At 69.9% G+C, this 113,708-nt stretch carries 109 protein-coding genes, 1 tRNA gene, 1 pseudogene and 1 riboswitch (1 of these 112 running past the window's edge); of the genes and pseudogenes, 69 read left to right on the top strand and 42 right to left on the bottom strand.

Going from position 1 to position 113,708, the window contains the following annotated elements:
• From MWU75_RS15855 to MWU75_RS15845, 3 genes are all read left to right on the top strand, one after another.
• Positions 1-263, top strand: partial view of a helix-turn-helix transcriptional regulator gene (locus MWU75_RS15855; protein WP_247092648.1) — the end only. The gene continues 337 nt to the left of window position 1, outside the view; 263 of the gene's 600 nt are visible here — the last part of the coding sequence; its start codon lies beyond the left edge, outside the window; the stop codon is at positions 261-263.
• Positions 260-820: a DUF6036 family nucleotidyltransferase gene (locus MWU75_RS15850; protein WP_247092646.1), complete on the top strand. Its 561-nt coding sequence runs from the start codon at positions 260-262 to the stop codon at positions 818-820. Before MWU75_RS15855 ends, MWU75_RS15850 begins: the two co-directional genes overlap by 4 nt.
• A 369-nt stretch (positions 821-1,189) precedes the next feature.
• Complete coding sequence (locus MWU75_RS15845) at positions 1,190-2,224, top strand: beta-propeller fold lactonase family protein (RefSeq protein WP_247092638.1); 1,035 nt, start codon at positions 1,190-1,192, stop codon at positions 2,222-2,224.
• 1 nt (position 2,225) lies between these two features.
• Here the strand turns inward: MWU75_RS15845 and MWU75_RS15840 are convergent, their stop codons facing one another.
• Genes MWU75_RS15840 through MWU75_RS15825 form a run of 4 tightly spaced genes read right to left on the bottom strand, consistent with a single transcriptional unit; the run spans position 2,226 to position 6,269 of the window.
• The gene (locus MWU75_RS15840; RefSeq protein ID WP_247092636.1) at positions 2,226-3,107 is read right to left on the bottom strand and encodes a galactosyltransferase-related protein; all 882 of its coding nucleotides are present in this window, start codon (positions 3,105-3,107) and stop codon (positions 2,226-2,228) included.
• Positions 3,104-4,150 (bottom strand): glycosyltransferase, encoded by a 1,047-nt coding sequence (locus tag MWU75_RS15835; RefSeq protein ID WP_247092634.1) that lies wholly within the window; start codon positions 4,148-4,150, stop codon positions 3,104-3,106. Before MWU75_RS15835 ends, MWU75_RS15840 begins: the two co-directional genes overlap by 4 nt.
• On the bottom strand, positions 4,147-5,211 hold the full coding sequence (locus tag MWU75_RS15830; RefSeq protein ID WP_247092632.1) for a glycosyltransferase family 4 protein: 1,065 nt from the start codon (positions 5,209-5,211) through the stop codon (positions 4,147-4,149). Before MWU75_RS15830 ends, MWU75_RS15835 begins: the two co-directional genes overlap by 4 nt.
• Positions 5,199-6,269, bottom strand: coding sequence for a glycosyltransferase (locus tag MWU75_RS15825; protein WP_247092631.1), 1,071 nt, complete (start codon positions 6,267-6,269; stop codon positions 5,199-5,201). Before MWU75_RS15825 ends, MWU75_RS15830 begins: the two co-directional genes overlap by 13 nt.
• A gap of 179 nt (positions 6,270-6,448) precedes the next feature.
• Between MWU75_RS15825 and MWU75_RS20385 the strand changes: the two genes are divergently transcribed.
• Positions 6,449-9,277: a tetratricopeptide repeat protein gene (locus MWU75_RS20385; RefSeq protein WP_247092629.1), complete on the top strand. Its 2,829-nt coding sequence runs from the start codon at positions 6,449-6,451 to the stop codon at positions 9,275-9,277.
• Positions 9,228-9,407: a hypothetical protein gene (locus tag MWU75_RS15815; protein ID WP_247092619.1), complete on the top strand. Its 180-nt coding sequence runs from the start codon at positions 9,228-9,230 to the stop codon at positions 9,405-9,407. The genes MWU75_RS20385 and MWU75_RS15815 overlap by 50 nt, the downstream gene beginning before the upstream one ends.
• Positions 9,408-9,419: 12 nt before the next feature.
• On the opposite strand, the gene MWU75_RS15810 is transcribed toward MWU75_RS15815, so the two are convergent.
• The 4 genes from MWU75_RS15810 to MWU75_RS15795 are packed head-to-tail and all read right to left on the bottom strand — an operon-like array spanning position 9,420 to position 12,734.
• Positions 9,420-10,640 carry an FAD-dependent monooxygenase gene (locus MWU75_RS15810; protein WP_247092617.1) on the bottom strand — a complete coding sequence of 407 codons (1,221 nt, stop codon included), beginning with the start codon at positions 10,638-10,640 and terminating at the stop codon, positions 9,420-9,422.
• Positions 10,641-10,652: 12 nt separating this feature from the next.
• The gene (locus tag MWU75_RS15805; RefSeq protein WP_247092615.1) at positions 10,653-11,474 is read right to left on the bottom strand and encodes a dioxygenase; all 822 of its coding nucleotides are present in this window, start codon (positions 11,472-11,474) and stop codon (positions 10,653-10,655) included.
• Positions 11,475-11,528: 54 nt separating this feature from the next.
• Positions 11,529-12,353, bottom strand: a complete 825-nt coding sequence (ygiD, locus tag MWU75_RS15800; RefSeq protein WP_247092613.1) for a 4,5-DOPA dioxygenase extradiol — start codon at positions 12,351-12,353, stop codon at positions 11,529-11,531.
• Between the two features lie 21 nt (positions 12,354-12,374).
• On the bottom strand, positions 12,375-12,734 hold the full coding sequence (locus MWU75_RS15795) for a VOC family protein (protein WP_247092611.1): 360 nt from the start codon (positions 12,732-12,734) through the stop codon (positions 12,375-12,377).
• Between the two features lie 14 nt (positions 12,735-12,748).
• Between MWU75_RS15795 and MWU75_RS15790 the strand changes: the two genes are divergently transcribed.
• Entirely contained in the window at positions 12,749-13,282 is a 534-nt protein-coding gene (locus MWU75_RS15790) for a carbohydrate ABC transporter permease (RefSeq protein ID WP_247092609.1), read from the top strand.
• A gap of 9 nt (positions 13,283-13,291) precedes the next feature.
• Here the strand turns inward: MWU75_RS15790 and MWU75_RS15785 are convergent, their stop codons facing one another.
• The 4 genes from MWU75_RS15785 to arsC form a co-directional block, all read right to left on the bottom strand.
• Positions 13,292-14,011: a hypothetical protein gene (locus MWU75_RS15785; protein ID WP_247092607.1), complete on the bottom strand. Its 720-nt coding sequence runs from the start codon at positions 14,009-14,011 to the stop codon at positions 13,292-13,294.
• A gap of 116 nt (positions 14,012-14,127) precedes the next feature.
• On the bottom strand, positions 14,128-15,057 hold the full coding sequence (locus MWU75_RS15780; RefSeq protein WP_247092605.1) for a carbon-nitrogen hydrolase family protein: 930 nt from the start codon (positions 15,055-15,057) through the stop codon (positions 14,128-14,130).
• A complete protein-coding gene (locus MWU75_RS15775) occupies positions 15,054-15,542 on the bottom strand; it encodes a MarR family transcriptional regulator (protein WP_247092603.1) in 489 nt (162 codons plus the stop codon). Before MWU75_RS15775 ends, MWU75_RS15780 begins: the two co-directional genes overlap by 4 nt.
• Before the next feature lie 363 nt (positions 15,543-15,905).
• Positions 15,906-16,262, bottom strand: a complete 357-nt coding sequence (gene arsC / locus MWU75_RS15770) for an arsenate reductase (glutaredoxin) (RefSeq protein WP_247092595.1) — start codon at positions 16,260-16,262, stop codon at positions 15,906-15,908.
• 130 nt (positions 16,263-16,392) lie between these two features.
• Here arsC and MWU75_RS15765 point away from each other — a divergent pair, with 130 nt between their 5' ends.
• The 5 genes from MWU75_RS15765 to MWU75_RS15745 all read left to right on the top strand — a co-directional run bounded on the left by MWU75_RS15765 (position 16,393) and on the right by MWU75_RS15745 (position 19,401).
• Positions 16,393-16,566 (top strand): hypothetical protein, encoded by a 174-nt coding sequence (locus MWU75_RS15765; protein ID WP_247092593.1) that lies wholly within the window; start codon positions 16,393-16,395, stop codon positions 16,564-16,566.
• A 167-nt stretch (positions 16,567-16,733) separates the two neighbouring features.
• Positions 16,734-16,901, top strand: a complete 168-nt coding sequence (locus tag MWU75_RS15760) for a hypothetical protein (protein WP_247092591.1) — start codon at positions 16,734-16,736, stop codon at positions 16,899-16,901.
• Between the two features lie 8 nt (positions 16,902-16,909).
• The gene (locus MWU75_RS15755) at positions 16,910-17,407 is read left to right on the top strand and encodes a UdgX family uracil-DNA binding protein (RefSeq protein WP_247092589.1); all 498 of its coding nucleotides are present in this window, start codon (positions 16,910-16,912) and stop codon (positions 17,405-17,407) included.
• A 55-nt stretch (positions 17,408-17,462) separates the two neighbouring features.
• A complete protein-coding gene (locus MWU75_RS15750) occupies positions 17,463-18,107 on the top strand; it encodes an HAD-IA family hydrolase (protein ID WP_247092588.1) in 645 nt (214 codons plus the stop codon).
• A gap of 28 nt (positions 18,108-18,135) precedes the next feature.
• Positions 18,136-19,401, top strand: coding sequence for a saccharopine dehydrogenase NADP-binding domain-containing protein (locus MWU75_RS15745; protein ID WP_247092586.1), 1,266 nt, complete (start codon positions 18,136-18,138; stop codon positions 19,399-19,401).
• Here MWU75_RS15745 and MWU75_RS15740 read toward each other — a convergent pair.
• From MWU75_RS15740 to MWU75_RS15730, 3 genes are read right to left on the bottom strand one after another with little or no spacing between them, the layout of a single operon-like run.
• Positions 19,388-20,152: a metallophosphoesterase gene (locus MWU75_RS15740; RefSeq protein WP_247092584.1), complete on the bottom strand. Its 765-nt coding sequence runs from the start codon at positions 20,150-20,152 to the stop codon at positions 19,388-19,390. The genes MWU75_RS15745 and MWU75_RS15740 overlap by 14 nt on opposite strands.
• Positions 20,149-20,403: a BON domain-containing protein gene (locus tag MWU75_RS15735; protein WP_247092582.1), complete on the bottom strand. Its 255-nt coding sequence runs from the start codon at positions 20,401-20,403 to the stop codon at positions 20,149-20,151. Before MWU75_RS15735 ends, MWU75_RS15740 begins: the two co-directional genes overlap by 4 nt.
• Positions 20,400-20,972, bottom strand: coding sequence for a nucleotidyltransferase family protein (locus tag MWU75_RS15730; protein ID WP_247092579.1), 573 nt, complete (start codon positions 20,970-20,972; stop codon positions 20,400-20,402). Before MWU75_RS15730 ends, MWU75_RS15735 begins: the two co-directional genes overlap by 4 nt.
• A gap of 122 nt (positions 20,973-21,094) precedes the next feature.
• On the opposite strand from MWU75_RS15730, the gene MWU75_RS15725 reads away from it, so the two are divergent.
• Complete coding sequence (locus tag MWU75_RS15725; RefSeq protein WP_247092577.1) at positions 21,095-21,610, top strand: hypothetical protein; 516 nt, start codon at positions 21,095-21,097, stop codon at positions 21,608-21,610.
• Positions 21,611-21,620: 10 nt separating this feature from the next.
• On the opposite strand, the gene MWU75_RS15720 is transcribed toward MWU75_RS15725, so the two are convergent.
• The 3 genes from MWU75_RS15720 to MWU75_RS15710 form a co-directional block, all read right to left on the bottom strand.
• Positions 21,621-21,884, bottom strand: coding sequence for a hypothetical protein (locus MWU75_RS15720; RefSeq protein WP_247092575.1), 264 nt, complete (start codon positions 21,882-21,884; stop codon positions 21,621-21,623).
• A 38-nt stretch (positions 21,885-21,922) separates the two neighbouring features.
• Complete coding sequence (locus tag MWU75_RS15715; protein ID WP_247092566.1) at positions 21,923-22,684, bottom strand: aromatic acid exporter family protein; 762 nt, start codon at positions 22,682-22,684, stop codon at positions 21,923-21,925.
• Between the two features lie 86 nt (positions 22,685-22,770).
• Entirely contained in the window at positions 22,771-23,397 is a 627-nt protein-coding gene (locus tag MWU75_RS15710; protein WP_247092564.1) for a hypothetical protein, read from the bottom strand.
• A gap of 148 nt (positions 23,398-23,545) precedes the next feature.
• On the opposite strand from MWU75_RS15710, the gene MWU75_RS15705 reads away from it, so the two are divergent.
• Both MWU75_RS15705 and MWU75_RS15700 read left to right on the top strand, forming a co-directional pair.
• Positions 23,546-24,100, top strand: coding sequence for a DUF308 domain-containing protein (locus MWU75_RS15705; protein WP_247092562.1), 555 nt, complete (start codon positions 23,546-23,548; stop codon positions 24,098-24,100).
• 3 nt (positions 24,101-24,103) lie between these two features.
• Entirely contained in the window at positions 24,104-25,291 is a 1,188-nt protein-coding gene (locus tag MWU75_RS15700) for an AI-2E family transporter (protein ID WP_247092560.1), read from the top strand.
• Positions 25,292-25,393: 102 nt separating this feature from the next.
• Here MWU75_RS15700 and MWU75_RS15695 read toward each other — a convergent pair whose 3' ends face one another.
• A complete protein-coding gene (locus MWU75_RS15695; RefSeq protein ID WP_247092558.1) occupies positions 25,394-28,027 on the bottom strand; it encodes a LuxR C-terminal-related transcriptional regulator in 2,634 nt (877 codons plus the stop codon).
• 141 nt (positions 28,028-28,168) lie between these two features.
• Positions 28,169-28,663 (bottom strand): DUF1269 domain-containing protein, encoded by a 495-nt coding sequence (locus MWU75_RS15690; RefSeq protein ID WP_247092550.1) that lies wholly within the window; start codon positions 28,661-28,663, stop codon positions 28,169-28,171.
• Positions 28,664-28,925: 262 nt separating this feature from the next.
• Between MWU75_RS15690 and MWU75_RS15685 the strand changes: the two genes are divergently transcribed.
• Together MWU75_RS15685 and MWU75_RS15680 are read left to right on the top strand one after the other, a co-directional pair.
• Positions 28,926-29,372, top strand: a complete 447-nt coding sequence (locus tag MWU75_RS15685; protein WP_247092544.1) for a DUF6069 family protein — start codon at positions 28,926-28,928, stop codon at positions 29,370-29,372.
• 752 nt (positions 29,373-30,124) lie between these two features.
• The gene (locus MWU75_RS15680) at positions 30,125-32,383 is read left to right on the top strand and encodes a LuxR C-terminal-related transcriptional regulator (RefSeq protein WP_247092542.1); all 2,259 of its coding nucleotides are present in this window, start codon (positions 30,125-30,127) and stop codon (positions 32,381-32,383) included.
• A gap of 27 nt (positions 32,384-32,410) precedes the next feature.
• Here the strand turns inward: MWU75_RS15680 and MWU75_RS15675 are convergent, their stop codons facing one another.
• The gene (locus tag MWU75_RS15675) at positions 32,411-33,220 is read right to left on the bottom strand and encodes a mechanosensitive ion channel domain-containing protein (RefSeq protein WP_247092541.1); all 810 of its coding nucleotides are present in this window, start codon (positions 33,218-33,220) and stop codon (positions 32,411-32,413) included.
• Positions 33,221-33,445: 225 nt separating this feature from the next.
• On the opposite strand from MWU75_RS15675, the gene MWU75_RS15670 reads away from it, so the two are divergent.
• A complete protein-coding gene (locus tag MWU75_RS15670; protein ID WP_247092540.1) occupies positions 33,446-33,628 on the top strand; it encodes a hypothetical protein in 183 nt (60 codons plus the stop codon).
• Between the two features lie 10 nt (positions 33,629-33,638).
• On the opposite strand, the gene MWU75_RS15665 is transcribed toward MWU75_RS15670, so the two are convergent.
• The 7 genes from MWU75_RS15665 to MWU75_RS15635 all read right to left on the bottom strand — a co-directional run bounded on the left by MWU75_RS15665 (position 33,639) and on the right by MWU75_RS15635 (position 40,942).
• Complete coding sequence (locus tag MWU75_RS15665; protein ID WP_247092539.1) at positions 33,639-34,559, bottom strand: HAD family hydrolase; 921 nt, start codon at positions 34,557-34,559, stop codon at positions 33,639-33,641.
• Positions 34,556-35,536, bottom strand: coding sequence for a formylglycine-generating enzyme family protein (locus MWU75_RS15660; protein ID WP_348647792.1), 981 nt, complete (start codon positions 35,534-35,536; stop codon positions 34,556-34,558). The genes MWU75_RS15665 and MWU75_RS15660 overlap by 4 nt, the downstream gene beginning before the upstream one ends.
• Positions 35,533-37,032 (bottom strand): arylsulfatase, encoded by a 1,500-nt coding sequence (locus MWU75_RS15655; RefSeq protein ID WP_247092538.1) that lies wholly within the window; start codon positions 37,030-37,032, stop codon positions 35,533-35,535. The genes MWU75_RS15660 and MWU75_RS15655 overlap by 4 nt, the downstream gene beginning before the upstream one ends.
• A 121-nt stretch (positions 37,033-37,153) precedes the next feature.
• The gene (locus MWU75_RS15650; protein ID WP_247092537.1) at positions 37,154-38,812 is read right to left on the bottom strand and encodes a SulP family inorganic anion transporter; all 1,659 of its coding nucleotides are present in this window, start codon (positions 38,810-38,812) and stop codon (positions 37,154-37,156) included.
• 85 nt (positions 38,813-38,897) lie between these two features.
• On the bottom strand, positions 38,898-40,157 hold the full coding sequence (locus tag MWU75_RS15645; RefSeq protein WP_348647793.1) for a DUF2254 family protein: 1,260 nt from the start codon (positions 40,155-40,157) through the stop codon (positions 38,898-38,900).
• An 8-nt stretch (positions 40,158-40,165) separates the two neighbouring features.
• Positions 40,166-40,501, bottom strand: a complete 336-nt coding sequence (locus tag MWU75_RS15640) for an SHOCT domain-containing protein (RefSeq protein WP_247092535.1) — start codon at positions 40,499-40,501, stop codon at positions 40,166-40,168.
• A 3-nt stretch (positions 40,502-40,504) separates the two neighbouring features.
• Positions 40,505-40,942 carry a DUF6325 family protein gene (locus MWU75_RS15635; RefSeq protein ID WP_247092534.1) on the bottom strand — a complete coding sequence of 146 codons (438 nt, stop codon included), beginning with the start codon at positions 40,940-40,942 and terminating at the stop codon, positions 40,505-40,507.
• A 216-nt stretch (positions 40,943-41,158) separates the two neighbouring features.
• Here MWU75_RS15635 and MWU75_RS15630 point away from each other — a divergent pair, with 216 nt between their 5' ends.
• The 5 genes from MWU75_RS15630 (at position 41,159) to MWU75_RS15610 (ending at position 45,982) form a co-directional block, all read left to right on the top strand.
• Positions 41,159-41,821, top strand: coding sequence for a GAP family protein (locus MWU75_RS15630; RefSeq protein ID WP_247092533.1), 663 nt, complete (start codon positions 41,159-41,161; stop codon positions 41,819-41,821).
• Positions 41,822-41,875: 54 nt separating this feature from the next.
• The gene (locus MWU75_RS15625; protein ID WP_247092532.1) at positions 41,876-42,532 is read left to right on the top strand and encodes an HAD-IA family hydrolase; all 657 of its coding nucleotides are present in this window, start codon (positions 41,876-41,878) and stop codon (positions 42,530-42,532) included.
• A gap of 73 nt (positions 42,533-42,605) precedes the next feature.
• Positions 42,606-44,153, top strand: a complete 1,548-nt coding sequence (locus tag MWU75_RS15620; protein ID WP_247092531.1) for a Re/Si-specific NAD(P)(+) transhydrogenase subunit alpha — start codon at positions 42,606-42,608, stop codon at positions 44,151-44,153.
• Positions 44,150-45,541 (top strand): Re/Si-specific NAD(P)(+) transhydrogenase subunit beta, encoded by a 1,392-nt coding sequence (pntB, locus tag MWU75_RS15615; RefSeq protein WP_247092529.1) that lies wholly within the window; start codon positions 44,150-44,152, stop codon positions 45,539-45,541. Before MWU75_RS15620 ends, pntB begins: the two co-directional genes overlap by 4 nt.
• An 81-nt stretch (positions 45,542-45,622) precedes the next feature.
• Positions 45,623-45,982: a hypothetical protein gene (locus tag MWU75_RS15610; RefSeq protein WP_247092527.1), complete on the top strand. Its 360-nt coding sequence runs from the start codon at positions 45,623-45,625 to the stop codon at positions 45,980-45,982.
• 50 nt (positions 45,983-46,032) lie between these two features.
• Here the strand turns inward: MWU75_RS15610 and MWU75_RS20380 are convergent, their stop codons facing one another.
• The 3 genes from MWU75_RS20380 to MWU75_RS15590 all read right to left on the bottom strand — a co-directional run bounded on the left by MWU75_RS20380 (position 46,033) and on the right by MWU75_RS15590 (position 49,926).
• Positions 46,033-47,628, bottom strand: coding sequence for an LLM class flavin-dependent oxidoreductase (locus MWU75_RS20380; RefSeq protein WP_348647791.1), 1,596 nt, complete (start codon positions 47,626-47,628; stop codon positions 46,033-46,035).
• 54 nt (positions 47,629-47,682) lie between these two features.
• A complete protein-coding gene (locus MWU75_RS15595) occupies positions 47,683-49,317 on the bottom strand; it encodes a SulP family inorganic anion transporter (protein WP_247092525.1) in 1,635 nt (544 codons plus the stop codon).
• A gap of 135 nt (positions 49,318-49,452) precedes the next feature.
• Positions 49,453-49,926, bottom strand: a complete 474-nt coding sequence (locus tag MWU75_RS15590) for a VOC family protein (protein ID WP_247092516.1) — start codon at positions 49,924-49,926, stop codon at positions 49,453-49,455.
• Positions 49,927-49,954: 28 nt separating this feature from the next.
• Here MWU75_RS15590 and MWU75_RS20375 point away from each other — a divergent pair, with 28 nt between their 5' ends.
• Positions 49,955-50,878 (top strand): helix-turn-helix domain-containing protein, encoded by a 924-nt coding sequence (locus tag MWU75_RS20375; protein ID WP_247092514.1) that lies wholly within the window; start codon positions 49,955-49,957, stop codon positions 50,876-50,878.
• Here the strand turns inward: MWU75_RS20375 and MWU75_RS15580 are convergent.
• A complete protein-coding gene (locus MWU75_RS15580) occupies positions 50,815-52,122 on the bottom strand; it encodes an MFS transporter (RefSeq protein ID WP_247092512.1) in 1,308 nt (435 codons plus the stop codon). The two genes, MWU75_RS20375 and MWU75_RS15580, sit on opposite strands and share 64 nt — an antisense overlap.
• Before the next feature lie 154 nt (positions 52,123-52,276).
• A riboswitch (cyclic di-AMP (ydaO/yuaA leader) is annotated at positions 52,277-52,423 on the top strand.
• A 95-nt stretch (positions 52,424-52,518) separates the two neighbouring features.
• Between MWU75_RS15580 and MWU75_RS20370 the strand changes: the two genes are divergently transcribed.
• From MWU75_RS20370 to MWU75_RS15545, 7 genes and pseudogenes are all read left to right on the top strand, one after another.
• Positions 52,519-53,397, top strand: coding sequence for a C40 family peptidase (locus tag MWU75_RS20370; protein WP_247092510.1), 879 nt, complete (start codon positions 52,519-52,521; stop codon positions 53,395-53,397).
• Between the two features lie 184 nt (positions 53,398-53,581).
• Positions 53,582-54,433 carry an aminoglycoside phosphotransferase gene (locus MWU75_RS15570; protein WP_247092508.1) on the top strand — a complete coding sequence of 284 codons (852 nt, stop codon included), beginning with the start codon at positions 53,582-53,584 and terminating at the stop codon, positions 54,431-54,433.
• 56 nt (positions 54,434-54,489) lie between these two features.
• Positions 54,490-55,440: an ATP-binding cassette domain-containing protein gene (locus tag MWU75_RS15565; protein ID WP_247092678.1), complete on the top strand. Its 951-nt coding sequence runs from the start codon at positions 54,490-54,492 to the stop codon at positions 55,438-55,440.
• Positions 55,433-56,296: an ABC transporter permease gene (locus MWU75_RS15560; RefSeq protein ID WP_247092498.1), complete on the top strand. Its 864-nt coding sequence runs from the start codon at positions 55,433-55,435 to the stop codon at positions 56,294-56,296. Before MWU75_RS15565 ends, MWU75_RS15560 begins: the two co-directional genes overlap by 8 nt.
• Positions 56,296-57,150 carry an ABC transporter permease gene (locus tag MWU75_RS15555; RefSeq protein ID WP_247092496.1) on the top strand — a complete coding sequence of 285 codons (855 nt, stop codon included), beginning with the start codon at positions 56,296-56,298 and terminating at the stop codon, positions 57,148-57,150. The genes MWU75_RS15560 and MWU75_RS15555 overlap by 1 nt, the downstream gene beginning before the upstream one ends.
• Before the next feature lie 189 nt (positions 57,151-57,339).
• Positions 57,340-57,981, top strand: a complete 642-nt coding sequence (locus MWU75_RS15550; protein WP_247092495.1) for a 4a-hydroxytetrahydrobiopterin dehydratase — start codon at positions 57,340-57,342, stop codon at positions 57,979-57,981.
• Between the two features lie 226 nt (positions 57,982-58,207).
• A pseudogene (locus MWU75_RS15545) lies at positions 58,208-59,823 on the top strand (AMP-binding protein).
• A gap of 43 nt (positions 59,824-59,866) precedes the next feature.
• On the opposite strand, the gene MWU75_RS15540 reads toward MWU75_RS15545, so the two are convergent.
• The 4 genes from MWU75_RS15540 to MWU75_RS15525 all read right to left on the bottom strand — a co-directional run bounded on the left by MWU75_RS15540 (position 59,867) and on the right by MWU75_RS15525 (position 63,516).
• Positions 59,867-60,943, bottom strand: a complete 1,077-nt coding sequence (locus MWU75_RS15540; protein ID WP_247092493.1) for a DNA polymerase IV — start codon at positions 60,941-60,943, stop codon at positions 59,867-59,869.
• 120 nt (positions 60,944-61,063) lie between these two features.
• Positions 61,064-61,831 (bottom strand): amino acid ABC transporter ATP-binding protein, encoded by a 768-nt coding sequence (locus MWU75_RS15535; RefSeq protein ID WP_281497346.1) that lies wholly within the window; start codon positions 61,829-61,831, stop codon positions 61,064-61,066.
• On the bottom strand, positions 61,831-62,625 hold the full coding sequence (locus tag MWU75_RS15530) for an amino acid ABC transporter permease (RefSeq protein ID WP_247092491.1): 795 nt from the start codon (positions 62,623-62,625) through the stop codon (positions 61,831-61,833). Before MWU75_RS15530 ends, MWU75_RS15535 begins: the two co-directional genes overlap by 1 nt.
• A gap of 30 nt (positions 62,626-62,655) precedes the next feature.
• Complete coding sequence (locus MWU75_RS15525; protein ID WP_247092482.1) at positions 62,656-63,516, bottom strand: transporter substrate-binding domain-containing protein; 861 nt, start codon at positions 63,514-63,516, stop codon at positions 62,656-62,658.
• Positions 63,517-63,688: 172 nt separating this feature from the next.
• Between MWU75_RS15525 and MWU75_RS15520 the strand changes: the two genes are divergently transcribed.
• The 9 genes from MWU75_RS15520 (at position 63,689) to MWU75_RS15480 (ending at position 76,190) form a co-directional block, all read left to right on the top strand.
• Positions 63,689-64,888, top strand: coding sequence for a glycosyltransferase (locus MWU75_RS15520; RefSeq protein WP_247092480.1), 1,200 nt, complete (start codon positions 63,689-63,691; stop codon positions 64,886-64,888).
• A complete protein-coding gene (locus MWU75_RS15515) occupies positions 64,875-66,143 on the top strand; it encodes a glycosyltransferase (RefSeq protein WP_247092478.1) in 1,269 nt (422 codons plus the stop codon). Before MWU75_RS15520 ends, MWU75_RS15515 begins: the two co-directional genes overlap by 14 nt.
• Positions 66,144-66,145: 2 nt before the next feature.
• On the top strand, positions 66,146-67,333 hold the full coding sequence (locus tag MWU75_RS15510; protein ID WP_247092675.1) for a glycosyltransferase family 4 protein: 1,188 nt from the start codon (positions 66,146-66,148) through the stop codon (positions 67,331-67,333).
• Positions 67,330-69,261, top strand: a complete 1,932-nt coding sequence (locus MWU75_RS15505) for an ABC transporter ATP-binding protein (RefSeq protein WP_247092476.1) — start codon at positions 67,330-67,332, stop codon at positions 69,259-69,261. Before MWU75_RS15510 ends, MWU75_RS15505 begins: the two co-directional genes overlap by 4 nt.
• Positions 69,258-70,496, top strand: coding sequence for a phosphotransferase (locus tag MWU75_RS15500; protein ID WP_247092474.1), 1,239 nt, complete (start codon positions 69,258-69,260; stop codon positions 70,494-70,496). Before MWU75_RS15505 ends, MWU75_RS15500 begins: the two co-directional genes overlap by 4 nt.
• Positions 70,497-70,531: 35 nt before the next feature.
• Positions 70,532-71,635, top strand: coding sequence for a phosphotransferase (locus tag MWU75_RS15495; RefSeq protein WP_247092472.1), 1,104 nt, complete (start codon positions 70,532-70,534; stop codon positions 71,633-71,635).
• 68 nt (positions 71,636-71,703) lie between these two features.
• Entirely contained in the window at positions 71,704-72,348 is a 645-nt protein-coding gene (locus MWU75_RS15490; RefSeq protein ID WP_247092470.1) for a TetR/AcrR family transcriptional regulator, read from the top strand.
• An 88-nt stretch (positions 72,349-72,436) separates the two neighbouring features.
• A complete protein-coding gene (locus MWU75_RS15485; protein WP_247092469.1) occupies positions 72,437-75,049 on the top strand; it encodes an MMPL family transporter in 2,613 nt (870 codons plus the stop codon).
• A gap of 70 nt (positions 75,050-75,119) precedes the next feature.
• Positions 75,120-76,190, top strand: coding sequence for a tellurite resistance/C4-dicarboxylate transporter family protein (locus tag MWU75_RS15480; RefSeq protein WP_247092460.1), 1,071 nt, complete (start codon positions 75,120-75,122; stop codon positions 76,188-76,190).
• 297 nt (positions 76,191-76,487) lie between these two features.
• Here MWU75_RS15480 and MWU75_RS15475 read toward each other — a convergent pair whose 3' ends face one another.
• The 4 genes from MWU75_RS15475 to pta form a co-directional block, all read right to left on the bottom strand.
• Positions 76,488-77,381 (bottom strand): hypothetical protein, encoded by an 894-nt coding sequence (locus MWU75_RS15475; RefSeq protein ID WP_247092458.1) that lies wholly within the window; start codon positions 77,379-77,381, stop codon positions 76,488-76,490.
• A gap of 6 nt (positions 77,382-77,387) precedes the next feature.
• Positions 77,388-78,176 (bottom strand): hypothetical protein, encoded by a 789-nt coding sequence (locus MWU75_RS15470; protein ID WP_247092456.1) that lies wholly within the window; start codon positions 78,174-78,176, stop codon positions 77,388-77,390.
• A gap of 69 nt (positions 78,177-78,245) precedes the next feature.
• On the bottom strand, positions 78,246-79,508 hold the full coding sequence (locus MWU75_RS15465; protein WP_247092454.1) for an acetate kinase: 1,263 nt from the start codon (positions 79,506-79,508) through the stop codon (positions 78,246-78,248).
• A complete protein-coding gene (pta, locus tag MWU75_RS15460) occupies positions 79,505-81,571 on the bottom strand; it encodes a phosphate acetyltransferase (protein ID WP_247092452.1) in 2,067 nt (688 codons plus the stop codon). Before pta ends, MWU75_RS15465 begins: the two co-directional genes overlap by 4 nt.
• A 67-nt stretch (positions 81,572-81,638) precedes the next feature.
• Here pta and MWU75_RS15455 point away from each other — a divergent pair, with 67 nt between their 5' ends.
• The 4 genes from MWU75_RS15455 (at position 81,639) to MWU75_RS15440 (ending at position 84,301) form a co-directional block, all read left to right on the top strand.
• Complete coding sequence (locus MWU75_RS15455; protein ID WP_247092450.1) at positions 81,639-82,538, top strand: aminotransferase class IV; 900 nt, start codon at positions 81,639-81,641, stop codon at positions 82,536-82,538.
• A gap of 67 nt (positions 82,539-82,605) precedes the next feature.
• Positions 82,606-82,679 (top strand) — tRNA-Val (locus tag MWU75_RS15450).
• Positions 82,680-82,832: 153 nt separating this feature from the next.
• Entirely contained in the window at positions 82,833-83,132 is a 300-nt protein-coding gene (locus MWU75_RS15445; protein ID WP_247092448.1) for a helix-turn-helix domain-containing protein, read from the top strand.
• Positions 83,129-84,301: a site-specific integrase gene (locus MWU75_RS15440; RefSeq protein WP_247092446.1), complete on the top strand. Its 1,173-nt coding sequence runs from the start codon at positions 83,129-83,131 to the stop codon at positions 84,299-84,301. Before MWU75_RS15445 ends, MWU75_RS15440 begins: the two co-directional genes overlap by 4 nt.
• Positions 84,302-84,903: 602 nt before the next feature.
• Here the strand turns inward: MWU75_RS15440 and MWU75_RS15435 are convergent.
• Positions 84,904-85,143: a hypothetical protein gene (locus MWU75_RS15435; RefSeq protein WP_247092444.1), complete on the bottom strand. Its 240-nt coding sequence runs from the start codon at positions 85,141-85,143 to the stop codon at positions 84,904-84,906.
• A gap of 202 nt (positions 85,144-85,345) precedes the next feature.
• On the opposite strand from MWU75_RS15435, the gene MWU75_RS15430 reads away from it, so the two are divergent.
• The 26 genes from MWU75_RS15430 to MWU75_RS15305 all read left to right on the top strand — a co-directional run bounded on the left by MWU75_RS15430 (position 85,346) and on the right by MWU75_RS15305 (position 111,682).
• Positions 85,346-85,957, top strand: a complete 612-nt coding sequence (locus MWU75_RS15430; RefSeq protein WP_247092441.1) for an alpha/beta hydrolase family protein — start codon at positions 85,346-85,348, stop codon at positions 85,955-85,957.
• Positions 85,945-86,868: a hypothetical protein gene (locus MWU75_RS15425; protein WP_247092439.1), complete on the top strand. Its 924-nt coding sequence runs from the start codon at positions 85,945-85,947 to the stop codon at positions 86,866-86,868. Before MWU75_RS15430 ends, MWU75_RS15425 begins: the two co-directional genes overlap by 13 nt.
• 72 nt (positions 86,869-86,940) lie before the next feature.
• Positions 86,941-87,660 (top strand): SAF domain-containing protein, encoded by a 720-nt coding sequence (locus MWU75_RS15420; protein WP_247092437.1) that lies wholly within the window; start codon positions 86,941-86,943, stop codon positions 87,658-87,660.
• Position 87,661: 1 nt separating this feature from the next.
• A complete protein-coding gene (locus tag MWU75_RS15415) occupies positions 87,662-88,474 on the top strand; it encodes a hypothetical protein (protein WP_247092435.1) in 813 nt (270 codons plus the stop codon).
• Positions 88,471-90,090 (top strand): ATPase, T2SS/T4P/T4SS family, encoded by a 1,620-nt coding sequence (locus MWU75_RS15410; protein WP_348647790.1) that lies wholly within the window; start codon positions 88,471-88,473, stop codon positions 90,088-90,090. The genes MWU75_RS15415 and MWU75_RS15410 overlap by 4 nt, the downstream gene beginning before the upstream one ends.
• Positions 90,087-90,950 carry a type II secretion system F family protein gene (locus tag MWU75_RS15405; protein ID WP_247092433.1) on the top strand — a complete coding sequence of 288 codons (864 nt, stop codon included), beginning with the start codon at positions 90,087-90,089 and terminating at the stop codon, positions 90,948-90,950. The genes MWU75_RS15410 and MWU75_RS15405 overlap by 4 nt, the downstream gene beginning before the upstream one ends.
• The gene (locus MWU75_RS15400) at positions 90,947-91,870 is read left to right on the top strand and encodes a type II secretion system F family protein (RefSeq protein ID WP_247092424.1); all 924 of its coding nucleotides are present in this window, start codon (positions 90,947-90,949) and stop codon (positions 91,868-91,870) included. The genes MWU75_RS15405 and MWU75_RS15400 overlap by 4 nt, the downstream gene beginning before the upstream one ends.
• Before the next feature lie 87 nt (positions 91,871-91,957).
• A complete protein-coding gene (locus MWU75_RS15395) occupies positions 91,958-92,158 on the top strand; it encodes a hypothetical protein (protein ID WP_247092423.1) in 201 nt (66 codons plus the stop codon).
• Between the two features lie 47 nt (positions 92,159-92,205).
• A complete protein-coding gene (locus MWU75_RS15390; RefSeq protein ID WP_247092421.1) occupies positions 92,206-92,583 on the top strand; it encodes a TadE/TadG family type IV pilus assembly protein in 378 nt (125 codons plus the stop codon).
• Positions 92,580-93,020, top strand: coding sequence for a TadE family protein (locus MWU75_RS15385; RefSeq protein ID WP_247092419.1), 441 nt, complete (start codon positions 92,580-92,582; stop codon positions 93,018-93,020). Before MWU75_RS15390 ends, MWU75_RS15385 begins: the two co-directional genes overlap by 4 nt.
• A gap of 8 nt (positions 93,021-93,028) precedes the next feature.
• Positions 93,029-93,469, top strand: a complete 441-nt coding sequence (locus MWU75_RS15380; RefSeq protein WP_247092417.1) for a pilus assembly protein TadG-related protein — start codon at positions 93,029-93,031, stop codon at positions 93,467-93,469.
• The gene (locus MWU75_RS15375; protein WP_247092415.1) at positions 93,466-96,726 is read left to right on the top strand and encodes a LysM peptidoglycan-binding domain-containing protein; all 3,261 of its coding nucleotides are present in this window, start codon (positions 93,466-93,468) and stop codon (positions 96,724-96,726) included. Before MWU75_RS15380 ends, MWU75_RS15375 begins: the two co-directional genes overlap by 4 nt.
• A gap of 359 nt (positions 96,727-97,085) precedes the next feature.
• On the top strand, positions 97,086-97,907 hold the full coding sequence (locus MWU75_RS15370) for a hypothetical protein (RefSeq protein WP_247092413.1): 822 nt from the start codon (positions 97,086-97,088) through the stop codon (positions 97,905-97,907).
• A 35-nt stretch (positions 97,908-97,942) separates the two neighbouring features.
• Positions 97,943-98,161, top strand: a complete 219-nt coding sequence (locus tag MWU75_RS15365; RefSeq protein ID WP_247092411.1) for a hypothetical protein — start codon at positions 97,943-97,945, stop codon at positions 98,159-98,161.
• Positions 98,158-99,012, top strand: a complete 855-nt coding sequence (locus MWU75_RS15360; RefSeq protein WP_247092409.1) for a hypothetical protein — start codon at positions 98,158-98,160, stop codon at positions 99,010-99,012. Before MWU75_RS15365 ends, MWU75_RS15360 begins: the two co-directional genes overlap by 4 nt.
• Positions 98,990-99,301 (top strand): hypothetical protein, encoded by a 312-nt coding sequence (locus MWU75_RS15355; protein WP_247092408.1) that lies wholly within the window; start codon positions 98,990-98,992, stop codon positions 99,299-99,301. Before MWU75_RS15360 ends, MWU75_RS15355 begins: the two co-directional genes overlap by 23 nt.
• Positions 99,302-100,108 (top strand): hypothetical protein, encoded by an 807-nt coding sequence (locus MWU75_RS15350; RefSeq protein ID WP_247092406.1) that lies wholly within the window; start codon positions 99,302-99,304, stop codon positions 100,106-100,108.
• A 29-nt stretch (positions 100,109-100,137) separates the two neighbouring features.
• Positions 100,138-101,544: a type IV secretion system protein gene (locus MWU75_RS15345; protein ID WP_247092404.1), complete on the top strand. Its 1,407-nt coding sequence runs from the start codon at positions 100,138-100,140 to the stop codon at positions 101,542-101,544.
• A 64-nt stretch (positions 101,545-101,608) separates the two neighbouring features.
• Positions 101,609-103,117: an SCO6880 family protein gene (locus MWU75_RS15340; RefSeq protein ID WP_247092402.1), complete on the top strand. Its 1,509-nt coding sequence runs from the start codon at positions 101,609-101,611 to the stop codon at positions 103,115-103,117.
• A gap of 187 nt (positions 103,118-103,304) precedes the next feature.
• On the top strand, positions 103,305-104,642 hold the full coding sequence (locus tag MWU75_RS15335; protein ID WP_247092400.1) for an ATP-binding protein: 1,338 nt from the start codon (positions 103,305-103,307) through the stop codon (positions 104,640-104,642).
• 9 nt (positions 104,643-104,651) lie between these two features.
• Positions 104,652-106,226, top strand: a complete 1,575-nt coding sequence (locus MWU75_RS15330) for a peptidoglycan DD-metalloendopeptidase family protein (protein WP_247092398.1) — start codon at positions 104,652-104,654, stop codon at positions 106,224-106,226.
• A 59-nt stretch (positions 106,227-106,285) separates the two neighbouring features.
• On the top strand, positions 106,286-106,735 hold the full coding sequence (locus MWU75_RS15325; protein ID WP_247092396.1) for a hypothetical protein: 450 nt from the start codon (positions 106,286-106,288) through the stop codon (positions 106,733-106,735).
• Complete coding sequence (locus MWU75_RS15320) at positions 106,735-108,189, top strand: TraM recognition domain-containing protein (protein ID WP_247092395.1); 1,455 nt, start codon at positions 106,735-106,737, stop codon at positions 108,187-108,189. The genes MWU75_RS15325 and MWU75_RS15320 overlap by 1 nt, the downstream gene beginning before the upstream one ends.
• Positions 108,186-108,845, top strand: a complete 660-nt coding sequence (locus tag MWU75_RS15315; RefSeq protein WP_247092393.1) for a hypothetical protein — start codon at positions 108,186-108,188, stop codon at positions 108,843-108,845. The genes MWU75_RS15320 and MWU75_RS15315 overlap by 4 nt, the downstream gene beginning before the upstream one ends.
• A 281-nt stretch (positions 108,846-109,126) precedes the next feature.
• Positions 109,127-111,247: a DUF262 domain-containing protein gene (locus tag MWU75_RS15310; protein WP_247092392.1), complete on the top strand. Its 2,121-nt coding sequence runs from the start codon at positions 109,127-109,129 to the stop codon at positions 111,245-111,247.
• A 264-nt stretch (positions 111,248-111,511) separates the two neighbouring features.
• On the top strand, positions 111,512-111,682 hold the full coding sequence (locus MWU75_RS15305; protein WP_247092390.1) for a hypothetical protein: 171 nt from the start codon (positions 111,512-111,514) through the stop codon (positions 111,680-111,682).
• Positions 111,683-111,733: 51 nt separating this feature from the next.
• Here MWU75_RS15305 and MWU75_RS15300 read toward each other — a convergent pair whose 3' ends face one another.
• Entirely contained in the window at positions 111,734-113,245 is a 1,512-nt protein-coding gene (locus MWU75_RS15300) for a zinc-ribbon domain-containing protein (RefSeq protein WP_247092388.1), read from the bottom strand.
• Positions 113,246-113,708: the final 463 nt, after the last annotated feature.

The following is a 113,708-nucleotide window of genomic DNA, read 5'->3' as shown; positions in this document are numbered from 1 at the left end:
AGACGGGGGCCGTCCCGGCGTGGAGACATCGTGCAGCGAGAGTCCAGGACCCGCGGTTCGATCAACTCATCCGTGCGTTGGTTGAGCACTGCTTCGAAGAGGCGGGCCGCCAGGTGCCTGCTTGGACGGAGAGCCTCTACTTCGATTCGCCCTGGGAGCCAGAGGACCCGTTCCGGGACTCGGACACGGTCCGCGGGGAGACTCCGGACTGGCTTCGTCGCCGAGGTATCCACATTGCTGCCCGCACGTTGTCCACAGCATGAGGAGCGATGGCCGGCTCGACGGGGAGTTCACCACGACGGAGATTGGGCGGCTCCTGGGTCTCGTGTCTGAAAAGCTGGCGGCAGCCGGGACGTCCGCCCTGGTGTACGTGGTTGGTGGAGCCGCCATTGCGCTTCGCCACAACGATAGACGGACTACGGACGACGTGGATGCGCTGGCTGTTCCGCCCGGGGAGGTGCTGGCTGCAGCCCGAGAGGTGGCCCATGATGAGGGACTTCGCGAGGACTGGTTGAGCACCGCTGCTCAACCCTGGATCCCAACGCCCCACAACAGGCTCGAGCCTGGAGAGACCCCAGGCCTGGACGTCCAACTTGCGCCGCCCGAACATCTGTTGGCGATGAAGTTGATCGCTCGGCGGGGTGTCAGAGACCTGAATGACATCCTGATCCTGGCCCGTGCACTCGGAGTGAGCCGAGCTGAGGAAATGCGGAAGATCGTCATCGCAGCCTACGGGGAGGACATGATCGAGAGTGTCCATGGCGGGCTCGACAACCTCCTGCTGGACTGTCAGGCCGTCGAGCGTCGCCTGACCGAGTAGTCACCATCGCAACGTGGAGAACGGCGTCGGCGGGGGAGGCGCACCGTTATACCTTGCGCCAGACGCCACTTGCGCCCGTATTGTGCCGAGTTGTGGCGTGCTACGCGGCGTAGCGGCCGAGGAAGCGGCCCGTCCAAACCCAGTTTTCGCCCACCAGCAGTATTCGGCCCCTGACCAGCAGAAACACGGGCAAGGGGTCTTTGCTTCGCCCCGTCTGTGCCCCAAGTGTGCCCCAGCGGCGCGTCGCCCCCCGACACTCCTGCCCAGCAGGGGGTGGGCACTGCCCTCGAGCCGCAGCGAAGAAGCACCGACGACGAGGCATGTGCACTGCGGGGGTGCGCTGCCGTGATCGGCCCTACGGTGGAGAAGGTGAGTGAACTCGTCCTGATCGCCAACGCCCAAGACGGCTCCATCAGCGCCCTGCGCCTGCACCGTGGAGAGGCGCCCCGGCTCGAGGTGCTGGAGACCACCTCGGGGCTCACCGGGTGCGGGACCTTCGCGGTGGACCCGGACCGTGATCTGGTCCACGCGGCATACAAGGGCGACCAGCCGGGGATCGCCACCCTGCGGCTGGACCGCACCACGGGTGCGCTGACCGAGGTGTCCCGCCGGGACACCGAGGCGAGCATGACCTACCTCTCGCTGGCTCACGAAGGCACCGTGCTGCTCGGCGCCTCCTACGGCGGAGGCTCGGGTCACGTCTGGCCCGTGGGGCACGGGGATCAGGTGCGGGTCGGGGAGCCGACCGCACGCGTCAGCTTCGCCAACCTGCACTGCGTCGTGCCGGCCGGCAGCGGCGGCGGCACGGTCGCCTACTTCGTCTCCCTCGGGGACGACCTGGTCGCGCAGTTCAGCCTGAACGCGAGCGGCGCCCTGACCCCGCTGGACCCGCCGACCGTGGCTGCGCCCCAGGGTTCTGGCCCGCGGCACCTCGTGGTGGACGGCGACCACGCCTACCTGGTGACCGAGTTCTCCGGTGAGGCGGTCCGTCACGCCCGCGCCGCCGACGGCACGCTGAGCCCGGCCGAGGCGGTCGGCATCGTCGACCCGCACCACGGGCTGGCGCACAGCAGGCTGGGCGCGGACCCGACGCAGGAGCACCTCATCTGGGGTGCGGACGTGCACCGTGCCGGATCGTGGCTGATCACCTCGGAGCGCAGCTCATCGGAGCTCGCCTCGGTCCCCGTGGACGCGTCCGGGCGGCTTGGCCAAGCGACGCACTTCACACCGACGCAGCAGCAGCCGCGCGGCTTCAACGTCACCTCCGACGGCCGTCTCCTCGTGAGCGTGGGCGAGAGGTCGACCCGTGCCGAGTTGCTTCGCGTCGAGGAGGACGGAGCGCTGACATCGCTGGGGACGGCCGAGATCGGTCGCGGCCCCAACTGGGTGCGCATCCTGGAGTGACTCAGCGGATCGCGTGCGTGAGTGCACGCCACTCGCCGCCGCGCGGGTCCTGCTCAGCCAGACCGAGTTCCTGGAACTGCTCCAGCCATCCCTCCATCGGGAACCAGCCCCAGCGCCGCTGGAAGCGGTTGGCGTTGTCAACGATGGAGGCCAGGTGCTGCAGCGGCGGGCTGGGTGAGGGGTGGTGCTGGTGGTATGCGGTGGCACCCCCGACCCAAAGCAGCCGCCCGTGCGCCGCCCCGAGGCGCTGCCCGAAGTCGGTGTCCTCGGCCCCGTAGCCGACATAGCCCTCGTCGAACCCCCCGAGCGCCTCCCAGTCGTCCGCGCGCAGGGCGAAGGAGAGCGACCAGAACAGTCGCAGGTCGTCGGCCGGCCGGACCTCGTCCGGTGCGAGACGGGGGCGCGCGGGGTGGGGCCGGGCCATGGCCGCCAGGTCGGCGCCGCGGTAGTCGCGCGGGTGCCCCACCGCGGGCAGGTAGGCCACCTCACCGGCGGCGACGGTCGGCCTGTCGCCAGTATGCCGAGGGGTCGGGTCGGCGGGCGCCAGCACCTCGGCATACTGCCGCACCAGACCGGGGGACGGGATGCAGTCCACGTCCAGGAAGACCAGCAGGTCCGCGCCCGCGGCGATCGCTGCGCTGGCTCCGGTGTTGCGGGCCGCCGCGAGCGGCAGTCCCTCGGGCGTGCTCGGCAGGCTCGGCACCAGCACCTGCGCCTCCGGCGGGCGACACCGGTCCACCACCGAGGCGACCTCGGGGTCATCCATGGCCACAGCGACGAACACCGCGGGCGCCCGGACCTGGCCGCGCAGACCCCACAGCAGCCCGGCCAGGTGCTCGTGACGACCGTGCGCGATGGTCACCACCGCTGTGCGTGCCGTCATGCCGGTCGACCTCTCAGGCCGGCCGTCTGTGCGGGGAGGGCGCGCAGCGCCATGAGGTGAGCGGCTGCCCGGCGCGCACCGTGCCCGGTCGACCAGCGCCCCCACCCGGCGCCACCCAGCGCGGCGGCACGTTCGAGCACGGCCGGCCACTCGTCGGACGCCGGCCACTCGTGCAGGCCGACGGCCAGCCCCAGGTGGTTGAGCGCGTCCACCGTCGCCTCCTGCTCGTCGAAGGGGCGAGGCTGGGCGATCACGACCGCCGGTCGTCGGGCTGCGGCGACCTCCGCGACGGCGTTCTGGCCGCCGTGGGACACCACGACGTCGGCCGCGGCGAGGTCGGCCCACACGTCGGTCGCGGGTGCGGTCGCGGGGTCCCGCTCCACCCACTCCCAGTCGGGGGTGGCAGCCGCCGCCGCGGAGACCGCCCCGGCGTCGGTGGATCGCCCGCCGCCGCCCCACAGCACGAGGACCCGGCGGCGCGAGCGTGGTGCACGCGGGGCGGTCGGTCGCCCGTCGAACCGGGAGATGCCGCCGACGTGCCAGGTCCTGTCCGTCCACGACGCGGGCCAGTCGTGATCGTGGGCGCCCTCGGGCCACGGCGCGAGCAGGGCGACCGCCGAGTCGTAGGCCAGACGGTGCGCCCGGTCCAGCCGCCGGCCGGGCAGCGCGACGACCACGGTCGGGACCCCCATCAGCCGGGCGAACAGCGCGACCTCCACGGACACGTCGACCACCAGGAGCCTCGGCTGCTGCCGGTCGACCCAGGCCGCGAGCTGGGTCATCCGCCGGCTCAGGCCCGCGTGCCCCATCGGCGCCCAGTGGAGCACTCCACCCGCGGTGACGTCGGCCAGGTCGTCCGTGTCCGTGTCGTCCGTGTCCGGGTCGAGCCCGTCGTCGCGCTCCAGCCGGGTCCACGGGCCGCGCCAGGTGGCGGGGCGGGGCAGCGAGCTCAGGCCCCACACGGGCTCGTCCAGGCACGCTGCGATCGACTGCAGCCGGGTCACGTGGCCGGAGCCCTGGTGGTGGGCGTAGTAGCCGATCATGCGGCCCGGCCGGGAACGGTCAGGTGGCCATAGACCTCGAGGTAGGCGTCGATCATCCGCTCCACCGAGCAGTGCCGCACCGCCTGACGCCGGCACGCTGCCCGGTCCAGCGTGCTCGCCACCTCCACGTGGCGGGCCGCCTCATCCACGTCGCCGCCCGGCACGAGCACGCCGCAGCGGGGTGGCACGAACTCACGCAGACCGCCCCGGTCGTAGCCCAGGACCGGTGTGCCGCAGGCGAGGGACTCCGCGGCGACCAGGCCATAGGGCTCGTCCCACACCGGCGTCACCAGGGTCGCCGCGCTCTGCCCGACCAGGCTCGCCAGGTCGGCCGTGCCCAGGTGGCCGAGATACTCCGCACCAGGCCCGAGCAGGGGTCTGATCATGGCGTCGAAGTAGTCCTGGTCCTGCACGGGGCCGGCGAGCCGGATCCGACGACCCCCCGCCAGGGCGATCCGCAGAGCGTCGTGCGGCGCCTTCTCGGGGACGAGTCGGCCGAACCACGCCAGGTCCGGCCCGCCCGGGCCCGGAGTCCACTGGTCGACGTCCACACCATTGAGCACGACCCGCGCCCTCGTGACGTGCCGCCAGGACCGGGCGGTGTGCCCGCTGACGGCGACGAACCGGGCGCGCCGCTGGTCCATCAACCGGATGGCCGGCTCCACCCACGGCGTGGGCGGGGTGTGCAGCGTCGTCACCATCGGTGCCGGCAGTGTCGCGGCCAGCGCGATCGGCAGGTAGTGCAGGCTGTTGTTGTGGATCACGTCCACGTCCCTGCGGCCCTGCAGCTCCAGCATCGCCTGGAGGTAGGAGTGGTGCTCCCGCAGCCACCGCTCCGGTGGCATGGCGACGTCCCGACGCGCGGCCGCGCTGAGCTCCAGCGGCTCGACGAGGATCTCCCGGGCGCCCAGGGCAGGGTCGCTGCCCGGCCCGGAGAACAGCGTGACGTCCACACCTCGCAGGCGCAGACCACGGACCAGGTGCCAGGTCAGCGACTCAAGACCGCCCGCGAACGGTTCGCAGAGCGGATGGTTCGCCCCCGCGATGATCACGACGTGCACGTCACGCTCCCGGCGAGAGCCTGCGCGTAGACCTCGCGGTGCGCCCGCGACAGGGCGGTTCGCTCGGCCGCGCGCTGGTCGGGGTCGGCGCGCCAGGCGGGCCGCTCCGAGTATGCCGTGTGCACGGCCTGTCGGAGGCCGTACCGTCTCGCGGGGTCCGGCTCCGCGGGGAAGCTGAGGCAGGGGCGCTGCTCGGCGTAGAACCCGCAGTCGGGGGCCGCGACGACCGTGCCCAGGTCGAAGCAGGCCTCCAGCCAGCCGGAGTGGGTGCCGAACCGGTAGGGCAGCACCGACAGGTCCAGCCCCTGCAGGTAGTCCCACAGCTCGGCGTCGGTGAAGTAGTCGTGCACGTGCAGGTCCACGAGGGACTGCGCGGCGAGGTCGCGCAGCCGTGCCGCCAGACCTGCGTCGTGACGGTCGGATCCCTGCGTCATGACGTCGGTGTGCACGTCCACCCGCAGCCGGGCGCCGGGCAGCCGCGGAAGCAGCCCGACGATCGACTCGATGTCGAACAGCGGGTCCATGCTGGCCCGCAGGCTCTTGGCGTGCACGCCGATGACGAACTCCGTGCCTGGCGTCCTGGGGCGGCGCAGCGTGGGCTCCTCCACCACGTGCGGGTGCGGGAGGACCCGAGCCTCCCGCCCCCAGCGGCGCCGGATCTCGGTCGCCGCCCCCTCGGTCAGCGTGATCAGGGCGTCCGCCCCCGCCACCAGGACCGAGAGCTGCTCGTCGTGCAGCCCGGGCTCCAGGTGGTGCGGGTTGCGCAGGTCGTGGACCGTGAGCACCAGGGGCTTGCCGGCGGCACGCAGCGCACGCACGAGTTCTTCGAGGTCAGCTGGGGCGACGGCGTCGAACCCGAAGTGGATGTGCATGACGTCGAACTCGTCGGCGTGCTCGCTGACCCAGTCAGCCTCCAGCATCGGCGGCGGCCACCACTGGGCAGCCGGCAAGCCCCGTCCCGGTGACGGGTCGGGCAGCCGCTCGACCTCGTCGTCGGGACCGGCGCTGAGGTGGCGGACGTAGACGTGCGAGGAAGGTACCGACGCAATGCGGAGCATGATGTGGGTCTCCAGAAACGGGGAGCGGCGCGCAGGCGGTGCCTACGTCCGACGGGTGGACGCGGCACTCGGCTGAACCGCATGCTCACCGTAGGCACGGACCCACCGCCCCGCGAGCCGAGAGACGAGCCACGGCACCTTCCCCTGCGACCCCGTCATCCCTACGATCGAGCGATGCTGTGTTCAGCCAGGTCCTGGGCGGTGACGGGCAGGTGCTCTTCGTCCGGGGCGAGAGCGGTGCCGGCAAGACGAGCCTTGTTACCGAGTTCGCCGCGCGCTCCCGGAGCGGGTTAGAGGATCTCGTCGTCGCGGTCGGCCGGTGCGACCCGCAGTCGGGTCGCGGCGATGCCTTCCTGCCGTTCCGCGAGGTGCTGCAGACCCTCACCGGGGATGTTGCGGGAGGGTCCCCGCACCAGGACCCGGCGGGTGAGGAGGCGCACCCTCACAGGGTCCGGAGCCTCAGCAGGGACACCGTCGCCGCCCTGGGCCCGTCGCTGGTCGGGCTCTTCATCCCCGGCGGCGCCCTCCTGGCGAACGTCGGACTCATGATGGCGCGGAAGAAGTCCGAGGCAGGTGGGCGGCGTATGGACGAGGTCGCCACGGTGCCGGTGATCGACGCGGCGGTCGACCAGGACCAGATCCTCGAACAGTACGTCCAGGTGCTGCGCCGCCTCGGTCAGCAGCTGCCCCTGCTCGTGGTGCTCGACGACCTGCAGTGGGCCGACACCGCCTCCCTGGCCCTGCTGGCCCGGATCGGCCGCCGACTGGAGGGCACCAGGATCCTCGTGATCGGCACCTACCGGACGAGCGACGTCACGCTGGGGGCGGGCGAGGCGCAGCACCCGCTGGAGCCGGTTGCCCACGAGCTGACCCGTCAGTTCGGTGACATCACCATCGACCTGGACACGGACGAGGACGGCCGGGCCTTCGTCGATGCCTTCCTGGACCAGGAGCCCAACGAGCTGGGCGAAGAGTTCCGCCGCACCCTGCACGCTCGCACCGGGGGTCACCCGCTGTTCACGGTGGAGCTCGTGCACCACCTCCAGGACCACGGCAGCATCGTGTGGCGCGATGGCCGGGGCTGGGCGGCGCTGGACGACCTCGACTGGGACCAGCTCCCCGCCCGGGTCGAGGGCGTCATCGGGCAGCGGCTCGCGCGCCTGCCGGAGCATCTGCACCGGAGCCTGACGATCGCGGCTGTCGAGGGCGAGGCCTTTACCGCGGAGGTGGTCGCGCGGGTGCAGCAGGTGGAGCTGCGCAACCTGGTGCGCGATCTGAGCGAGACCCTGACGCGCCGTCACCACCTCGTGACGGCCGTCGGCATCGACCGGGTCGGCGCCCGGCGACTCTCCCGCTACCGCTTCTCCCACGTCACGGTCCAGCACTATCTCCTGCGGCACCTGGACGAGGTGGAGGCCGGCTTCCTGCACGAGGACGTCGGCCTGGCCGTCGAGGAGCTCTACGGCCCGGACAACCCCCGGACCCTGGACCCGCTGGCCAGGCACTTCCACCTGGCAGGTGTGCCCGACAAGGCGAGGCAGTATGCCGAGCGCGCCGGTGACCGGGCCGCTGCCGCCTTCGCGAACGCCGCCGCCGTCCGCCACTACACCAGGGCCCTGGAGTGGGCCGAGGAGGACTCCGACCGGATCCGGCTGCTCACCGCCCGGGTTGCCGTGCACAACCTGGCCTCCGACCTCGCCGCGGCGGATGAGGACATCAGGGCGCTGGAGGAGCTGGTGTCCTCCGGTCAGGACCGGGCGGCTCGTGCGTCGGTGCTGCTCCTGCGAGCCAAGCACGGGGACCACACCGGCGACTACGCACAGGCCGCGACGGATGCGCGGGCGGCCGCCACGACATACCAGGAGATCGGTGACCCGGCGGGGGAGGGGCGCGCCCGGACGGTGCTCGGCGAGGTGCTCAGCGCCCCCCAGGAGTACGCAGCCGCCAGGCAGGAGCTCGGGCGGGGGCTCGAGCTCGCCCGGGAGACAGGCCAGTCGGCGCTCGAGGCGACGGCCCTGGCCGGGCTGGGGATCGTGGCCGACCTGACGGGTGACCGCGCGACGGGCAGACGGTGCTTCGAGGAGTCCTTGGCCATCCAGCAGCGGGACAACCGGACCAGTGGCGTGGTGACCGACCTGATCCACCTGGGGGTGAACAGCTGGCGCAGCAACGACCTGGTCGACGCGACCGAGCGGTTACAGGAGGCCCTGGGGGTGGCGCAGCGGATCGGCGCGCGTCGGCTGGCGGGCCGGGCACAGGCCAACCTGGGTCTGCTCCTGTGTGCCCGGCTGGACCTCGACGCCGGGCGAGGACACCTGGAGGAGGCCCTGCAGCTCAACCGGGAGGTCGGTGGGCCGTATGCCGTGGCACGCACCCTCGGTCTGCTCGGCCACGCCTACCGCGGGCTGGCGGACTATCCCCGGTCCGAGGCGCTCGAGAAGGAGGCCCTGGAGATCGACCGGCAGGTCGGCGACCCGTCAGGACGAGGGCTTCCGGCTGGCGAACCTGGGAGAGCTCGCCCGGGCCACGGGGCGAGGACCGGAGGCGCAGGAGCTGTTCGACCAGGCGCTGCACCTCGCGCAGGACATCGGGGACCCGGACGTGGAGGTCCTGGCCCTCATCGGTCTGGCGTGCCTGCGTCTGGACCAGGGGGCGCCGGAGGAGGCGTTGGACTTCGCCCGCCGTGCCCATGTGCTGTGCACGGAGCTGGAGGACCCCCGCGAGGACGCCGAGGCCCGGCTCCAGATGGGGCAGGCGCGGCGTGCCCTGGGCGACCTGGACGCGGCGCGCGACGACTACGAGGCCGTGCTCGAGATCGACGCGGTCATCCAGCATCCGGCTGCCCTGGTCGGGTTGGCCGAGGTGGCGCTACGCCTGGGGCACCCGGACGAGGCCCGAGAGCGCGTGGAGCAGGTCGTCTCCCGGGTGCTGGCGCGCGACCTGCCCGGGGTGGTCGACGTGCCGCAGCTCTACGCCGCCGTCGGTCGGGTCCTGGGTGCACTGGGTGATGCCCGGGCCGACGACGTTCTTGAGGTGGGCCGGGCCGTCCTGCTGGAACAGTCCGACCGGTTCACCGACCCCGATCAGCGCCGCCGCTTTCTCGAGGACGTGCCCGGTCACCCCGAGCTGCTGCGGTGACCACCACCTCCGTCAGAAGACATGCATCTTGCCGAGCAGGCTGGAGTTGTCGCCGACCGACTCGAGCAGGTCCTTGTCGTGCTTGAGCATCTGGGTCCGCATGTAGACACGGATCCACTGGCGGTACATGAAGGCCTCCCACCGGGTGAACACCTCCTGCAGCGTCAGTGCTGGGTTGCCGAGGTGGCGGGCCAGGACGAACGATGCCTCCAGGCCGAGGGAGATGGACTGGAAGTAGGGCGATCCCAGGGCCGAGTCCCCGAGCAGGAACACCGGACTGGCGGCCAGCGGGTGGTCGGCGCCCGAGCACTGCCACGCCTGACTGGTCACGTGGCGTGCCCGGTAGAGGTCCAGCGGGAGCCGCACCACCTGCAGGTCGCCGATGATCTGGCCGTGCGTCTCGGCCTTGATCCTGTCGATGAACTGGTCCATCGACAGGGCGATGTCCGGGAACCTCTCTCGCAGGAACCCGCCGGTGCAGGTCGGCGGCAGCGCGTCGAACTCCTGCTCACGGATGTTCACGATGCCGGTGACGTGACTCGTCGAGCCGTCGTAGTGGGTGCGGCGCACCGCCGGGATGAACTTGTAGGCGGCGTTGCCGATGTTCTTGTAGTACTTGCAGAGCTCGTTGCACTGGTAGTCCTGGTCGTACAGGAAGGTGATCACCAGTGCGTACTCCATGCGAATCCGCGTGGTGTTGCGGTCCCGTTCGGCGGGGTCCGGTCCGGGCACCAGGAGATCGCGCATGAGCGAACGGGCACCGGTGCAGTCGACCAGCAGGTCGCCGGGGTCGAGCATCGCCAGGGCGCTGCCTGGGTCGAGCTCCTGGTCGACCCGCTCGACCGTCCCGGTGGCGCGCGAGGCGATGAGCTCGCTGAGCGCCCTCTCGATGGTGTTCAGCGGGACGAACCCACGGGTCCAGTCCTCCAGCAGGCCGCGCAGGTCCGCGGCCATGGTGCTGCGGTAGGCGAGCCCGGCCTCAAGCTGGTCCCGGTCGAAGATGGCGTGCACGTTCTGGCCGTCGAGAGGGTCCGTGCGGTAGGTGTCGATCGAGTCCGCCGTGAGGTAGTCGGCCAACGACACCATCCGGCTGCGGGTGTACTCCCGGCGTCGTTCGTAGAGGCGCACCCGCCATCCGTCGGACTGCAGCAGCGCGGCCAGGAACAGACCGACCGGACCCGCTCCCGCGATGTGGACCGTCCCCGGCCGCGGCGGTGCCGTTGGCTTCGACATGACAACCCCTCCTCACCCGGCACGCAGTGCCGAGGGTGCCGTCGCCGAACCGGACAGGACGAAGTCGTAGGCGCACCCGGCATACTGCCCGCCACCGGCGTCCGCCCACCTGGTCACCGGGGTCACCAGAGACTCCTTCACCGCGCCGGCCACGTCAGCGTCGAGCCACGGGTCGTCCTCGAAGTAGATCTGTGTCGTCAGCGGCTCGCAGTCCGGGTGGCTGATCCGGAAGTGGATGTGAGCCGGACGGAAGGGCTCGCGGCCCATGGCGGCCAGGAGCCTGCCGGTCGCGCCGTCGGTCGGGATCGCATAGGGGACGGGCACGACGGTCATGAACTCGAAGCATCCGTCCTGGTCCGCGACCAGCCGTCCCCTGAGGTTGAACTCGGGCAGGTCGGGCTGCACGTGGGAGTACTCGCCCAGGCCGTTCGACTGCCAGACGTCGAGCACGGCGCCCGCCAGGGGAGTCCCGTCCGTCGAGCGCACCCGGCCGGCGAAGTGCAGCTTCTCGCCGGGCTCGTCCTGCCGTTGCGGGAGGACGTAGGGGTGGTGCAGGAAGGGTGCGTCCGGGACGTAGTAGGGGCCCTCGAGATTGTTCTCCGTGCCGTCGCCGGCGTGTGCCAGGTCGTCGACGGTCGAGGAGAGGAAGACGTCCAGCATCAGTGGGATCTCGATCCCCTGGTCGCCGGCCTCGGTGAGCCACTCCGTGGCGACCCGGAACTCCTCCCAGGTCACCCGGTGCCTGGTGATGGCGTCCAGGAGTGCCTGCAGGACGTCGTCGAAGACCTCCTGCAGCCGGAGGTTGGTCGGTCGTGCCGTGTCGATGGTGGTCATGATGAGAGTCCTTGTCTGGGAGTGAGGGTGTGACAGTGGCAGTGTCGTGAGATCTCAGTCGCCGGCACATGAGGGAGAGCCGACAGTTTCGGCCGGCATGCCCACGGTGTAGGCCGCCATCGACATCGACCCGGCCTGATGACCGTCGATCAGGAGCGACAGCGGCTCGTCACCAGCCAGTGCGGCGACGTACAGCAGGGGGAGGAAGTGGTCAGGGGTGGGCACGGCGTTGTCGAAGTCGCGGTGTCCGGTCAGGGCGGCGACCCCGGTCGGGTCGGTACTCTGCAGGACCGTCCGGGCGGCGTCGTCGAATCGCCGTGCCCAGTCGAAACCCTCCTCGGCGCGGGTGTGGTCGAGGGCGGCGAGGGTGTGCACGACGTTGCCGCTCCCAATGATCAGCACGCCCGAGTCCCGCAGACCGCGCAGCCGCCGACCGAGCTCGAGGTGCTGGTCGAACCCCTGGAAGGCGTTGAGCGAGAGCTGCAGGACCGGGATCGAGGCCTCGGGGAAGGCGTGCCTGAGCACGGACCACGTGCCGTGGTCGATCCCCCAGGAGTCGACGTCGCACCCGACCCACTGCGGCTTGGTCAGATCTGCGACCTCCTCGGCGAGCTCGGGCAGTCCGGGGGCCGGGTACGTGAGGTCGTACAGCTCCTGCGGGAACCCGTAGAAGTCGTGGATGGTGCGTGGACGAGCCATCGCGGTGACCGCGGTGACATTGGTGTACCAGTGCGCCGAGATGACCAGGATCGCCCGCGGCCTGGGCGCCGACCGCCCGAACTCGCGCCAGGCCTCGGTGTAGCGGTTCGCCCGCAGTGCGTGCATCGGGCTCCCGTGACCGATGAAGGCCGCGGGCATGCGGGTGCCGGGTGACGGCATACTCCCCATGACGCACCGGCCCTAGGAGGTGGCGAACGCGATGAGCTGGAGCTGGATGTCGTCGGGGTCGCGGAAGTTGAGCGACCAGCCCCAGCCGTGCTCGCTGACGGGGCTGTAGGTGACGCCCTTCTCCTCCAGGCGAGCCTCCCAACCCCTGAGGATGTCCTGGTCGGCCACCGTGAACCCGACGTGGTCGAGGCCGGTGCGGACCGGGTCGAAGCTCTCGCCGGCGTTGGTCGGGTGCTCGTTGAGGACGACGAACATCGACCAGTCCTCGGGGCCGAGCACGACTGCGTTGCCGCCGCCGTCGCCGTGATGCGGCTCGCGCGCCAGCTCGACGAACCCGAACAGGTCGGCGTACCAGGCGATGCTGGTGTCCATGTCGGTCACGGTGGATGGACTTCCCGGGCAGGGACTGGTTGTTCATCGTGGTCGTCGGACTGCTCGTCGTGCCCGTGCAGGTGGCACTGATCCCCGTGGCGGGGCTCTTCGGGGACCTCGGGATCTACGGATCCCGGATCTCGGTGATCCTCTTCCACGTCGCCTTCGGTCTGCCGTTCGCGGTCTTCCTGCTGCGCAACTTCTTCGCCGGGATCCCCAAGGAGCTGCTCGAGGCGGCACGGATGGACGGCGCGGGGGAGTGGCGGATCTTCCGGAGCGTGGTCCTGCCCCTGGGGCTGCCGGCGATCGCCTCGCTGGGCATCTTCCAGTTCCTGTGGGTGTGGAACGACATGCTGGTCGCGCTGGTGTTCGCCGACTCCTCCGCGGCCCCGCTGACGGTGGCGTTGCAGTCCCAGGCCCGCCAGTTCGGGTCCAACATCGACGTGCTGGCCACGGGGGCGTTCCTGTCCCATGTGGTGCCCCTGGTGGTCTTCTTCTCCTTCCAGCGCTACTTCGAGCAGGGGGTCCTCGCCGGCTCGGTGAAGTAGGCGCCGGGGTCAGGGCCGCAGCGCCGCGGGACCGGTGCGCACCGCGCCCGCGGTGTCCACGAGGGCCAGCGGTCCCGGTCGGCCCAGGTCCTCCCACTGCCGCTGCCAGTCCGCCATCAGGTGGTAGGCCCGGTCGGTCAGCGGCTCACGGGCCGGGGAGACCAGGTAGCCGAACTCCCGGCGGGGGTCCCCGGTGCACAGGGTGTCCTCGTCGACGACGACCGACGGCAGGATCTGCCGCAGCACGTCGGGGCTGCCGATGTCCTGCCCGTCCAGCCAGTAGGCCTCCAGGAGCACCGCGCGCACGGCCGCACCCCGTCCGAGGTCGACGGCCTCGGCATAGGCCGCCGCCACGGTGCGGGGGTGCGGGAGCACGGACGGCACACGGGTCGGCAGGTCCTCGTCCGGCCCGGCCACGGAGCGGGCGGCGTCGAGCTGACGCTGCATCTCCTCCCGCTCGGGACCGTCGTCGCGCAGTCCCGTGCGCGGAATCGTGGTCGGCCGTTGCACCGCCAGCCAGGAGCTGTCGTCATCGGGTCCGAGCCGCAGGTGGGCCAGGTAGGCCCACGGCGAGGTCAGGTCGACGAGCAGCCGGACCGTCCCGGGCCGGACGGCGGGCGCAACCGGCCGTTGCGCGACCAGGGCGTGGTAGGTCCAGTCCGGCGAGGCGGCAGTATGCCGGTTGGGCCGGACCAGGGTGTGCGGACGGGTGGGTGTCGTGATGGTCATGGTGTCCTCCTCGCCTTCCGTTCTACGGCAGGGAGCAGGGTGAGTCCTTGACCTGGGTCAAGCCCTGGCCGGGTGAGCGACTCGATCACTGCGGCCTGTCTCGAAGCCGTCCAGGTTCAACCCTCGGAGGCGAAGGTCACCGGCTCCCGCGGTCGGTCGTCAACCTGCAGCCGGAAGACGTCCGGCCGCGCGTAGTGCCCGACCACATCGAGGTCGAGGTGGGAGCGGGTGCGGTCCGCCAGGTCGAGGTCCGCGACGAGGATGCCCGGCTCACCGAACAACGGGCCGGCCAGCACCTGACCCAGCGGGTCGACGATGACGCTGCCGCCCCGGATCAGGGGCTCCTCGCCGCGGACGTCGATGGCCGTGGCGTAGTCCTCGGGGTAGTCCGACCGGCGGATGTACTGGCACGCGGCCAGCACGAAGCAACGCCCCTCCAGCGCGATGTGCCGCATGGTGTGCTGCCAGGCGTCGCGGTCGTCGACGGTCGGGGCGCAGTACAGCTCGATGCCCTGGGCGTACATGGCGGTGCGCAGCAGCGGCATGTAGTTCTCCCAGCAGATCACCGCGCCGACCCGGCCGGCGGGGGAGTCCACGACGGGCAGCGTCGAGCCGTCCCCCTGGCCCCAGACGAGCCGCTCGGCCGCAGTCGGCATCAGCTTGCGGTGGTGGCCCACGAGGCCCTGGTCGGCGTCGATCAGCGCGACGGTGCAGTAGAGCGTGCCGCCCGCCCGCTCGATCAGCCCGAGGACCACGAACACTCCGGCCCCGCGCGCGGCCTCGACGATCTCGGCCACCTCAGGCCCGTCCAGTCGCACTGCGCCCTCGGCGTAGCGCAGGAACTCCTCGCGCCCGTCCTGCGTGCGGGCGCCGACCGGTGCCCCGAAGGTCAGCCCCTTGGGGTAGGTGCCGAGGAAGGCCTCGGGGAAGACCACGACCTGGGCGCCCTGCTGGGCGGCCGAGTCGATGAGGGCGACGACCTTGGCGGTGGTGGCGGCAGCGTCGAAGGGGACGGAGCCGTCCTGCACGACGGCGACCCGGGTCATGGGGACACCGCCGCGGCGTCGGCCAGGGCCGAGCGGGCGGCCGTGATGACCGTGCCCAGGGACTCGCGCAGGGCGATGAGTTCCTCGACGTCCATGCCCAGGCGAGAGACCACGGCGGGGGGCACCCGGAGTGCGTCCTCACGCAGCCGGAGACCCTGCTCGGTCAGCGTGACCGCGAGTGACCGCTCGTCGTCCGCGCGGCGCTCCCGGCGGAGCAGCCCACCAGACTCCAGGCGTTTCAGCAGCGGCGACAGGGTGCCGGGGTCCAGATGGAGGAGGTCGCTCAGCTCTCGCACGGAGACCGGATCCGGGCGCTCCCAGAGTGCCAGCATCACGAGGTACTGCGGGTGGGTGAGTCCCATGGGCTCCAGGATCGGGCGGTAGACCGCGACGACGTTGCGGGCGGCGACCGAGAGCGCGAAGCAGACCTGCTCCTCCAGCGCCAGGGCCCGTGCGGGATCGGAAAGGCGGACGTCGTCCCTCATGACTGTTAGGCTACCAGATTGGTGCCCCAATGATTTGTACGCAAAGGAAGGCGAACCATGCCCGGACGAGGCAAGAACGAGGGACTGTCGCTGTGGTACCGGTTTCTCTGGCAGATCAAGTACCAGGGCTACCACGTGTTCGGGCCAGCCCAGCTCAGCGGGCAGAGCGATCCGCAGTGGCGGCTTCGGCAGCAACGACAGACAAAGGTCGATGCGGCCCGTGCGGCGAGGCTGGCGCGAGAGAGCGGTGCCGGCCGATGAGGTAGGTCCACCCGTCGCCGCCGTCGGCGACGGAGCGGATGGCCTCGCGGCGGCTGTTCGACGAGGGCGTGTCGGACGTGCGTCCGGTGGCGGGGGCGTGGGTCAGTCGGCGAGGAAGGCTGGCACCCGGTCCTTGGGCCGCCCGATGATGGCGCGGTCGCCGCGGACCAGGACGGGGCGTTGCATCAGGCGGGGGTGCTCGAGCAGCAGCGCGACGACCTGGTCGGCCGTGGCGACGTCGGTGTCCGTCAGACCGAGCGCGGTGAAGGCGGCATCCCGGCGCACCAGGTCGGTCACCGGGTCCTCGAGCTTGCCGATCAGGTCGCGCAGCTGCGCCTCGTCCAGGGGTGTGGACAGGTAGCGCACGACCTCGGCGTCGACGCCAGCGGACTCGACGTGTTCCAGCGCAGCCCTCGAGGTGGAGCAGCGGGGGTTGTGCAGCACGGTGATGTGAGGCATCTCACGACCGTAGTTCACGCAACGCGGAATCTCGCCATCGGGGCCGGAGTTATGCTATGTAAGCGTCTGGCGCCGGTGCCGCTGCCCGGCGCATTTTCTATCTCTCCGTCCTTGTCGAGGAACCCGAACAATGAGCGCCCGCCTCACCCTGTCCCGCCCCACCACCACGAGCACCCTCGTCGCCCAGCCGGCGCGCCTGACCCGCCGGCAGCGTCGTGAGGAGCGCGAGCTGCTGGCTCAGCTGGCCACCCGTCCGGACAACGTCCGCGACGAGCTGCTGGAGATGATCTACCGGCCCAACTGACGGCATACGCCCGTCCTCGGATCTGGCCGCCTGTCCCGATCCGTGCTGTCTGTCCCGATCCGTGCTGTCTGTCTCGATCCGCGCCGTCTGGATCCGGGTTCAGCCCCGATGACGTGCGGGGGTCGTTTCGGCAGGAGGGTCGCTCACGACCCTCCTAGCGTGAAGACATGACCACCGACGGTTCCAGACCAGAGTCAGATCACCGCTCGGAGGACCCGGCCGAGGGCCAGGGGTCGACGGGCCACCGCGTGGCCCGCTCCGGCGCCCTGCTCGGGCCGGCCCTCTTCGCGGTGATCGGGGCGGTCCTGATCATCCTGGCTATCGTCCTCATCTGACGTTCGCCGTGGCCGAGGCCAAGGACGCCACCGCCTGGGTTCCCGCACGCCCCACGCTGCGTCGGCTCGCGGAGGCCGTCCAGGACTGCCGCGGCTGCGAGCTGTGGGAGGACGCGACCCAGGCTGTGTTGTCCACGGGCACGCGTGAGGCTCGTCTGATGCTCGTGGGGGAGCAGCCCGGTGACCGGGAGGACCGTGAGGGTGAGCCGTTCGTCGGCCCCGCCGGACGGGTGCTGGCCACCGCGCTGGAGACGGCCGGGATCGACCCGGGGGAGACCTATCTGACCAACGCGGTGAAGCACTTCCGCTTCGAGCGCCGCGGCAAGCGGCGCATCCACGAGGCGCCCGAGCTGCGCCACCTGGTCGCCTGCCACCCCTGGCTGGAGGCCGAGCTCACGGTGGTCGACCCCGACGTGGTCGTCTGCCTCGGCGCCTCCGCGCGGGGTGGGTATGACGAGGCGCTGGCCGAGCTCGTCTCCGACCTACGGGTCGCAGCCTCCGCCTGAGGGAAGCACCATCCGAGAGTCTGATCACCCAGGGTGCCTGCCCTACCATCGGGCCATGACCGGTCCCCACGACACCATCCGCCGCCGCGCCCGCGACTGTGGCGTCGTCGTCTTCGACCTCGACGGCGTGATCCGGGAGTTCGGCCCCGCCACCACCGAGGCGGTCGCAGCCGACCTCGGTCTGACAGCGGATGACTTCCTTGCCCTGGCCTTCGCGCCGGACCTCATCGAGCCGGTCGTGACGGGTCAGCGCACGTTCGCCGGCTGGTGCGGCCTGATCCGGGACGCGCTGGTGGCGCGAGACATCCCGCCCGCAGCAGCGGAGGAGGCGGTGACCCGCTGGGTTGCCGACCGGGGCGTGCCAGTGGCCGAGACGGTCGAGCTCATGCGGGAGCTCGAGGAGGACGGCGCAGCGGTCTTCGTGTTCACCAACGGCACCGACAACATCCCCGCCGAGCTGCGGCAGATCGGCCTGGACCACCTGGTCGACGTCGTGCTCAACAGCGCGGTCTTGGGGCACCGCAAGCCGCACCACGAGGCGTATGCCCGGGCACATGCCGCCCTGGAGTCCCACCTCGGGCGTGCGGTCCGGCCGGACGAGGTGCTCTTCACCGACGACCGCCCGGACAACATCGACGGAGCCATCCGGTTCGGCTGGCAGGCGGTGCACTTCGACGCGGGCGTGCGCACCGACGTCTGACCGGCGGCCCCGATGGGACGATGGTGAGATGGAACCCGAGCTCGACCTCGTCCTCGTGGGCGCCACCGGCTTCGTGGGACGCCTAACAGCCGCCCACCTGGCCACGGCAGCGCCCGACGGGGCACGCATCGCCCTGGCCGCACGGTCCCTCCCGCGCCTGGAGCAGTTGCGCGACACCTTGCCGGAGCACGCCCGCCGGTGGCCCCTGATCGAGGTGGATGCCACCGATCCGGACGCGGCCCGCGCGCTGGCGGTCCGCACCACCGCGCTGGCCACCGCCGTCGGGCCGTACGCCAGCTACGGGTTCCCCCTGGTCGCCGCGTGTGCCGGTGCGGGCACGCACTACGCAGATCTGACCGGCGAGGTCCTCTTCGTGCGGCGCACGATCGAGGAGCTGCACGACCGCGCCAGTATGTCGGGAGCCCGGATCGTGCACGCCTGCGGCTTTGACTCGGTCCCCTCCGACCTGGGCGTCTGGCTCACGGCGCAGCGGGCGCAGGAGGACGGTGCCGGCGGCCTCACCGACACCGAGCTGGTGGTCCGGCGCCTGCGCGGGGGACTGTCCGGCGGCACCATCGACTCGATGCGTCAGCAGGTGATCGCGAGCCGGGGCGACGCGGACGCCAAGGCTGTGCTGGCGGACCGGGAGGCGCTGTCGGGTGGGGGCGCCCGGCGGAGCAGGGGAGAGGGGGAGGCTGCGCCGTCGGCCACCCCACGGCATACTCCCTCGGTGCGGGGCAGGGGCCTGGGCCCGGTCCGCCAGGACGCGGTGACCGGTCGGTGGCGGGTGCCCTTCTTCATGGGTGGCTTCAACGGCCCGATCGTCCGCCGCTCGCACGCGCTGGCCGAGGGTGGCTACGGACCGCACTTCAGGTATCGAGAGCTGCAGGACACCGGACGTGGCGTGCGCGGTGCGGTGCGCGGCCTCGGCACGATGGCCGCGCTGGGCGGCGTGGGTGCCGGGCTGGCGTTCGGTCCGACACGGGCGGTGCTGGACCGGGTCCTACCGGCGCCGGGGGAGGGACCCGCGGCGGAGCAGCGGGCCCGGGGCGGGTTCACCATGGAGGTCACGGCGGGGACCGAGTCGGGCGCGCGCTACCGGACCACGGTCGGGGCCGACCTCGACCCTGGTTACGAGGGCACCGCGGTGATGTTCGGTCAGGCGGCCCTGGCGCTGGCTGCCGGGGAGGGGGCGGGCGCCGGCGTGCTGACCCCGGCGGTCGGGCTCGGTGAGGCACTGGTCGAGCGGCTCCGTGCGCACGGGTTCACCCTCGAGACGCTCACCCTCCCGTGACGGCGTGCTCGGAGCGTTGGACCTCTGCCGCAACGTGCAGGTCGTAGACCGCGTAGGCGGTCCGGATCACCGGCTGGGCGACGTTGCGCACCCGGACACCCCCGTCCGTGCTGCCCTTCTCGGTGCCGGCGTGGGCGTGCCCGTGGACCGCCAGGTCGGCACCGGCCTCGTCGATCGACTGTCCGAGCAGGTAGTTGCCGAGGAAGGGCCAGATCTCCGGTGGTTCGCCGACGAGGGTCTCGTCCACGGGGGCGTAGTGGGTCAGGGCCACGGTGACGTCGGGGGACTGGCCGGCGAGATCGGCGAGTGCCTGTGTCATCAGCTCACGGCTGCGGCGTCCGGTGCGGGTGAAGTCCTTCATCTCCGGCTCGCCGAAGTCGCTGGCGCAGCGGCCGGCGAACCCCAGGCCGAAGCCCTTGACCCCGGCGACCCCTAGCCGACCCGGCTCCAGGTCGAGGACGACCCCCTCACCCTCCAGCACGAGCAAGCCGGCCTCCCGGAGCTCGTCGGAGACCTCCGCGGCCGCGTTGTCGTGGTAGTCGTGGTTGCCGAGCACCGCGACGACGGGCACCGGCAGGTCGCGGTACTCCTCCGCGACGATGCGTGCCTCCTCCACGGTGCCGTGCCGGGTCAGGTCCCCGGCGAGCAGCAGGACGTCGGCGTGGGCGGAGAGGTCCAGCAGGCCGGCGCGGTGGCGGCCGGCGAGATCCGGCCCGAGATGCACGTCCCCGACGGCGGCGACCCGGATCATCGGAGGTCCTCCGAGGTCGTGGGCGGGTCCCCGAGTGTCCGCTCGGCACAGGTCAGCTGGTCGACGACCTCGTGGCCCGGGCACAGGGCCGTGACGCGGTCGATCACGGCACGCCGGCTGGCCTCGCTGGCGACCTGACCCGTCACGAACACCCGGTCGCCGCGCTGGTCCAGGTGGACGCCCAGCTCCGCGGTCTCGCCCTCCTCAGCGAGGCGCCGTTCGATGTCCTTGAGGTGGTAGTCGTCGGTCATGGTGCTCCTTGGTGGGGTGGTGGGAGCAGGGACAGGTCGCGGGCCAGCCCGAGCGCGGCCCGCGCGAAGGGTTGGTCGGCGCAGGCCCGGTCCACGCGCTCGGTGTCCAGCTGCTCCCGGAGGCTGCGGATGAGGGCCAGGATCGGCGACAGGTCACAGTAGTGCTCGGTCAGGACCAGCAGCTTGGAGATCAACAGGTCGGTCGCCGCCAGGACCGGCATGCGGACCGAGTCCACTTGCAGCTCCGTGGCGCGGTCGAGCAGCCCGGCGTCCACCGGTCCGCTGGCGAGCTGGAAGATGACGTCCACCTGCTCGCCGCCGTGCCGGACCTTGAAGAGCCAGTCCTCCGGCGGGTCGATGACCTCCAGCTCCCGGCCCCGCAGTGCGGTGCGGGCCCGGTGCACGTCCTCCCCGCAGATCACGACGTCCGCGTCGTGCCGGCTGTCACCGCCACCCCTGGCGTACACGGCATACCCTCCAGCCAGGGCGAACGGGATCGACTCCTCCTTGAACGCGACGGCAACGGTCTTCAGCGCGTCCAGGATCGGTTGCACCTGGCCTGATCCCATCTGTTCATCATGGGCGGGGCGCTGGGGGTGCGCGAGCGCAGACCGTGGCTCGCCAGGATGGCGGTGGCCGCGGACCTCGGGTTCGGCGAGCGCCCGCTCCGAGGTCGGGTGAGCATGGTGGCATGACGCTCTCCCGGTCCCGCGCGGCCCTGCTCACCGACGTCTTCGAGCTCTATCTCAACGACCACCTGGCCGGTGCGGAGGCCGGCAGGGCCCGGGTCCGACGGATGGCCGAGGCCCATGCCGACCTCCCGATCGGGCCGGAGCTGCCCGGCCTGGCGGACCAGCTCGACGGTGAGTATCAACGGATCGTCCGCCTGCTCGAGGAACTGGGGCTGCGTCGACTGGCGCACCGGCAGGTCGCGGCCCGGGTGCTGGAGCAGATCGGCAGGCTCAAGCTCAACGGCAGGCTGCTGCGGCGCTCCCCGATGACGCCGGTGCTGGAGCTCGAGCTGATGCGCGGTGCGGTCAACGCCAAGGCCGGGCTGTGGGAGGTGCTCGTGGGGATGGCCGGGGACCTCGGACTGGATCCGGCGGAGTTCCAGGAGCTGGCGGACCGGGTGCCGCAGCAGAGCGGGTTGCTGGAGCGGCTGCACGGCGAGATCGCCGTTCCGGCGTTCGAGGAGCCCGGCACCTGAGGGTGGCCCCTCACTGCAGGGGGAGTCGGCGAGCGTCGTCCAGGCGCACCGCGGCGTCGCGCGCGGCGTAGGCCAGCGCAGAGACCAGGGCACGCTGCGCGGCGGGGACGGACTGCTCACCGGTGCGTGAGAGCAGGACCGCCACCTCGTGCCGGACACCCTCCAGCCAGGCTCGTTGCGTCTCCGCCTCGGGCTCACCCGGCGGTCCGGCCAGTCCGTCAGCAAGGTGCTCGAAGGTCGCCGCCAGCGGCCGGCGCAAGGGTTGGACGAGCACCCCGCTGAGGTCGGCCAGGGCCAGTGAGGCGGTCTCCGTCAGCAGCTCGCACCGCTCGAGAGCGCGGGTCTGGGCGTGCAGGTCGCTGTCGAGACGCGCATAGCGGTTCCGGTGCGGGTTGCCACGCCGGGCTCGGTGGTTGAGGGCCAGCGCGCTGGCCAGCTGCTCCCGACGGCCCTCGACGTGGTCGAGCAGGTCGGGAGGGGCTCGCTGCCGTCGCCGTCCGCCACGGCCGTTGCCAGCTGTCGGAAGCGATCGTGGAGAGCCAGGCGGTAGTGCTGGAGCCCCACCTCCAGGTCGTGGATCGGAAGGGGCGCGACGAGGACGTAGTTGACCGAGATCCCGATGATCGCACCCAGCGGCACCTGGACGACGTAGCCCAGGGCGAACTGGCGCGGGTCCTCGCCCCCGAAGGCCAGGACGAACAGGGCGACGAGGGGCACCCAGCTCGCCTCGTTGCGCAGCACCGGGAGCGCCGCGACGACCACGGCGAGGCCGATCGCGAGCCCGACCACCCACCAGCTCGTGGAGGCCAGCAGCTGCAGGACGAACGCCACGCCGATGCCCAGCATGATGGCCAGCACGGTGCGCAGCGCCGCCTGCAGCGAGTCGGCGAGGGCGGGGAGGACGACGCTGAACGCACCCATCGCGGCGTAGTAGTTGTAGGCGTTTATCGGCTCGGGGAGCAGACCGCCCACCAGGAAGGCCAGGCCCGCGGCGATGCCAGACTTCAGCGCTCGGGCGGTCACCGGGTGGTGCAGGACGCGCCTGAGCCTGCTGGGCGCAGCTTGTGGGGCCACCACCTCATCGTGCGGCAGCCAGGGGACCGGCGCGGGGCCGGGCGAGGGCCCACAGCCTGCGGGTCGCATTCTCGAGGTGCTCAACCTCAGATCAGGATGGGGTAGGTCAGCATGATGCCGACACAGACCACCCCGATGACGACCCCCAGCCCCAGCAGGACGTACTTCATCCACGGCACGACGTTGCGCTGGGACAGGGCGACCAGGAAGAGCACCAAGGCGAAGAGCACGGTCAGCAACGAGTACCGGTCGCCGGTCTCGTTCAACCCAAGCCCCTCCTCGAACTTCGCGTCGGCGCGGGCGGTGAGGTCCACGGCCTCCTGCGTGCCGGGCGGGACGTACTCCGCCATCGCCATGGGCCCCAGCTGCTCCCGACCCCCGGCCTCCCACGCGTCGAAGGCGGTCCGGAACTCCGGGGTGAACCGCTCCTCGATGAACTCCCGCAGTTCATCCCGCCCGTCGGCCTCCGCGAGGACCCATTGGGTGTAGATCGACAGGTCGTACTGACGGGCGTCCCGCGCAGTCCCCTCGGCGGCCGCGGCCTGGATGCGGGCACTGGAGGCCTGGCTGAAGGCGATCGACATCTCGCCTCCCCACTTTGAGGCCTCGAAGCCGCACCACGCAGTCAGCACCGCTGTGATGGAGAGCACAAAGATCGTGGCGCCATCCACCAGCAGACTGCGACGCGGGGTGACCACCGTTTCCTCGCTCATCTACGACACCTCCCATTGCCTTCCCGGCAGCGTATTTTCCGGCGGACGGAGCCAGGATCACCCTGACCGGGTGACCTCTGAGGGCGCCGGGCCCGTTTAGGGTCGAACATCCCGGAGGCACCGGGTGCAGAGTCACGAGGAGCTCCACATGACTGAGGTGCTGCAGAGAAGTAGGACAGGGTGGGACATCGCCCTGGGCGCGTTGCTCGTCATCGGATCGTTGGTCATCCTGGGGAACGCGGTGCTGGCGACCGCCGTGTCCGTGGTTCTCATCGGATGGTGTGTGCTGCTGGGCGGGGTAGCCATGCTCGTGGCGGGCCTCCTCCGGATCAGGTCGGACTTCTCCTGGTCGATCCTGCTCGGTGGCGTCGCGCTCGGGGTGCTCGGGCTGATCATGCTGCGCAACCTCGGCGCCAGCGCGGCGGCCCTCACCATGACCGCCGCAGCGATGTTCCTGGCCACCGGTCTGGTGCGGATCTTCCTGGCGTTCGACCAGGAGAACAAACGTGCACTGTTGATCTTCAGCGGCGCGGTGTCCGTCGTGCTGGGGTTGTGGATCCTGTTCAACCCCGGGACGGCGACCCTGACCCTGCTCGGCACCCTGCTGGGCATCCAGGTCCTGGTCGAGGGCGTCACCATGATCCTGGCTGGTCGGCTCCGGCTGGCCCCGCTGGAGCCCAGCCCCGCCACACCGGGGGGCTGAGGCGTGGCAGGCGGGCAGAGCGGGGTCGACACGGCGTCGACCCCGCCCGGCCCGCGCAGGACCGTCCTCCTGGACCGGCGCAACGTCTGGCAGGTCGCCTGGACCGTCGTCGCGGTATTCCTGCTCGTCCGGCTGCTGCTGTTCGTCTTCGACGAGGCCAGTTCTGTCCTGGGCACGATCGTGATGTCCTGGGCCGCCAGCCTCGCGCTGGAGCCCGCGGTGAACCGGGTGTCGCGCAGTATGTCGCGTGGCTGGGCCACCCTGGTGGTGATGTTCTCGCTGGTGGTCGCCGGCGCGATCTTTCTGTACCTCTTCGGGGGCATGCTGGCCGAGCAGATCAGGTTGTTCGCCGCGAGCATCCCGGGCTATGTGGACCAGCTCAACCAGCTGCTCTCGCAGTATGTCGACACGGACCGGCTGGTGGATCTGCTGGGTGGCCCGCTGGACCTCGGCGGGGTGGCCGCGAGTGTCGCGGGCGGACTGCTGAGCTTCGTCGCCACACTGGTCGGGAGCTTCTTCTCGGTCTTCACCTTCGCGTTCTTCACCTACTACCTCTCGGCGGACGCCCCGCGTCTGCGTCGGTGGCTCTCGCGCCTCTTCCCGCCGGCGCAGCAGGAGGTGGTCGCGACGGTGTGGGACCTGGCCATCACCAAGACCGGTGGCTACATCGCGGCCCGCATGACCCTGGCTGCGTGTTCGGCGACGGCGACCGCCGTCTTCCTGCTGCTGATCGACATGCCCTACTGGTTGCCACTGGGCATCTGGACCGGCGTCGTGGCACAGTTCGTGCCCACCGTCGGCACCTACATCGCGATTGCGCTGCCGGTGTTCATCGGGCTGGTCGGTGACCGGCCGATCCAGGGGCTGTTCGTCCTCATCTTCGCCACGCTCTATCAGCAGGTCGAGAACCTCATCCTTGACCCGCGGATCAGCTCCCGCGCGGTCCACGTCCACCCCGCGATCTCCTTCGGGTCAGTCATGCTGGGCGCGGCCCTCTTTGGGATCCCCGGCGCCTTTGTCGCCGTGCCGACCGCGGCCCTGATCCTGGCCCTCCTGGAGATCTATACCCGGAAGTACGAGGTGCTGGCAGACGTCCTGGTGCCACCGGCACCCGTTCCGAAGCCTGCCGACGTCCCCGACGCACCACCCAAACCCACGGGCGTGAGCCGCTTCATGCCCTGGCGCCATTGATCCCTGGCGCCCTTGATCACAGTGGGCCGCGGCAGGTCAGCGGCCCGGGCACCGGATCTCAGTCAGTCGTCATACTGCGCCTGGGTCCAGGGACAGGGCGACTCACAGGAGGCCGCGGTCGCGAGCCTCTCGCACGGCTGCCGATCGACTGTCGACGCCCAGCTTCTGATAGATGGAGCGGATATGGGACTTGACGGTGTTCCTGCTGACCGCCTCGGCCTCGGCGATCTCACTGACCGTCAGCAGTGAGGGGAGATCCCGCAGCACCTCGAGCTCCCGGGTGCTCAGGGTCTGCGTCAGGGCGGGGCCGGTGTCCCGGGGCCCGTGGTGCTCGAACAGGTGGGTGACGAAGGACTCCTCGGCCCCGAACCGGCCTCGGTGCCTCGCGAGCACGGCCTCGATGTCCGCCCAGGCGTCCATGAACGGCCGGACGTAGCTCTGGGGCGCAGACCAGTCGAGGGCGGCCCGCACCGCGTCAAATGCCCGGTGATCGTTGCCCTGCGTAGCCTCGAGCCCCGCGGCGAGCACCTGGGCATGGACGAGCGTTGTCGGCGCGTGCGCGGGGAGCGATCCCGCGAGCACCGGCGACAGGACCATCAGCGCGTCCCGGACCCGGCCCTTGGCAGTGAGCAGCTGTGCCCGCGCGGCGGCACCCTCTGCGGTGTCGGGCATCCGCTCCTGGATCCTCGCGACAGCAACCTCCGCCCACTCGGGGTGACCGACGCCGAGCGCGAGGCGGATCTCCTGCGGTGTCGCCTGGCTGACGAGCGCGGGCGACACCTGGTCGACCAGCGGGTCGTCCCAGATGGCGTGCATCTGCTGAGCAGCGGCTCGCCGTTCTGGACCGGACGAGGCCTCAAACGTGGCGACCGCGTGCATGGACCGGACCCCGACCTCCACCTCGACGTTGTTCACTCCGTCCAGGGCGAGGAGCCCGTTCTCGGCATGCCGAGCCTGGGCCTCGTGGTCCCCGGTCTGGAACGAGCTCCAGGACGCCATGAGGTAGGCATAGGCGAGCCTGGGCGAGTCCGCCCAGCCTCGGCGCTCCGCAAACGCGATCGCCAACTCTGCCCACTCCCGAGAGGCGCGGATGTCGCAGATCGCGCCGGTGATCCCCGCCATCTGCGCCAACGTCCACAGGACGAACTGGTCGTATCGATGTGCGCGGGCCAGCGCCAGGGCTCGCTCAAGATCGTGGAGGACACCCTGGTAGTCACCCGTGCGAATCCGGGCCGGCGCACGGTAGGCGAGCATGATCAGGTCCACGTCCCCCTCGCCGGTCTCTGCCAGATCAAGAATGCCGGTGGTGGTCAGTGCACCCTCGACGTCACCGCCCAGCAAGGCGCGTTGGACGATCGCCGAGGCCCGCATCGCGACGAGCCGCGGGTCGGAGGTGCTGGGAGTGACCGCCAACCTCGACAGCCACTGGTCAGTCGCGGCGAGATCACCGACATCGAGTGCGGCCAGAGCAGCGGCGACCCGCACAGACTCATCGGCCAAGAGAGGGGCACTCGGTCGGTCCCCGAGTGCGTCCAGGATCAGACCGCTCCGCCCGGACAGGACCATGCGCAGCCCGTGCCTGCGGAGTAGCGATCCGATCAGGTCGTCGTCAGCTGCCTGTGCGGCGTGGGTCAGGGCGACCGTCGGCTCGTCGTGCCGGTCGAACCAGTGAGCAGCCGCGAGATGTTGCCTGCGTGGAGCGTCGACGTCGTGGCCCCGGAGGGCCGCCATGAGATAGCCACGCAGCAGGCTGTGGTAGCGGTACCAGGACGACTCGCCGGCCTGGACGACGAGGGCGTTGCTCCGACACAGGCGGTCCAGCAGCTCTCCTGCGTCCTCGCGCCCGGACAGGTGTGCCGCCAGCTCGACGGAGATCTCCTCGGGGGCGCAGGTGGCTCGCAGGAACTCGACCAGGTCCTCCGCGAGATGCTGGATCACCTCGGCGAAAAGGTAGTCGGCGACCGCTCGATGGTCTCCTTCGAAGGCCGCGATGAACGCCGCTGGGCTCTCTGTCCCCTCGACCGACGTGGCGGCAAGTCGCAGACCTGCTGCCCACCCTTCAGTTCGAGCGACCAGACGCGCCACCTCGGAGGAGTTGAGGCGGGTCCCCAGCGCAGCGAAGAGGTCGGCCGCCTCAGCCTCGGTGAAGACGAGATCGGTGCTGACGACCTCGGCGAGCGATGCGTCCAGGCGCAGACGGTGGAGCGAGACCGTTGGCTCAGATCGGCCTGCCATGACGACTCTGAACTGGGCAGGTGCCTGTGTGAGCAGGACGTCAAGGCCGGCCAGCACGTCCTCGTCCTGCAGCACGTGCACGTCATCGAGCACCAGGCAGGCCGATCCCCACTCGACCACGACGTCGATCAGGGCGGTGATGAACCTGGGCTCGACGCCGTTCCTGGGTGGGCTCAGGGCATCGAGCCGAGCGGTCTCGGTCTCGGGGCCGGAGACCATGAGCGCCTCGATCACCGCCGACCAGAACTCGTAGGGCCGGTCGAGGAGCGGCTCCAGGGACAGCCACGCCACCGACTCCGCCCGGGCCTGCGCGCGGGTGGCCCAGTCGGCCAGGAGGAGGGTCTTGCCAGCGCCGGCCGGCGCACAGACGAGGGTGACGCGGCGGTGTCCGATCGCCTTCTCCACCAGGCGGTCGCGGCCGACCAGCACCTGGGAGAGGCTCGGGACGCGCAGCCTGGCGGGTGTGACGAAGGCGCGGTCCCCCGGAGAGTCGGACAACATTCGCGCAGCCTACTCACAACACAGGCTATTGCCCAGGCAACACCCGCGGAGTCTGCCTACTCACGACGAGCGCTGTTGCCCACCGGAATCCGCTTTCGTCCGCTGACCTCGTCCTCGCACGCCTTGCCTGGCTTGGTCACCTCACTCGTCCTGGAAAACAAGGCGGAGTGCCGCCTCCTGGTCGTGCGTCAGGTTGGTGAAGATGAGGTGGGGCTGCTGATCGGTGAAGGCGTCCCGCACCTTGTCGATGACGGCATCCGAGGTCATGACGAACAGGGCGGAGGTTCCGGGGGTGACCTGATCGCGCACCTTGTTGATGAACGAGTCGTCGATGCCCACATCCGTGAGTGATCCGCTGAGGGCGCCCGTCGCTGCCCCGACGGCGGCTCCCAGGAGCGGGACGAAGAAGATGAGTCCGAAGAGCATGCCCCAGAAGGTCCCTCCCAGAGCACCGGCTGCCGTCGTCGAGGTGAGCTGTTTCGTCTTCGGCTTCTTGGCCTCATCCTGCCAGGACACGACTGCGGCATCGTGGATCGTCACGACGTTCTCACGGCCGAGCGCCTGCAGGGTCTCGGACGCCTGGTGTGCGCCATCGGGTGAGTCGAACTTCCAGACGGTCAGCGTTGGCTGTGCCATGGTTCTCTCCTTCAGGTGGATCGGTTGATGTTGATCCCACTCTGGAACGGCACGCACGGTGGCTGCCTCACCCATTCCTGGTGAACGGCCGGACGCCACCTGATGGCCCATGCTGCGGCACCGGGAGCGGTGGCGCAGTCACCCAGCAGGCGCGCAGGAAGGTCACCCGGGGTGGGGGAGGCGTCGGGTGACAGGGGTGCCGCAGGGTCGGGACCGTCAGTCTTCTTCGCTGAGGTCTTCGGCACGAGCACGAGGAGTCACCATGAGCTATCCCACGGCGTCCGGATCGAGACCGCGCTCGGTCGACGCGGCACGGCTGTGGATGGGCGGAGCCGCTGCGGCGCTGGTCGCCCTGTTGGTTGCCGTGACCGGCATCCTGCTGATCAGGGGTGTCCTCGGCATCCCGATCCTCGCTCCGGAAGGAGCGGGGGTGTGGGGGAACGCCTCGCTGATGGGATATGCCGGAGCGGCGGCGTTCGCGACGCTGCTGGCCACGGCGCTCGCCCACCTGCTGGTCCGGACCACCCCACGGCCGATGCGGTTCTTTGGGTGGATCGTCGGCCTGGTGACCGTGATCGGCGTCGTCCTGCCGTTGAGCCTGGACGTGGACCTCGACGCGAAACTCGCGACCGCCACCCTCAACGGTGTGCTCGGCATCGCGATCTATACGCTCGTGTCGGCGGTCGCGCGCAGCACATCGCACTCCTGATGTGTTCGTGTCGCCACTCCTGATGTGCTTGTGTGGCGCACCCCTGACGTGCTCGTATCGCTGTGAGTGTTTCTGCAGCACCGGGTAGAACCCAGGCGACTCACCCGGGAGTGGGTGCTTTCTCGGTGACCAGGCCTGGGATCCAACAGATGCCCGCGCAGGGGGCCGCACAGTGCCGGGCGTCCCGGTGCACAGAGTCGCCCCGGCGGGGTGAGGCGAAGAGCGCCGATCTCCGGCATGCTGGTTGTCTGGACACACCATCTCGTTCAGAGGCGGCCTCCATCCGGGCCGGCGCGAAAGGGTGGAGTTCGTGGGGAGGCTCAATGTCGACGACAGAAAACCTGGCTGAAGAACCACCGGACGCGGCGCTCGCCAGCGAGAACGGCGAGTTCCCTCCCCGCCCGCCCACGGCGGGGTCCCCCTGGCTTCCGCGCGCCTACGTGCAGCGGACAAAGTTCTGGAGCCTTCTCGACAGCGCCACGTCGGCGGCCGTGACGATGGTGGTCGCCCCTGCTGGAGCTGGAAAGACGATGGGGGTCGCCGGATGGCTTCAGCACCGCGAGACCGGGGAGCATGCGATCTGGCTGGACGCGAGCAATGGTTGCAGTCTGAGGTCCTTGGAGCGCGCCTTGGAGGCAGCTGCGGGGGAGTCTGCTTCGTCGCCTCAACTGGTCGTGATCGACGACGCCCACCTGCTTCCGGGACCCTGCGTTCGCCAGATCGAGCAGCGTCTCAACCGCGAGCCGCACTCGATGCGGCTCCTCCTTCTGGCCAGATGGGACCTGGCGATCAGCCGGTTGGTTCCCGAGCTGCTCGGACACCTCACGGTCATCCGCGGGGATGCGCTCAGGCTGAGTGACAGCGAGGCGGCGTCGCTCATCCTGATCCATGCACAGTCGCGGGCTGCGGCCATTCGCCAGGTCATCATGGAGCGCGCCCACGGATGGTGCGCGGCAGTCGTCCTGGCGGCCCGAGCCGGTGCCCTTGCACGGGACGAGGCGGAGTTTGTGCGCGCTTTCCGCAGCTCGAGCATGGAGGTGACCGGCCTGGTTGCGCAGGAGGTGTTCGCGGGACTTCAGCCTCGCGAGAGGCACCTCCTGCTCTGCACCGCCATGGAGGGAGTTGTTACGGTCGCCTCCGCCACGGAGCTGACCCGAGACCCACGCGCCGGCGAGGTGCTCTCGGCGTTGGAGAGGACCGGCTTTCTGGTCTATCGGGTCTCTGAGGGGCCGTTCCCCGAGGATGACTCAAGCGTCGCTACCCGGTTCCGTCTGCATCCCCTCATGGCTGAGCTGGCTCGGCGGCGCCTCGCTGCGGGTGGGGTCGACGTCCAGCTGGCCCGCTCCACCGTGCTGCGTGCGGTCCGGCTCCAACTGGGGCAGGGGCAGGTCGAGGCTGGCCTACGGCGGCTTCTCGCGATCGGGGACCACGAGGCGGCCGCGGAGGTCGTCGCGACCCATGGGCCGCAGGTGCTGGCCCTGGAGGACGGGCGAATTCTCGACCAACTCGTGGCACACAGCGGCGGTGCCGTCGACGAACAGCCGCACGCCTGGGCCACCATCGCCTGTGCCATGCGGCTCCGGGGGGAGCGGGCCAGCGCGGTCCACTGGGCCGAACGTCTTCTGGCCCATGACGCCGCGCATCCGGGATCGATCTCACCTCTGCACACGACGTGTGTGCGTCTACTGTTGGCGCGGTTGGGTGCGCAGTCTGGCGAGTCAGCACTGGAGCATGCCCGCACGGTGATCGCTGACGACGCCACCCACCCTGCGCACGAGCACTTCCTCCCACTGGTGCTGCTGGAGATGGGGGTGATCGAGAACTGGGCTGGTGACCTGAAGCACGCCGAGGAGCACCTCAACCGAGCAGTGCTCGAGTGTCAGGCCGCCCAGCTGGACAGCCTCGCTCACGAGGCGAGGTCACACCTGGCGCTGACCGAGTTCATGGCGTCACGCGACCGGGCAGCCCATGATCTGGCCGAACAGGTGCTCTCCGGGGTGGCCCTCACCGGAGAGCCCGACTCACCTGTGGCTGCACGGGCCGAGGTTGTGCGTGCACTCGTGCGGCTGCAGTCACTGCCACGGCCGGATGCCGACGGTGAGGAGCCGAAATCCGCCGAGCGCCCGGCTGCAGCTGTGGTGGGCGAACTCATCAACAGCGCCGTGGTCGATGATCTCGCAGGCCGGTTCTGGCGGCGCATGCTGCTCGCGCGCACGGCCCTCCTGCAGGGTTCGATCGCGGATGCGCAGTCCTTCCTTCAACGTTCTCCGGAGAGTCTCGGCCTGCCGCAGCACCTGAAGAGGGGCTTCCTGGTCGAACAGGCGAGACTGAGCATCCTGACCCTTGATCAGGAGCATCTCCGCGAAGCCTCGCGCGACTTCCGTCGCGGCGGGGCGACCGGTGAGAGCCTCTGGGCCGAGGCCGCCCTCGCAGACCTCCAGGGGGACGTTCGGCGTGCTGCCGACCTCTATGAGGCGGCGAGTCGGTCGGTCACGGTGCGGCAGCCGTCCGTCCGGGAGACCAGCATGGTCTGCGCCGCGCAGCTCTACCACTACCGGGGAGACCAGGACCGAGCCAGGAGTCTGCTTGAGGCGGCACTCGTCCTGGCTGAACAGCGCGGTGATGTCACCCCCTTCCTGGGCTGGAGCACGCACGGGACCGCTGTCGGTTCCCTGCTCAAGGACCTGCACCGGACCAGGACCACCTGGACGCGCGACCTCAGCGCGGCATGCGCCAGCAGTGCGGGCATCGCCGCCTCCATGCGTCCGCGCGTCGCAACGGCCCAGGAGCTGGGCTCGGTCGATGAGCTCGTGGTTGCTCCCTCGCTCAGTCCTCGGGAGCAGGAAGTGCTCGGCGAACTTGCCCGCGGGGCGACCTATGCCGACATCGCGAGGAACCTGTTCGTGAGCGAGAACACGGTCAAGACGCACGTGTCCAACGTCTACGTCAAGCTCTCGGCCAAGCGCCGCAGTGAGGCTCTGGCGACGGCTCGCAAGCTTAACCTGCTGTGAGGTGTCCGGGTCGTGGTGCCGTCAGGGTCAGAGGCGACCCGGACGAGTGAGCGGTTGGTCCGGCGGTGGCCAGATGACGGCGCCACGCTCTCCCCGGGAGGTCAGCAGACGGTCAAGCTCCGTGGCGACACGAGAACACACCTGTGGCCCTGCCTCGGGCTCATGCCAGAACCGGAGGGTGAACGTCCGCCGGGTCGGTTCACTGGCGGTCAGCAGGGCATGCGGGGGTGGGGTTGGCAGGACGCCCTGCACCGGGAGCAGTGCGGCGGCCAGCGTCTCGCCGTCGAGCGGTGCGTCCAGCCCGGCGGGGTCGCGCGGCACGCGGACCTCGACCTCCGCCCGAAGTCTGCCACGCACCGACAGGTTGGTGAACGGATCGTCGAGGACCGATCGGTTGGGGACGTGCAGTGTCCGGCCGTCGTTGACCTCCAGCACCACGGTGCGGGTGTTGAGGTCGGACACGTGGCCCCGGACGCCAGCGAGGTCGACGTAGTCACCGAGGCGGATGGCTCGGCGTGCCTGGATCACCAGGCTGGCCCCGAGATTGTCGGCGATACCTCGCGCCATGAGCGCGGCCGCCCCGAGCAGCAGCAGAGTGGCCACTAACACCGGCTGGATGTCGGCACCCAGGATGCTGAGCAGGACACCAGCGCCAACGAGGAGCACCGCGTACCTCACGACACGGGCAGCCTGCAGGGCCACGTCCTCATGAAGCCCTTGCATCCTCCCGGCGAGCCGCAGGGTGGCACGCGCGGCGTATCGCGCGGCGAGCATCGTGGCCACGACGGCCACCAGGCCCCACACCAGGGACGCGACCGTGATGTTCAGGTTATCCACGGGCGCTGGCAACCAGGACTGGCTCGGGAGCAGGTTTCGAGTGACCATGACATCCCTTCCCGGTGACGTGCTGCTCCGAGCATCCTCTGAGAACGCTGGTGTCGGCCTCGCCCAATTCCGGTGAGCCGCTGCGGGCCGCCGTGGGCTAGCGTCACAAGCCTCGGACACACTCGCCGGGGAACCTAGCGCAGTGAAGGGTGCAGCGTGATGAGGCTACTGATCCGGGTGGATGGTGAGATCTCGGACGAACTCGGTGAAGCCTTTCCACACCTCGTCCGACGAACCCAGCGTGCGCAGACCACCATGGTCGGTGACCTCACCGATCAGGAAGAACTTCAGGGGATCCTCAACCTGCTGCACTCTCTGGGCGTCACGGTCATCGACGTCGTGACGATCCCCGAGGAGTGAACGGTGCGGGTCACTCCGCGGGGCTGAACACGGGGTCCCACTCGCGAGACATACTGACCGTGGTCCATCCCTGTCGACCGGCGACCGCGGTGATCGGCTCCTGACCGTCGAGGGAGACGGCCTCGCCCACGTAGGCGAACTCCCGCTCCGCGTCGTCATGGTCGATCAGCAGGGCGAACCCGGGGTGCCTGCCCGAGGCGGCCCACTCCAGCATCTCCCGATCGCCGGCGGAGTTGCCGGCTGCGAAGATGGGTCGCCGCCCGAGCTGCGTCTGGATGTTGGAGACCTTGATCTCTCCCTCGTTGACACCACCGAGAAGCTGGGCGGTGCGCACGAGCTGCGGACGTCCCTCAGGGTCGCGGGTGAAGGTGTAGTCCACGAGGGTGCCCACGACGAGCTCCGCGGGCACGCCGTAGAAGTCCTCCGAGATGGCTCGAACGAACTCGGTGCCGCCCCCGGTGACGATGCCGATGGTGAAGTCGAGATCCCGCAGCGCCTCCATCAGCTCCAGCATGGGCTGGTAGACCATCGACCTGAGCGGCCGTCCGAGCGTCGTGTGACGGGCGGTCGCGGCGAAGGACCGCACCTCGGCCGCGAACTCCTCCGGCGTCTGCCCCTCGAACAGGCCAGCGAGCGCGAGCGCGATCCGGGGCAGACCCAGGGCCGCGACGCGCCCCTGGTCCCCGGACAGCAGGGCCGCGAACTCCTCCCTCTCGCCGAGCGCGGTGTCATCGGCCACGCGCCGGCGTAGCGCGTCGAGATAGAAGTCGAACTGCGCGTAGGTCGGTCGCTCGCACCACAGGGTGCCGTCGTTGTCGAAGTAGGCCACCCGATCGGCGACCGGGACCGTGCGGCACTGATCCAGGAAGGAGACCAGCGCGTCACGGGTGGTCCCGGGACGCCAGGACGGAAGAAGGGTCGTTGTCGTCAACGCGGAGTCTCCTCAGCTGCGGGGTTCGGCGGCTTGGCGGGTCGGATGCACCGAAAACCGACGTGGCTCATACCGGTGTCGATCATCTGGGGGCGTCGGGCGGCAGGTCTGTAGCGCAGGCAGTAGCTGTCTGCGCAGAGGTGTGAGCCGCCCTTGATGACCTTGCGGGGGACGGTGAACTGCGGCTGGCGCGTGTCCCGGCTGCCCTCGAGATCTCCGCCCCGCGGGTTGGCCGGCACGCAGCAGGCATGCTCCGCGGGGGCAGGATGCCGCTCGGTCCACCAGTCTGTGGTCCACTCCCAGACGTTGCCGGCCATGTCGAGCAGGCCGTAACCGTTGGCTGGGAAGGAACCGACGGGAGCCGTGCGGAGGAAGCCCGACTCACCCGTGGAGCGCCACGGGAAGTCGGGTCCGTCCCAGGTGTTGGCCATGACCCGACCATCGGGTCGCGCTTCGTCCCCCCAGGTGAAGGCTGCTCCCTCCAGTCCTCCACGCGCGGCATACTCCCACTGCGCCTCGGTCGGCAGATCAGCCCCGGCCCACCGGGCGTAGGCCGTAGCGTCCTCGTAGGCGATGTGCACGACGGGGTGCTCCAGGCGTTCGCCCAGGCCGGACCCTGGGCCCTCCGGGTGCTGCCAGCTGGCCCCGGGTGTCCAGGTCCACCACTGGCTCAGGTGCCGCAGGTCGACCGGACCCGGAGTCGGTGTGAACACCATCGACCCTGGCACCAGGTTCTCCGGCGGCGCCGCGGGGAAGTCCTGGGGATCCAGCGGCCGCTCCGCCACGGTGACGTACCCCGTGGCGGCGACGAACACGGCATACTGGCGGTTGGTGACCTGGTGGCGGTCGATCGTGAACGCCTCGACGCGCACCGGGTGCGCGGGAGCCTCCTCCGGATAGTGGTCGTCGGAGCCCATGAGGAACTCTCCACCCTCCAGGAGGACGGCGGACTCCACCGAGGTATCGAGCCCGCTCACGCGCTCAGCACGCCCGCCTTGAGCTTCTCCATCACCTTCTCGAGGTTGAAGGCAGCGGGCTCCTGGCGGACGGGGAACTCGGCGAGCGTCTGTGCCATCTTGGCGACGTAGGCCTGCGCCGGCACGAGCAGGAAGACGTGGTCGAGCATCCAGTCGTAGTAGCTGTTCGACGTGATGTCCGCACGCTCGAAGGGGTCGGTGCGCAGGTTGTAGATCTTGGGAACGCGGAGCTCCACGTAGGGGTCGACCCACACCTGGAGCGTCCCGGTGGCGCGCTGCTCCATGAACATGATCTTCCAGTTGTCGAACCGCAGGGCGGTCAGGTCGCCGTCATCCGAGACATAGAAGTAGTGCCTGCGAGGACTCTCATCGGCCTGGCCGGTGATGTAGGGCAGCTGGTTGTGCCCGTCGAGGTGGACCTTGTATGTCGTGCCGTTGAGGTCGGCTCCCGCCTTCAGCTGGTCTGCGATGTCAGGAGTGCCGGCCGCGTCAAGCAGGGTGACAAACCAGTCGTTGTGGCTGACGATGCCGTTGAGCACGGTTCCCTCGGGGACGTGGCCGGGCCAGCGCACCGCACAGGGGACCCGGTAGGCCCCCTCCCAGTTGGAGTTCTTCTCGTTGCGGAAGGGGGTCATCCCGGCATCGGGCCAGGAGTTCATGTGCGGCCCGTTGTCCGTGGAGTATATGACGATCGTGTTGTCGGCGATGCCGAGCTCGTCGAGCTTGTCCAGGAGCTCGCCGACGATGTCGTCGTGGTAGCACATCGCATCGTGGTACTCCGACTGCCACCGACCGGCCCGTTCCCTGTCCTCGTCTCGGATGTGCGTGCGGAAGTGCATGTGGGTGGAGTTGAACCACAGGAAGAAGGGCGTGTCTGACTCGTGCTGGCGGTTCATGAAGTCGACGGCCGCGTCGCGGAACTCCTCGTCGCAGGTCTTCATGCGCTCCTTGGTCAGCGGCCCGGTGTCCTCGATCCGCTGGGTGCCGTCGGGATTGACCCACGAGCGGATGACGCCGCGCGGCCCGTACTGCTCATGGAAGCCGGGGAAGTCCTCTTCAGAGGGATAGTCACGGAGTTCCGGCTCCTCCTCGGCGTTCAGGTGGTAGAGGTTGCCGAAGAACTCGTCGAAGCCGTGGGCGGTCGGGAGGAACTCGTCCCGGTCGCCGAAGTGGTTCTTGCCGAACTGCCCGGTCGCATAGCCGTGGGCCTTGAGCGCTGTGGCGATTGTGGGATCCTCGGCACGCAGCCCGATGTCGGCGCCGGGCATCCCGACCTTGGTCAGGCCGGTGCGGTAGGGGTTCTGGCCCGTGATGAAGGCGGCGCGGCCAGCGGTGCAGCTCTGTTCGCCGTAGTAGTCGGTGAACCGGACACCCTCCTCCGCGATCCGGTCGATGTTGGGGGTGCGATAGCCCATGAGGCCGTCGGAGTAGCAACTCAGGTTGGTGATCCCGATGTCATCTCCCCAGATGATCAGGATGTTCGGCTGGTCGGCCATGGCGTCCTCTTCCCGTGCACTAGTGCTCACGCCACGCATGGAGCTGGGGGCGAGCGTGACTCTGACCCTTGCAACGCTAGATTCGCTCAGGGCGGGAGCGTGTCACCCAAGCCGGGTGAAATCAGCCCGCGCCGTCCTGGCGGAGCGCGGCCAGTGCGGCGCGGCTCGTGGGGAACTCGGTGACGTCCTCGAACAGCCCGAAGTGCTCCAGCTGGCCCCGCAGCTCGGGTCGGACGCGGGTATAGGCCACGGTGATCTGCTGGTCGCGGAGCCAGGTGAGGGTGCCGTCCCACGCTTCCGCGCCGGTGACATCGACATCCGTCACGGCCTCGAGGTCGAACACGAAGGCCTCGACGGGGTTGGGTGCGTCGGCGACCATGGAGCGCACCGTGCTGCTCAGGACCCCGCTGTTGGCGAAGAAGACGGGTGCTGCGAACCGCATGATGACGACCCCGGGCGCCGTCTCACCGCCCTCAGCCGCCTCCTGCAGCGAGACCTGGGGGTCCAGGTCTCCGTGGAGGACGTCGACGGGCGGGTTGGCCGATCGCTGGGCCAGGTTGACCAGCGAGATCACGAACGCGAGGAGGATGCCACGGATGGGACCCAGGACCAGGACGCCGAGGAAGCAGGTGAGGGCGACGGCGAACTCGAACTTCGAGAGCCGCCACAGCTCACGGAGCTCGCCGACGCCCAGCAGCTTGAGCACCGCGACGGCGACGATGGCCCCGATCGCCGGGGAGGGGATGTCGGCGAGGAGCGCGGTGCCGAACAGAAGCAGGAGGAGGCTACCCACCGCCATCACCAGGGTCGGCAGCTGCGTGCGCGACCCGGTCTGGTCCATCGCTGCCGTGCGTGATGTCGAGGACCCGACGGTGAACGAGCTGGAGACACCCGCAGCGACGTTGGCGGCGCCGAAGGCCGCCAGGTCGCGGTTCGGGTCGGTGGGATAGTCATTCTTCTCCGCGTAGGAGCGGATCACCAGCAGGCCCTCGGCGACGGTCACCATGGTCAGGGCGAGCGCCGAGGGGATGAGCGCCAGCCAGATCGACCAGTCGAGGACCGGGAGTGCGAACCGGGGTGGACCGGCAGGGACCTCACCCAGGACCGCGACCCCCCGCTCAGCCAGGCCCAGCGCGACGGTCAGAATGGTCGCCGCTACCAGCACGATGAGGGCCCAGGGCACGGCCGGAATCCGTCGTCCGAGCAGCAGCACGGCGAGGGAGGCAGCACTCACGACGACCGACCAGAGGTGAGCGTCAGGGATCTTGGTGATGAGATCGATGACCTCGACGAAAAAGCCCTCACCCTCGGTCTGGACGCCCAGCATCTTGGCGGCCTGACTGAGCATGATCTCCGCCGCCAGTCCACCCACGAACCCGATGAGGATGGGTTTGGACAGGAAGTTGGCCAGGAATCCGAGCTTGAAGTAGGCACAGAGCAGGAAGAAGACTCCACCCAGGATCGCCTGCGCGGCCGCCATCGCGGCGTAGTCGTCGCTGCCTGCCACCGTGAGACCAAGCAGGGAGGACGCCACCAGGGCAGCCGCTGCCGCGTCGGGTGAGGCGATCAGCTGGCGGGAGGAGGTCATCAGCGCGAACACGATGGAGGGCACGACCAACGCGTAGAGACCGGCCGTCGGGGGGAGACCCGCGATCTGTGCGTAACCGATGTTGAGGGGCACGGCGATGGCCAGCAGAGTCACCCCGGCCATCAGCTCCTGGGTGAGATTGTCCTTCCGCAGGCCGGGCAGCAGGCCTCGTGTCGTCTGAGACAGATTCACGGCCCCAGTGTGACAGTGCGTGCCGACCCAGGACAGTGATTAGCACCGAAATCACCCGTTGCGGATGAAGCTTCGGCGCCTCCCGTCACGCGCGCGGGACCGTGGGGGTGGCGAGCAGTCGATCGAGGCGCTCGCGCAACGGGGCATGTCGTTCCGGTGGAGCGATCGCCAGCAGGTCCTGCAACAACAACTCCACGCGGGCATGGACCGTGGGATCGTGCGTGCTGTAGTGCGCGACCTCGTCAACGCCGACCACGAGGAAGTCCTCCCAGGAGGGGAACGGCAGCCGCACTCTCGCCACGCCACTCTCATCGGTGATGGTGCCGAGTTGCAGTTGCTTGTCAGCCACCTGGGCGAGCAGGTCGTAGATGCAACCCAGCACCTGCACGCAGGTGGCTGGGTCATTGATAGAGATCGACAGGGCCCGGTTGGAGATGTCGTTCAACAGCCGGAAGGCCAGCAACGGGTCCTGCGCGAAGGCCCTGTCGCTGCCGGTCGTGAGTGCGCCCAGGATGTCGCACTCGGTGACCGGATGGTCGGCGCGGACGACAGCGAGCACCAGGCCGCGTCGCACCTCCTGGCCAGGGACCGCTCGCAACTCGATGAGGACGTCCATCTCCGTGGCCAGACTGAGCAGCCTCGGCAGGTCGACCTGGAGGAGCAGTGTGGTCGGTCGCTGCCACCGCAGTTCCCACGCAGTCGGCGGCCCCGCCTGGTCAGCGGCGTCGCTGTGGAAGGCGGTCTTGTAGAGCGAGGTGATGACCTCCTGCCCCCGCGTCCTCACCTCTTCCATGATGGAGTTGAACTGCAGCAGTCGCAGAGCGCGCAGCTGGATCGCCCGTGACATGGCCAACGAGGCCACGAGCAGAGTGATGGCGACGGCGGGGACCAGGATCGTCACCGTGTCATCGCCGGTGCCGGTGATCATCCCTGCGACGAGGCAGTAGGCGAACACCGCCGTGAAGAAGCCGAAGGTGTGCCAGACCATCGGGTCGTCCCGGAAGATGGTGAGCCGTGGGCTCACGGACGTGTTGCCGTACTGGATGACGAGGAACAGCAGCGAGAAGACCAGGGCGATGAACGAGATGAACCCGCCGGCGGCCCCGAACAGCATCGGGGTGACCGTGGTGCGTTCGATCGTGGGTCCGGCGTCCACCTCCGGCAGGAGGACACCGAGCGTGGTGCCTCCGATGAGGTAGAGAGCCTGGACGATCCCAGTGCGAAGTCGCCGCCGGTGCCTCAGCGCCTGAAGCAGGTTCTGATCACGCCCTCGTCGCTGCCACGCCCGCAGGGAACGCTGCCCGGTGGCGTGTGTCTCGCGAACGGCCTCTGGCCCACCGCCCACCTCCACGGTCAGGATCCGAGGATGCGTGCCTTCTGCGCCTCGAACTCCGCCTCGGTCAGGATCCCCTGACTCTTGAGCGCACCAAGGCGCTCCAGCTCGGCGATGACGTCCGGACCAGCTGGTGCCGCAGGCTGGGGTGGCGCCGCCTGGGGCGGGGGTGCAGCGGCAGCCGCTGCCTGCTGGGCCTCGTAGGCCTGTGCCTCCTGAGCCTGTGCTGACCTGGCTTGCTGTCGCCGTGCCACGTTCCCGCTCACAGCGCTCGCGGTGCCGGCGATGACGGCCGTCCTCGCAGCGGTGCCGATGAGCCCGGGACGTCCAACCCTGACCGGTCTGCGCATCAACATGTCCTACTCCTCCTCGTTGTCAAGGGAGGCGATCGCCTCTGCCGCACGTGCGGCGTCCATGCGCTCGTGCGCCACAAGCACGCCTCCCGCGCCCTGGATGGCGCTCACGAGCCCTCGGGCCCAGGTGTTCTCCCACAGGATGACAGCAGCAGTGGTGCCGGGATCGAGACCCTCGGCCACGAGACCGAGGTCCTCATCGCTCAGCAGCCCGCTGACCTCACCGTCCAACGTATCGAAGGCACCCCGCAGCTCGTCGTCGAGATCGGCCAGCTCGATCGCCAGCGTGTCGCCGGCGTCGTCCTTGGTGACCAGGGCGACGTCGAGGAGAGACACCACGCCGCTGTCGACCAACTCGCCGACGGCAGGGATGATCTCGCCCTTGAACTTGCTGCCCGGGAAGGCCAGCACCACCAGCTCCACGGGGCCTACCACGGTATCCATGTCTCGCTTCTCCCATTCGTCGACGGCTCAGTGACCTGCCTCGTCATCGTAGGAATGGACCGATCCGGGCTGACTCACCCGTTGAGGGGGATATCTCAACCCTGGCGGCACGTCATCGTGGGGATGGGTCTCGAACTCGCCCATCCAGGGGGAGGTCGGTTCGCCACGCGGGTGTGATTCTGCTGGTAGCCACGCTGCCGCTCAGAGGAGGAGACCATGGGTGAGGCCATCGGTGGGGTCCTGGGGTTTGCCGTCGGCGTGGCGATCAGCCCGGTCCCGATCATCGCGGTGATCCTGATGCTGTTCTCCGCCCGTGCGGCCGGGAACGGCTTGTCCTTCCTCCTCGGCTGGGTGGGTGGCCTGGCGCTCATCTCTGCCGTGGTGCTGGCGATCGGCCTGGAGAGCGGCGACGAGGACTCCGGTGGTGGCATCGTCAAGGTCGTCATCGGCGTCCTCTTCCTGTTCCTTGCGCTCAAGCAGTGGCGAGGCCGTCCGGCCGAGGGCGAGGAACCGGCGATGCCGGCCTGGATGGCCAAGATCGACGAGTTCACACCGATCAAGGCCCTCGGGCTGGCCCTGCTGCTCTCGTCCGTCAATCCCAAGAACCTCGGTCTGACGATCGCCGCAGCCTCGACGATCGGCGGTGTCGGACTCGCCGTGGCGCAGGAGGTGGTCGCTGTCGGGCTCTACGTGATCCTCGCGTCGCTCACCATCATCGTTCCCGTCGTGAGTTACCTCGTTGCCCGTGAGGCGATGACGCCCGCCCTGGACTCCATGAAGGGTTGGCTGACCGCACACAATGCGACGGTGATGGCCATCCTGTTCCTGGTCCTCGGTGCCAAGGTCCTGGGAGACGGCATCGTCCTGCTGTCCAGCTGAGAAGACCGTCGGCCGGCCCCTGCCGGGGGCACGGCGCCTGAGAGCATGGTCGACGTGCGCGACATCACCTCAGAGCTCTTCGACGCGGTCCTCTTCGACAACGACGGCACGCTGATCGACTCACGGGGACCCGTGGTGCGCTCCTGGCTCGCCTGGGCGGCCGACCACGGCGTGCCCGCTCAGTCGCTGGTCGGGTTCCACGGTGTGCCCAGCAGCGGCATCGTCGCCGCGGTCGCGCCGCACCTGGACCCCGTCGCTGCCACGGCTGACATCGACCGCCGCGAACTGGAGGACCTCGAGGGCGTCATCGCGCTGCCGGGGGCGGTGGAGGCGGTCGCAGCGGCGGGCTGGCGCGGAGCGATCGTCACCTCCGCCAGCCGAGCACTGCTCACGGCCCGTCTGGACGCTGCCGGGTTCACCCCTCCCGAGGTCATGGTGACCGCCGACGACATCACACGGGGCAAGCCGGACCCGGAGCCCTACCTGATCGCCGCGCAGCGCCTGGGAGCGGATCCCGCCCGGTGCCTCGTCGTGGAGGACGCCCCCGCCGGCCTGCGCTCCGGTCGCGCCGCCGGGGCTGCCACCATCGCCGTCGTCACCACGTCACCGGCCCCGGAGCTCGAGCCCCTGGCGGACCTGGTCGTCGGCGACCTGTCCGCCCTGGCGGTCACCCTCACCGACGAGGGCGTGCGCGTCACCCTCCGGGACTGACAGTCCCTGCTTGTAGGGTGCAGTCCGGCGGGTCCGTCAGCGGGACCCCACCCCCTCAGGCGAAGGAGCCCGTGTGCTGATCGGCGTCCCCACCGAGTCCCAGGCCGGCGAGACGCGCGTGGCCGCGACACCCCAGACCGTGGGGCGGCTGATCGCCCTGGGGCACGAGGTCACCGTGCAGCGAGGTGCCGGCGAGCGGGCCAGTTATCCCGACGAGCAGTATGCCGAGGCCGGGGCTGCCCTCGACCCCGGCCCGGGGGTCTGGGGTGCAGATCTGGTGATCAAGATCGATGCGCCGGACGAGGACGAGGTCTCCCGGCTGCGCCCGGGGGCGATGCTCGCCACCCAGCTGAGTCCGGCGCAACGACCGGAGCTTCTCGAGGCGCTGGCAGCACGGGGGGTCACCGCCCTGGCGATGGACGCGGTGCCGCGGATCTCGCGAGCCCAGTCCCTGGACGTCCTCTCCTCGATGACGAACATCGGTGGTTACCGCGCCGTCGTGGAGGCGGCCCACGAGTTCGGGTCCGTCTTCACCGGTCAGCACACCGCGGCTGGCTCCGTGCCGCCGGCCAAGGTCTTCGTCATCGGCGCCGGGGTCGCCGGGCTGGCGGCGATCGGCACCGCCAGCAGCCTCGGGGCCGTCGTCCGCGCCTTCGACATCAGGCCCGAGACCCACGAACAGGTCGAGTCGATGGGGGCCGACTTCGTCCAGATCGACCTCTCGGACCAGTCTGCGAGCAGCGACGGCTATGCCCAGGTGATGGGGGAGGACCTGGAGCGTCGCGCGATGGAGGTCTACGCGCGGGAGTGCGCGCAGGCCGACATCGTGATCACCACCGCCCTCATCCCGGGTCGGCCGGCACCGGTCCTGGTCACGGCCCAGACGGTCGACGCGATGCGTCCGGGCAGCGTCCTGGTGGACATGGCCGCCCGCAACGGTGGCAACTGCGCGCTCACCGAGCCGGGCAAGGTCATCACCACGCACAGCGGGGTCAAGATCGTCGGCTACACCGACCTGCCCGCGCGGCTGCCGACCCAGGCCTCCCAGCTCTACGGCACCAACGTCGTCAACCTGGTCACGCTGCTCACCCCGGACAAGGACGGCCAGGTCGTCCTGGACCTCGAGGACGAGGTCCAGCGCGGGCTGACCGTGACCCACGAGGGAGAGGTGCTCTGGCCACCACCACCGGTGACCGTGTCCGCCTCACCACCACCCCAGGCGGAGACGCCGCCGGCTGGTGCCGCACCCGTTGAATCCACTCCCCGGGACCCGCGCCGCGGCTACGTCGCGATGGGCCTGGCGGCCGTGCTCTTCGCACTCGTCGCCAGCGTGTCCCCACCCTCCTTCCTGGGGCACTTCACGGTCTTCGCCCTCGCGGTGATCGTCGGCTTCTACGTGATCAGCAACGTCACCCACGCCCTGCACACCCCGCTCCTCGCCGAGACCAACGCGATCAGCGGCATCATCCTGGTCGGGGCGATCCTGCAGGTCGGCAACGAGGACCTCCTGGTGCGGTGCCTGGCCCTCGCCGCCACGGTGGTCGCCAGCATCAACGTCTTCGGCGGCTTCGCGGTGACCGGTCGGATGCTGCGGATGTTCCGCCGGGAGGAGGCGGCGTGACCCTCAACCTGGTGCAGGCGGCCTACATCATCGCGGCGGTCCTGTTCGTCCTCTCCCTGGCCGGCCTGTCCAAGCACGAGACCGCCCGGCGCGGTAACGTCCTGGGCATCATCGGCATGACCGTCGCCCTCGGGGCCACGATCTGGCTGGCTGCCGACCGGGCCAGCAACCCCGGCCTCACCCTGGCTCTGATCGCGGCGGCGATGGCCGTCGGTGCCAGCATCGGCCTGTGGCGGGCGAGGGTCGTGGAGATGACCGGCATGCCTCAGCTCATCGCGCTGCTGCACAGTTTCGTCGGCATCGCCGCTGTGCTCATCGGCTACAACGCCTACCTTGCGCCAGGACCGCTGACCGGATCCGAGGAGACCATCCACCTGGCCGAGGTCTTCCTCGGCATCTTCATCGGTGCGGTGACGTTCACCGGCTCCGTGGTGGCCGCGCTGAAGCTCAGTGGCCGGATCAACGCCAACCCCCTGATGCTGCCCCGACGGCACCTGCTCAACCTGATCGCCCTGCTGGCCTCCGCCGGCCTGCTGGTCTGGTTCGTCGTCAGCCACGCCCTCGTGCCGCTGCTGCTGATGACGGTGATCGCGCTCGCCTTCGGCTGGCACCTGGTGGCCTCCATCGGCGGCGGCGACATGCCGATCGTGGTCTCGATGCTCAACAGCTACTCCGGGTGGGCGGCTGCCGCGGCGGGCTTCCTGCTGGGCAACGACCTGCTGATCGTGACCGGTGCGCTGGTGGGCTCCTCCGGTGCGATCCTGTCCTACCTCATGTGCCAGGGGATGAATCGCTCCTTCATCTCCGTCATCGCCGGTGGGTTCGGCACCGAGGGCGCGACCTTCGAGGGTGACCAGGACTACGGCGAGCACCGCGAGACCAGCGCCGCCGAGGTGGCCGAGCTGCTGCGCACTGCCTCGTCCGTGGTGATCACCCCTGGCTACGGCATGGCGGTCGCCAAGGCGCAGTATCCCGTCGCCGACCTGACCGCCCGCCTGCGCAAGCAGGGCGTGGACGTGCGCTTCGGCATACATCCTGTGGCTGGGCGGCTGCCCGGGCACATGAACGTCCTGCTGGCTGAGGCGAAGGTGCCCTACGACATCGTGCTCGGGATGGACGAGATCAACGACGACCTCCCCGAGACCGACGTGGTCCTGGTGATCGGCGCCAACGACACGGTCAACCCCGCCGCGGTCGACGAGCCGGGCTCGCCGATCGCGGGGATGCCGGTGCTGGAGGTGTGGAAGGCCCGGGACGTCGTGGTGCTCAAGCGGTCGATGGCCAGCGGTTATGCGGGAGTGCAGAACCCGCTCTTCTTCCGGGACAACACCAGGATGCTGTTCGGCGACGCCAAGGAGGTCGTCGAGGAGGTCGTCAAGCTGCTCTGAGTCGACGGTGGGTTGGCGTCGCCGACCGACGGTGCCGGGAAACCGGTTGTGCCCTTCGCGGCCCTCGGACATCCTCGGGACATGACGAGCACGCAGCAAGCCAACGGCTGGATCCCGGTGCGCCGCGAGGACGGCGAGCTGATCGGGTTCCTCGCCGAGGACTCCTCGGGGTGGCAGCCCCGGACCGTCTTCGGGCACCCCATCGGTGAGGTGGGCGAGCGCGAGGCTGCCGAGGACCGGTTGCACGCGATCGGCATGAGCTACCTCGCCGAGAAGTGGGAGGTCCGCGACGGTGCCGACTGGATCGGGGTCCAACTGGTGGAGGCCTCCCCGACGCGTGTCACGGTGCAGCTCGTCGACTTCTTCGACCATGCCGACCGCTACGGCGAGCGGCAGACGCTGGTCGCGCCCGTCGGTCCAGACCGGTTGCGCCTGGCGTGAGGGTGCGCGGCGCGGGGGTCGGCCGCGCCCTCTCGGTCGGGGGCCGTCAGTCAGGCCTGGCCGGGGTAGTAGCCGAGTCGGGCGAGAGGCTCGACGAGCTGGTCCTCCTCGTAGGACAGGTGGGAGAGCAGGGTGTCGCTGAGGGCGTCGACGGCCTCGTCGAGGCGGGTGAAGTCATCGGGCTCGGCGACGAACTCCACCAGGGCGCGGTCGACCTGCTCGATGACGTCGTGGATCACGACGTGCTCCTGCTCGAGCCTGTCCAGCACCGGGACCAGGTCGCGCTCGGCGGTGCGCAGGTGCGGGAAGACCGAGGCGTCCTCCAGGCCGTGGTGCTGGGTGACGGTGGCGCAGTAGCGGGAGCAGTAGGCGCCGAGCGTCCAGTTGTTCTGCTTCATCGTCATGTCGTTCATCGCCGAGCGGGCGCTGCCCACGTCCATCGTGGCGTTCTTGACCTGCTCGATGATGGAGCGCACCTGGGTGAGCTCGGATCGGAGCATGTCGTGCACGTCGATCAGGTGCTTGCCCATCTGGGCGGCACGGGCGGTGTAGGTGACCTCCGGACCGGACTCCGTCCGGCGGGGGCGGGTCGACTCGTCCCACGGCATGGACGCGCCCAGGCGGGTCCCGTCGTCGGGCGTGGGGTGCACGCCGAGCCGGTCGTACTGGCTGTCACCGGTCGCCGTCGCCGTGGTCTCGGTCGTGGTCACGATCCGGCCTGCAGCGTCGCTCTCCGGCGCCGCACCCGGGGCGTCGGCGGGGGAGACCTGCGCGTCGGCAAACTGCCGTGCGGTGGCGACCAGCTCACGCACCGCGGGAGCGACCTCCTGACCGAACACCTGGATCGCGTTCGGGTCGTCGGCGGCGAGGATGAAGGTGCCGATGCCGAAGTCCAGCGCGAGCTCGGTCAGCCGCTCGACCCACGCGTCCGTGCCGCCACGGGGCGGCGTGATGTTCAGCAGCCGGCGGATGTCGCGCGGGTCCCGTCCTGCGGCGTCGGCGGACTCGTCGATGATCGCGTTGCCGGTGGTCAGGTCGTCGTCGGACTTCAGGTAGCCCTCCGAGGGGAGCCATCCGTCCGCCAGGCGCCCGGTGACCCGCAGCATGCGCGGCTTGTAGGCGCCCAGCCAGATGCCGACGTCGTGGGCGGGTGCGGGGCCCCGCTTGGCCCCCACGGCCCGGTGGAACTCGCCCTCGACGCGGAGGACGGAGGTGTCGTCGGCCGCCCAGATGCCCCGGATGATGGCGATCGCCTCTTCCAGCGCCCGCACCGATTCGCCGGGCGTGAGACGCTCTGCACCCATGGCGACCATGGCGTCCCAGAAGGAGCCGGTGCCCAGTCCCAGCTCGAACCGGCCGTTGCTCAGCAGGTCGAGGCTGGCGGCGGAGCGGGCCAGCACGGCCGGCGGACGCAGTGGCAGGTTCGCGACGTTCGGTGCCAGGTGAACCCGTTCGGTGCGCGCCGCGACGTAGCTGAGGAGCGTCCAGGTGTCCAGGAAACCCGGCTGGTAGGGGTGGTCCTGGAAGGTCACCAGGTCCAGGCCGGACGCCTCACTGAGCTGAGCGAGCGTCACCGCCTGCTGAGGCTGCTGGTTGGTCGGGGTGTGGAAGGTGCCGAACTGCAGTTCGTGGCCGTAGTCGGTCATGCGGCTGTGGAGGCGTCGGGGCTCATGACGTGGCCAACCAGCCGGCGTCCGAAACTAATCCCGGGTTGAGATCGCCGCGACCCCGTCCGCGGCAGTCGGGTGGACCCGTCCGTGTGCTGCGAGCTGCTGGTGCCACTCGGTCCGCTCGGCGACCGCTGCTGCCCGTGCCGGGAGGCCGGCGACGTGGAGCACCACACCCCGGCCGGACAGGTGCCGGTCGAGTTCGGCCAGCGCGTCCAGGACGGTGATGCTGATGGCTTCGACCCGGCTCAGGTCCAGGACGACCGCGCGCGCGAGAGGTGTTGCCGAGACGATCTCCTCGACCGCGGCCAGGTTGCCCCGCACGTTGGCGGTGTAGAGCCCCTGCGCCACGGTCAGCACCAGCACCTGCTGCTCGGCCTGCTCGGTGATGATGCGCGGCTGGTTGAGCTCGCGCAGGACCAGTGCGAGCGTGACCGCAACGCCGACCGCGACCGCGGCAAGCAGACCGATGGTCAGCCCGACGAGTGCCACTCCGACCGCCACCCAGAAGTCCATCGGGCTGATCCGGGCCCAGCGAGCCAGCTCGGGGAGGTCGATCAGGCCTATGACGGCGACGAACACGAGGGCCGCGAGGGTGGCCTGGGGCAGCTGGCTCACGACCGGTCCCAGGAACAGGGCGACCAGGATCGCCAGCACCACCGTGACCAGGGTCGAGAGTTGCGTCCTGGCGCCAGCACGCTGGTTGACGGCACTCTGGGAGAAGCCACCCGCGGCAGGCATCGCGGTGAACAGGGCACCGGCGACATTGGCCGCTCCGACGGCCCGCAGCTCCTGGTCGGCGTCGACCGGGGGCTCCGTGGTCCTGCGGATCGCGCGTGCGACCGCTGCCGACTCGAGGAAGGCCATGATCGCGATCGCGAGGGCGCCGCCGAGGAGCTGTGGCAGCAGGTGCAGGTCAGGCAGTGTCGGCAGCGGCAGCCCTGAGGGCACCGGGTCGATGAGGGCAACTCCTCGCTCGGGAAGCCCTGTCCACGTCGCGAGGCACACTCCGGCGAGCACGACCAGGAGCGTCCCGGGTGTCCGTGGTGCGTAGCGGTTGAGCAGGATCAGGACCGCGATCGATCCGAGGGAGAGCCACAGCGTGGGGACGTTCACGGTGTCGAGCGCGTCGCCGGCTCCGACAAGGGATCGGAAGAAGCCGTGTCCCGAGAAGGTGCTGGTCTCACCGAGTATGGCGGGCAGCTGGCCGACCGCCACGGTCGCGCCGACACCGATCTTGACACCGAGCACGGTCGCTTTGCTGATGTTCTCCACGAGTGTCCCGAGCCGGAGCAGCCGTGCGAGCAGCAGGATGCTGCCGGTCAGCAGGGTGAGGGTGACCAGCGAGCCGAGCGCGTCCTCAGAGCTGGCCGCAACCCCCGCCGAGACCAGCGTCGTGGCCGTCAGCGTCGCGATCGTCGAGGTCGTTGACACGCTCATCGCCCGGGAGCCGCCCAGCAGGGCGTAGACGAGCATGGGGACGATGCACGTGTACAGACCGACCTGGACCGGCAGGTGGGCGATCGTGGCGTAGGCCATGGCCTGCGGGATCACGACGGCCCCGGCCGACAGTCCACCCAGCACGTCGGGGACAACCCAGGCTCGTTGGTATCCCGCCAGGGACGGCACCAGCCAGCCGGCCCTGGCCGACGGTGCCTCTGGGCTCACCAGCCGTCCTCGCCGGCGACGGTGTGTGCGTGGGTCTCCACCGACCCAGCGTAGCGGTCCTACGACGCCGTCTGCGCGAACCGAGCCTCGTCATGGCGGGTCCCCGCGGTCAGTCTGCCCACGCCGACCTCCGCGTCAGTGCGTCGACGCGGCCCACTCGTCCAGCGCCTGCTGCACCTGCTCGTCCGTGCGCTGCTCGGTGCGGCACATGATCGTCCAGCGCACGCCGAAGGGGTCCTGGATCGAGGCGAACAGGTCGCCGGTCACCCCGAAGTCCGCCGGCTCCTCACGCACCCGGGCTCCCCTGTCGCGGGCGAGGGCGACCGTCGCGTCGACGTCCGGGACGTAGATCGCGATGCTGAAGCGTGACTCGTCGGAGGTGGGGTCGTTGGCCACGGCGTGGTAGTCCTCGTGCGGGTCCATCAGCTGGAGCCGTCCGTCGCCCACCTGCAGCTCGGCGTGCAGCACGGTGCCCTCCGGTCCGTCCATCCGGGACGTGACCGTGCCGCGGAACACGTCCTCGTAGAACGTGATGGCCCGTGCGGCGGGGGAGACGACGACGAGGGGGGTCAGGGTGGTGTAGCCGTCCGGCTGGTAGCGCGTGCTCATGTCAGTCATCGTGCCTACGCTCGGAGTCGTGGCGCTTGCAGATTCACGACAACCTGGACCCCGGGATCCTGCACCCCGGGCCAAGGGCATCCTGTGGCCCGACGAGGGGCGGGAGGTGTATGACGTGGGGCGGGATGAGTCGGTTCCCGCGCCGGTCTCGCTCGTGGTCCGGCATCTCTGGAGCGTCACGTGGCGCAGGCCCGACGCCCGGCCGTTCGCCTCCAGCGTGCTGTCCAACCCCATCGCGCACCTCACCTTCGAGGACGCGGTCGGCGGCCGGCTGCACGGCCACGAGGTGCCCGCGCCGCTGGTGCACGGCCTGGTCAGCCGGGTCTTCCGCGTCGAGCTGCCGGTGGCGGGACGGGTGAGCGGCGTGGCCTTCCACCCCGGGGGCCTGACCGCGCTCCTCGGGGTCGCCATGCGGGACCTGGCCGACTCGGTGGTGCCGGCGACCCGCGTGTTCGGTCACGGCGTCCGCGACGTCGCCCAGGCGGTCCTGACCGAGCCCGACGAGGGTGCCCGGCGTGGGATCGTCCTGTCCTACCTCGGTGAGTTGCTGGGGCCGCAGCAGGACCGCGTGGCCGGCGATCCGGCATACTCCGTGGTCCGCGCAGCGGAGCAGTTGATGCACCGGCGTGACCAGGTCAGCCTGCCCGGGGTCGCCGAGCAGGTCAGCGTGTCCCCGCGCACCCTGCAGCGGATGTTCTCGCAGTATGTCGGGGCGTCGCCGCTGTGGGTGCTGCGCCGGTACCGCCTGCAGGACGCGGCCGCGCTGATCGATGCGGGGGAGGGCGAGGACCTGGCCGCTCTCGCGGCGTCCCTGGGCTTCGCGGATCAGGCACACTTCACCCGCGCGTTCACGGCCGTGATCGGGGTGCCGCCGTCGGTCTACCGCGCCGGGGTGCGTCCGGGGGCCGGTGAGACGGTGCGGCGCGCGGACAGCACGGTGTAGGCCCCGAGGAGCAGGGCGACGAGGGCACCTGCGGCGCCGAGCCAGTCGTAGCCCAGGTGCTGGACAACCACGCCCGCGAGTCCGCCCGCCGTGGCGGCGGACAACCCCATCACGAGGTCAGAGGCGCCCTGGACGGAGGCGCGGTCGTGGACAGCCGCACCCGCGACGACCAGGTTCGAGCCGGCGACCATGGTGCAGGACCACCCCAGCCCGAGCAGGAACAGGCCGGCGAGCAGCCCGAGTGACCACCCGGTCCGGGAGGTCGCGGCGAGGACACAGGCGGCGACCTGGATGACGGCCCCGGTCACGATCACGGGGCGCGCGCCCCACCGGTCGGTGAGGTAGCCCGCGACGGGGGACAGGCCGTACATGCCGAGGATGTGGATCGAGATGACGAACCCGATCACCTCCACCTCCGCGTGACCGTGGGACATGTGGATCGGGGTCATCACCATGACCGCGACCATGACCACGTGTCCCGCGGTCACCGCGATGGTGCCCAGCCGGGTGACCGGGGAGGCGATGATCGCCCGCAGGCCGTGGACGACCGAGCCGCGCTGTCCGACGCGCGGGCCGGGCGGGGCGCCGTGGTCGGCGAGGGCCCGGGCGGTCAGCAGGGGGTCCGGTCGCAGCAGCAGGTGGATGAGGGTGGCCGCCACGAGGAACCCGGCGGCGCTGAAGACCCATGCCCCGGCCAGCGGCGGCAGTCCGAGGGCACCGGCCAGTTGCTTGCCGGGCCCGAGGATGTTGGGGCCGAGCACGGAGCCGATGGTCGTCGCCCAGACCACCAGGCTGAGGTGGCGCCCGCGCCGACTCGGTGGCGCGAGATCCACTGCGGCGTAGCGGGCCTGGCTGTTGGCGGTGCTGGAGGCGCCGAAGAGTGCGGTGCCGAGCAGGAGCAGCCAGAAGTGGCCCACGACCGCGGCGGTGATGGCCAGGGCCGCTCCGACCGTCCCGACGAGGTACGCGGCCACCAGGCCCGCCCGCCGCCCACGGGCCGCCATGAGCGCGGCGACCGGGATCGTCATGAGTGCACCGCCGAGGACCTGGGTGGTGTTCGCCAGCCCCGACAGGTCGTCGCGGCCGCTGATCTCGGCCGCCATGAGGGCGGCGACGGCGATGCCGCTGGCCACGCCGATGCCACCCATCACCTGGCTGCCCATGAGGGTGGTGACCGTCCGGGTCTGCAGGCCGTCGACGTCGGGAGCGGAGAGCACGTCGGGACTCGTGCGGTGGTCGGTCACCGGGTCAGTGTGACACCGGTCTCTTCGCGACACGAACGTGTTGTTCGTTACCCTTTCGTGACATTTGTCGTGCAACCATGTACCTTCGTAACAGCCCGTCCCCCGACGGGCCGCGTGATCCGGACGCCGAGTCTTGTCACCGGAGCACGCGTCCCCTGTACGACCGCTGACAAGAGCGGGGAACCCAATTCCCCGGGAGGTAACTCCCTTGGGGCGAAGGTCCGACCTGGCAACAGGACGGACCCGGGCCACTCCAGCCCGAGCCCGACAGCTAACTCCGCAGGCGCTGGAGAGGTACTTGTGAACCGTCCTAGCCCCGCTGGGCGCCACCGCGCGCCGAGCCGCATTGCTACCGCCCTGGCCCAGGGTCGCTACTCGGCAACCTCCACCTTCTCGGTGGCTGCCTCCGGTGGCATCCTCGCGTCGTCGGTGCTCGTCGCCACGACCCATGCCGAAACTGACCTCAAGGCCGCGATGGCCGCGCTCGAGCCCGTCGTGGGTCCGGACGCCACCGTTGCCGGCCCGCCCGTCGCGGATGCCACGCACCGCGCTGAGACCTTGCAGGTCGCGACCGACACGTTGAGCCAGGCGGCCACCGCGGTGGCGCTCCCCGGCACGGTCGCGACCATCAGCCAGCCCATCGACCGGCCCGCCAGGGCGGTGGCCGCCCCCGCGGACGCCGAGAACGCGGCCGTCGGCGAGCTCGGCTTCGTCGGAGTGACCCCGGTGGTCGAGGAGCCCGAGCCCGAGCCCGAGCCCGAGCCTGAGGTCTCCGCCGCCGCCGAGGCTCGGTCCGAGACGACGGCGAGCCGTTCGGAGTCGCGTTCGGCGGCGCCTGCCGCGTCGACCTCTGAGCCCGAGCCGGCTCCCGCCCCGGAGCCCGAGCCCGAGCCCGCACCGGCCCCGCCGTCGAGTGGCGCCGAGGGCGCTATCGGCTGGGCCTACAACCACCTCGGTATGCCGTACATCTTCGGCTCCGACAGCGGTTCCGGCTACGACTGCTCCGGCTTCGTCCGGGCGGCCTACCGGTCCGTCGGCATCAGCCTGCCGCACGGCAGCTCCGCGCAGTACTCCGCCACCTCCCGCGTCTCGCTGGACAACATCCGGCGCGGCGACCTGCTGTTCTACAGCAACGGCGGTGGGATCTACCACGTTGCCATCTACCTGGGCGACGGTCAGGTGATCCACTCACTGCGTGACGGCAGCGGCTTCAACGGCTCCAAGGTCTCGAGCATGTACTACTCGCCGGGCCTGTTTGCCGCTGGTCGTCCGTGACGACAAGCTGATTCACTCCGTGACGGCACTCTGATTCAGTCGTCCGTGACGACCGTCTGAACGACACCCCACGCACCGGCCGTGGTCCGCAGGGACCGCGGCCGGTGCGCTTGTGTCTGGCACCTGGCCCCGGGCGTGGCTGTCCTGCGGGACGTGGCGCCACCAGGTATGACAGCGTGGGGGCGTGCAACCCGCGCCCGAGGTGTTCGACCTGTTCGCGGTGCCGGCGGGCACCGCGCCGCTGGTCGGTGGCCAGGGGCACAGCGTGCTGGCCGGCGACCTGGTGCTGTCGCCGGGCCGGTCCGCACAGATCGCCGACTGGCTGAACCCTTTGCTCGCCCGGCTCGCGGCCGCCCTGGACCACGAGGTGCCCCGGTCGCTGCGGCTGGCGATGCCCATCCCCACGCGCGACCTGCGCTGGGTGGTGGACGGGTGGGGCGCCACCCGCTTCGAGCCGGGTGCCCGGCCGTGCCGTGACCTCGACGTCCTGGTCGCCACCGGCCGGCTGTTGCACGCCCACCTGGCCGCGCTGCTGACCACCGCCCCGGCTTCCCTCGCAGAGCGTGACGACCCGTGGGCGCAGGCGGAGCAGGCGGCCTTCGCAGCTGCATCTCCCACCGATGCGTCTCCCACCGATGCGGGGCCTCCCACCAGCGCCCCCTCCCCGCCTCCGGAGACGCGGGCGCTGGTGCTCGACGTGCAGGCGGCCCTGGCGGCTCCAGGGGTCGGCGACAGCGACCTGGGCCCGGACCAGCTGGTCCACGGTGACCTCGCCGGCAACGTGCTGCTGGACCGGGACGGTCTCCCGGTGGTGATCGACATCGCGCCCTACTGGCGGCCCGCGCTCTGGGCCGAGGCGGTGTGCGTCCTGGACGCGGTGCTGTGGCTGGGGGCCGACCGTGCCGCGTTGGATGCCTGGGCCGAGGGCCCTCGGCGGCACGCCCTGCTGCGCGCCGGCCTCTTCCGGGTCCTCAGCGACCGGCCCTGTGACGTGGCGGCCTACCGCCGGGCACTCGGGCTGGAGGCCGCGCCGTAGCGTGCACGGCATACTGCCGGTAATCGGTTTGGAGACTGTCGGTGGTGGGGGAGAAGATGCCTCCCGTGACTTCTGTCGTCCCTGGGGATCCCATCGTCGTCGCCGAGGACCTCACCAAGGTCTACGGCGACAACCGCGCCGTCGACGGCATCTCGTTCAGCATCAGCCAGGGGGAGTCGTTCGGGCTGCTCGGGCCCAACGGCGCGGGAAAGTCGACGACCATGCGGATGATCGGTGGCACCCTGACCCGCACGGGCGGCACGATGCGGGTGGCCGGACTGGACCCCGCCGAGCGGGGCCCCGAAGTGAGGGCGCACCTGGGCGTGGTGCCGCAGCAGGACAACCTCGACGAGGAGCTGACGGTCCGCGACAACCTGATCGTCTACGGGCGCTACTTCGGGCTGCCGCACTCCTACCTGCGCACCAAGGCCGACGAGCTGATCGAGTTCGCCCAGCTGACCGAGAAGGCCAAGGCGAAGACGACGGCGCTCTCCGGCGGGATGAAGCGCCGGCTGACGATCGCGCGGGCCCTGGTCAACGAGCCCAAGCTGCTGCTGCTCGACGAGCCGACGACCGGCCTGGACCCCCAGGCCCGGCACGTGCTGTGGGACCGGCTGTTCCGGCTCAAGGAGGTCGGGGTCACCCTCGTGGTGACCACCCACTTCATGGACGAGGCCGAGCAGCTCTGCGACCGGCTCATCGTCATCGACCACGGCCGCATCATGGCCGAGGGCAGCCCGCGGGCTCTGATCCGGGAGCACTCCACCCGTGAGGTGGTGGAGGTGCGTTTCGGGGCGCAGCGCAACGCCGCGGTCGTTGACCAGCTGGAGGACGTGGCCACCCGCCTCGAGGTCCTGCCGGACCGGATCCTGGTCTACACCGACGACGGTGAGGCCGCCCTGGAGGAGATCACCGGCCGCGGCCTCAACCCGATCACCTCGCTCGTGCGACGCTCGTCGCTGGAGGACGTCTTCCTGCGCCTGACGGGACGGACCCTCGTTGACTGACACGGTGCAGGACCTGCAGCGACTGGCCGCCTCGGGCCGGGTGCCCGCCCCGGAGGTGATGGCCGCGCGTGCCCGCCGGTGGGGGTGGTGGTACTACGTCGAGTACTGGCTGCGCACGGCCAAGGCCTGGTTCCAGTCGATCCTGATCTACATGGTCGGGGAGCCCTTGCTCTACCTCGTCGCGCTCGGGGTCGGGCTGGGCACGCTGGTCGACAACGGCGTGGGGACCGTCGACGGCGTTCCCTACCTCGTCTTCGTGGCCCCGGCGCTGCTGATCTCGACGGTCGTCATGTCGACCGGCGGTGAGCTGACCTATCCGGTGATGGCCGGGTTCAAGTGGGACCGCCTCTACTACGGCCCGCACGCGACGCCGGTCACGCCGGCGCAGATCGCCACCGGGCACCTCATCGGGGTGCTGATCCGCTTTGTCGTGCAGTCGTTGATCTTCTGGGCGATCATGGTCGCCTTTGACGCGGTGCCCCGCGGGGTCCTGGTGTCTGCGCTGGTCATCCCGATCGGGGTGCTGTCCGCCGCCGCGTTCGGGGCGCTGCTGCAGGCCTATGCCTCGACGCTGCAGGACGAGGGCTACCAGTTCGCTTTCGTCCAGCGCTTCGTCATCATGCCGATGTTCCTCTTCGCCGGGACCTTCTTCCCGCTCTCGGCCATGCCGGTCTACCTGCACTGGGTCGGGTGGATCTCCCCGGTGTGGCACGGCACGCAGCTGGCCCGGCAGGTGACCTATGGTGCGGTCGAGCCCGCCTGGCTCACCGTCGTGCACGTGCTGTTCCTCCTCGCACTCACGGTGGTCGGCGTGCTCTGGGCCCGCCGCAGCTATACCCGTCGGATGGGCTCCTGATGAGCGCGCCGAGCCAGGACCGGCTCCCCGCGACCGAGCAGCCCCACCTGCGGCTGCAGTCGGGGGAGCGGCCGCTGGCCGCCCTCTACGGCCGCAACGCCCGGTCGGTCATCGAGCGTGGCTTCAAGGTCATCGCCCGCCAGAACTGGGCCGTTCTGGTCTCCGGGTTCTTCGAGCCGGTGCTCTACCTGCTGGCGATGGGCCTGGGCCTGGGCACGCTCGTCGGTGAGGTGGCCGGCCCCGGCGGTGCGCCGATCGCCTACACCGCCTACATCGCACCAGCCCTGCTGGCCACCTCGGCGATGAACGGCGCGATCTACGACTCGACCTGGAACGTCTTCTTCAAGCTGCGCTTCGCCCGCGTCTACCAGGCGATGCTGCAGACCTCGCTGGGCCCGATGGACGTGGCGATCGGCGAGATCTTCATGGCGCTGTTCCGCGGGTTCCTGTATGCCTGCGGCTTCATGGTCGTGATGCTGGTGATGGGCCTGGTGACCTCGCCGTGGGCCATCCTGATGGTGCCCGTCGCCCTGCTCATCGCGGTCGGGTTCGCGAGCATCGGGATGGCCGTGACCTCCTACCTGAAGTCGTTCCAGCAGATGGACGTCATCAACTTCGTGATGCTCCCGATGTTCCTGTTCTCGGCGACGCTCTACCCCATCGAGGTCTTCCCGGAGGCCATCCAGTGGTTCATCAAGGCGATGCCGCTGTGGCACGGGGTCGAGCTGATGCGGCACCTGGCTGTGGGCTTCCTGTCCGCCGCGACCATCGGGCACGCCCTCTACTTCGTGGCCATGACCGTCTTCGGGGTGTGGTTCACCACGATCCGTCTGCGGGCGCTCTTCCTGCGCTGAGCCGCGCGCCCGATGTTCCTGCGCTGAGCCGCACCTCCCGCTTGTTGCTGCGCCGAGACGCCCCCAGCCCTTCTTCGAGCGCCCTGCCGTTCTTCGAGCCGACTGCAGTCGGCCTTCAGATACGCGAGGCGCTCGAAGAAGGGCTGCGGCGCGGATGACGGGGCCAGTGTGCGGTGAGACGGTAGAGCCATGGAGACCTTCACGCACAAGGACGTCCTCGACGCCGGCCTGACGGACTGGCGTGACCTGGCGCAGGGACTGCACGCGCGCTTCGGCACCGGTGACTTCGCCGCTGGCCTGCGCTTTGTCAATGCGGTCGGCGCCGCCGCCGAGGAGGCCGGGCATCACCCCGATGTCACGCTCACCTACCCGCACGTGGACATCATGCTGATCAGTCACGATGCTGGCGCCCTCACAGACCGGGACGTCGACCTGGCCCGGCAGATCAGTGCCATCGCCTCCGAGCAGGGCATCACCGCGCACCCGGACGCACTGGTCCAGGTGGAGCTCGCGCTCGACACCGCGGACATCTCCGGCGTCGGACCGTTCTGGGCCGCCCTGCTCCGGGGTGACACCGAGGCGCTGCAGGACGGTGACGTCGTCGGAGACGCCCGGGTGCCGCTTCTCTGGTTCCAGGACACCGAGGCTCACGAGACCCCGCGCCAGCGATTCCACCTCGACGTCTGGGTCCCGGCCGACCAGGCACAGGAGCGGATCGCCGCGGCCCTGGCAGCCGGCGGGACGCTGGTCGATGACGAGGCGGCACCGGCCTTCACCGTCCTCGCGGACGCCGAGGGCAACCGGGCCTGCGTCTGCACCAGCGCACGCTGAGCGCCCGGGCCCGTCCGCGCCACGTCGTGTGCCCGGTCGCGTGCGAGAGGACCACACCGCGCGCCCGGTCGTTCGAGGGAAGACCACACCGCGCGCTCGGTCGTTTGAGAGACCACCATCCGGCGCGCCAGGGTCAGCGTGGAGAGCACCATGCGGCGCGTCCGGTGGGGTTGGACGGCATACTCAGGAGTCGGACAGGTCAGGATCACCCGGAGGAGTGACGGAGATGGAGTCCTACGCCAAGGGCGAGGTGCAGCCGCTGCTGGAGGAGACCATCGGCGCGAACTTCGAGCGCACCGTCGCCGCCCATCCGGACCGCGAGGCGCTGGTCGAGATGGCCAGTGGCCGCCGGTGGACCTGGTCCGAGCTGGACGCCGACGTCAACGCCCTGGCCCGTGGCCTGATCGGCGCGGACATCCAGGCCGGAGACCGGGTCGGGATCTGGGCGCCGAACTGCGCCGAGTGGACGCTGGCGCAGTACGCCACGGCCAAGATCGGCGCGGTCCTGGTCAACATCAACCCCTCCTACCGGGTGCACGAGCTGACCTACGCGGTCAACCAGAGCGGGTTGCGGATGATGCTGTCCGCCAGCAGCTTCAAGACCAGCGACTACCGGGCGATGCTCGAGGAGACGCGGAGCGAGTGTCCCGCCCTGGAGCGGGTGGTCCTGATCGACACCGACGACTGGGCGACCCTGGTCGCCGGGGGAGCGGACCTGCCCCAGGACGCCGTGGCACTGCGGATGGCGACCCTGGCACCGACGGATCCGATCAACATCCAGTACACCTCCGGCACGACGGGCCGTCCCAAGGGCGCCACCCTCAGCCACCGCAACATCCTCAACAACGGCTTCGCGGTGACGGAGCTGATCAACTTCACCGAGCAGGACCGGCTGTGCATCCCGGTGCCCTTCTACCACTGCTTCGGGATGGTGATGGCCAACATCGGATGCACCACCCACGGGGCGACCATGGTGATCCCGGGGCCCGGCTTCGAGGCGGAGACCACGCTGCGCACCGTCACGCAGGAGCGCTGCACCGGGCTCTACGGCGTGCCGACGATGTTCATCGCGATGCAGAACCACCCGAGCTTCGCCGAGCACGACCTGTCCACGCTGCGCACCGGCATCATGGCCGGCTCCCCCTGCCCGGTCGAGGTGATGAAGAAGTGCGTCGACCAGATGAACATGGCAGAGGTCTCCATCGCCTACGGCATGACCGAGACCTCGCCGGTCAGCACCCAGACCCGCGCCGACGACGACCTGGAGCGTCGCACGGAGACCATCGGGCGGGTCCACCCCAACCTGGAGATCAAGATCGTCGACCCGCTCACGGGCGAGACCGTGCCGCGGGGGAGACCGGTGAGCTCTGCACCCGGGGCTACTCGGTGATGCTCGGCTACTGGCAGGAGGAGGAGAAGACCGCCGAGGTCCTCGACGCCGACGGCTGGATGCACACCGGCGACCTGGCGGTCATGCGCGAGGATGGCTACTGCACCATCGTGGGGCGCAGCAAGGACATGGTGATCCGCGGCGGGGAGAACGTCTACCCCCGTGAGATCGAGGAGTTCCTCTACACCCACCCCGACGTCCAGGACGTGCAGGTCGTCGGGGTGCCGGACGAGAAGTACGGCGAGGAGCTGTGCGCCTGGATCCAGATGAAGCAGGGCGCCAGGCCGCTGACTGCCGAGGCGGTGCGCGACTTCGCCACCGGCAAACTGGCGCACTACAAGATCCCGCGTTATGTCATGGTCGTCGACGACTTCCCGATCACCGTCACCGGCAAGGTCCGCAAGGTGGAGATGCGGGAGGTCTCCAGCAGGAAGCTGGGGCTGGCCGACTGACGAGGGGCAGTATGCCGATCGCGCGCCACCGCGTGACGGCGCGTCACGGCGCACCCTGGCGTCCGTGCGTGCGGGGCGGGTCGTAGCCGCCCTCGGGAGGCACCATCTCGCCCCGGATCCCGAGCAGCCGGATCGGCCGGTCGTCCCCGAGCTTGCGCAGGAGGCTCAATGCCGTGTCGGCGATGACGCCGGGGTCCAAGGTGGGCTCCGGCAGCTTGCGGACCCTGGTGAAGGTGAAGAAGGGCGCGAAGCGGACCTTCAGGTGCACCCGGGCACAGGCCCGGTCCTCGGCCCGCAGGTCCGTGACCACCTGGTCGGCCAGCTCCCGCAGGGCGGCCTCGATCTGGGCCGCATCGGTCAGGTCCTGCTGGTAGGTCGTCTCGTGACCGTGTGCCCGGGCCACCCACGGGGTGTCGTCCACGTGGCGGCTGCCCGCCCCGGCCCCCAGGCGGCGCAGGTGGGGGCCGGTGCTCGGACCGAAGACGGCGGCCAGGTCATCGTCGTCAGCGGCGGCGAGCTGCCGCACGGTGCCGATGCCGAGCTCACCCAGCCGCGCCGAGATCCGGCTACCGACACCCCACAGGGCACGGGTGGGTCGGGCACCCATCACCTCCAGCCAGGTGTCCTGGGTCAGCCGGAAGACACCCTGCGGCTTGCCGAACTCGGTGGCGGTCTTGGCACGGACCAGCGTGTCGCCGATGCCGATCGAGCAGTGCAGCTGCGTCGCGGCAAGGACGCGGGCCTGGAGCTCTCGGGCGGCGGCCTCGGGGTCCTCGGTCTCCAGCCCGACGAACGCCTCGTCCCAGCCGAGCACCTGGACCACCGCGCCGGGGAACTCGCGCAACGTCTGCATCACCTGCTCCGAGGCAGCCTCGTAGACGGGGAAGTCGACCGGCAGGAAGACGGCCTCCGGGCACCGTTTCAACGCTGTCCGCAGAGGCATGCCGGAGCGGATCCCGAACTCCCTGGCCTCGTAGGTTGCCGTGGACACCACCGCACGCTCGGTCGGGTCACCGCGCCCGCCGACCACCACGGGGAGCCCGACCAGCTCGGGTCGCCGCAAGAGTTCGACGGCCGCCAGGAACTGGTCCATGTCCACGTGCAGCACCCAGGCTGTCATGGCCCCATCCTGCTGTGGTCGCGGGCTGGGCGCAGGTCCTGGGGACCGGCCCGGCCTCGGTAGGCCGCTGCGCGCCCGCCGGGTCGTCTCGTGCGTCGGTGTCAGGGCACCGTGGACAGGTCAGAGCACCTTGGACAGGAACGACTGGGTCCGCTTATGCTGCGGGTTCGTGAGCACCTCGACGGGGTCGCCCTCCTCGACGATGACACCACCGTCCATGAAGACCAGGTTGTCTCCCACCTCGCGGGCGAAGCCCATCTCGTGGGTGACGACCATCATCGTCATGCCCTCGTTGGCGAGCTTCCTCATGACGTCGAGCACGTCACCGACGAGCTCGGGGTCCAGTGCGGAGGTCGGCTCGTCGAAGAGCATCATGTCCGGGTTCATCGACAGGGCACGGGCGATGGCCACCCGTTGCTGCTGACCACCGGACAGGTGGGCGGGGTAGGCCGCCTCCTTGTCGCCCAGCCCGACCTTCGCGAGGTTCTCGCGCGCGATCTGCTCCGCCTCACCTCGCTTGCGGCCCTTGGCGCGCTGCTGGGCAATGGTGAGGTTGCGGAGCACCGTCATGTGGGGGAAGAGGTTGAACTGCTGGAAGACCATGCCGATCCGGGTGCGGACCAGATCCAGCTCGGTGTCCGGGTCGGTGATGTCGATCCCCTCCACGAGGATCTGCCCGGAGGTCGGCTCCTCGAGCCGGTTGACGCACCGCAGGAGCGTGGACTTGCCCGAGCCCGAGGGGCCGATGACGCAGACCACCTGCCCGTGATCGACGTGGAAGTCGATGCCGGTGAGGACCTCGTTGTCGCCGAAGCTCTTGTGCAGGTCCCGCACCTCGATCGCGGGTGCCCGCTCATCGACATCCATGCTGGGGTGGAGTTCGCTCATCACCGGCTCCTCTTCTGCTTGCTCTCCATCCAGGCCACGAGCCTGGTCAGCGGGAGCGTGATGGCCAGGTAGAGCAGGGCCGCGAACGCGAGCGAGGTGGCGGTGCCGGCCGACGGGCCGCTGCTCATGAAGTCGCGGGCCAGGGTGGTCAGCTCCTTCTGGTTGGCGGCCAGTCCGATGACGAACAGCAGCGAGGTGTCCTTCAGGAGGATCACGAGCTCGTTGGTCAGCGGCGGGACCACGATGCGCAGCGCCTGGGGCATGACGATCGAAGCCATGGTCCAGCGCGCGTTCATCCCCAGCGACCGGGCCGCTTCGGTCTGCCCCTTGGGGACCGCCTCGATGCCGGCCCGCAGCGTCTCGGCCATGTAGGCACCGGCCACGAGCATCAGGGCGACCAGACCGGCCCCGACGGTGCCACCCGGCGGCCGCCACCCGAAGGCGATCGGCACGCCGAAGCCCATGAACAGGATCACGACCAGGGCGGGCAGTCCGCGGAACAGCTCGATGTAGCCGGTGGCCACCCACCGGAAGGGCGCGATCGGGGCCAACTTCATGAGCACCAGGACCACCGCGAGCACGAAGCCACCGATGAAGGAGATGATCGTGTAGAGGATGGTGTTCTTGGCCCCGACGAAGATCATGTCCTGCCAGTTGCCGGTGAAGCCCTCGGTCAGGAAGAAGTTGCGCCTGATCGCGTCCCAGTCGGCCAGCAGGACGAAGATGACCACCAGGGCCAGGAACACCGCGTACAGCGACAGTGTCATCAGGCGGGTGCGCGCGCTCCGGGTCATCGGGTCACCCTCGTCCTCTCGTCACCAGTCTCAGCGGCTGGTGGACTCGGCGTCGTCCGCGGAACCGTCCTCCGAGAAGTACTTGGCGTAGAGCTCGTCGTACTCACCGCTGTCCCGCAGCTCGGTGAGCTGCTCGTTGACTGCGTCGACCAGTGCGGTGTTGCCCTTCTTGATCGCCAGGCCGTAGGTCTCGTCGGTGTCGTACTCCTCGACGATGGTGAAGTCGCCCCGCTTGGCGTTGTCGACGTTGACCGGCAGATCCTGCAGGGCGGCGTCCACCTGGCCGGCCAGGAGCGCCTGGTAGATCTCGGCGTTGCTCGGGAAGGCCACCAGCTCGGCACCCTCGGCGTTCTCCTGGGCGTAGGCCTCACCGGTGGTGCCCTGCTGGACCGCCACACGGGTGCCGGCCAGGTCCCCGATGCTCGCGATGTCGGAGTCCGTGGGGACCAGGAGGGACTGCAGGGAGTCGTAGTAGCCGTCGCTGAAGTCGATGTTCTGGGCGCGGTCCTCGGTGATCGTCATGGCCGAGGCGGCGAGGTCACACTCGCCCGCGTTGAGGGACAGTCCGGACTGCAGCCCGTCGAAGGAGGAGTCCTTCACCACGAGGTCGAGGCCCAGGCCGTCGGCCACCGAGGAGACGATGTCGATGTCGAAGCCGACGAAACCGGACGGCGCCGACTCGTCAAAGTCCTCGAAGGGCGGGTAGGGGACGTCGGAGCAGACCGTGAGCGTGCCCTCGGTCACCAGGTCGAGCGACGCGGCGTCGGCGCCGTTGCCCTCGCCGCCGGTGTCGTCGCCGCCGGTGTCGCCACCGTCGTCCGAGCCGCACGCCGCCAGGGACAACACGAGACCAGCGGTAGCCGCCACTGCATACAGGGATCGCTTATTCATGCCTGCACTGTATCGCTGTAGGGTCCCGGATCCGGTGGACGCAGACTGACGGTCCGGTGCGACGGGCACATGAGAGAGATCTCACCAACGTCTCACGGCCCGCTCATGACGGTCAGGTGAACTAGGGGTCATGCGCCGAGGGACGGCGTCGCACGACCGGGAGGTAGGACGCATGACCGGCTCCGAGAGCACCAGCCCGTTCCGGGTGTTGCTGTATTCGCACGACTCCGTCGGCCTGGGTCACATCCGCCGCAACCTGGCCCTGGCGCACACCCTGTCCACCCAGATCCCCGCCATGACCGGTCGCCCGGTGACGGGCATGCTGCTGACCGGCGTGGCCCACGGCACCGACCTCGACGTGCCCGATGGGTTTGACGTCGCGCTGCTGCCGAGCATCTGCAAGGGGGACTCGGGCTACGAGCCCCGGCACATGCAGGTGCCGATGGACGACCTCCTCGACATCCGCAGCCAGTTGGTCAAGGGTGTCGTCAAGGGGCTCAACCCTGACCTGATCATCGTCGACCGGCACGCCTACGGTGTCAGCGGCGAGCTGCGCAAGACGCTGGCCAAGACCCGCAGGAAGCGGCCCGGCACGACCATCGTCCTCGGTCTGCGCGAGGTCCTGGACGAGCCGGAGGTCGCTGCGGCGGAGTGGGAGCGGCTGGGGGACCTGGAGCGTTTCCGCGCGATCTTCGACGAGATCTGGGTCTACGGCGACCCGCAGGTGCATGACGTCCGGGAGACCGGCGAGGTCCCTGCGGTGCTGTACGACATGGTCCGTTACACCGGCTACCTCGCAAACGGCCGTCGCTGGGTCCCGGAGACCGACCCCACCGAGGCGCCCTACGTCCTGAGCATGTCCGGTGGTGGCAGTGACGGCAGGGGCATGCTGAGCCTCGCGGCCCGAGCGACCGTCCCCGCCGGTCACCGGCACCTCGTCGTGGCTGGTCCCCAGATGCCCGCCGAGGACCTCGCCGAGATCCAGCGCCACGCCGCACCGGGCACCCGCGTGGTGGCCTGCGTGCCGGACGGCCTGGCCACGATCCGACGGGCCAGCGCGGTCGTCTCGATGGCCGGGTACAACACCGTCAACGAGGTCATGAGCACCGACCGCCCGGTCCTGCTCGTGCCTCGCGAGCGCCCCCGACAGGAGCAGCTCATCCGCGCCCGGGGGCTGAAGGACGCCGGCGCCGTCGACCTGGAGTGCCTGGACGACCTGACCGTCGAGCGCCTCACGGCCTGGTTCGCCGGAGCCGTCCACCGCACCCAGGACCGCGCCCACCTCGACCTGGCCGGCCTGGCCGGTGTCGCCCACCGCGTCGCCGACCTGGCACGCGCGAGCAAGAAGGAGCTGACCAGTGCAGCGCTCTGAGCGTGCCCCGCGCGTGGGCTACGTCCTGAAGGTCTACCCCCGCTTCTCCGAGACCTTCGTGGTCACCGAGATCCTGAGCCGCGAGGCGGCCGGTGAGGACCTGGCGATCTTCGCCATGCGACCCACCACGGACGCTCGCTTCCACCCGGAGATCTCCCGGGTCCAGGCACCGGTCACCCACCTGCCCAAGCCGGTCAAGCTGTCCGACGCGTGGACCGTGCTGCGCGAGGCGCGCGCGACCATCGCCGACCTCGACAACCGGCTGCCCGGCATACTGCCGCTCCTGGCTCGTCTCGAGCCGTCGGAGGCGGTGCAGGGGGTGCACCTCGCCGTCAGCGCCACCCAGCAGGGGATCACCCACCTGCACGCACACTTCGGCTCGATGGCCGCTCGCGTGGCCCGCGTGGCCAGCGCGATCGCCGACATCCCCTTCTCGGTCACCACGCACGCCAAGGACCTGTTCCACGAGAGCGTCGACCACGAGCTGCTGCACGAGATCCTCGCGGCAGCGGACCACGTCGTCGCCATCAGCGAGTTCAACCGCTCGTTCCTGGTCACCCGCTACCCGGATCTCGCCGACCGGGTCGTCCTGATCCGCAACGGTCTGGACCTGTCCCGGTTCGAGTATGCCGACCCGGCGCCGGTCAGCGGACCGCTGAAGGTCGCCGCCGTCGGACGGCTCGTGGAGAAGAAGGGATTCACCCACCTGATCGCGGCGGTGCGCCAACTGACTGAGCGTGCCGACGCCCCCGCCCTCCAGGTCCGCATCGCCGGCGACGGCGACCAGCTGGCGGCGCTGTCCGCCCAGGTGACCGCCGGCGGGCTGGGGGAGACCGTCGAGCTGATGGGTCCCCGCCACCAGGAGGAGATCCGCGACCTGCTGCGTTGGGCGGACGTCATGGTGGCACCGTGTGTCGTCGGGGCCGACGGCAACGCGGACGGCCTGCCGACCGTCCTGCTCGAGGCGATGGCGATGGGGGTGCCGGTCATCGGCAGCGACGTCACCGGCATTCCTGAGGCGATCCACGACGACCGCACCGGACAGCTGATCTCGGCCGACCGGCTGGACGAGGGCGACCTGGGGGAACTGATGGCCGCGCTGGAGCGCGCAGCCGCTCACGACTACCCGCGCGTGCAGACTGCCCGCGCGGCCCGGACACTGATCGAGGCCGAGTTCGACACCGCGCGCCAGGCGCGCCGGTTGGCCGAGCACCAGCGGGGCGAGTCCCTGCTGATCGGCACGAGGGGAGTTTGACGATGACGCGCGTTGCCTACCTGTCCGCCGACCCCGGCGTCCCGGCCTTCGGGACCAAGGGCGCCTCGGTCCACGTGCAGGAGATCATCCGGTCCTTCCGGGCCCGCGGCGCGACCGTGCGGCTCTACACCGCCCGCACGGACGACCATGTCCCGGCCGACCTGACCGACCTGGACGTCACGCACGTGCCGGTCGACAGCAAGGCCGACCGCACGGCGGACAAGGAGTTCCCCCACGTCGAGCGGACGGCCCGCCGTGAGCGGCGTCAGGTCGCGGCCGCCCACGAGATGGCCGCCCGGGCCATCGGTGACGGGGTGGACATCGCCTACGAGCGCTACTCCCTGTTCTCGACGGCTCTCGCCGAGGTGACCACGACCCTCGGGATCCCCGGGGTCCTCGAGGTCAACGCCCCGCTCATCGACGAGCAGGCCACCCACCGCCACCTGGTCGACGAGGACGGTGCCCGCGCGGCGCTGCGCGCCCAGGTCGCTGCGGCCTCGGTTGTCGCCTGCGTCTCCGAGCCGGTCGCCGCGTGGGTCCGGAGCCACTGCCCGGAGGCCGCGCACAAGATCCGCGTCACCCCCAACGGTGTGAACACCACCCGCATCGCACCCACCCGTGCGAGCTCGGACGGCGACCCGGTCGTCCTCTTCGTGGGCACGCTCAAGCCCTGGCACGGCACCGACGTCCTGCTCGAGGCGGCCGCTCTGGCCAAGGAGGCCTGGCAGGTCCGGATCGTCGGCGACGGACCGCAGGGTCCCGCGCTGGCCGAGCAGGCCGACCGTCTGGGCCTGGCCGTGGACTTCCGCGGGGCCGTGGCTCCGGGCGACGTCCCGGCCGCACTGGCCGGTGCGGCCGTCGCCGTGGCTCCGTACCCGGCGATGGACGAGGGGGCGGATCAGTACTTCTCTCCACTGAAGATCTACGAGTACGCCGCTGCCGGACTGCCCGTCGTGGCCTCCCGGGTCGGTCAGGTGCCGACCATCGTGCGCGACGGTGAGAACGGTCTGCTCGTCGAGCCGTCAGACCCGGCGTCTCTGGCCGCGGCGATCGACACCCTCGTCTCCGACCCGCAGCGGGCTCGTGCCCTGGGACTGCTCGGCCGCGACATGGTCGTGACCGCGCACTCCTGGGACAGCGTCCTGGACCGGATCCTGGAGGGCGTCACCGTGCCCGAGGGCGTGGCATGAGCTCCGTCAAGTCTCCCAAGATCGACGGCCACGCACTCGGCAGGACCCTGGGTCTGGTCCGCCCGCACGTGCGCGGACAGGCCCCGCTGCTCATGGGCGGCGCCGTCGCCCTGATGCTGGAGGTCGTCTTCCGGGTCCTGGAGCCCTGGCCGGTGAAGTTCGTCGTGGACGCGGTGACCCGCTCCCTCGGTGCGGACCTGGCCGACTCCGGACCCCAGGCCAGCGTGCGCCTGCTGCTCGCCTGTGCCCTGGCCACGGTCGCGCTGGTCGGCTTCCGGGCCGTCTTCAACTACCTGGCGACCGTCGCCTTCGCGCTCGGCGGGTCCCGGATCGCGGTGCAGCTGCGCCAGCGGGTCTTCCGGCACGTGAACAGTCTGTCCACCGAGTACCACTCCACCTCTCGCAGCGGAGACCTCGTGCAGCGCCTGATCGGCGACGTCGGGCGGCTGCAGGAGGTCGCCGTCACGGCCGGTATGCCGTTGCTCGTCAACGTGTTCACCCTGGTGGTCATGGGCGGCGTGATGTTCTGGCTCGACCCGCTGCTGGCCCTGATCCTCGTGGTCGCCGCTGCCGTGTTCCTGCTGCTGTCCCGCTCCAGCGGACCGAAGATCACCAGCGCCTCGCGCAAGACGCGCCGGGCCGAGGGCGACCTGGCCAACATCGCCCAGGAAACCATCGGCGGGATGCGGGTGGTCCAGGCCTACGGGCTGGAGAGCGCGCTGGAGGCGGAGTTCAGCGGACGCAACGACAAGTCCCTGAAGGAGGGTGTCCAGGCACGGCGTCTCGCCGCCGCCCTCGAGCGCGGCACCGACGTGCTGGTGGGCTCCGCGACCGCCTCGGTGCTCCTGCTCGGCGGCTACCGCGTGACCCAGGGGGTCATGACCCCCGGGGACCTTGTCCTGTTCCTCACCTACCTCAAGACCGCCATGAAGCCGTTGCGTGACCTGGCCAAGTACACCGGCCGGATCGCCCGGGCCACGGCGTCGGGCGAGCGGGTGGCCGACGTCCTGGACGAGGTGCCCGACATCACCAGTCCCGCACACCCGGTGCGCCTGTCCCGGGTGGCCGGGGAGGTGCGCCTCGAGAGGGTCACCGCCGGCTACGGCGACCACCCCGCGGTGCTGCGCGACCTCAGCCTGGTCGTGCCGCCCGGGCAGCGGGTGGCTGTGGTGGGACCCTCCGGCGCCGGGAAGTCGACGCTGACCAGTCTGCTGCTGCGGATGATGGACCCGCGGCACGGCAACGTCCGACTGGACGGGGTGGACCTGCGCGCCCTCGACCTGACCGAGCTGCGCTCCCAGGTGTCGGTGGTGTTGCAGGAGTCCGTGCTGTTCACCGGATCGATCGCCGACAACATCCGCTACGGCAACCTGGCGGCCAACGACAACCAGGTCCGCTGGGCGGCCCGGATGGCCCGCGCCGAGGAGTTCATCCTCCGCATGCCGCAGGGGTATGACACCCAGGTCGGTGAGCGCGGCGCGACCCTCTCCGGCGGTCAGCGCCAGCGCATCGCGATCGCTAGGGCCATGCTGCGCAACGCCGCCGTGATCATCCTGGACGAGGCGACCTCCGGGCTCGATGCGGAGAACGCTGTGGCGGTGCGTGAGGCGATCGACCAGCTCACCGCGGGCCGCACGACCTTCGTGGTGACCCACGACGAGCAGACCGCCCGGGAGTGCGACCGGATCATCTGGATCGAGAACGGTGGCGTCTGGTGGGACGGTCCGGCCCACGGCATACTCCCGGAGGGCGCCGCCTTCACCGGGTCCTCGCCGGCGACCGAGGCGCCGCAGCCGGTGTCGTACCGGCCGCACTCGCCCCAGCCGGTATCCCCCCAGCCGCACTCGCCCCAGCCGGTATCCCACCAATCGCACTCGCCCCAGCCCGTATCCCCCCAGCCGGTCGCCGGGAGCCGGGCGGGCCGATGACCCATCGCGCCAGCGCCGACCTGCTGATCGACCGGCAGCGCCTCTCCGAGGTGCTCGGCCGGGAGGTCCGGGCCACCCGGCTGCGGTTCAAACCGGGACTGTCGACCTCTGCTGTCCTGCTGGACGCGTCGGGGGGCTCGGACGCGCCCGGGTGGATCCAGGTCAGTCACCCAGGGCACACGGACAAGATCCGCAAGGCCGTGGAGCTCGCGGGGGAGCGGGGCCAGCACGTGCACCTGCTCCAGACCGACGGCCTCACCGTCGCCCACGGCACCGTCGACACCGATCCGCGCCTGCAGAAGGGCCTGGACGGGCTCCGCTCCGTGCACCCGTCGGTCACCGACGCGGTGGCGGCAGGTCGCCTGTCGGTGCTCCGCTACAACCCGCAGCGCCGGCTGGTGCTGCACCGCGACCTCCCCTCCGGTGAGTCCCTTGTGCTGCGGGTGACGGCGGAGAAGCAGATCGGGGTGCGTGCCGCGCTGCGTGACCTGGCGTCCGCCGGGGTGCCAGTGGTGGAGCCTGTCGAGGCACCCGGTCACCGCCTCGGTCGCCGGGTCACCGTGTGGCCCTGGTTCGGAAGGGGTGACCTGGCGACCCTGCCCGACGGCGGGGGACCGGCGTATGCCGCGGGGTCGGCTCTCGCACGACTGCACCGGTCCGCGATCCGCACCGGGCCCGTGCCCGACCCGGTGGGGGCGCTGGTCCGCCAGGCCGAGGACCTGGCCGGCCTGGACGGTGCAGCGGCCACCCGCATGCAGGCCCAGACCTCCGCTCTCGCTGCGCGGATCGCCAGCGGCCGCTGGGCGACCGGACCGATCCACGGTGACTTCTCCGCCGACCAGGTGCTGGTGGGCCGTGCCGGCGAGGACACCGTGCGCCTCACCGACTTCGACCGCGCCGGGCGCGGCCCCCTGATGGCTGACCTGGGCAGCTTCGCCGCCGCAGAGCTGCTGGCCGGGGGAGGGGAGTGGGCGGGGCTCCAGGCGTTGCCGCTCACCCGGGAGCTGCTCGCCGGATACCGCGAGACGCAGGACCCCGACGCTGCCGACCCGGGCACCGACGCTGCCGACCCGGGCGCCGACGCGGGCGCCACCGGGGCCACCGACGACGGACTCTTCACCTGGGTCGCCCGCTCGCTGCTCAGTCGGGCGCTGGAGCCGTTCCGTGCCGCCGAGCCCGACTGGGTCGACGGCATCCACCGCCGCATGGACCAGGTGCAGCAGGTGCTGACATGACCGACAGCCAGAGCGTTCCCACCGGAGGAGACCTCATGTCCGTGAACAACGAGCTGGAGCCCACGCTCACCCCTGGCCCCGTGCCCGCGGTGCTGGAGGTGGGGGATGACGTCATCACCGTCGACCGGGCCTGGCCACGGGCGCGCCGCGGCGATGCTGAGGTCGTCCTGGCAGAGGGCCGGGACCGCTGGGGCAGGATCCGGGCGGCCCAGCTACGGATGCGGCCCGCGAGCGGCCTCGGCTGGCAGGTGTCCTCGGTGCGCGTTGCGCCGCACGGCGCCGACCCGAAGCTCCCCGACCTGTCCGGCGCGTCGCGCAGCGGCACCGTCGTGGTGCACCGCTATGGCAAGCGGGCCGTGGTGCGACGCCCGGACCGTTACGTCAAGGTGGTGCGGCCGGGGACCGGCCCGGAGATCGCGGCGGCGGCCCGGCACGGCCAGACGGTGGCCGAACAGGCAGGGTTCGAGGCCCCGGCCGTGCTCGAGGCGGGGCCGGGAGCGGTGAGCTTCAGCATCCTGCCGGGCCGGAGCCTGCACGAGCTCGGCGGGGTCGCCACCCGCGGGGAGTGGTCCCGGTGGTGGCAACGCTGGGCGGTGCGCTGGGCGGCCCTGGCGCGCCCGGCGGCCGACAGCGGGCTGGCCACGCACTCGGCCCACGACGAGGTGGTGAACCTGCGGCGCTGGCTCGACCGGGTCGACCGGCTCGAGGCGTTGCCGGCAGCGGTGAGCCACCACGTGACGGCGCGAGCCGAGGCGGTCACCACCGAGCTCGTGACGGGGCGCGCCCAGGAGCTGGTCGTGAGCCACCGCGACCTGCACGACAAGCAGATCCTCGCCCACGACGCCTCGCTCGGCCTGCTTGACTTCGACACCGTGTCGCTGGCCGAGCCGGCGCTCGACCTCGCCAACCTCTGGGTGCACGCGGTGCTCCGGACGGACCAGGGCGTGTGGTCGCGGGGGCACAGCGAGGTCGCCCAGCAGGCGATCCTGGAGGTCGCCGAGGGACTGGGGGTGGACAGCGCCCGCTTCGAGACCTACGCCGAGGCGACCCGCCTGCGCCTGGCCTGTCTCTACTCCTTCCGGCCCCGGCACCGGTCGCTGGCGCTGGACTGGGCGAGTGCCTCCCGCCCGTCGGTGTGATCGAGAACACCAAGACTGCACCCGGTGCAGATTTGCACTGAGTGCAAACAGCGTCGTACCGTCATCTGGTGACGACCAGTGAGACCGACCGCCCGGGTGCCGAGGTCGCGGCGCACCCACCGGGTCGCCGCGAGCTCAACAAGGCGCGCACCCGCGAGCGGATGCTCGAGGCGCTGCGGGACCAGCTGGGGGAGGACCGGCTGGAGGGGTTGACGGTCGAGTCGGTCGCCGAGGCGGCCGGGGTCTCCCGGCGCACCTTCTTCAACTACTTCGCGAGCCTGGAGGCAGCCCTCGCCGAGGGCATGTCGTCACCGATCACCACCCTGACCGAGGCCTTCGCCGCACGTCCGCTCGATGAGCCGCCCCTCGTGGCGATGCAGCGGACCATCGAGGTGTCCCCGGTCCCGCACGAGTTGCTGGCCTGGATCGCGGCCGTCAGGTGCACCGGCCAGGAGCGGCACGGTCTCGCGCTGAACATCTGGAGCTATCACCGGGACTGGCTCGAGGGCCTGCTGCGGGACCGTGTCCCGGAGGGCGACCCGTTGGCGGCCTCCGGCCTGGCCGGCACCGTGATGGCCATCTTCGAGGCGGCCGAACGCCACTGGATCCAGACGGCCGGTGACGTGGTCGACGAGCGGTCTGCCGCCGAGTTCAACCGGCTGCTCCACCGCGGCCTGCAGTTCGCCGCGACGGGATGGACCCAGACCGACTGACCCCCGCCGCGGTCACGGACGACCCGGCCCGACGACATACGACAGCATGAGAGACACCGGACGCGGTCCGGTCACCGAGAGGACGAGCGTGGCTTCCTTCCTGCACCGACTGGGGCGCTGGTGCGCCGACCACCCGTGGCGCACCATCGTCGCCTGGGTCCTGATCATGGCCACCGCGGGGACCGCAGCGGCGACGCTGATGAAGCCGTTGAGCAACGAGTTCAGCATCCCCGGCTCGCGCTTCGAGCAGGTCCTGGCCGACCTGGAGGCCGCGCTGCCCGAGGCCGCCGGTGCCAGCGGGTCGGTGGTGTTCACCTCCGAGGACGGGTTCTCCGGCGACGAGCGGGCGGCCGTCGATGACCTGCTCGCCCAGTGGCAGCAGGTCGACGGCGTCGAGGCCGTCGTCAACCCGTTCGAGACCCAGGAGCAGCTCGAGGGCTCGGCGCAGCAGCTCACCGACGCCCGGGAGCAGCTCGAGCAGGGACGCGCCGACCTGGCCGGCGGCTGGGCGGAGATCCGCGCCGGCCAGCAGGAGATCGACAACGGCTGGGCGCAGTATGAGGGCGGGCTGGCCGCCCTGGAGGAGAACCGGGACGCGCTGCCGCCGGAGACGGTGGCCGAGGCAGAGGCGCAGCTCGCCGAGGCCCGTGAGCAGCTGGAGGCGGGGCAGGCCGAGCTGGACGAGGGTGCCGCGCAGCTGGAGGCGGGGGCTGCGGAGCTGAACGCCGGAGAGGAGGAACTGTCGCTCGGTGAGCGACTGGCCCACCTCAGCGACGGGATGCGCTTCGTGTCCGAGGACGGCACCGTGGCCCTCGCGCAGCTGCAGTTCGAGATGAGCGGCGCCTCGCTCGACCCCGCCATCGGGCACGAGCTGCAGGACCTCGGCACCCAGCTGGAGGGGACCGGCGTCGAGGTCTTCTACTCCCAGGCGATCGTGCAGGACATCTCCAGCGTCGTCGGCGCCACGGAGGCCATCGGCATCGCGGTCGCCGCGATCGTCCTGCTGGTCATGCTCGGAGGTTTCCTCGCCGCCGGTCTGCCGCTGCTGATGGCGCTGGTCGGCGTCGGGGTCGGCGTGGGCGGCGCGATGGCGCTGACCCAGTTCGTCGACATGAACAGTGCGACACCCGCCCTGGCCCTGATGCTCGGCCTGGCGGTCGGCATCGACTACTCCCTATTCCTCATCAACCGGCACCGCACCCAGCTGCAGCAGGGGATGGCCCTGAAGGACTCGATCGCCCTGGCGACCGGGACCTCAGGCAACGCGGTCGTGTTCGCCGGCCTGACCGTCTTCATCGCGCTGGCGGCGCTGGTGGTGACCGGCATCCCGTTCCTGGGCGTGATGGGTCTGGTGGCCGCCGGCACCGTCCTCGTCGCAGTGGTCCTGGCGATCACCCTGACGCCGGCACTCCTCTCCCTCATGGGCGACCGGGTCCTTGGTCGCCGGCGCGAGGTGGGGCAGCACGCCTCGGTTGACCGGAGCGACCGCGGGTGGGCCGCCTGGGTGCAGCGGCGTCCCTGGGCGGCCGTCGCCGGCGTGCTGGTCATCGTGGGGCTGCTGGCCTTCCCGGCGCTCGACATCAGGCTCGGCCTGCCCGACGGGTCCTCCGAGCCGGAGGACTCGACGGCCTACATCGCCTACGACCTGACCCGCGAGCACTTCGGCGCCGGCGCCAACGGCCCGATCGTGGCCGTAGCGGAGATGGAGGAGCCGATCGCCGGCACCGACCGGGCGCTGATGGAGGTCCAGGTCGGCATCGGAGAGGACCTGACGAACGTGCCGGGCGCCCAGTCGGTCGTGCCCATCGGGATCAGCGAGGACCGCTCGACGCTCGCCTTCCAGATCGTCCCCGAGGCCGGCCCCGCCGACCAGGGCACAGTCGACCTCGTCGGCAACCTGGACAACTCCGCCACCCAGATCGGGCAGGAGCACGGCGCCGAGCTGGGCTTCACCGGCCAGACCGTGGCCAACATCGACATCTCCCAGCAGCTGGGTGACGTGCTGCCGATCTACCTCGTCGTGGTCGTCGGCCTCTCGCTCATCCTGCTGCTCCTGGTCTTCCGCTCCCTCCTGGTGCCGGTGCTGGCGACGGCCGGCTTCCTGCTCTCGATCGCGGCGGCGTTCGGTGTCGTGGTCGCGGTCTACCAGTGGGGCGTGGGCAGCGCCTTCTTCGGGGTGCACGAGCCGGGACCGATCCTCAGCTTCCTGCCGATCATCCTGATCGGCGTCCTGTTTGGCCTGGCCATGGACTACCAGGTCTTCCTCGTGACGGCCATGCGCGAGGCGCACGTGCACGGTGAGGACGCCCGCCGCGCCGTGGTCAGCGGCTTCAACCACAGCGCCCGCGTGGTGACGGCCGCGGCGATCATCATGATCTCGGTCTTCGGCGGCTTCGTCTTCGCCCACCTGGCCATGGTGCGCCCGATCGGGCTGGGCCTGGCCATCGGGGTGCTCGTGGACGCCTTCCTGGTCCGGATGACCCTGACTCCGGCCGTGCTCTCGCTGCTGGGCGAGAAGGCCTGGTTCCTGCCGCGCTGGCTGGACCGGATCCTGCCGGAGATGGATGTCGAGGGCGCCAAGCTGGAGCGTTCCCTGGGTGTCGACACCTACCCCGACGGTGACGTTGACGTCATACCGGGTGACGACGGCACGCCGGTGGTGACGGAGGCCGACAAGGAGACCGCGCACACCCCGGGCTGACCCGCCTCGCGAGAATCCTTCTATCCCCGAGGCGCTGGTCAGCCGACCCGGTCGCGGCTACGGTCTGGGTGTGGCCTCCGACCTGACGCACCGCTTCGACGTCGCCGTCGAGGGGCTCACACCCGGCTACTTCGCTCTCGTGATGGGTAGCGGCATCGTGTCGGTTGGCTTGGCACTCGAGGGCTTCGTCACTCTCTCCCGGGTGCTGCTGGGGGTGTGCGTGGCCGCCTTCGTGATCCTGGGCGGGCTGACGGTCCTGCGCTTCCTGCGGTTCCGACGCGCGATGGCCGAGGACTTTCTCGATCCCAAGCGCGCCTTCGGCTACTTCACCTACGTGGCGGGCACCAACGTGCTGGGGGTCCGGCTGTTCATGGAGGGTTTCCACACGATCACCGCAGTCTTCCTGGCCCTCACCGCGACGGCGTGGGCGGTGATGGGCTATGTCGTGCCCTGGACCGCGGTCCTGGGCAAGGTCGCCCGTCCCGTCGTGGCCAACGCGAACGGCACCTGGTTCATCTGGGTCGTGGCCAGCCAGTCCGTGGCGGTCGCCGCCGCCACCCTGGAGCCGGTGAGCGCGACAGCCACGCAAGGGTTGTCCGTGCTGGCCGTCGTGGCGTGGTCGGTCGGGGTCTTCCTCTACGTCGCGGCCGGCGTGCTGGTGGCGCTGCGCATGCTGCTGTATGAGCTGCGCCCGGAGGACCTCAACCCGCCCTACTGGGTGGCGATGGGCGCCTGCGCGATCACCGTGCTGGCCGGTGCCCGGATCGTGGAGATGGCCGCGGCACCGATGGTCGACGCGACCCGCGGCCTGGTGGCCGGACTCTCGGTCATGTTCTGGGCCTTCGCCACCTGGCTGATCCCGGTGCTCTTCGCCGTCGGGCTGTGGCGGCACTGGCTGCACCGGGTGCCACTGCGCTACGAGGCGACGCTGTGGAGCATGGTCTTCCCGCTGGGGATGTACGCCGTGGCCGGCATCTATCTGGGGCAGGCCGATGAACTGCCGCTGGTCGGGTGGATCGGCCGGGTCGAGCTCTGGCTCGCCTTCGGGGTGCTGCTCATCGTGCTGATCGCCATGCTGCGCCACGTCCTCATCACGGTCTTCCTGCCGCCGCGGCCCGTCGAGAGCACCCCGGTCGCATAAACCTCTTGTCCCCGGCGAGCTCGCGACATAGATTCGGGGGTACACGAGAAGGGAGGTGGTCCGACCTGTGAGTATCTATCGGACGCGTGAGGTGGCTGAGCGCTGAGCTCGGCCTTCGCCTGGCCTCCCTGCCTCGGCAGCGGCCAGAACCCGGACGGGTGACGCGGAGAACAACTCAGTCACCGGAGCCCGTGAGGATGGCGCGGTATCGTCCACCGCGCCCCCGTGCCACGCACGGACCTCACGGGCTCTTCCAACTCTTGTCGTGGCTCGTACGCATCGCGGGTGATGGCCCGGTCATGGGGCCCGGTTCACGAACCGGAACTGCACCCGCACGGTGCCGTCGGCCGGGACCACGAGGGTGGAGTTGCTCGCTGACCACTGCTCGGGCACGAGGAACATCTGGTCCTCGCCCTGGATCAGCAGCCGGAAGCCCCGGTAGCGGTAGCGGAAGCCCTCGGTGCCTTCGACGGGCAGCGCCGTCTCCTGGACGATGCCGTCGGTCAGGTAGAGGCGACTCGGCGTGTCGAGGATGACGGCAGGCAGCTCGTCCAGGTGGCGTGCGGTCTCCATCGCGTTGCCGCGCCCGGTCCACTCCGCGAGCGTCGCCGTCGCCCAGAACATGGTCGTGGCCACGACGACTAGGGCCAGGGCGGTCACCCCGGGCCGCACCCAGCCGGCTCGATCGTCCGCCGGGCGTCGCAGCCAGGCGGGTGCCCCAGGCATCCAGAACAGGTAGGCGAGGGCGGCGGTCCCGACACCGATCAGAAGAGGCGTCACCAGGGCGTAGACCGCCCACCGCCCGAACCAGGTGAACCCGAGCATCAGGACGAGTCCGGCCCCGAGGCACACCAGCGCCAGCACCATGGCCCGCCCGACCCAGCTCGCCGACGGTGGGTGGCGACGCAGCCGTAGGTGGACCAGCAGCAGCGCGATGGCGGTGAGCGCGACGACCAGCAACGGCACGAGGAGCACCTGCGGACTGCGCATCACGAAGTCGTTGGTCGACAGGCCGACCGTGTCCACGTCGAGCCCGAAGTAGCGGAACTGTGCACGCGAGGAGACGTAGCCGAAGTAGAACAGCAGGGCGGTGAGGAGGGTCACCGGCGCGATGATGCTGGTCCCCACGCCCAACCATCTGGTGAGGTGGTCGAGCACCGAGGGGTCGGTCTGTGGCTCCTGGTCGGCCATGACGGCCTAACCGGTAGACACGGAGGTGTCACTCGTGGGATCGGTCTCATCGGTGGGATCCCCATCCTCGGTCGGATCCGCGTCGTCGGTGGGATCCGTCTCATCCGTGGGGTCCGCGTCACTGGTGGGACCGGTGGTGGTGTCGTCGTCGTTGGTCGACACCCACCTGTCCAGCGCGTCGTCCCACTCGACGTCGTCGGGCGGGGAGGCCTCGACCGCCGTGGTGAACTCCGCGCAGACCTCGGCCGCGTCCGGCGCGCACGTGATCGTGGCGCCGACCACGGAGAGAACCCCGAGGCCGTCGGGCGCGGCCGCCACCTGGTCCACCCGGACACCGCACTGCCCACCAGCGTCGAAGACGCCGGGGGAGTGCAGGCACGGACCGAAGGAACCGCAGCCGTCGGCCGACCAGGTGTAGGCGTTGGACGGCTCGACCGTGACGTCCGTGACTTCCAGGTTGACCTCCGGGGGGACGAGATCCGGCGGCCCGCTCCAGTTGATCACCACGCACCGCAGGGTGGGGTCGGTCGGGTCGACCTCGTGGAACCCGCCGATCGGGAGGCCGGGCAGGTTGACCGCCACCTCATCCTCCCCGCCGCCGTCGGGGTCCTCAGTCTCGTCCGGGTCCTCCGTCTCCGGCTCCGTGAAGGTCTCGGTGGTGGGCTCGAAGGACGTCGTCGAGTCGGTGGTGGGATCCGGGTCGGGTCCGGTGGTCTCCGGTGCACCACACCCGCCGAGAAGAGCGATCACGGACACGCAACTGATCAGCCAGCGTGCGCCGGTGGTGCTGGTCATCACGACCTCCCTCGGTCGGTCACCGCACGTGGTTGCTGGTCCCCAATGTCCTACGCCCCGGCAACCGCGTCAATGGTTCGCCAGCAGCCGCGCGGCTTCCAGCGCGATCTCCCACTCCTCGTTCGTGGGCACCACGAACGCTGCCACTGCGCTGTCCGGCGTGCTGATCCGGGTCTCCCCGCGAGCGCCGGCGTTGGCCTGCTCGTCGAGCTCGACCCCGAGCAGGCCGGCCCGCCCCAGCACGGCGGCCCGCAGCTCGGGGCTGTTCTCCCCGATGCCCGCGGTGAAGGCGACGGCGTCGAGCCGGCCGAGCACGAGGGCGAGGGCACCCAGGTGCCGCACCAGCCGGTGGACGACGACGTCGAAGGCGAGCTCGGCGTCCGGGTCGCCGGAGTCCCGCAGATCCATGACCTCCCGGAAGTCGCTGCTGCCGGCCAGGGCCTTCAGGCCCGACTCCTTGTTGAGGGCGTGGTCGAACTCGGGCAGGGTCATGCCGCTGACCCGCGACATGTGGGCGGGGAGCCCGGGGTCGAGGTCGCCCGGCCGGGTGCCCATGACCAGACCGCCCAGCGGGCTCAGCCCCATGGACGTGTCCACGCTCCGTCCGCCCTCGACCGCGCACGCGCTGGCCCCGTTGCCCAGGTGCAGCACGACGACGTTGGTCTCCTCCAGCGGGGTGCCGAGCAGCTCGGCCGTCCGGCGGGAGACATAGGAGTGCGAGGTGCCGTGGAAGCCGTAGGAGCGGATGTTGAAGGTCTGCCGCCACGACAGCGGGATCGCGTAGGTGTAGGCCGCCGGCGGCATGGACTGGTGGAAGGCCGTGTCGAAGACGGCGACCTGCGGCAGGTCCGGGAAGGTCTCCAGGGCCACCTCGATCCCGGCGATGTTGCCCGGGTTGTGCAGTGGCGCGAGTGGCACGAGGCGGCGCAGGGTCTTGAGCACCTCGTCGTCGATCAGCACGGTGGAGGCGAACTTGGCGCCGCCGTGGACCACCCGGTGGCCGATGGCGACCGGCGCCGCTTCCTGGAGGTCGGGTCCGTGGTCTCGGAACTGTGCGGTCAGCACCTCGAAGGCCGCGGTGTGGTCGGGGATCTCCTGCTCCAGGACGTGCCCCTGGCCATCGACCGTGTGCGTCGCGCGACCTTCGTCGAGGCCGATGCGCTCGATGAGCCCGGTGGCCAGCGAGGTGCCGGATCCGGCCACGACCAGCTGGTACTTCAGCGAGGAGGACCCGGCGTTGATCACCAGGACCGGCCGCTGACCGGCCGCCTCGGCGGGTGACCCGGCGCCGTCGGTGACGGGCGCGCCGTCCTGGGCGTCCGGCATACTCATCGTCCCTGCCTGGCCTGGATCGCGGTGATGGCGACGGTGTTGACGATGTCCCGGACCGTGGCACCGCGCGACAGGTCGTTGACCGGTTTGCGCAGACCCTGCAGCACGGGGCCGACGGCGACCGCCTGGGCGCTGCGCTGGACCGCCTTGTAGGTGTTGTTGCCGGTGTTGAGGTCGGGGAAGATCAGGACCGTCGCCCGACCCGCGACCTGGGAGTCCTTCAATTTGGTCGCGGCGACCGCGGCATCGACGGCGGCGTCGTACTGGATCGGGCCCTCGACGGACAGGTCGGGTGCCAGCTCGCGGACCAGCTCGGTGGCGCGGCGGACCTTGTCCACGTCGGCGCCGGTGCCCGAGCCGCCGGTGGAGTAGGACAGCATCGCCACGCGCGGCTCGACGCCGAACTGCGCGGCCGTGCGCGAGGATGAGATGGCGATGTCGGCCAGCTGCTCGGCGGTCGGGTCCGGGTTGATCGCGCAGTCGCCGTAGACGAGGACCTGGTCGGCCAGGCACATGAAGAAGACCGAGGAGACGACCGAGACGCCCTCGACGGTGCGGATCACCTCGAGCGCGGGGCGGATGGTGTGGGCCGTGGTGGTGATCGAGCCGGACACCATGCCGTCGGCGGCGCCGTCGAGCACCATGAGGGTGCCGAAGTAGGACGGGTCGACGACCGTGTCGTGCGCCTGGTCGAGGGTAACCCCCTTGTGGGCGCGCAGCCCGGCATACGTCTCGGCGTAGGTCTCGCGGCGCGGGTCGGTCTGAGGATCGACGCAGGTGGCCGCCTCGATCCGCAGCCCCAGGGTGGCGGCCCGGTCGCGGATCTCGGCCTCGGGGCCGAGCAGGATCAGGTCCGCGACGCCGCGGGCGAGCAGGTGGTCGGCCGCACGCAGGATCCGCTCCTCGAGTCCCTCGGGCAGGACCACGGTCGCCGCGGCGTCACGCGCCCACTCGGTCAGGCGGTGCTCGAACATCAGCGGCGTGACGATGCCGGAGCTGCGGGCGGTGGCCTGGGGGAGGAGCGCCGGGACGTCGAGGTGCTCGCTGACCACGCCCACCGCCTCCTCGATCTTGCGGTGGGAGCCCGGGGCGATCCGTGGGCGCGCGCCGTAGCAGCGCGTGGCCGTGGTGAAGGTGCCGTAGGTCGTGGTCACGACCGGGAGCTGGACCTCGAGCCCCTCCACCAGTCGGCTGACCTGCGGGCTGAGCGGGAAGCCGCCGTTGAGGACGATCCCGGACAGCGCCGGGAAGGTGCTGGCCCGGTGGGCCTGGAGCGCCGCGAGCAGCACCTCCTCACGGTCCGCCGGACAGATCACGACGCCCCCGTCCGTGAGCCGCTCGAGGACGTTGGGCATCGTCATCCCCGCCACGATGAGGCTCATGGCCTCCTGGTCGAGCAGCGCTTCCTCGCCGATCAGGAGCTGGCCGTCGATGGCGGACATCAGGTCGCGCACGGTGGGCGCGGCCAGCACCGCGTTGGCGGGCAGGACGTATGCCGTGTGGTCCGGCAGGTGCTCCGCGAGCACCGCGCGGGTGGCGTCGGTGAGGTCGTGGGCGACCCGGTTGGCGATGATCGCCAGGACATCCGCGTGCTGGGTGCGGGCCTCGTGGACGGTTAGGGAGGCCGCGGTGGCCACGTCCTCCGGCGTCCGGTCGATGGCCGGGACCACGAGGATCAGCGGCGCACCGATGTTGGCCGCGATCCGGGCGTTGACCGAGAACTCCGTAGGTCCCGGGATGTCGGTGAAGTCGGACCCGATCACCAGCACGGTGTCGTGCGCCTCGGCATACTCGTGGAAGCGGTTGACGATCTCGCCCACGGCTCCCTCGGCGTCCGCGTGAACGCGGTCGTAGGTGACCCCGACCGCCTGATCCGCGCCCACGGGTGAGGAGGCCCGGGGCAGCAGCAGGTGCAGGAGGGGGTCCGGCACGTCGCCCTGGACGATCGGTCGGAACACCCCGACCCGGCCGCCGAGGCGAGTCAGCTGCTCCAGGATGCCCAGGGCCACGGCGGACTTGCCGGAGCGGGACTCCGCGGAGGCCAGGTACAGGCTCGTGGTCACGAACACGAACCTAGCCGGTCCGGGCCATCGGGGCACGGGCTGGGCGTTCCGTGAGATTCTGGGTCCCATGGGTTCTGAGATCAGGGTGTGGGTGGATGGCAGGCGCGTGGACGACGGGCCGGCGATCGCCGCGCTGGACCACGGCGTCACTGTCGGTGACGGTGTCTTCGAGACCGCGAAGATCATCGACGGTGAGGTGTTCGCCAAGACGAGGCACCACGACCGGATGGACCGGTCGCTGGCTGGCCTCGGGCTTGCCCCGCTGGACCGCGCTCGGGTCGAGGAGGGGATCCAGGCGGTGCTGGCGGACGAGCCGATCGCCTTCGGGCGGTTGCGCTACACCGTGACCGGTGGGCGGGGACCGCTCGGCTCGGACCGGTTGGACGGGCCGATGACCTACATCGTCACGGCCGGGGATCAGCCCCTTCCCGCCGCGGTGACGACCGTCGGCGTGGTGCCGTGGATCCGCAACGAGCGCGCCGCGACGGTCGGGCTCAAGACGACCTCGTATGCCGAGAACGTCGTCGCCCTGGCCGCGGCCAAGGCGGTGGGCGGGACCGAGGCGATCTTCGCCAACGGTGCGGGGGAGCTGTGCGAGGGCACCGGCTCCAACATCTTCGTGGTGCGCGACGGCGTCATCTGGACGCCGCCGCTGGAGGCAGGCCCGCTGGCCGGGATCACCCGGGCGCTGACGATCGAGTGGTGCCGTGAGGAGGGGCTGGAGGTGCGTGAGGAGGCCATGCCGCTGTCCGTGCTCGCCGAGGCGGAGGAGGCCTTCCTGACCTCCAGCACCCGGGATGTGCAGGCCATCGGTGCGATCCTTGTCGTGCCCGCGCAGCAGACCCTCGCCGGTGACCTGCCGGCCGTCGACCTGGCCGACCGGGACCTCGGCACCGAGCCCGGTCCGGTCACCGCCCGCGCCGCCGAGATCTTCGCCCGGCTTGGTCGGGAGCGGATGGACCCCTGACACGGAATCCGCCGCCCCACGGATTAGGATGGGTCGGCCGCGGCGGGTTAAGGTAACCGCCGCATCAGGACGTGTAGCTCAGCTGGTTAGAGCGCTCGCTTCACACGCGAGAGGTCAGGGGTTCGAGTCCCTTCACGTCCACCCACTCTCAAGCGTCTGACCTGCGGAAACACGCAGAATCACCCCACGCACGCGGCCCGGCCGGATCGAATAAATACCACTTGCATACCAGCAGGCCCAGTTTCGGCTCATTTTTGGCACCCGGTTCGTGTGGTCCGGCGCCTAGGGACTCGCATGAACGCGCGACCTCAGACGCCGGTGATCCCGCGCGAGCTGTGGACCGCACCCCAGCTCGCCGCCTACCTCGGCAAGCCGGTCAAGTACGTCTACCGGCTCACACACGAACGCCGGATCGAGCACTACGTCATTGGCCGCGAGCTGCGCTTCGACCCCGCCCACGTCGCCGACTTCCTGGCTGACGCGCACTATGAGACCCACACGGACGAGCCACCGCACGTGCAGCCGACCACGGGCGTCACGCGAGCCCCCGCCGGACGCCCCCGGATCCACGGCACCGACGGAGCAGTCTCGTGAAGCCCAAGCAGAAACCGAAGTCGGCGGGCCGAGCGCGCAGACTCTCCCCCGGAGTCGGTCAGTTCACCTACCGCACAGGCCGGGTCGTCTACCGATTCCGCTGGACAGACGGGGCCGGTCGACGCCAGGTGGCCACGTTCGACACCGCCGAGGAGGCGGAGGAATTCAGGCTCAGCATCCTCAACGGCCGCGGAGAGGAGGCCGTCACCAGGCACATGACCTTCATGTCGTGGTGGAACCGGTGGATGGAGCCGCGTGACCTGCTCCCCTCCACCCGCAAGGGGTATGAGTCGCTGGCCCGAAACCACATCCTCCCGGCCATCGGGTCGCTGCGGTTGAGTGACATCAGGGCATCCCACCTGCAGACGATGCACGCCGACATGCTGCAGAACAAGGGCCTGTCCGACTCCCACTCCGGAAAGGCGCTCGAGCAGGTTTCGGCCTGTCTGCAGGACGCCGTGGCCGAGGGACTGCTCACGGTCAACCCGCGTTCGAAGATGACCCGGCGGGGTCGCCGTCACTCTGGGAAGAAGACGGAACGTTACGCCCTGTCAGTGGCCGAACTGATCGCCCTGGAGAGTGCCATGGATGAGTACTGGGCCATCCTGGTGCCGTTCATCGCCGAGACCGGCCTGCGCATCGGGGAGGTCTCAGCGCTCACCGTTGCCGACGTCGACCTGGACCATGGTCGGGTCACCGTCACCAAGTCACGGAAGAAGACCGGGGAGGTCGGACCGCCGAAGTCGAAGGCCGGGTACCGCACCGTGCCGACGCTGACGGCCCGGACGTGCGAGCGGCTGCGGGCCATGATCGCGCAGCGGAGGCTGTCCCAGCACAGTCCTCTCTTCACCGGGCCACGGGGGGCAGTCTTGGGACAGGACAATTTCCGCACCCGGGTCTTCAACGAGGCGGTGGCCAAGGCCGGACTGGACAAGCTGGCTGACGGCCGGTCCGCTCCGACCCCACACACGTTGCGCCACACTGCCGTCACGATGTGGATGCAGCGCGCCCACCTGTCGCCATACCAGGCTGCAAGGCTGGCCGGTCACGAGTCCTCGATTGTCACCGAGGCCATCTACACGCACCTAAACCCTGGGGAGCTCGGGTTCGTCCGGGACGCCATGGAGGGCTGGGGACGGGCCGACCTGCGTGCGGTGAACGAGGACTAGGACTACTACTCCACTCGGCGCAGCACCCACCCCGGGCCGGCACGGGCCGCCGCCAGCATGGGGCGGCGCTGCACGTGGCGTCCTGGCTGCACGGTGAACCGTGACGGGCAGCGGTGTCCGGCACGCGCCGAACCGGCCGCACAGTTCGCACTGGGACTCGATGCTCTCGAACTTCGCCTGGTCGAAACCACTGTCGCAAGACAAGGTGGGCGCCGGAGCATATGCATGCATGGTCGTCGAAGACGCCGACGAACCGTCGTGGACCGGCTCGGCCTGCTTCGACCGGCGCTCGTCCAGCCGACGGCGCCAACGATGACGTGGCGCCGCGCTGTCGTGGGTTGCCCCCCTCTATTATCCGTAGGCGTGGATGACACGAGTGGCTCAACGACCAAGCGCTACGCGCGCGTGCCGCTCGATGTCGCCAGGCTCCGAGAGCTGAGGGTGGCTAAAGGCTGGTCGCAGCACGAGTTGTCGGTGCGCGTTGGTGTGCAGGGCGCACCGGCGGTCTCGGCATGGGAGACCGCCGCGTCGGTGCCTCACCCGAAGACGCTCAGGCGCCTTGCTGAGGTCCTTGGTGTCGACCCGGGCGAACTCCTCGCCCGTCAGTCTGAGCGGGTGACCTTTGCGGAGCTGAGAGTCGCGAGCGGGATGTCGCGGCGTGCGCTGGCGGCGGCATCCTCGGTCTCGTTGACGACCATCCGCAGGTGGGAGTCCGGGGAGTTCAAGTCGGTCCCGCCGGCGCGGATGCTCGAGCCGGTGGCGACCGCGCTGCGGGTATCCGTGCCTCGGCTGGTCGATTCCATCGAGGCGAGCAGGCGGATCACCGGGGCCAGCCGCCCCACCTAAGACCCCTTGCCAAACCTTTACCTTGGAGCCGCCCAATGGAGGAGAGGGGGAGGCTAGGGTCGAAAACGAACGGGCTTCGCGACACGGGGGCTTCACTCAAGTGGTGCATTAGACATAGTGGTAATGTGCCATCCAACGACGGATGAGACCCCCGAGGTGCCCCGACCCGCCTTGGGTGGAGTGAAGGAGGTTTGCCCAATGGGAACACGCACCCGCGTTCAGGCCGTCGGTCTCATGCTCGCTGCCAGCATCGGCCTTACGGCCTGCAACGGTGACGCCGAGGAGCCGACCCCGGCGAGCCAGCCGGCACCGTCAACCAGTGAGTCGGCTCCGGTCACCCAGCCACCGCCCCCCGATGACGACGAACAGACAACCACCGCAGAACCCGAGCTGTCCGCCGAAGAGCAGGACCAGGCGGACATCAAGGAAACGCTACAGCTCTACACCGGAGCATTGAGTAGCGCCTTCAACGGGGATGACTCGGTGGAGGGGATCTACCCGTTTTCCAGGGACACCGCCCGTGAGAAGTGGGTGACTGAGGTCATGGCGGCCGAGGCTCAAGGTGTCACCTTCAGCGGGCAGATGGAGGTTGAGGTGATCGAGGTCTTGGTCGACGGGCAGGCAGCAGAGGTGGTGGCGTGCCTAGATGTCTCAGCCGTTGAGGCGGTCGACGAGAACGGCAATTCGATCCTGGCGGAGGATCGGCTCGACCAGACGTTACAAGACTACGTCCTGCAACGTGACGACTCTGCAGAGCAGGGTTGGTACATCGTCGAGGACACGAACCGGAATGAGCCATGCGACGGCTGACCGTCCTGTGGTGCGCGCTGGTCATGGTCCTCGCGTCATCCTTGGCGGCACTGGCCAGCGCGCCGGCGGCTCAGGCCGAGCCGGAGTGCCGCGAGGTCAGCCCTGTCACGGGTCAGTGCCTCATCTACGTCCCCCCGCCGCCGCCGAGCTATGACCCACCGGGCGGCGGGGGTGGGGGAGGGGGCGAGCCTGGCGATGCTATCTGTGAGGACTTCCTGACCGGGGATGAGTACCCGTGCATCGTGGGCGACTGGTACTGGTCCTACGACTGGGCCTGCTACACCAAGTACGCCGAGCCACAGCCGCCCTGGACCGACCCCGTCTGGAGTGGACGGGAGGATGGCGCGATCTTCTGGTGCTCCCGGGGCGTGACTCTGTCCGACCCTTTCCCGGCGGACACGGTTGCCCGGTGGGCGCCCTCACCGCCGTGGGGTGCTCCTCCGGACCCGGAGGAACTGGCACGCGGTGCGATCGAGACGATGGACCTGCATGCGATCGAGATCGGGATCGTGCCGGAGCAGGGAGCCGATCGAGTCGGTCTGCTGGGTCTGCCCACATGGATGTGGGTCAACGACGTGAGCGGATCGACCTGGGGGCCGATCACGCGTACTGCGACCTCGGGGCCGTGGTCGGTGACGGCCACTGCGCAGGTGGACCGGATCGAGTGGGACATGGGCGATGGGACCGTGGTGACCTGCACGACGCCCGGCACCGAGTACCAGGACGCCTACCTCGACGCGGACAGCCCGGACTGCGGGCACCGCTACACCGAGCAAGGGCGTTACACGGTGTCAGCGACGTCCTACTGGGTGATCGACTGGTCCGGCCTCGGGCAGGCCGGGACCATCGAGATGGACTTCACGCAGGACGGGCAGATCGTGATGGGGGAGGTGCAGGTGCTGAGCCAGTAGGCCGTAAGTGCCGGTGATCCGGCGACTCGGGAGGGGAACCTCAAGAGTCCCGAAGAAGGGGAGTAGCAGGACGTGAAGAGGAAAGAAGCCGACGCCACCTCCGGGGGAGCGCCCGCACGTAACGCACCTAACACCACAACGGCCCCACCATCTGAGCAGGCCGCCGCTGTAGCGGCTCCTCCGAAACTGCGGCGCAGCCCCCTGCTGGCACTGGCCGGTCTGGCGTTGGTCATCATCGGTGCGCTGGCCGCTGTGTGGGTCTACCTGTCGAACAGTGAGGCGATCGAGGCGCTCGCGGTGCGGGAGACCGTGATGCGAGGCGAGGTCATCGGGGCTGGTGACCTGGTCATGGTGCGGGTGAACCCGGATCCGGCCCTGCAGCTGGTGGCGGGCAACGAGATCGAGGGGTTCGTGGGTCAGCGGGCGGCGCGTGACCTGAGCGCGGGGAGTCTGCTCACCCGCGAGGCTGTCACCGCCGAGGTCGTCCCGGGGCAGGGGTCCTCGGTGGTCGGTCTGGCCCTGACACCTGCCCTGATGCCGGGACAGCCGCTGCAGGTCGGGGACAGCGTGCGGATCGTGGCCACACCCGGCCAGGCCGGCGACCCGGCGGCGTTCGAGGCCGCGGGCACCCTGTTCCCGGCCGAGGTGGTGGCGGTGAGCACGCCGCCGGTGGAGTTCGCGACAGAGACCGTGGTCTCGGTGCTGGTTCCGGAAGGTCGGGCCGCGGACCTTGCCCAATGGGCGTCAGCGGGGCGGGTCGCGCTGGTGCTGGACAGCAGGGAAGGGGACTGAGATGGCGGTGATCACGTTGGCGTCGGCCGCCGGGTCTCCTGGGGTGACGACGACCGCGGTGGGGTGGGCGCTGTCCAGGGCCCGCCGCACGATCCTGCTCGATGCCGATCCCACCGGCGGGTCGGCCGTGCTGGCCGGCTACCTGCAGGGTCAGATGGTCCCGCCTGACGCGCTCCTGGAGCTGTGGTCGGCGCAGCAGCACGGGTCGCTGAGGGCGGTGCTTCCCACATTGACGATGGCGTTGTCCGACTCGCAGGTGGGGCTGCTGCCGGGAACCCGGTCCCACACTCAGGCCCGGGCCCTGGGCGGGCTGTGGGAGCCCCTGCTCGGCGCGCTGAAGGCACTGGAGGGCACGGGGCAGGACGCGATCATCGACCTGGGCCGGCTCGGCCTGGAAGGGTCGGCGACGCCGCTGCTGTATGGCTCGGACCTGTCGTTGGTGGTTTGCCGCAGCGACCTGGTCGCGCTGTCGACGGTGCGCTCGTGGCTGGCCACCCTGCACTCGGAGCTGGAGACGGTCGGGGGGGCTGGTCTGGGTGTCGTCCTGGTCGGGGCGGGACGGCCCTACACCCGCGGTGAGGTGGGCAAGGTCCTGGCCGAGGCGTGCGGCGGGCGGGACCCAATTCTGGCAAGCCTGGACTGGAACCCGAGGACCGCGGCAGTGTTCTCCGCCGGTGCGCAGACGAGGCGGCTGGCCTCGAGCAGGCTCGTGCGCAGCCTGCGGACCCTCGATGACGCGGCGCGGAAGGCGATCGCGGACATCTCCCATGACATCGCTGACAACTCGCACGACCTGGAGCAGGTGCAGACGTGAGCATCGAGGAGTTCGAGGAGCAACCCACGGGGACCGGGAGCGCCGACCCGTCCAGCCTGCCGCTGTTCACCACGCCCGAGACGCCCCGGCACGGCGCACCCCCCAGTGCTGCGCGCGGTCGGCGCCGCGGGGCGTTCACGCTGGATGGCGGCCGGGCTGATGCCCAGGACCGTTCTGGCGGTGAGCCGGGCGATTCCCGTCGCCCCAGCACGAACGTCGTGCCCCTGCAGACCAGGGACGTGCGCTGGGCGGGTGAGCACGGGTGGACGCCGGCAGACCTGGACTGGGCGTTGGTGGCCAGCCTGCGCCAGCAGGCCGCGGACCGGCTTAGCCAGGAGGGAAACCCGGTGGGGGAGGAGGACCGGGAGGCGCAGCAGGAGCGAGGGCGGGCGATCATCGTAGAACTCCTGCGTCGGGAGGCCACCGAGGCGCTGCGGGCCGGCGGGGCCGTCTGGGACGTCGCAACGCAGGACGCACTGGCGCGAGCCGTGTACGACGCGGTGTTCGGGCTGGGACGGTTGCAGCCGCTGGTGGACGACCCGGACGTGGAGAACATCATGATCTTCGGTCACGACAGTGTCTTCGTGGAGCTCACCGGCGGTCGTCAGGTGCCGGCACCGGCGGTCGCGGAGTCGGACCAAGAGCTGGTGGACTTTCTGTCCTTCGTGGCGTCCCGGTCCGAGGTCAACGCCAGGCCCTTCTCGCCGTCCCATCCCAGCCTGGACCTGCGCCTGGACGGCGGGGCCCGGTTGGCGGCCCAGGCGTGGGTCACGCCCCGGCCGCAGGTCAACATCCGGCGCCACCGCCTCAGGGAGGTGTCCCTGGAGGACCTGGTCGACCTGGACATGTTGACCCCGCTGGCCGCTTCGTTCCTGGCCGCGGTCATCCGGTCCGGGCGGTCCGTCGTGGTCTCCGGGGACCAGAACGCCGGGAAGACGACGATGGTGCGGGGGCTGTGCAACGAGATCCCCCGCAACGAGGTCATCGGAACCTTCGAGACCGAGTACGAGCTGCACCTGCACCAGATGCCCGAACGGCACCCCTACGTGCACGCGTATGAGGCGCGTCCAGGTTCCGGGGAGGTGGGGCCGGACGGTCGGCAGGCCGGGGAGTACACGCTGGAGGAGGCACTGCGTTCGAGTTTCCGGATGAACCTCAACCGGCAGATCGTCGGCGAGGTCCGCGGCCCAGAGGTCGAGGCGATGCTGACCGCGATGTCGTCGGGGGCCGGGTCGATCTCCACGACGCACGCGCGTAACGCGGTCGGGGCGCTGGGCAAGCTGGTGCAGGCCATCATGAAGTCCGGGCATCACGCGACCCACGACTACGCCAAGCTTGCGCTGGCCGACTCTATCGACGTCATCGCTCACGTGACCCGACATGTCCAGTCGCTGCCGGACGGGACCTCCCGGGTCACCCGGTACCTGTCGGAGATCATCACCGTCGCCCCGGGCGAGGAGTACCGGGGGTGGGCCACCACCCATGTGTTCAAGGCCGAGCCCGGGGCACTGTTCGCCCGGGCGCACGTCCTGCCCGACGACTACCGGGACCTGGCCCGGTTCGGCTTCGACCTGGCCGCCTACGCGGCCGAGCAGGAGCAGGGAGGCACCTCGTGACTACCCTGGTGGTCGCCGTGGCTGGTGCGCTGATCGTCGGCGGCCTGCTGCTGGTCGTGCTGGGACTCTTGCGCCGCCCCGTGCCGCCACCGCGAGCTCGACGCCGCGGACAAGGGCGCAATCTCGTACTAGGACAGCGCACCAAGGCGCTGCTGGGTGTCGGCGTCGCCGTCGGTGGACTCATCGCCCTGATCACCGGGTGGTTGGTCGCGGTCGTGATCGCACCCCTCGCGCTGGTCGGTGTCCCCGTCCTGCTCAGCGCGCCACCAGCCCGGCGGGAGATCGAGCGGGTCGAGGCCATGGAGGAGTGGGTTCGCACCCTGGCCGGCACCCTGGGCGCCGGCATCGGGCTGGAGCAGGCCCTGATCCGTTCCCTGCGCTCGACCCCGGAAGCGATCAGGCCCGAGGTCACCCGGTTGACCGGAAGGTTGAGGGCACGGTGGGCGACCCAGGACGCGTTGCGCGCCTTCGCCGACGACCTCGACGACGCCACCGGGGACCTCATCGCCTCCAACCTGCTGCTGGCTGCGAACCGGCGCGGCGGCGGACTGGCAGCGGTGCTGGAGAACCTGGCCGCCTCGGTCGCCGAGGACGTGAAGAACCGCCGCGACATCGAGGCAGACCGGGCCAAGCCGCGCAGCAACGCCCGGCTCATCACGATGATCACCCTAGGGGTGCTCGCATTCCTGGCGCTGTCCGGGGACTACATCGCCCCCTACAGCACCCCGTTCGGTCAGGTGCTGCTCCTGTCCTACCTGGGTCTCTATGTTGGGCTGCTGGTCTGGCTGCAGAAGATGGCGCAGGGCAGGCCGATGCCGCGTTTCATCGGCGCTACCGTCCGGGCGGAAGCGGCCCGATGACCACCCTGCAGCTCCTCATCGCTTCCGGGGCGCTGGTCGGCCTTGGGCTGGCACTGCTGCTGTTCCAGGTGGTACCGGCACGGCCGGACCTGGGACAGACACTGGCCAGGTTGTCCCCGACCGGCGCGCGCGAGGCGCAGCGGGCCCGGGTGGCGGCCACGCAGGAACCCGTCGACGCCGCCGAGAAGGATGTGCGGGACGTGTTCGGCGGCTGGGGTGCACGACACCTGCCGGCCGTGATCTGGGGGAGAGTGCGAGCGAGCGACCTGGCCGTCCAGGGGATCACCCTGCCCCGGTTCTACGGGGAGAAGCTCCTTTACGCCTTCATCGGGCTCATTGCCGGCCCGGCTACTTCGCTGGCGTTGATCTTCTCCTTCGACGTTCCCTTCTACGTTCCCGTGCTTGCCTCGCTGGTCCTCGCGGTCGTGCTGTGGTTCATCCCCGACTACAACGTCCGCAGCGACGCGGCCCAGGCCAGGGTCGAGTTCTCCCGGTCCTTGGGCGCGTTCGTGGACCTGGTGACCCTAGAGATGGCCGCAGGGTCAGGCCCACGGCAGGCGATGCAGGCGGCCGCCCTCGTGGGTGACTCGTGGATCTTCCAGAGGCTGCGCGAGGAGTTGGCCCGCACCCGCTGGTCCGGCCTCACCCCGTGGGACGCGCTGCGCGGCCTGGGCGACGAGCTCGATATACCGGACCTGCACGAGCTGGCCGACATCATGCGCCTCTCTGGTGAGGACGGGGGCAGGATCTACCCCCAGCTCAAGGCCCGCGCAGCCAGCATGCGCGGGGCGATCCTGTCCGCTCAGAAGGCCAGGGCCAACGAGGTCAGCGAACGCATGACCCTTCCGATGACCCTGCTCGCCCTCATCTTCCTGGTCATCCTCCTCAGCCCTCAGTTCCTTCGGATGCTGGGGGGTTGACCACGGATCAACGACCCAGCAGCCCACGGGGGCAAAGTTCCGAGAACCACACACCGACCTTCACCAATGGCAACGAAGGAGTACACCGTGAAGAAGTCCACCCTTAACCTCAGCGTCTGGGCCGCGACCCAGGCCCGTCACCTGCGCGATGAGCTGACTGCCCGACGCGACAAGGGTTCGATCTCCGTCGAGACCGTCGTCATCGCCCTCGGCCTGTTCGGCCTGGCCACCCTGATCATCGGCCTGCTCACCGCCTGGGCGACGGGCAAGCTCAACGGTCTGACCTGATCATGGTCAGGCTGCTCGGTCTACGGGACCGGGGTCAGGAGCGCTCGTTGCGCACCGAACCCCGAGACCGCGGTTCGAGCTCGGTCGAGACCGTCATCCTGCTGCCCCTGGTCTTCCTGTTGCTGCTAGCCCTCGTCCAGGGCGGCCTGTTCTGGCACGCCCGAGCCGTAGCGCTCGGTGCAGCCACAGACGGGGCACGGGTCGCCGCTGCCGAGGACTCGAGCGTGGGGGCGGGCCTCGCGGCCGCGAGCAGCTTCGTGGCCGACGCCGGCGACGGCGTCGTGGTCAACCCCGCAGTGACAGGCTCCCGGTCGCCGGTGACCGCCACCATCACCGTCACCGGCCAGGCACAGGCACTGGTCCCGTTCTGGAACCCGACGGTCACCCAGTCGGCCAGTTTTCCGGTGGAGAGGATCACCGGATGATCCGTCAGGTTCAGCTGTTCCGGGAACGGGGTTCAGTGGCCGTCGAGGTCGTGATCCTGGCCCCGGTCCTCATGCTGTTCATCCTCGGAGTCGTGTTCGCCGGCCGGTACGCACTGGCGCAGCAGGGCGTGCAGGCAGCGGCCGCGGAGGCGGCACGGGCCGCCTCGATCTCGCGGTCAGAGGTTGAGGCCAGCAGTGCCGCGACCGGGGCCGCTGCCGCGTCACTGGCCAACCAGGACCTGCGCTGCGCGTCCAGCACGGTGACCGTCGACACGAACGCGTTCGCCCTGCGACCGGGGATCCCGGGGGAGGTCTCGGTGAGCGTCGTCTGCGTGGTCGACATGTCAGACGTGTCCTTCCCGGGGATCCCGGGCAACCGGACACTGGAGGCAACCATGTCCTCACCCCTTGACAGTTACCGCAGCAGGCAGGGGTGAGGAGCGTCATGCGATCCGTCACTGGCCGCCCACGAGAACTACAGGACCGCGGCTCAGTCAGCGTGTTCGTCGCGGTCATCGCCGTCGCCTTCGCGCTGATGGCCGGCCTGGCCGTCGACGTCTCCGGCCACATCCACGCCATGCAGGAGGCCAGGAGCGTCGCGCGTGAGGCCGCCCGGGCCGGCGGCCAGCAGCTCGAGGTCGCCACCGGCGTCCGGGGGGTCGACGCGATCGCCGATCCCGGACGGGCCGCAGCCGCGGCGCAGGCCTACCTGGCCCAGGCTGGGGTGACCGGGTCGGCCTCGGTAAGTGGCCCGGACAGCATCAGCGTGGAAGTGACATCGGTCTACCCGACCAAGTTCCTGTCGATCGTCGGCGTGAGCGGACTGAGCGCCACCGGAACGGCAGACGCCCGGATCACCCGGTCGCTACAAGGAGTGGAGCAATGAGACTTCGACGTTCCCTGCAAGGCCTGGGCGCCCTGCTCGTCCTGACCGGCATCCTGATCGGGCTACCGGTGCTGCTGGTCGCCGTCGGCGGAAACCCGCTCCCGGATACCCTGCCCACACTGGACCAGGCCCGGGACGCGCTGCTACGCCCCGACGACGGGACCCTGGCCTTGGCCGGCGCGGTCATCCTCGGCTGGCTCGTATGGGCCGCGCTGGCGGTCAGCATCCTGATCGAGCTCGCGTGGCAGCTGCGCGGGATCCGCGCGCCCCGCCTGCCCGGGCTGACCCTCCCGCAAGCCTCGGTGCGGGGGCTGGTCACAGCTGCCCTGGCGCTGTTCATCGCAGCGCCGCTGGGCCCCAACATGGTCGCGGCTGCTGCCGAGCCGGCCCCGCAGCTGGTGCACGCCGCACTCATCTCGACCCCAGCGCAGGCACCTGCAGCTGAGAACGCAACCGCACCGGACCAGGCAGAACAGCCTGTCGAAGGAACAAGCAACTACCAGGTGCAGCCGGGGGACACGCTCTGGTCCATCGCAGAGAATCGTCTGGGATCGGGCCACGAGTACCACCGCATCCTCGACCTCAACCGCGACCAGCTGACAGCCGGCGCAGACTGGGTCACCCCCGGCCTGGAACTGACGATCCCAGCACCCGCCGACCGGGCCGCCGAAGAGAAGCAGGTGATCGTGGTCGAGGGTGACACCCTCAGCGGCCTCGCGGCCACCCACCTCGGCGACAGCGCACGATGGCCGCAGATCTACCGGGCCTCCCACGACACGGTGCAACCCGACGGGCGTCAGCTGGCGGACCCGGACCTGATCTACCCCGGCTGGCGCCTCACCCTGCCCGGGCACCACCCGGTCGAGGCGCCAGCAGCAGCACCGGTGGAGGAGTATGCCGGAATCGTCCCCCCGACCGAGACGAACGACGCTGACCAGGACGCCGCGCTGGCACGAGTGGACGCGCTCTCGTCCCCAGCCGCCGCGACAGCGGTAGGGACGGAACTCCGAACAACAGCTCCAGAACCGGTCTCACCGGAGGTGGCGGACGGCGACCGCGATCATGCCGCCGCAGGCGCATTCATGAGCGCCGACGAGGAGGTCGATGCTGCGGGAGAGGACCGCGAGGATGCCCCGCCGTGGCTGCTGGAGGGCATTGTCGGGTCCGGCGCGCTGCTGGGAGGCGCGCTGTTCCTCGCACTCGGCCTGCGCCGCAGGTCCAGGTTCCGCACCCGCAGACCAGGGCGTGGATTGGCCGCGACCGAGCCCGCACTGGTCCCGGTGGAGAAGACGATCGAGACGCAGGGGGTCGCGGCCGCGCCGACCCTCGAGCAGCTCGACGAGACGCTGCGCAGGCTCGGCGCCCGGTGCCGGGAGAGCGGGGTCGGCGTGCCGGCTGTCGTGGCGGTGCAACTGGCCGAGGCCGGGCTGACCCTGCACCTGCAGGATGGTGCAGACCTCGGGGAGCCGTGGGACGGGTCGGCCGACCAACTGCACTGGTTCCTTCCGTCGGACGCGGACCTGGAGCAGGTCGGGCCCCGCGTGCAGGACGCTCCGGCACCGTTCCCTCTCCTTGTCTCCATCGGTGCAGGCGACGACGGGAGCATGTGGTTGCTCAACCTGGAGGATCTGGAGGTGTGCCTGACAGGTGCGCCAGAGTACGTGGAGGACCTGGCGCGCTTCCTGGCTGCCGAGGTCGCGGTGAACCCGTGGTCAGCCGGCGTGCGGGTGGACTGCCTGGGCGTGGCCCACGAGGTCATCCCGATGAATCCCGCACGCCTGCGGGAGGCGACGACGCAGGACCTGGAGGATATGGTCGCCGAGGTGGTCGGGGTTATCGACCGGACCGGCGAGGCTGACGTGGTCACGGCCCGTGTGGCGCAGACGGGGGAGGAGACCTGGCCTGCACGACTGGTGCTGCTGAACGCCGAGTCCACCGAGGTGGCCGCAGCGGGGCAACTGAGCCAGCTGCTCTCCGGGCATGCCGGCCGCACGGGAGCCTCCATCCTCGTGCGCGGTGGAAACCCGAGCCAGCACGCGATGAAGGTGGTTGCCACCGCAGACGGTCGGGTCCAGCTGCCAGCGGCCGGTCTGGACCTGGTCGGTGTCGGGCTGACCGCCGACGAGGCTGCCGGGTGCGCGGCTCTCCTCGCGCAGAGCCAGACCGAGCAGGACGTGCCCATGCCGCCAGCCACCAACGACGACGACGACCGCGGCTGGCGGTCCTGGGCCGATCAGGCGGGAGCGATCCTGCCCGAGCACACCACTCCCAGGGCGTCAGGAGTTCAGGTCGGGCCCGGGTCGACCGCCACGCTCCTGCCCGAGGACGACCAGACCTACGTGGAGGCTGCGGCGACCACGAAGGACGACCTGGCCACTCTCTCTCCACACGTGGACCTGGACGTCGCGCAGCAGGTCGTGGACACCGACCCGAGGCTGGACGAGGACCTGGCGGCGTGGTGGGAGCCGCAGGCGCGGGTGCCCAAGCTGACCCTGCTCGGGCCGGTGAAGGCCAAGACGTGGGGCAAGCCGATGGCCGACCGCAAGGCCTACTTCACCGAACTGCTCGCTTACCTCGGACTGCGCCCGGGCGGTGTCACCGCGGCCGAAACGGCCGAGGCGTTCAACCTGAGCGAGTCCAAGGCCCGCGACTACGTCGCGCGGTGCCGGGACTGGCTGGGCAACGACGCCGACGGGCAGCTGCACGTCCCTTACGCCCAGGACGCCCCCGCAACCCAGCAGCGTGGTGTCAACGTCTACCAGGTCCGCGGGCTGCTCGTCGACGTCGACCTGTTCCGGCGCCTGAGGGCCCGCGGTGAGGCTCGAGGAGGGGGCGAAGGGATGAACGACCTCAAGCAGGCGCTCCGCCTGGTGGTGGGGAAACCCTTCGACCAGTTGCGCCGCGGCGGGTGGGCGTGGCTGTTCGAGGGCGACCGGCTGGACCAGCACATGACCTGTGCTGTGGTCGACGTCGCGCACCTCGTGGTCACCCACGACCTGCAGGCCGGCGACCTCGCTGGTGCCCGGGCCGCGGCCGAGATCGCCAGCCTGGCCGCGCCCCACGAGGAGATACCCACGCTCGACCTGGCGGCCGTCACCATCCGCGAAGGCCACCCGAGCGAAGCCACCCGAATCCTGCGCGACGACGTCTGCAACCGCACCGACGACCCAGACGGCCCACCGGCAGACCTGCCCGAACGGACCCGGCGGATCCTCGACGAGCACGGCTGGCTCGCCGATCGCAAGGAAGCGGTTTAAACCACTCGCCCCGCGGCCTGCGGCCCCTGACGCGACATTCCCGAAGTCCCCTTCCGCGTCAGGGGCCGCTCCTCGCAAGCAGGGCCTGAGATGGTCGCGTCACACCCCATCGGACCGTCCACAACGGACCTTCCCCTCGGCGCGGGACGCGCTGCATCCCTTGTTCTCCTGCGGCGGCGCAGGGATCACCGCAAGGGTCACCCGCAGTGACTTCGGGGGCGCATGGGGGCGCGCTCTGACCTGCGGTGATACCGCGCCCCTATTGGCGTAACGCGGCATCCGGGCGGCCTGTGGGGGCGCATCCGGGAGCGGGGTTCGACCACCTTCTCGTCGTGCTCACACGACGAGAGGAACTGGCCATGAGCTTGGAGACGCAACTGGGGCTGGGGATGCCCGACGGGGATCTGTGGGTGCTGGCCTGTGACCGATGGCACGGCTGGAAACGAGCCCGACCGGTGCTGGGGGTGTGCGATGAACTGCCCGACCTGCGGACCTGGGTGAGGCGGCAGACCGACCCGGGAGCGGTGAACACCGTCCTTCTGACACTGGCGGAACTCGGCGCTGAGGACGGCGGGGACGACCCCGCCGCGGCCGGTGCACTGCTGTGGCTGCTCATGCCCGGGGCGGTACGGATGGCTCAGTCCCTAATGCCGCTCAGCGACAAGGTCGACCAACTAGTGGCGGCCCAGCTGTGGCTCTCCGCACGCACCGTCAACTGGAGCAAGGGCATCCAGGTGGCCGGCACCCTTCTGATGAACACCCGACGGGACGCAGTGGAGGAGCTCGGCCTGTCCCGTCGCCGGCGGGCTGCCCGCTCACGTGAGGTGCCGGTGGACGACATCGAACTGATCCACGCACTCAGGCCGCCGTGGCAGCCAGTCCAGCCGGGCGAGGACAGCACCGCCTCGAGCCCCGGCGCGTGCGACCTGCTCCACGACCTCCTCGAGGTGGCGGCCACCGAGGGACGGGTGGATCTGGATGACTGTCGCATCCTCCTGGAACTGGCAGATGCGGCCGAGAGCCCCCGGGCCAGCCGGGGGCATGCGGGACTGCTGGGCAGGGAGGCTGCAGCCGTCGTGGCTGCCGAACGGGGGATCTCGCGAGCGACCGTCTGCCGACGCGCCAAAAGCGCGCTGACGGTGCTCCAGGGCACCTACGCAACCCAGGTCCGGTCCGCGTGAGACCCCGACCCACGGGCCACCCGCCTTTGGACGACGTGACGGACAACACCGATCAGGACAGGCGAGACGTGGAACGGCTACTGGAACTCTCCTGCACAGGGCCGGACGCACTGGCCGACCTGGAGCGCGCCGTCCGGCGCCTCCAGGACGTGCAGGCTGCGAAGGTCGCGCTTGCCGGCATCCCTTCCGAGGCCGTGCGGTGGGCCATCACGCAGCGGCGTGAACGCCTCGCCGACGAAGGGTCGCAAGGATGAGCGTGACGAGCGTGAGCGAGCTGCAGCGCGCCTGGCATGCCGTCCAAGAGGGACAGTTCCGGCACCGTCCGGGGGCGCGTCCGCGCACCACCGGGACGTCTACGCCAGGAGACAGCGAGCCAGGACCGCTCTGGCGGCTCCACGCACCGGTGCTGCCGGTCATCGGCTGCCACGGCGCGGCCGGCGCCAGCACCATCGCCGCTGCGGTCGCCAGCACCTTCGCCGGCCCGACTCACCTGGTCGAGGCGTGCGGGCCCGGCACGAGCGGTCTGGTGGCCTACGCCACCGCAGAGCTAGGTGAGACAGGCTCAGGGTGGCTCCGCGGAAGCCGCGACCACGCCGTCGTCGACCGCATCGTTGGAGGGGCTCTCACCCCGGCAGAGACACCCCTACCGGATGCGGTTGACGCTGCGGTGCTCCACGTCCTCGACCCTGGCTGGGACACGCAGACTCTCGCACTGTCGTCGGGATGGCTGAGGGAAGCAGTGCTGGACGCCGATCGCCTCGTCCTGGTCACGACCGCCACGGTCCCTGGGATGCGCCGACTGGAAGGCGCCCTGCTCCACCTCGACCCCGCCCGTCAGCTCCTCGCTATCGCGGTACGAGGCCCGAAGGCCCGTCGCTGGGCACGCGAGGTTCAGCACTGCCTCGGACCCCACGCCCGAACCGTCCTCGACCAAGCCCTGGTGGTGGTCCCAGACGATCCGGGCCTGCACGTCCGGGGCCTGGACACCGAACCCCTGCCTCGCGGCGTCCTCGCCGCGGCAACCCAGATCGTCCAGCTCACCGGGCTGGCCGCGGGGACCAACAACCAGAAGGGAACCACTCATGCTCGTCAGCAGCGTCAGTGACGCAGGCCTCCAGGCCGCCACGCTCGTCGCCCAGGTGTGCCCCAAGGCACCACCGGGTGCCCAGACCCACGTCGACAGCATCATGGGCTATGTCCTGTGGGGCGTGGGCATCCTGTTCTTCCTCGGCATCATCATTGCGATAGGCGCAGTGGTCGCTGGCCGCATGTTTGGGATGCCGCACGCCAGCACCACGGGCATCGTCGGCCTGGTTGTCGTCTTCATTGCGGTGATCGGATATCTGATCCTGCCGGGCATCCTCGACGCGATGTTGGGCAGCGGGTGCATCTAGATGACTGCGGATGCCTCGGTCTGGAGCCGCAGGCGGCTGCTGACGATATTGGTCGCCGCGGCGGGAGTCGGACTCCTGCTGATCCTCGGGCTGGGGCTGTTCGTCTGGCAGGTACTACGCGGCGGCCAGGAAAACACCGCCCAGGTCGCCACGGTGGAGACCACGCAACTGATCCTTCCCGAGAGCGGGCAGGACCGGCGGGAACTGATCGCGGCCGGTCCCATGCTGGAAGTGGAAGACCCGCGGGCCTACCAGGAGGGGGAGGTCAGCGCCGCGGTCGCGGAATCGATCGTCATTCCACCGGCGAGGTCGACAGGGCCGGTGGGGGTGCCAACCGGCTATCCCCGCTCCCCGGAGGGGGCGGTGGCCCAGCTGGCGGCGATCGACGTCGTGGTCCTGCAGGGCATGTCGGTACCCGCCACGCATGAGGTCTACCGGCAGTGGGGGACCGGTGAGGGTGATCCGAAACAGTGGGTGATGACGACCAACGTCACAGACTTCCTCACCGCAGCAGCCCAGAGCGGCCAGGAGAAGGAGGCCGGCCTTGCAGTGACCGTCACCCCGGCGGCCGGACAGGTCAAGGGGGTCGACGGCCAGGACTGGGTGGTGGCGTGCGTACTCCTGGATATCCGGGCGGTGCTGGTGGATGACGCCCAGGTTGCCTACGGGCACTGCGAGGCCATGACCTGGCAGGGGGACCGGTGGCTCATAGACACCACCACCCAGGTAGCCCCCGCGCCCTCGACGTGGCCGGGTACCGACCTGGCGGTCCAGGCCGGTTGGCGTACCTGGACGCCCGGCAACTGAACTCGACACGACCGCAAGGGAGCAGGAGTATGCCGAACCCGTTTGAGTGGTTGGCCAAGAAGGCCGTGGGCGAGCTCGTGGTCGACACCTGGACCTCGATCATGCTGGTGGTCTGGAGCGGCGGGCTGTGGTTCTTCAAGTGGGTGCTGGGGTTCATCGACACGATCATGACCCCGGACATCTCGGCGACCGGGCCAGCGGGCCAGGTCTACCAGTACACGTACTGGCTGGCCCTGTCGCTGGTGGTGATCCTCGCCGTTGCCCAGCTGGGGTGGGCCGCGTTCCGTCGGGACGGTGGCGACCTGGCCGACGCCGGAATCGGTCTGGGCCAGTTCATCGTGGTGCTCGTCTGCTGGATCAGCTACTGCGTGATGATCCTTGCAGCTGTCCAGGGGCTGACAGCAGCGTTGATGCAGGCCATGTTCGGTGTTGACCGCTTCGGGCACTGGGAGCCCTCTGGGGTGTCGTTCATTGCCACCGAGGATGTGACAGACACCGTGCTGGCCACGGTGCTGGGCTTCATGGGCTTGTTCTTATGGGCGGGGGCAGTCGGATTCCTCCTGGTCATGCTCACCCGGGCGGGCGCGCTGATCGTGTTGGTGGCCACCGCCCCGATCGCGGCCGCGGGATTGGCCAGCGGGTTCTCCCGGTCCTGGTTCTGGAAGGCGAACCGGTGGTTCCACGCCGCGGCGTTTACCCCGCTGGTCATCGCCCTGGTGCTGGGTCTGGGCATCGCTCTGACCAGCGGGGTGGTCAGCGGGGAGGCTGACGGTCTGGCCAAGACGGTCGGCACGGCGATCCCCGGTGTGTTCCTGATCTGCATTGCCTGCTTCTCCCCGTTGGCGCTGTTCAAAATGTTGGCGTTCGTCGACCCCGGTACGCAGTCGGGTGCGGCGATGCGCGCCGGGATGGAGGCCCAGGGCGGTCTCCGCGGGCTGGCCAGCCGCGACCGTTCGTCCGGCTCGAACGCGGCCTCCAGCCTCGACAGTCAGGGCCGTTCGAGCAGCGAGGTCTCTGCCGAGGGCGAGGCCAACCAGCGAACAGGCAAGGCCGTCGGGACCATGGCATCACGCGGCGGCGCAGCGATTGGCGGTGTCGCCGGCGTGGTGGGCGCAGGTGTAGGCATCGGGGTGAACGCGATGGTCTCCGCGGGCACCAGGGGGGCCGTGGTGGGTGCCGACATCGCCAACCAGATGGGCGCAGGGCACAACAACTACGTCCCCGACTTCCAACCCACAAAGCGTGGACGCCCCGCCCGCGCGAAGACCCCGGAACAGCGCGGCGAGGATCAGAACGATCAGCAGGGCGGCGACGGATCCCCCGGCAGTGGGGGAGTGGTCGCGACGCCCCCACCGGCCCAGGCCAACCCCAGCACCGGTGGAGGACTGGGAGCCGGCGGCGGTGGAGCCGGCGGCGCTGCGGGCGGAGTGAAGTGATGAGACCCCACAGGTCAGTCGCGGGCCTAGGGAGCAGACACCGTATCCCGCAGGAAGGCAAGCCATGATGACCGTCTACGGCGACTACACACGAGCCCGAATCGGGTGGTTCTTCGGACTGACGGGCTGGCAGCTGGGTCTGCTTACGGTCGCGGTCCTGCCGGTAGCAGCGTCGGTCTCGGCCAAGAACTGGTTGGCAGCCGGAATGCTAGTCCTGGGCTGGGGAGTCCTCTTCCTGATCGTGGCGGTCCCTGCCCGTGGCCGCTCCGTGACCGGGTGGATCGGCGCCACCCTACGCCTGGCCTGGGGAACTCTGTTCGGCTGGACGAAGTTCCGGGCCAAGGCGAGCACCGGCCAGGCGGCCGGTGACGGGGCGCCGGACCTGCCCGGCATCTTGGCCAGCGTCACCATCCATGAGGGCCCACCCACCGGCCACCATCAGCGCAGGATCGCGATCATCCAGAACCACGCGACCCGGACCTGGGCGGTCACCGCCACTATCGTGCACCCGGGCCTCGGGATGGCTGAGAAAGACGACCGCGATCTGTACGGCGCGGGACTGACCGAACTGCTCGATGCGACCGCGCGTACCGAGTTCACCAGCGAGCTCATCTTCCTGGTCCGCACCGTCCCCGAGGATGGCGCGGAGCGGGACGACTGGGTGAGGCGCCACCGCAGCCTGCACGCCCCGGAGCCGGTGAGTCGAATCAACGACGACCTGCATGAGTCGCTCACGGCTGCGACGGTGCGCACCGAGGAGTATGTGACCGTCGTGGTGCCGGAGTCACGGTTGGGGAAGGTCGCCAAGGAGTTCGGCGGTGGGATCAACGGCCGTGCCCGCGCCCTGTATCAGGCGATCGCTGAGGTCGAGTCCGGTCTGCGCGCAGGTGTCGGTGTCTCCAGCGTGGAGTGGCTCACCAGCCCGCAACTGGCAGCGGCCTGCCGTACCGGCTTCGCGCCCGGCGACCGTGCCGGGATCGTCGAGGCGCTGGCTGCCGCGCAGCACGACGAGGAGGTGAACGCGGACGTGCCGTGGGCGCTGGCCGGCCCTTCCGGTGCCGACGCGGCGCCGCGGCACTACTCCCACGACGCCTGGAACAGTGTCTCAGCCACGGTCAGGCTGCCGGTCAAGGGAGCAGCGATGGGCGCGCTGGCACCAGTGTTGGCCTCCCACCAGGACGGTGAGCGACGCAGCTTCATGGTCTGCTACCCGGTGGTGCCGGCGGGCCGGGCCGACCGAGCGTCCGCCAACAGCGAGTTCGGCGCGGACCTGGGCCAGAGCCTGCGCGCGGCCGCGAGGATGAAGGAACGCACCAAGAACCGCGACGAGATGGACAAGGTGCGCGCTTTGGAGGGCAAGCTCGCCCGGGGCAACAGTCTGGTGGTGCCCTACGCCGTGGCGACGGTGACGGTCCCCAAGACGGTGCGTGCGGCAGAGGCAGGACGACGGTTGGACGCCTCGATCCGCCGTGCCGGTTTCGCGCCGCTGCGCCTGGACCTGGCCCACGACGTGGCCTTCGCGGCGTCCGTGGTGCCGATGGGCATTAGTCTCACCCGCCGGGCGGCGGTCTGACATGGCGCCGGCCCCTCGCCCTCGCCGCGGCGGTCGCGACGTCTCACGTCTGCTCGCGGACTTCGGTCACGAGACCCCCCGGGTCGCCGCCACGGTCAAGGCGGCTCGTGAGCCGCGGGTCTTTCACCAGAGGAGCCCGCGCGGGAGGCGTCAGGCCGGGCGCGGCTGGGCACCGTCTAGTGCGCCCGTGGCGGCCTGGCGGATGACCAGCGACCAGGCACCCGCGTTCTGGCCGTTGATCGCGACCCCGGCCCTACCCCCGACCGGCGCACAGATGGGTATCGACATCCGTTCCGGGGCGGCGTTCCACTGCGACCCGCTGGGGTGGGTGGTGCGGCCCGACGTGCCGGTGACCAACCCGAACATCATGTGCTTCGGCAAGCCCGGCACCGGCAAGTCCGGCACGACCAAAGCGTTCATCCTGCGGATGATGGACTTCGGGTATCGGTCCCTGATTCTTGGCGACACCAAGGACGAGTACGAGGGGCTGTGCACCTTCCTCGGGGTGGAGCCGATCGCCCTGGGCCAGGGGCTGAGCAGCAGGGTGAACCCGCTGTCCCTCGGACCGCTGGCGCACGGGTGGGACCGGTTGGACCGCGTAGAGGCGCAGCGGCGGGCACAGTCCGTGTTTTCCCGGTGGTTGACCCTGGTGCGCGCCCTGGTCGGGTCCCAACAGATCGGTGAGGCACTGGTGCCCTTCGGCCCGAGCGAGGATGCCGTCGTCCGTGCCGCGCTGGCTCACCTGACCGGGTACAGCCGCGGCGCGAGCCGGCCCACCGAGACAACCATCCCGAAACTGTGGGCGGCGCTGGACAACCCGTCCGCCGAGCTCGTCGCCCAGACCCGGTATGCCGACCGGCGGGCATTCATGGACTCCACCCGGATCCTGCGCGACGCGCTGGGGCAGCTGGTCGACGGGCCGCTCGCCGGCCTGTTCGACGACCACACGAACTTCTCGATCGACTGGCTGGCACCGATCCAGTCCCTGTCGCTGTCCCGGCTCCCCAAGGATGCGGTGGGTATTGCGTTGACCTGTCTGGGTTCCTGGGGCACCGGCCAGCGGGAGGTTGTTGCCCGCGGGGACCAGCGCATCGTGGTGCGGGACGAGGCATGGCGCCAGCTGAGGCTGGGGCCCGAGGCGGTCAAGGCGTTTGACGCAGACATGCGGCTATCCCGCGGGTTCGCCGGACAGGGTGGTGACATCCAGTACGCGGTGGGGCACAAACCCTCCGACCTGCTCTCCGCCGGCGACGACGGTTCGCAGGCGCAGACCATCGCCAAGGACATGATGCACCTGGCTGACATCAAGATCCTGCACGGTCAGGGCCTGAAGGTCGCCCGCGAGCTCGACGAGATCCTCGGCCTCGGACCGCTGGCCGTGGAGGCGATCACGACCTGGGCACGCCAGGAGCCCGGCAGGGCGCTGTGGCAGGTGGGGGACCGGATGTACAAGGTCGCCACGGTGCTGCACCCGGTCGAGGCCCAGCTGGCGGACACCAACACCGGAATCCGGGCCGCAGGTTAGAAGTTCGTCGTGAAAGCGGTCCTGAGCGTGATTGCGGCCTTCGTGCTGATCCTGGGGGCCCCGCTTTCGGTGATCGTGCTGGTGACCACAGTCGGCTCCCCAGCGGTGGCGGAGGAGCACCGAATCGTCACCTGCGAGGGAGCGCTGCCTGCCACCGGTGACTGGCGTGCACCGTACGAGAGCGCCTACACGGTCACCTCCGGGTTTGGGCATCGGTTCCACCCCATTCACAAGGAGTGGCGGCTGCACGCCGGGGTGGACCTGGTCTCCCAGCCTCCCGGCGGCAAGGTCGTGGCGGCAAGCGCCGGAACCGTCACGGCGGCACAGTTCTCCAGTGGTGGAGGCAACACCGTTACCATCGAGCACGGCGGCGGCATCAGCACCCGGTACCTGCACCTCGCCCACCCCAGCAGCCTCTCCGTCGGGGACCAGGTCCACATCGGTCAACAGGTCGGGATCGAAGGCTCGACCGGAGACTCGACCGGTTCGCACCTGCACTTCGAGGTCCACTCCGGCGGGGAACCGATCGACCCTGTGCCGTTCATGCTCGAGCGCGGTGCCCCCCTGAACGGGGTCGCCGTGACACCATCCCCGCCGCCGTGGGAGGGGTCGCTGCCACCGTGGGTGCCCGAACTCCCCGAGGACGGCGAAGGAGGCCTGGGGTTCGAGCTGCCACCGGCCGGGGAACCGCGGCAGGACTCCCTGCAGAACCCCCCGTTGACCATCCCGCCGCAGATCCGGTCGCTGTACGAGGCCGCTGCCGCGGAGCACAACATCCCGTGGACCCTGCTGGCCGGCATCGGGATGGCGGAGACGGCGCACGGACGAAATATCGCCACCAGCTCGGCCGGCGCCCAGGGGCTGATGCAGTTCATGCCCGCGACCTTCGCGGCCTACGGGATCGACGGCGATGGTGACGGCATCGCAGACATCCACAACGACGCCGACTCGATCTTCTCGGCCGGCAACTACCTGCTCGCCGCCGGCCTCACCAACGGACCGCAAGGGGTGCGGGACGCGCTGTTCGCCTACAACCACGCCGATTGGTACGTCAACGACGTCCTGCACTACGCCCACGCGTACGGCGGCGGGCTGGTCGTGGGATCCCCGGTGCACTGCGAGGGCGGGACCGGCAACCCTGACCTGCCCCCGGTCACCAGCGAACGGGTGCGGACAATGCTCGAGTTCGCCGCCGCCCAGGACGGGGACGCCTACATCCTGGGCGCCACCGGCCCCGATGCCTGGGACTGCTCGTCCCTGACCCAGACAGCCATGGCCGCCATCGGGATCAGCGCGCCCCGCACCGCCCAGGCACAACGGGACTGGCTGGCCTCCGGCAACGGGTTCAGGGTGCCAGTCGACCAGGCGCAGCCCGGTGACCTGTTCTTTTTCGACTCGTACCTGGGGCCACACACGATCGGCCACGTCGGGTTCGTCTGGGACCCGACCACCCTGACGTCGATCGAGGCCGCGAACCCGACCAAGGGAGTCGGCTTCTTCGGTTATCAGCACGCCCTGGACAACAACATCTTCGAGATCTGGCGCCTGGGAAACATCTCCGACAACCCCACGCCGCAGCACTGAGACCCCGGGCAGGCGCCTCGTCGCCTTGGGTAACAACGTCGCCTGACCGGAGGACTCACATGCAGCACGAGCGGGTACGCAACCCCCACCCCTGGACGTTCGAGATCCCGTTGGCGTGCGCCCTGGCCGTCATCCTCGTCCTGGTCCTTGGAGTCCACGCTGGACGCGCAACGGCCAACCTGTTCGCCGGCGGACCCCTGGCATGGCCTCACCCCACCGACCTGTTCAGTTCCCTGCCCGCACTGCTCGGCGGGGACGCCGCCGCGGGCCTGGCCGACCCGCCCGCACGCGTCGCGGGCCCGGCCGCGCTCCGCGCCTGGATCATCGTCGCCGAGGTCATCGCCCTGGTGCTCACCGGCGCGGCCGCGATCCTGGCCATGAAGCGGTGGGGACCCGGGCGGCTGCGCGGCACGGCAAGCAAGGCCGAGGCGACCAAGCTGCTCGGCACCTCCCGGCTGCGCAGGCACCGGGCCATCATCCGGCCCGACCTCTACGGAAAGGCCCACTGATGAGAACGACACGATTGGACCCGCGGGACGTCGGGTGGAACCTGGGCAGGTCCACCGCACCGGTGGGCGTCGACCTGTGGGTGCCGTGGGACCGCACCGCCGGCGTCATCGGTCCCCAAGGGTCGGGCAAGACCCTGGACCTGCTCACCCCGGCACTGCTGGACGCCCCCGGTGCCGCGTTGGTCACCCTCACAAAACCCGACGACCTGTTGCTGACCTTCACCGCCCGCTCCACCGGTGGGCGCCCCTGCGCCGTGCTCGACCCTTTCGGGCTGGTCCCGGGCCTGCCCGAGCTGGTCTGGGACCCGATCGAGGGATGCGTCGATGCGGTGGTGGCCGAGCGACGCGCCAAGGCGTTCACCGCCGGCACGATCAAGGGTGCCGTCGCCGAGGGGTATGGCGACCAGGCCGCCCGGTTCTACGCCGCCGAGGCCGCCAAGGTCATCCAGGCCTACTTCCACGCCGCCGCACTGACCAGACGCAACCTCGACGACGTCCTGGAGTGGGTGGCCGACCCCCGCTCGACTGCCGAACCTGCAGAGATCCTGCGCACCCACCCCCAGGCCGCCCAGTTCTGGCATGGGCTGCTGCACGGGGCCCTCCACGGAGACGAACGCACCGCGGGGAACACCGTCACCACCGTCCAGCAGGCCCTGTCCCTGTTCTTCCAGGAACCGATGCGCAGACGGTGCGTCCCCGGACCCGGCCGGCCCGCGACCGACATCGCCGAGCTCCTGTCCGCCGGCGGCACGATCTACCTGCTCGGCCGCGAGGATCCCTACGCCTCCGCCTCACCGTTGATGACCGCCCTGACCGAGCATGTCCTGGACACCGCCCTGGCCATGGTCCAACGGTCCCCTTGGGGGCGGCTGTGCCCGCCGATGCTTGCGTGCCTGGACGAGCTGCCCTCCACCGCGCCGCTGCCGACCCTGCGGACCAGGATGGCGAACGAGCGGGCTCTGGGGCTCTCGTTCATCTGGGCCGCGCAGACCCGGGCCCAGCTGGACTCGATCTTCGGCCAGCAGGAAGCCCGGGCCGTCCTCGGGCTCACCAACAACCTGGTCATCTTCGGCGGGTCCAAGGACGTCGCCTTCAACCAGGAGATCTCCGACCTGGTCGGCAAGGTCCGCGTCGGCCGGTCCACCTGGAACACCGGCCACCGCGGTGGCCGCAGCTTCTCCGGGGAGGACATCCCCATCCTCACCGGCTCAGAGATCCGACAGATCAAGGAACGACACGCGCTGGTCATCTCCGAGAACGGCAGACCGATCATGGCCCGCCTGCACCGCTGCATCGACGGCCATGTCGGCAAGGCACTCCTGGGCGACCAGGCCAGACTCCGCCAACAGGTCCACACCCACCGCGCCACCACGATCACCCCCGAGACACGCGCCATCGCCGCCCTGGCCGCAGCACGCCAGCACGGCCTCCTCACCCCCGGGTTCGAGCAGTGACCTATCCCGACCCGCAGACACGACCACCCGGACGTCCGCGCTACCCGCTGGCCAGACCCTTCCCCCGACCCGGAAGAGGCCTCCGCCTGGCCTACCGCGAACTCGACCTGGCTCTCAACGGTGACGACGCGCAACGCGACGCCGTCGGCGACCCCGGCCTGCTCCCACGACCCTGGGACCCCGGCTCAATCGACCTGCCCCAGCTGCGCGAGGAACTGTGGGACTGGCTCGAAGCCGTCGTCGACTGGATCAACACCGAGCACGTCTGGAACCCGGTCCACCTCATCCCCGCCTGCTGGCCCTGCCACCCCCACCTCGTCCACGAGGTCGCGGTCCTTGCCGACCAACGTCACAAAGCAGGCCAGGCCATCCACAGCGACGCACTCGAGGAATGGCACCGCTACGCCCTCCCCGCCTTCTTCGACCGCTGCCGAACCCGGGTGCACACCGCCTGCGACAGCCGCCACCACGACTGGCCGTCCCGCCCCGGACACACCCGCTTCCAGGACTCCCACAAGCACCGAGACGTGCACTACGGTCGCGACGTCGACCACCTTCGTCAGCTGCACTCAGCCCACGACAACAGCCTGCAGATCCCGCACCTGCAGCTCATCGACGGGCATCAGGTCAACACGGAGACCGGTGAGGCCTGGTGACTGACCGAAGCCTATGTCCCGGATGGACCACTGGCCTCAACGACGTGGTCGACCCGTCGACTGGTGCGGCAGTCGCGGCGGATAGACGCGGCTTCGTAACCTGCCTGCACACGCTTGTTCGACTCACGAGCACGCGCGTGTTGGCGGTGGTGTCGTGGTCGGGTGAGCGGTCGTCGCTCTTCCGACAAGGCGAGCTGACAGTCACGCTCAGGTAGCCGTTTTGCGAGGGATCTTGTGACACCCGTACCGGCCTGTCGGACCGAGAGGGCAGGATTAGGTGGGTGGAGACCTTCAAGCGGACGCCCCTGCAGTTGTTCAACCTCCCCCAGCACTTTGTGATCCCGTTGTTCCAGCGGCCCTATGTGTGGAAGGAGAGTGAGCAGTGGGAGCCGCTGTGGATGGACATCCGCCGTATCGCTGAGCGTCGCATCGACGAGCCGCGTCTGGGGGTAACCCATTTCCTCGGTGCGGTCGTCATCCAGTCCCACGAGGCCCAGTCTCAGCGTCTGACCAAGTGGAACGTGATCGACGGCCAGCAGCGTCTGACGACCTTGCACATCCTGACAGACGCGGCTGGTTCCCTTCTCGCTCAGTCAGGCCACTCAAGACTGTCCGATCAGCTCGAACGGCTTACTCACAACGACGAGAGGTTCGTTGAGGACGGTGACAGTCGGCTGAAGGTTCGCCACCTCAATCGTGACCGGGCAGCCTTCGATGAGGTGATGTCCGCCGAGCCGCCCATCGACCATGCTGACCTGCAGCACGCTGACTCGCAGCTAGTTGCGGCGCACAGCTACTTCTCCACGGTGGTTGAGCAGTGGCTGGGGGCGCCGGGGACGGACGCGTACGCCGACAGAGCGAATGAGCTCACGAACGTCCTGCTCGATGGCATCCAGCTGGTCTCCATCGAGTTGGAAGCATCTGAGAACTCTCAAGAGATCTTCGAGACCCTCAACGCTCGCGGCACTCCGCTTACCGCAGCGGACCTGGTGCGCAACTTCGTTTTTCAGCGCCTTGAGGCCGAGGGTGGAGACACGGCGAAGGCCTACCGTGAGGACTGGCCGTTTGAGACGAAGTTCTGGATGCGCGACGTGAGCGTCGGGCGCAACTTCATCAGCCGAAGCTCCCTATTCCTCAACCAGTGGCTGATGGCGAAAACCGGCGAGGAAGTGAGCCCGCAGGCGACCTTCACGCGCTTCAAGTCGTTTGTGGAGCACGAGTCCGGGGTCACGATGGCGGACCTCCTGCCAGTGATCAAGCAGCAGGCACAGCAGTACGAAGCATGGACCGAAGCAGCGGCTCGCCCGGGTGGGAGCCTGAGTCCCACCGAGATGGCGGTGTACCGGATGCAAGCCGGTGGCGTCGAAGTCCTCAAGCCGCTCCTCATCTGGCTGCATGAACCGGGTCGGGCACTCTCGGCCGAAGTGATCGCGCGAGTCGTCAGCGCAGCCGAGAGCTGGGTCGTGCGCCGACAGTTGCTCAGGCTGGCGGGCAGCGACCTTGGGCGGGTGGTGGCCGACGTCATCGCTGCCAACTCGACAGCACCGGCGGAGGAGCTGGTGGAGCGTGTGTCAGGTCACCTGGCTCGCCTGAACGTCACGAGCACCTATTGGCCCGGGGACGAAGAACTCAGACTCACGCTCGCAACGGAGCCCGCTTATACCCGGTTTCGGCGTGGGCGGCTCCGCATGCTCCTTGAAGCCGTCGAGGACTCCTACCGCACCGAGACTGGACAGCCGCAGATCGAACGGAACGGCTATCCGATCGAGCATCTCCTTCCGCGAACCTGGAAGGAGACCTGGCCAGTTGAGACTCCGGAGGAGGCCGAGGCGCGACAGGAGCGAGTCCATCGGTTCGGCAACCTGACTTTGCTGACGAAGTCCCTCAACTCAAAGATCTCGAACGGTCCGTGGCGGTCGAAGCGTTCCGCACTACTTGACCACAACACGATCACTCTGACGGGTCGTGTCATCAAGCGGACGGAGCACGATGACTGGGATGAAGCACTCATCGACGAGCGGACGAGCGAGCTGATCGAAGCCCTCCTGCGCGTCTGGCCGGTCCCCGAAGGGCACCATGGCAGGGTGATTGATCCGCAGACCAAGGCGGGTGACTGGGTTGAGTTGAAGCACCTCATTGAGGCGGGGTTCCTCGTTCCAGGCGCAAAGCTCGTGGCGACCCATCGAGACTTCAAGGGCACGGAGGCGACCCTGACGGCGGATGGCGCGATCGAGATGGAGGGCAGGCGCTTCAGTTCTCCGTCTGCCGCTGGACACGCCGTGCGCAAGAGCGCTACCAATGGGTGGTACTTCTGGGCGGTTGCAGACGGACGTCGACTCCGGGACGTCCGTAGTGAGTTCCAGAACTCCATGCCAGTCGACGAGGGTCCTCAGATCTCGTGACGCAACTGTGCAGGTGAAAGTTAGGTGTTGACGAGGCGACAGTCGCCGCCTTGCAAGCGACTTCCGCAGTAGCTTCACCATGGCCTAAGGCCGCGCGAGAGCGGCGGGATGACGCACACTCCGGAACGAGCGACCGGCTGCAATACCGAACGTCCAGCGTGCGGGTCAGGAGCGCCTCGAAGCGCTCCACCAGCCGCTGCCCAGCGCCTGTGACCACTCGGTTTCGGTAGGCACCAAGAGTCCTGGGTAGTGACCATCCTCCCGATGGTCGAACCCGACCATGGTGCTGATGGGTTCGTCCTCCAGGTCGATGAACCGGACGATGCAGTGATTGACACCGGGACCGTAGAGCTCTCGGATGACTCCGGGATGACGGTGCTTCAGGACGCAGCCGGTCCGCACGAGGTCGGGATCCAAGACGTCTCGGCGGAATGAGGCAACTCATCGTGCCGGGGAGTGCACCGTTCGGGGAGATCTTGCCGGCGTTCAGGGTGTACACGTGCTGGCCCAGACGTGCACCCGGCCTATGACGCCGTCGGGATCAGGTGCTGTGGTGTGCACAGTTAGCTCGGCGTACCTCGGGTGGTCTATGCCGAGGGGGCGGAGCGGGTGTTCGCGGAGTCGGACGACGAGCCAGCCGGCGGCGAGTAGGTCGAGGGACTTCGCGGTGTCGACCGTGACCTTGTCGGCGTGCCAGTACGCGCCGTCGTACTCGATCGCGACCTTCAGTCCGGCTGCGGTGACGGCGGTGATGTCGACCAGCCACCGGGCACCGTGCGTGAACGCCTCGTCGATGATCGCCTGTCCGGATGACGCGGCGCCGAAAGCGTGGATGGCAGCTTGGTGGTGTGCTAGCTCTACTTTCGATTTGCCGACCTCGCGGCACTCTGGGCAGCCCGAACCAGTGGCACGACTGGCAAGGGTTGCGCTCCACGTGTGGTTGGGATTGTTGGCACACACCCAGACTGGGGTGAACGCGGTTGAGCCGCTTGGGCGCACCTGCCAAGCCGTCAACGGGTTCTGGGCCGACCACTCGTCAGCGACCTCGGGCAAGTGGTAGGCCAGCGAGTCCAAGATGGTGCGACACTCTGGGCAACGCAGCCGCTGGCCCTTCTCGCGCTCTGCCGGAGTGGCCTGCCACTCGTGACCGCACTCCCAACTCCTCCACCACACAGTGCGGCGCGACCCAGGCGAGATGGTCTCGAGTTTCAGGTTGCCGTTCCTCGTAGGGTGCCATTGCGCCGCGATCTCGCGGTTCATAGCGTGCGACGTCGGATCGGCCGCGACGGCTTCGAGGCGTTCTCTCCGGGTCTGGTTGCCACGACAGGACGGGCACCCAGATCGGAGGAAGCTGAGTGGTGTGATGCGCGGGTGGTGGCCCTTAGGGCAGCGGAAGCGCCTGAGCGTCATACCCCCGCCAGCCACGGTGACCTGTTGCGGGTCTGCGTCGTCGGCCCAGGCCTCTGCGAGCTCAGGTACGTCGGCGACGGCGGTGACCGTCAGGCGTGCGTACTCGGCATCTCGCTCAGCCTTCCGTTTCACTGAGCAGTCCGGGCAACTCGCATACCCGACCATGTCGAGGACACGGGCGCTGAACTTCAGGTTGCACTCCGGGCATCGCCAAAACACTTCTCGGCGTGCTCTGACCGTCACTGTGTCCCAGACCGAGGCCTCGTTCGCGGCGTTATCCCACCACTCCAAGACCGGAAGGCTGGAGTCCTTCAGCAGGTACTTCCCCGCCCTCGTGCCCGGCTTCCCGGGCCCCGAGAGGTTTGATGTCTGCATCGCCCGCCGCGGATTCGTTTGGCATTGGCAGCCCCAGCCGATGTCACCCAGGCGCTGTGCGGCAATCCGCCCGCAGTAGTTGCACCTCGTCCGATGCGGGTCGTCCAGAAGCGAGGGGTTCGTGAGTGGGCCGAGGTATTCGAACCCATGCTGTTCGGCGTACGCCTTCGCATCCGCGACGGACGGTGGAGTTAGGTCTGCGTGCCCCTGCAAGGCGCTACGCTGCTGTGCCGCCCAGGACCGCCAGAAGCAGGCCCGGCAGGTCGCGACCCTTGTGCTGTTCTGGGCCAGGGTGTATTCGAACCGGTAATGCGCCTCGCACCCGCAAGACAGACAGCGGGTCAGCCGCCACTTCTTGGGTCCGCTGAACGGTTCCAACGGCTCCAGCCCGCCCGCACGGAGAATGGCGGTGATGTGCTCGTCGCACCACGCAGGGTTGGTCCGCGTCCTGAACGCAGCCGGGCGCACACACCCGTCGTTGGAACACTGCGGGACTCCGGAAGCCACGACCCCGATGGTGTCACGAAGCGGCGACAGACGCGGCTACTAGAGACTGGACGCAGGGTCGGTGTCTGGCCAGACTCGATCTAGGTGCTCGACGGGACGCTCTCCATGCGGCTGCCCACCCAGCTCGCTGTGGGTGTGGCTCACTTTCGGTCTGCAGCCCGTCGGGCAC

This window comes from Ornithinimicrobium sp. F0845 (genome assembly GCF_023015765.1).
Lineage (GTDB): Bacteria > Actinomycetota > Actinomycetes > Actinomycetales > Dermatophilaceae > Ornithinicoccus.
Note: the sequence above shows the minus strand (reverse complement) of the source record. Positions and strands in the feature narration are given on the sequence as shown.

What these genes read in the sequence shown, in the direction of transcription:
- MWU75_RS15355 (WP_247092408.1), top strand. Translation starts at nt 98,990, where the DNA reads ATGCTCGTCAGCAGCGTCAGTGACGCAGGCCTCCAGGCCGCCACGCTC.
- MWU75_RS15430 (WP_247092441.1), top strand. Translation starts at nt 85,346, where the DNA reads ATGGGAACACGCACCCGCGTTCAGGCCGTCGGTCTCATGCTCGCTGCC.
- MWU75_RS15760 (WP_247092591.1), top strand. Translation starts at nt 16,734, where the DNA reads ATGACCACCGACGGTTCCAGACCAGAGTCAGATCACCGCTCGGAGGAC.
- ygiD (WP_247092613.1), bottom strand. Translation starts at nt 12,353, where the DNA reads ATGCCGTCACCCGGCACCCGCATGCCCGCGGCCTTCATCGGTCACGGG.
- MWU75_RS15655 (WP_247092538.1), bottom strand. Translation starts at nt 37,032, where the DNA reads ATGGCCGACCAGCCGAACATCCTGATCATCTGGGGAGATGACATCGGG.
- MWU75_RS15775 (WP_247092603.1), bottom strand. Translation starts at nt 15,542, where the DNA reads ATGAGGGACGACGTCCGCCTTTCCGATCCCGCACGGGCCCTGGCGCTG.
- MWU75_RS15400 (WP_247092424.1), top strand. Translation starts at nt 90,947, where the DNA reads ATGACCACCCTGCAGCTCCTCATCGCTTCCGGGGCGCTGGTCGGCCTT.
- MWU75_RS15510 (WP_247092675.1), top strand. Translation starts at nt 66,146, where the DNA reads ATGACGCGCGTTGCCTACCTGTCCGCCGACCCCGGCGTCCCGGCCTTC.
- MWU75_RS15805 (WP_247092615.1), bottom strand. Translation starts at nt 11,474, where the DNA reads ATGACCACCATCGACACGGCACGACCGACCAACCTCCGGCTGCAGGAG.
- MWU75_RS15810 (WP_247092617.1), bottom strand. Translation starts at nt 10,640, where the DNA reads ATGTCGAAGCCAACGGCACCGCCGCGGCCGGGGACGGTCCACATCGCG.
- MWU75_RS15495 (WP_247092472.1), top strand. Translation starts at nt 70,532, where the DNA reads ATGTCCGTGAACAACGAGCTGGAGCCCACGCTCACCCCTGGCCCCGTG.
- MWU75_RS15705 (WP_247092562.1), top strand. Translation starts at nt 23,546, where the DNA reads ATGACTGAGGTGCTGCAGAGAAGTAGGACAGGGTGGGACATCGCCCTG.
- MWU75_RS15610 (WP_247092527.1), top strand. Translation starts at nt 45,623, where the DNA reads ATGACGAGCACGCAGCAAGCCAACGGCTGGATCCCGGTGCGCCGCGAG.
- MWU75_RS15540 (WP_247092493.1), bottom strand. Translation starts at nt 60,943, where the DNA reads ATGACAGCCTGGGTGCTGCACGTGGACATGGACCAGTTCCTGGCGGCC.
- MWU75_RS15475 (WP_247092458.1), bottom strand. Translation starts at nt 77,381, where the DNA reads ATGGCCGACCAGGAGCCACAGACCGACCCCTCGGTGCTCGACCACCTC.
- MWU75_RS15735 (WP_247092582.1), bottom strand. Translation starts at nt 20,403, where the DNA reads ATGACCGACGACTACCACCTCAAGGACATCGAACGGCGCCTCGCTGAG.
- MWU75_RS15840 (WP_247092636.1), bottom strand. Translation starts at nt 3,107, where the DNA reads ATGACGGCACGCACAGCGGTGGTGACCATCGCGCACGGTCGTCACGAG.
- MWU75_RS15825 (WP_247092631.1), bottom strand. Translation starts at nt 6,269, where the DNA reads ATGCTCCGCATTGCGTCGGTACCTTCCTCGCACGTCTACGTCCGCCAC.
- MWU75_RS15500 (WP_247092474.1), top strand. Translation starts at nt 69,258, where the DNA reads ATGACCCATCGCGCCAGCGCCGACCTGCTGATCGACCGGCAGCGCCTC.
- MWU75_RS15635 (WP_247092534.1), bottom strand. Translation starts at nt 40,942, where the DNA reads ATGGATACCGTGGTAGGCCCCGTGGAGCTGGTGGTGCTGGCCTTCCCG.
- MWU75_RS15375 (WP_247092415.1), top strand. Translation starts at nt 93,466, where the DNA reads ATGAGACTTCGACGTTCCCTGCAAGGCCTGGGCGCCCTGCTCGTCCTG.
- MWU75_RS15555 (WP_247092496.1), top strand. Translation starts at nt 56,296, where the DNA reads ATGAGCGCGCCGAGCCAGGACCGGCTCCCCGCGACCGAGCAGCCCCAC.
- MWU75_RS15350 (WP_247092406.1), top strand. Translation starts at nt 99,302, where the DNA reads ATGACTGCGGATGCCTCGGTCTGGAGCCGCAGGCGGCTGCTGACGATA.
- MWU75_RS15530 (WP_247092491.1), bottom strand. Translation starts at nt 62,625, where the DNA reads ATGACCCGGAGCGCGCGCACCCGCCTGATGACACTGTCGCTGTACGCG.
- MWU75_RS15305 (WP_247092390.1), top strand. Translation starts at nt 111,512, where the DNA reads ATGGTCGAACCCGACCATGGTGCTGATGGGTTCGTCCTCCAGGTCGAT.
- MWU75_RS15745 (WP_247092586.1), top strand. Translation starts at nt 18,136, where the DNA reads ATGGAACCCGAGCTCGACCTCGTCCTCGTGGGCGCCACCGGCTTCGTG.
- MWU75_RS15455 (WP_247092450.1), top strand. Translation starts at nt 81,639, where the DNA reads ATGGGTTCTGAGATCAGGGTGTGGGTGGATGGCAGGCGCGTGGACGAC.
- MWU75_RS15465 (WP_247092454.1), bottom strand. Translation starts at nt 79,508, where the DNA reads ATGAGTATGCCGGACGCCCAGGACGGCGCGCCCGTCACCGACGGCGCC.
- MWU75_RS15385 (WP_247092419.1), top strand. Translation starts at nt 92,580, where the DNA reads ATGATCCGTCAGGTTCAGCTGTTCCGGGAACGGGGTTCAGTGGCCGTC.
- arsC (WP_247092595.1), bottom strand. Translation starts at nt 16,262, where the DNA reads ATGCCTCACATCACCGTGCTGCACAACCCCCGCTGCTCCACCTCGAGG.
- MWU75_RS15425 (WP_247092439.1), top strand. Translation starts at nt 85,945, where the DNA reads ATGCGACGGCTGACCGTCCTGTGGTGCGCGCTGGTCATGGTCCTCGCG.
- MWU75_RS15730 (WP_247092579.1), bottom strand. Translation starts at nt 20,972, where the DNA reads ATGGGATCAGGCCAGGTGCAACCGATCCTGGACGCGCTGAAGACCGTT.
- MWU75_RS15505 (WP_247092476.1), top strand. Translation starts at nt 67,330, where the DNA reads ATGAGCTCCGTCAAGTCTCCCAAGATCGACGGCCACGCACTCGGCAGG.
- MWU75_RS15790 (WP_247092609.1), top strand. Translation starts at nt 12,749, where the DNA reads ATGGACTTCCCGGGCAGGGACTGGTTGTTCATCGTGGTCGTCGGACTG.
- MWU75_RS15785 (WP_247092607.1), bottom strand. Translation starts at nt 14,011, where the DNA reads ATGACCATCACGACACCCACCCGTCCGCACACCCTGGTCCGGCCCAAC.
- MWU75_RS15850 (WP_247092646.1), top strand. Translation starts at nt 260, where the DNA reads ATGAGGAGCGATGGCCGGCTCGACGGGGAGTTCACCACGACGGAGATT.
- MWU75_RS15740 (WP_247092584.1), bottom strand. Translation starts at nt 20,152, where the DNA reads ATGATCCGGGTCGCCGCCGTCGGGGACGTGCATCTCGGGCCGGATCTC.
- MWU75_RS20380 (WP_348647791.1), bottom strand. Translation starts at nt 47,628, where the DNA reads ATGACCGACTACGGCCACGAACTGCAGTTCGGCACCTTCCACACCCCG.
- MWU75_RS15535 (WP_281497346.1), bottom strand. Translation starts at nt 61,831, where the DNA reads ATGAGCGAACTCCACCCCAGCATGGATGTCGATGAGCGGGCACCCGCG.
- MWU75_RS15795 (WP_247092611.1), bottom strand. Translation starts at nt 12,734, where the DNA reads ATGGACACCAGCATCGCCTGGTACGCCGACCTGTTCGGGTTCGTCGAG.
- MWU75_RS15370 (WP_247092413.1), top strand. Translation starts at nt 97,086, where the DNA reads ATGAGCTTGGAGACGCAACTGGGGCTGGGGATGCCCGACGGGGATCTG.
- MWU75_RS15325 (WP_247092396.1), top strand. Translation starts at nt 106,286, where the DNA reads ATGCAGCACGAGCGGGTACGCAACCCCCACCCCTGGACGTTCGAGATC.
- MWU75_RS15680 (WP_247092542.1), top strand. Translation starts at nt 30,125, where the DNA reads ATGCGGCTCCTCCTTCTGGCCAGATGGGACCTGGCGATCAGCCGGTTG.
- MWU75_RS15590 (WP_247092516.1), bottom strand. Translation starts at nt 49,926, where the DNA reads ATGAGCACGCGCTACCAGCCGGACGGCTACACCACCCTGACCCCCCTC.
- MWU75_RS15525 (WP_247092482.1), bottom strand. Translation starts at nt 63,516, where the DNA reads ATGAATAAGCGATCCCTGTATGCAGTGGCGGCTACCGCTGGTCTCGTG.
- MWU75_RS15780 (WP_247092605.1), bottom strand. Translation starts at nt 15,057, where the DNA reads ATGACCCGGGTCGCCGTCGTGCAGGACGGCTCCGTCCCCTTCGACGCT.
- MWU75_RS15685 (WP_247092544.1), top strand. Translation starts at nt 28,926, where the DNA reads ATGAGCTATCCCACGGCGTCCGGATCGAGACCGCGCTCGGTCGACGCG.
- MWU75_RS15695 (WP_247092558.1), bottom strand. Translation starts at nt 28,027, where the DNA reads ATGTTGTCCGACTCTCCGGGGGACCGCGCCTTCGTCACACCCGCCAGG.
- MWU75_RS15710 (WP_247092564.1), bottom strand. Translation starts at nt 23,397, where the DNA reads ATGAGCGAGGAAACGGTGGTCACCCCGCGTCGCAGTCTGCTGGTGGAT.
- MWU75_RS15415 (WP_247092435.1), top strand. Translation starts at nt 87,662, where the DNA reads ATGGCGGTGATCACGTTGGCGTCGGCCGCCGGGTCTCCTGGGGTGACG.
- MWU75_RS15320 (WP_247092395.1), top strand. Translation starts at nt 106,735, where the DNA reads ATGAGAACGACACGATTGGACCCGCGGGACGTCGGGTGGAACCTGGGC.
- MWU75_RS15690 (WP_247092550.1), bottom strand. Translation starts at nt 28,663, where the DNA reads ATGGCACAGCCAACGCTGACCGTCTGGAAGTTCGACTCACCCGATGGC.
- MWU75_RS15345 (WP_247092404.1), top strand. Translation starts at nt 100,138, where the DNA reads ATGCCGAACCCGTTTGAGTGGTTGGCCAAGAAGGCCGTGGGCGAGCTC.
- MWU75_RS15445 (WP_247092448.1), top strand. Translation starts at nt 82,833, where the DNA reads ATGAACGCGCGACCTCAGACGCCGGTGATCCCGCGCGAGCTGTGGACC.
- MWU75_RS15360 (WP_247092409.1), top strand. Translation starts at nt 98,158, where the DNA reads ATGAGCGTGACGAGCGTGAGCGAGCTGCAGCGCGCCTGGCATGCCGTC.
- MWU75_RS15835 (WP_247092634.1), bottom strand. Translation starts at nt 4,150, where the DNA reads ATGATCGGCTACTACGCCCACCACCAGGGCTCCGGCCACGTGACCCGG.
- MWU75_RS15565 (WP_247092678.1), top strand. Translation starts at nt 54,490, where the DNA reads ATGCCTCCCGTGACTTCTGTCGTCCCTGGGGATCCCATCGTCGTCGCC.
- MWU75_RS15640 (WP_247092535.1), bottom strand. Translation starts at nt 40,501, where the DNA reads ATGTTGATGCGCAGACCGGTCAGGGTTGGACGTCCCGGGCTCATCGGC.
- MWU75_RS15725 (WP_247092577.1), top strand. Translation starts at nt 21,095, where the DNA reads ATGACGCTCTCCCGGTCCCGCGCGGCCCTGCTCACCGACGTCTTCGAG.
- MWU75_RS15750 (WP_247092588.1), top strand. Translation starts at nt 17,463, where the DNA reads ATGACCGGTCCCCACGACACCATCCGCCGCCGCGCCCGCGACTGTGGC.
- MWU75_RS15470 (WP_247092456.1), bottom strand. Translation starts at nt 78,176, where the DNA reads ATGACCAGCACCACCGGCGCACGCTGGCTGATCAGTTGCGTGTCCGTG.
- MWU75_RS15550 (WP_247092495.1), top strand. Translation starts at nt 57,340, where the DNA reads ATGGAGACCTTCACGCACAAGGACGTCCTCGACGCCGGCCTGACGGAC.
- MWU75_RS15340 (WP_247092402.1), top strand. Translation starts at nt 101,609, where the DNA reads ATGATGACCGTCTACGGCGACTACACACGAGCCCGAATCGGGTGGTTC.
- MWU75_RS15380 (WP_247092417.1), top strand. Translation starts at nt 93,029, where the DNA reads ATGCGATCCGTCACTGGCCGCCCACGAGAACTACAGGACCGCGGCTCA.
- MWU75_RS15630 (WP_247092533.1), top strand. Translation starts at nt 41,159, where the DNA reads ATGGGTGAGGCCATCGGTGGGGTCCTGGGGTTTGCCGTCGGCGTGGCG.
- MWU75_RS15765 (WP_247092593.1), top strand. Translation starts at nt 16,393, where the DNA reads ATGAGCGCCCGCCTCACCCTGTCCCGCCCCACCACCACGAGCACCCTC.
- MWU75_RS15520 (WP_247092480.1), top strand. Translation starts at nt 63,689, where the DNA reads ATGACCGGCTCCGAGAGCACCAGCCCGTTCCGGGTGTTGCTGTATTCG.